This is a genomic window from Nocardia flavorosea (assembly GCF_015477805.1).
Lineage (GTDB): Bacteria > Actinomycetota > Actinomycetes > Mycobacteriales > Mycobacteriaceae > Nocardia > Nocardia flavorosea_A.
The window spans coordinates 1,033,926-1,149,268 of the sequence record NZ_JADLQL010000002.1; the positions used below are offsets into that span (position 1 = coordinate 1,033,926).

93 protein-coding genes and 3 tRNA genes (2 of these 96 cut by a window edge) are annotated in these 115,343 nt (G+C 67.0%); 53 read left to right on the forward strand and 43 right to left on the reverse strand.

Annotated features, from left to right (window positions below; translation table 11 throughout):
* The 3 genes from IU448_RS13645 to IU448_RS13655 all read left to right on the forward strand — a co-directional run.
* Positions 1-7 carry the 3' portion of a hypothetical protein gene (locus IU448_RS13645; protein ID WP_195055881.1) on the forward strand. It extends 632 nt beyond the left edge of the window, so the window shows 7 of its 639 coding nt (coding positions 633-639); the start codon falls outside the window, past its left edge; the stop codon is at positions 5-7.
* 199 nt (positions 8-206) lie between these two features.
* A complete protein-coding gene (locus tag IU448_RS13650) occupies positions 207-830 on the forward strand; it encodes a superoxide dismutase (protein ID WP_033243809.1) in 624 nt (207 codons plus the stop codon).
* Positions 831-1,053: 223 nt separating this feature from the next.
* Positions 1,054-1,581, forward strand: coding sequence for a peptidase (locus IU448_RS13655; protein WP_195055882.1), 528 nt, complete (start codon positions 1,054-1,056; stop codon positions 1,579-1,581).
* A gap of 143 nt (positions 1,582-1,724) precedes the next feature.
* Here the strand turns inward: IU448_RS13655 and IU448_RS13660 are convergent, their stop codons facing one another.
* Entirely contained in the window at positions 1,725-2,078 is a 354-nt protein-coding gene (locus IU448_RS13660) for a hypothetical protein (RefSeq protein ID WP_195055883.1), read from the reverse strand.
* Positions 2,079-2,604: 526 nt separating this feature from the next.
* Here IU448_RS13660 and IU448_RS13665 point away from each other — a divergent pair.
* The gene (locus IU448_RS13665; protein WP_195055884.1) at positions 2,605-3,315 is read left to right on the forward strand and encodes a TMEM165/GDT1 family protein; all 711 of its coding nucleotides are present in this window, start codon (positions 2,605-2,607) and stop codon (positions 3,313-3,315) included.
* 133 nt (positions 3,316-3,448) lie between these two features.
* The gene (locus IU448_RS13670) at positions 3,449-4,216 is read left to right on the forward strand and encodes an SDR family NAD(P)-dependent oxidoreductase (protein WP_195055885.1); all 768 of its coding nucleotides are present in this window, start codon (positions 3,449-3,451) and stop codon (positions 4,214-4,216) included.
* A gap of 82 nt (positions 4,217-4,298) precedes the next feature.
* Here IU448_RS13670 and IU448_RS13675 read toward each other — a convergent pair whose 3' ends face one another.
* The 4 genes from IU448_RS13675 to IU448_RS13690 all read right to left on the reverse strand — a co-directional run bounded on the left by IU448_RS13675 (position 4,299) and on the right by IU448_RS13690 (position 9,790).
* The gene (locus tag IU448_RS13675) at positions 4,299-4,946 is read right to left on the reverse strand and encodes a hypothetical protein (RefSeq protein ID WP_195055886.1); all 648 of its coding nucleotides are present in this window, start codon (positions 4,944-4,946) and stop codon (positions 4,299-4,301) included.
* A 359-nt stretch (positions 4,947-5,305) separates the two neighbouring features.
* Positions 5,306-5,818 (reverse strand): hypothetical protein, encoded by a 513-nt coding sequence (locus IU448_RS13680; RefSeq protein WP_195055887.1) that lies wholly within the window; start codon positions 5,816-5,818, stop codon positions 5,306-5,308.
* Positions 5,819-6,124: 306 nt separating this feature from the next.
* Positions 6,125-8,083 carry a molecular chaperone HtpG gene (gene htpG, locus IU448_RS13685; protein ID WP_195055888.1) on the reverse strand — a complete coding sequence of 653 codons (1,959 nt, stop codon included), beginning with the start codon at positions 8,081-8,083 and terminating at the stop codon, positions 6,125-6,127.
* A gap of 15 nt (positions 8,084-8,098) precedes the next feature.
* A complete protein-coding gene (locus tag IU448_RS13690; RefSeq protein WP_195056307.1) occupies positions 8,099-9,790 on the reverse strand; it encodes a TM0106 family RecB-like putative nuclease in 1,692 nt (563 codons plus the stop codon).
* A 972-nt stretch (positions 9,791-10,762) separates the two neighbouring features.
* On the opposite strand from IU448_RS13690, the gene IU448_RS13695 reads away from it, so the two are divergent.
* From IU448_RS13695 to rraA, 6 genes are all read left to right on the forward strand, one after another.
* Entirely contained in the window at positions 10,763-11,401 is a 639-nt protein-coding gene (locus IU448_RS13695; protein WP_195055889.1) for a DUF6474 family protein, read from the forward strand.
* A 402-nt stretch (positions 11,402-11,803) separates the two neighbouring features.
* A complete protein-coding gene (locus tag IU448_RS13700) occupies positions 11,804-12,463 on the forward strand; it encodes a hypothetical protein (protein ID WP_195055890.1) in 660 nt (219 codons plus the stop codon).
* Positions 12,424-13,080: a YcnI family protein gene (locus IU448_RS13705; protein ID WP_195055891.1), complete on the forward strand. Its 657-nt coding sequence runs from the start codon at positions 12,424-12,426 to the stop codon at positions 13,078-13,080. The genes IU448_RS13700 and IU448_RS13705 overlap by 40 nt, the downstream gene beginning before the upstream one ends.
* Complete coding sequence (locus IU448_RS13710) at positions 13,077-13,625, forward strand: copper resistance CopC family protein (RefSeq protein WP_195055892.1); 549 nt, start codon at positions 13,077-13,079, stop codon at positions 13,623-13,625. The genes IU448_RS13705 and IU448_RS13710 overlap by 4 nt, the downstream gene beginning before the upstream one ends.
* Positions 13,622-14,548: a CopD family protein gene (locus IU448_RS13715; protein WP_324188590.1), complete on the forward strand. Its 927-nt coding sequence runs from the start codon at positions 13,622-13,624 to the stop codon at positions 14,546-14,548. Before IU448_RS13710 ends, IU448_RS13715 begins: the two co-directional genes overlap by 4 nt.
* 96 nt (positions 14,549-14,644) lie before the next feature.
* On the forward strand, positions 14,645-15,133 hold the full coding sequence (gene rraA / locus IU448_RS13720; RefSeq protein ID WP_195055893.1) for a ribonuclease E activity regulator RraA: 489 nt from the start codon (positions 14,645-14,647) through the stop codon (positions 15,131-15,133).
* Positions 15,134-15,142: 9 nt separating this feature from the next.
* On the opposite strand, the gene IU448_RS13725 is transcribed toward rraA, so the two are convergent.
* A complete protein-coding gene (locus IU448_RS13725) occupies positions 15,143-15,364 on the reverse strand; it encodes an RNA-binding S4 domain-containing protein (protein ID WP_195055894.1) in 222 nt (73 codons plus the stop codon).
* 245 nt (positions 15,365-15,609) lie between these two features.
* On the opposite strand from IU448_RS13725, the gene lysX reads away from it, so the two are divergent.
* The 3 genes from lysX (at position 15,610) to IU448_RS13740 (ending at position 20,429) form a co-directional block, all read left to right on the forward strand.
* Positions 15,610-18,933, forward strand: a complete 3,324-nt coding sequence (gene lysX / locus IU448_RS13730) for a bifunctional lysylphosphatidylglycerol synthetase/lysine--tRNA ligase LysX (RefSeq protein ID WP_324188591.1) — start codon at positions 15,610-15,612, stop codon at positions 18,931-18,933.
* Positions 18,934-19,060: 127 nt separating this feature from the next.
* Entirely contained in the window at positions 19,061-19,561 is a 501-nt protein-coding gene (locus IU448_RS29390) for a hypothetical protein (protein ID WP_267467090.1), read from the forward strand.
* Positions 19,562-19,814: 253 nt separating this feature from the next.
* Positions 19,815-20,429 carry a histidine phosphatase family protein gene (locus tag IU448_RS13740; protein WP_195055895.1) on the forward strand — a complete coding sequence of 205 codons (615 nt, stop codon included), beginning with the start codon at positions 19,815-19,817 and terminating at the stop codon, positions 20,427-20,429.
* Here the strand turns inward: IU448_RS13740 and IU448_RS13745 are convergent, their stop codons facing one another.
* The 3 genes from IU448_RS13745 to gltB form a co-directional block, all read right to left on the reverse strand.
* A complete protein-coding gene (locus tag IU448_RS13745; protein WP_195055896.1) occupies positions 20,430-21,329 on the reverse strand; it encodes a cutinase family protein in 900 nt (299 codons plus the stop codon).
* A 304-nt stretch (positions 21,330-21,633) separates the two neighbouring features.
* Positions 21,634-23,103, reverse strand: coding sequence for a glutamate synthase subunit beta (locus IU448_RS13750; RefSeq protein ID WP_195055897.1), 1,470 nt, complete (start codon positions 23,101-23,103; stop codon positions 21,634-21,636).
* Positions 23,096-27,748 carry a glutamate synthase large subunit gene (gene gltB, locus IU448_RS13755; RefSeq protein WP_195055898.1) on the reverse strand — a complete coding sequence of 1,551 codons (4,653 nt, stop codon included), beginning with the start codon at positions 27,746-27,748 and terminating at the stop codon, positions 23,096-23,098. Before gltB ends, IU448_RS13750 begins: the two co-directional genes overlap by 8 nt.
* A gap of 949 nt (positions 27,749-28,697) precedes the next feature.
* Between gltB and IU448_RS13760 the strand changes: the two genes are divergently transcribed.
* From IU448_RS13760 to IU448_RS13780, 5 genes are all read left to right on the forward strand, one after another.
* Positions 28,698-30,353 carry a DUF4407 domain-containing protein gene (locus IU448_RS13760; protein ID WP_195055899.1) on the forward strand — a complete coding sequence of 552 codons (1,656 nt, stop codon included), beginning with the start codon at positions 28,698-28,700 and terminating at the stop codon, positions 30,351-30,353.
* Between the two features lie 384 nt (positions 30,354-30,737).
* A complete protein-coding gene (locus IU448_RS13765; protein WP_195055900.1) occupies positions 30,738-31,574 on the forward strand; it encodes a hypothetical protein in 837 nt (278 codons plus the stop codon).
* A complete protein-coding gene (locus tag IU448_RS13770) occupies positions 31,571-32,593 on the forward strand; it encodes a DUF4129 domain-containing protein (RefSeq protein ID WP_195055901.1) in 1,023 nt (340 codons plus the stop codon). Before IU448_RS13765 ends, IU448_RS13770 begins: the two co-directional genes overlap by 4 nt.
* 5 nt (positions 32,594-32,598) lie before the next feature.
* Positions 32,599-33,594: an AAA family ATPase gene (locus IU448_RS13775; protein WP_416383007.1), complete on the forward strand. Its 996-nt coding sequence runs from the start codon at positions 32,599-32,601 to the stop codon at positions 33,592-33,594.
* A 3-nt stretch (positions 33,595-33,597) separates the two neighbouring features.
* Positions 33,598-34,893: a DUF58 domain-containing protein gene (locus tag IU448_RS13780; RefSeq protein WP_195055903.1), complete on the forward strand. Its 1,296-nt coding sequence runs from the start codon at positions 33,598-33,600 to the stop codon at positions 34,891-34,893.
* A gap of 140 nt (positions 34,894-35,033) precedes the next feature.
* Here IU448_RS13780 and IU448_RS13785 read toward each other — a convergent pair whose 3' ends face one another.
* Positions 35,034-35,834: an RDD family protein gene (locus tag IU448_RS13785; protein WP_195055904.1), complete on the reverse strand. Its 801-nt coding sequence runs from the start codon at positions 35,832-35,834 to the stop codon at positions 35,034-35,036.
* Between the two features lie 150 nt (positions 35,835-35,984).
* On the opposite strand from IU448_RS13785, the gene IU448_RS13790 reads away from it, so the two are divergent.
* A complete protein-coding gene (locus tag IU448_RS13790; RefSeq protein ID WP_195055905.1) occupies positions 35,985-36,965 on the forward strand; it encodes a stage II sporulation protein M in 981 nt (326 codons plus the stop codon).
* 906 nt (positions 36,966-37,871) lie between these two features.
* Here IU448_RS13790 and IU448_RS13795 read toward each other — a convergent pair.
* A tRNA-Leu gene (locus IU448_RS13795) sits at positions 37,872-37,954 on the reverse strand.
* Positions 37,955-38,203: 249 nt separating this feature from the next.
* Here IU448_RS13795 and IU448_RS13800 point away from each other — a divergent pair.
* From IU448_RS13800 to pknB, 7 genes are all read left to right on the forward strand, one after another.
* Entirely contained in the window at positions 38,204-39,574 is a 1,371-nt protein-coding gene (locus tag IU448_RS13800; protein ID WP_195055906.1) for an FhaA domain-containing protein, read from the forward strand.
* Positions 39,575-39,774: 200 nt separating this feature from the next.
* A complete protein-coding gene (locus tag IU448_RS13805) occupies positions 39,775-40,242 on the forward strand; it encodes an FHA domain-containing protein FhaB/FipA (protein WP_195055907.1) in 468 nt (155 codons plus the stop codon).
* Positions 40,239-41,729 carry a PP2C family protein-serine/threonine phosphatase gene (locus tag IU448_RS13810; RefSeq protein WP_195055908.1) on the forward strand — a complete coding sequence of 497 codons (1,491 nt, stop codon included), beginning with the start codon at positions 40,239-40,241 and terminating at the stop codon, positions 41,727-41,729. The genes IU448_RS13805 and IU448_RS13810 overlap by 4 nt, the downstream gene beginning before the upstream one ends.
* Positions 41,729-43,207: an FtsW/RodA/SpoVE family cell cycle protein gene (locus IU448_RS13815; protein ID WP_195055909.1), complete on the forward strand. Its 1,479-nt coding sequence runs from the start codon at positions 41,729-41,731 to the stop codon at positions 43,205-43,207. The genes IU448_RS13810 and IU448_RS13815 overlap by 1 nt, the downstream gene beginning before the upstream one ends.
* Positions 43,204-44,670: a peptidoglycan D,D-transpeptidase FtsI family protein gene (locus tag IU448_RS13820; protein WP_195055910.1), complete on the forward strand. Its 1,467-nt coding sequence runs from the start codon at positions 43,204-43,206 to the stop codon at positions 44,668-44,670. The genes IU448_RS13815 and IU448_RS13820 overlap by 4 nt, the downstream gene beginning before the upstream one ends.
* A gap of 37 nt (positions 44,671-44,707) precedes the next feature.
* On the forward strand, positions 44,708-46,219 hold the full coding sequence (locus tag IU448_RS13825) for a protein kinase domain-containing protein (protein WP_195055911.1): 1,512 nt from the start codon (positions 44,708-44,710) through the stop codon (positions 46,217-46,219).
* The gene (pknB, locus tag IU448_RS13830; RefSeq protein ID WP_195055912.1) at positions 46,216-48,117 is read left to right on the forward strand and encodes a Stk1 family PASTA domain-containing Ser/Thr kinase; all 1,902 of its coding nucleotides are present in this window, start codon (positions 46,216-46,218) and stop codon (positions 48,115-48,117) included. The genes IU448_RS13825 and pknB overlap by 4 nt, the downstream gene beginning before the upstream one ends.
* 188 nt (positions 48,118-48,305) lie before the next feature.
* Here pknB and IU448_RS13835 read toward each other — a convergent pair whose 3' ends face one another.
* Positions 48,306-48,950, reverse strand: coding sequence for an aminodeoxychorismate/anthranilate synthase component II (locus IU448_RS13835; RefSeq protein ID WP_195055913.1), 645 nt, complete (start codon positions 48,948-48,950; stop codon positions 48,306-48,308).
* A gap of 103 nt (positions 48,951-49,053) precedes the next feature.
* Here IU448_RS13835 and crgA point away from each other — a divergent pair, with 103 nt between their 5' ends.
* Positions 49,054-49,320, forward strand: coding sequence for a cell division protein CrgA (gene crgA, locus IU448_RS13840; protein WP_033244414.1), 267 nt, complete (start codon positions 49,054-49,056; stop codon positions 49,318-49,320).
* Positions 49,321-49,402: 82 nt separating this feature from the next.
* Positions 49,403-49,864 carry a PH domain-containing protein gene (locus tag IU448_RS13845; RefSeq protein WP_195055914.1) on the forward strand — a complete coding sequence of 154 codons (462 nt, stop codon included), beginning with the start codon at positions 49,403-49,405 and terminating at the stop codon, positions 49,862-49,864.
* 208 nt (positions 49,865-50,072) lie between these two features.
* Here IU448_RS13845 and IU448_RS13850 read toward each other — a convergent pair whose 3' ends face one another.
* Positions 50,073-50,951: a rhomboid family intramembrane serine protease gene (locus IU448_RS13850; protein WP_324188592.1), complete on the reverse strand. Its 879-nt coding sequence runs from the start codon at positions 50,949-50,951 to the stop codon at positions 50,073-50,075.
* Between the two features lie 193 nt (positions 50,952-51,144).
* Here IU448_RS13850 and IU448_RS13855 point away from each other — a divergent pair, with 193 nt between their 5' ends.
* On the forward strand, positions 51,145-51,357 hold the full coding sequence (locus IU448_RS13855) for a hypothetical protein (protein WP_195055915.1): 213 nt from the start codon (positions 51,145-51,147) through the stop codon (positions 51,355-51,357).
* Between the two features lie 10 nt (positions 51,358-51,367).
* Here IU448_RS13855 and IU448_RS13860 read toward each other — a convergent pair whose 3' ends face one another.
* On the reverse strand, positions 51,368-52,180 hold the full coding sequence (locus tag IU448_RS13860) for an ABC transporter permease (protein ID WP_228813128.1): 813 nt from the start codon (positions 52,178-52,180) through the stop codon (positions 51,368-51,370).
* A gap of 41 nt (positions 52,181-52,221) precedes the next feature.
* Positions 52,222-53,292 carry an ATP-binding cassette domain-containing protein gene (locus tag IU448_RS13865; protein WP_195055917.1) on the reverse strand — a complete coding sequence of 357 codons (1,071 nt, stop codon included), beginning with the start codon at positions 53,290-53,292 and terminating at the stop codon, positions 52,222-52,224.
* An 891-nt stretch (positions 53,293-54,183) separates the two neighbouring features.
* Between IU448_RS13865 and IU448_RS13870 the strand changes: the two genes are divergently transcribed.
* On the forward strand, positions 54,184-55,095 hold the full coding sequence (locus tag IU448_RS13870) for an oxygenase MpaB family protein (RefSeq protein ID WP_195055918.1): 912 nt from the start codon (positions 54,184-54,186) through the stop codon (positions 55,093-55,095).
* Between the two features lie 97 nt (positions 55,096-55,192).
* A complete protein-coding gene (locus IU448_RS13875; RefSeq protein ID WP_280459075.1) occupies positions 55,193-55,705 on the forward strand; it encodes a thioesterase family protein in 513 nt (170 codons plus the stop codon).
* Positions 55,706-55,720: 15 nt separating this feature from the next.
* On the opposite strand, the gene IU448_RS13880 is transcribed toward IU448_RS13875, so the two are convergent.
* Positions 55,721-56,008, reverse strand: a complete 288-nt coding sequence (locus IU448_RS13880) for a cold-shock protein (protein ID WP_195055919.1) — start codon at positions 56,006-56,008, stop codon at positions 55,721-55,723.
* Positions 56,009-56,115: 107 nt separating this feature from the next.
* Here IU448_RS13880 and IU448_RS13885 point away from each other — a divergent pair, with 107 nt between their 5' ends.
* Both IU448_RS13885 and IU448_RS13890 read left to right on the forward strand, forming a co-directional pair.
* Positions 56,116-56,757 carry a class I SAM-dependent methyltransferase gene (locus tag IU448_RS13885; RefSeq protein ID WP_195055920.1) on the forward strand — a complete coding sequence of 214 codons (642 nt, stop codon included), beginning with the start codon at positions 56,116-56,118 and terminating at the stop codon, positions 56,755-56,757.
* 145 nt (positions 56,758-56,902) lie between these two features.
* Positions 56,903-57,424, forward strand: coding sequence for a helix-turn-helix domain-containing protein (locus IU448_RS13890; protein ID WP_280459077.1), 522 nt, complete (start codon positions 56,903-56,905; stop codon positions 57,422-57,424).
* A 72-nt stretch (positions 57,425-57,496) separates the two neighbouring features.
* Here IU448_RS13890 and IU448_RS13895 read toward each other — a convergent pair whose 3' ends face one another.
* The gene (locus IU448_RS13895; protein WP_195055921.1) at positions 57,497-58,375 is read right to left on the reverse strand and encodes an NAD(P)-dependent oxidoreductase; all 879 of its coding nucleotides are present in this window, start codon (positions 58,373-58,375) and stop codon (positions 57,497-57,499) included.
* A 138-nt stretch (positions 58,376-58,513) separates the two neighbouring features.
* Between IU448_RS13895 and IU448_RS13900 the strand changes: the two genes are divergently transcribed.
* Entirely contained in the window at positions 58,514-58,858 is a 345-nt protein-coding gene (locus tag IU448_RS13900; protein ID WP_195055922.1) for a winged helix-turn-helix transcriptional regulator, read from the forward strand.
* 480 nt (positions 58,859-59,338) lie between these two features.
* On the opposite strand, the gene IU448_RS13905 is transcribed toward IU448_RS13900, so the two are convergent.
* Together IU448_RS13905 and IU448_RS13910 are read right to left on the reverse strand one after the other, a co-directional pair.
* A tRNA-Ala gene (locus IU448_RS13905) sits at positions 59,339-59,411 on the reverse strand.
* A 94-nt stretch (positions 59,412-59,505) separates the two neighbouring features.
* Positions 59,506-60,783: an oxygenase MpaB family protein gene (locus IU448_RS13910; RefSeq protein WP_195055923.1), complete on the reverse strand. Its 1,278-nt coding sequence runs from the start codon at positions 60,781-60,783 to the stop codon at positions 59,506-59,508.
* Between the two features lie 240 nt (positions 60,784-61,023).
* Between IU448_RS13910 and IU448_RS13915 the strand changes: the two genes are divergently transcribed.
* Positions 61,024-61,689, forward strand: a complete 666-nt coding sequence (locus IU448_RS13915; protein ID WP_195055924.1) for a TetR/AcrR family transcriptional regulator — start codon at positions 61,024-61,026, stop codon at positions 61,687-61,689.
* Positions 61,690-61,970: 281 nt separating this feature from the next.
* On the opposite strand, the gene IU448_RS13920 is transcribed toward IU448_RS13915, so the two are convergent.
* The 8 genes from IU448_RS13920 to dnaA form a co-directional block, all read right to left on the reverse strand.
* A tRNA-Ile gene (locus tag IU448_RS13920) sits at positions 61,971-62,044 on the reverse strand.
* A gap of 214 nt (positions 62,045-62,258) precedes the next feature.
* Positions 62,259-63,314, reverse strand: a complete 1,056-nt coding sequence (locus IU448_RS13925; RefSeq protein WP_195055925.1) for a DUF3566 domain-containing protein — start codon at positions 63,312-63,314, stop codon at positions 62,259-62,261.
* Between the two features lie 39 nt (positions 63,315-63,353).
* Complete coding sequence (gene gyrA, locus IU448_RS13930) at positions 63,354-65,855, reverse strand: DNA gyrase subunit A (protein WP_195055926.1); 2,502 nt, start codon at positions 65,853-65,855, stop codon at positions 63,354-63,356.
* Positions 65,856-65,927: 72 nt separating this feature from the next.
* On the reverse strand, positions 65,928-67,970 hold the full coding sequence (gene gyrB / locus IU448_RS13935) for a DNA topoisomerase (ATP-hydrolyzing) subunit B (protein ID WP_195055927.1): 2,043 nt from the start codon (positions 67,968-67,970) through the stop codon (positions 65,928-65,930).
* Positions 67,971-68,275: 305 nt separating this feature from the next.
* Entirely contained in the window at positions 68,276-68,842 is a 567-nt protein-coding gene (locus tag IU448_RS13940; protein ID WP_195055928.1) for a DUF721 family protein, read from the reverse strand.
* A 344-nt stretch (positions 68,843-69,186) separates the two neighbouring features.
* Positions 69,187-70,419, reverse strand: a complete 1,233-nt coding sequence (recF, locus tag IU448_RS13945; RefSeq protein ID WP_195055929.1) for a DNA replication/repair protein RecF — start codon at positions 70,417-70,419, stop codon at positions 69,187-69,189.
* A 187-nt stretch (positions 70,420-70,606) separates the two neighbouring features.
* On the reverse strand, positions 70,607-71,782 hold the full coding sequence (dnaN, locus tag IU448_RS13950) for a DNA polymerase III subunit beta (RefSeq protein WP_195055930.1): 1,176 nt from the start codon (positions 71,780-71,782) through the stop codon (positions 70,607-70,609).
* 1,590 nt (positions 71,783-73,372) lie between these two features.
* Complete coding sequence (gene dnaA, locus IU448_RS13955) at positions 73,373-75,637, reverse strand: chromosomal replication initiator protein DnaA (RefSeq protein ID WP_195055931.1); 2,265 nt, start codon at positions 75,635-75,637, stop codon at positions 73,373-73,375.
* 672 nt (positions 75,638-76,309) lie between these two features.
* On the opposite strand from dnaA, the gene rpmH reads away from it, so the two are divergent.
* From rpmH to IU448_RS14000, 9 genes are all read left to right on the forward strand, one after another.
* Entirely contained in the window at positions 76,310-76,453 is a 144-nt protein-coding gene (gene rpmH / locus IU448_RS13960; protein WP_084492389.1) for a 50S ribosomal protein L34, read from the forward strand.
* A gap of 105 nt (positions 76,454-76,558) precedes the next feature.
* Positions 76,559-76,954 carry a ribonuclease P protein component gene (gene rnpA, locus IU448_RS13965; RefSeq protein ID WP_195055932.1) on the forward strand — a complete coding sequence of 132 codons (396 nt, stop codon included), beginning with the start codon at positions 76,559-76,561 and terminating at the stop codon, positions 76,952-76,954.
* Entirely contained in the window at positions 76,951-77,298 is a 348-nt protein-coding gene (gene yidD / locus IU448_RS13970; protein WP_195055933.1) for a membrane protein insertion efficiency factor YidD, read from the forward strand. The genes rnpA and yidD overlap by 4 nt, the downstream gene beginning before the upstream one ends.
* 4 nt (positions 77,299-77,302) lie before the next feature.
* Positions 77,303-78,394, forward strand: coding sequence for a membrane protein insertase YidC (gene yidC / locus IU448_RS13975; protein WP_195056313.1), 1,092 nt, complete (start codon positions 77,303-77,305; stop codon positions 78,392-78,394).
* A gap of 79 nt (positions 78,395-78,473) precedes the next feature.
* Complete coding sequence (locus IU448_RS13980; RefSeq protein ID WP_195055934.1) at positions 78,474-79,025, forward strand: protein jag; 552 nt, start codon at positions 78,474-78,476, stop codon at positions 79,023-79,025.
* 190 nt (positions 79,026-79,215) lie between these two features.
* The gene (gene rsmG / locus IU448_RS13985; RefSeq protein ID WP_195055935.1) at positions 79,216-79,956 is read left to right on the forward strand and encodes a 16S rRNA (guanine(527)-N(7))-methyltransferase RsmG; all 741 of its coding nucleotides are present in this window, start codon (positions 79,216-79,218) and stop codon (positions 79,954-79,956) included.
* Positions 79,957-82,103: 2,147 nt separating this feature from the next.
* A complete protein-coding gene (locus IU448_RS13990; RefSeq protein ID WP_195056314.1) occupies positions 82,104-83,060 on the forward strand; it encodes a ParA family protein in 957 nt (318 codons plus the stop codon).
* A gap of 47 nt (positions 83,061-83,107) precedes the next feature.
* Positions 83,108-84,124, forward strand: a complete 1,017-nt coding sequence (locus IU448_RS13995; RefSeq protein WP_195055936.1) for a ParB/RepB/Spo0J family partition protein — start codon at positions 83,108-83,110, stop codon at positions 84,122-84,124.
* A 216-nt stretch (positions 84,125-84,340) separates the two neighbouring features.
* Positions 84,341-85,066, forward strand: coding sequence for a GNAT family N-acetyltransferase (locus IU448_RS14000; RefSeq protein WP_195055937.1), 726 nt, complete (start codon positions 84,341-84,343; stop codon positions 85,064-85,066).
* A gap of 21 nt (positions 85,067-85,087) precedes the next feature.
* Here the strand turns inward: IU448_RS14000 and IU448_RS14005 are convergent, their stop codons facing one another.
* From IU448_RS14005 to IU448_RS14040, 8 genes are all read right to left on the reverse strand, one after another.
* Positions 85,088-86,281 carry an N-acetylmuramoyl-L-alanine amidase gene (locus IU448_RS14005; RefSeq protein WP_195055938.1) on the reverse strand — a complete coding sequence of 398 codons (1,194 nt, stop codon included), beginning with the start codon at positions 86,279-86,281 and terminating at the stop codon, positions 85,088-85,090.
* A 175-nt stretch (positions 86,282-86,456) separates the two neighbouring features.
* Positions 86,457-86,789 (reverse strand): thioredoxin, encoded by a 333-nt coding sequence (trxA, locus tag IU448_RS14010; protein ID WP_195055939.1) that lies wholly within the window; start codon positions 86,787-86,789, stop codon positions 86,457-86,459.
* A gap of 94 nt (positions 86,790-86,883) precedes the next feature.
* Positions 86,884-87,873, reverse strand: coding sequence for a thioredoxin-disulfide reductase (gene trxB, locus IU448_RS14015; RefSeq protein WP_195055940.1), 990 nt, complete (start codon positions 87,871-87,873; stop codon positions 86,884-86,886).
* Positions 87,874-88,045: 172 nt separating this feature from the next.
* Entirely contained in the window at positions 88,046-88,891 is an 846-nt protein-coding gene (locus IU448_RS14020; protein ID WP_195055941.1) for a hypothetical protein, read from the reverse strand.
* Positions 88,892-89,020: 129 nt separating this feature from the next.
* Positions 89,021-89,641, reverse strand: coding sequence for an RNA polymerase sigma factor SigM (gene sigM / locus IU448_RS14025; protein WP_195055942.1), 621 nt, complete (start codon positions 89,639-89,641; stop codon positions 89,021-89,023).
* 224 nt (positions 89,642-89,865) lie between these two features.
* Positions 89,866-93,804, reverse strand: coding sequence for a lipid II flippase MurJ (locus IU448_RS14030; RefSeq protein WP_416383008.1), 3,939 nt, complete (start codon positions 93,802-93,804; stop codon positions 89,866-89,868).
* 1,172 nt (positions 93,805-94,976) lie between these two features.
* Complete coding sequence (locus tag IU448_RS14035; RefSeq protein ID WP_228812692.1) at positions 94,977-97,586, reverse strand: DUF6049 family protein; 2,610 nt, start codon at positions 97,584-97,586, stop codon at positions 94,977-94,979.
* Entirely contained in the window at positions 97,583-98,119 is a 537-nt protein-coding gene (locus IU448_RS14040; protein WP_195055944.1) for an NUDIX hydrolase, read from the reverse strand. The genes IU448_RS14035 and IU448_RS14040 overlap by 4 nt, the downstream gene beginning before the upstream one ends.
* 170 nt (positions 98,120-98,289) lie before the next feature.
* Here IU448_RS14040 and IU448_RS14045 point away from each other — a divergent pair, with 170 nt between their 5' ends.
* On the forward strand, positions 98,290-99,750 hold the full coding sequence (locus IU448_RS14045) for a CCA tRNA nucleotidyltransferase (protein WP_280458305.1): 1,461 nt from the start codon (positions 98,290-98,292) through the stop codon (positions 99,748-99,750).
* A 9-nt stretch (positions 99,751-99,759) separates the two neighbouring features.
* Here IU448_RS14045 and IU448_RS14050 read toward each other — a convergent pair whose 3' ends face one another.
* A complete protein-coding gene (locus IU448_RS14050) occupies positions 99,760-100,584 on the reverse strand; it encodes a hypothetical protein (protein WP_195055945.1) in 825 nt (274 codons plus the stop codon).
* A 309-nt stretch (positions 100,585-100,893) separates the two neighbouring features.
* On the opposite strand from IU448_RS14050, the gene IU448_RS14055 reads away from it, so the two are divergent.
* Entirely contained in the window at positions 100,894-102,468 is a 1,575-nt protein-coding gene (locus IU448_RS14055) for a DUF4185 domain-containing protein (protein WP_195056316.1), read from the forward strand.
* 8 nt (positions 102,469-102,476) lie between these two features.
* On the opposite strand, the gene IU448_RS14060 is transcribed toward IU448_RS14055, so the two are convergent.
* The 5 genes from IU448_RS14060 to IU448_RS14080 all read right to left on the reverse strand — a co-directional run bounded on the left by IU448_RS14060 (position 102,477) and on the right by IU448_RS14080 (position 107,004).
* Positions 102,477-103,337 carry a biotin-dependent carboxyltransferase family protein gene (locus IU448_RS14060; protein WP_195055946.1) on the reverse strand — a complete coding sequence of 287 codons (861 nt, stop codon included), beginning with the start codon at positions 103,335-103,337 and terminating at the stop codon, positions 102,477-102,479.
* A complete protein-coding gene (locus IU448_RS14065; RefSeq protein ID WP_195056317.1) occupies positions 103,334-103,972 on the reverse strand; it encodes a 5-oxoprolinase subunit B family protein in 639 nt (212 codons plus the stop codon). Before IU448_RS14065 ends, IU448_RS14060 begins: the two co-directional genes overlap by 4 nt.
* A 66-nt stretch (positions 103,973-104,038) precedes the next feature.
* Positions 104,039-104,791, reverse strand: a complete 753-nt coding sequence (locus tag IU448_RS14070; protein ID WP_195055947.1) for a LamB/YcsF family protein — start codon at positions 104,789-104,791, stop codon at positions 104,039-104,041.
* 295 nt (positions 104,792-105,086) lie between these two features.
* Positions 105,087-106,454 (reverse strand): hypothetical protein, encoded by a 1,368-nt coding sequence (locus IU448_RS14075; protein WP_416383009.1) that lies wholly within the window; start codon positions 106,452-106,454, stop codon positions 105,087-105,089.
* A 49-nt stretch (positions 106,455-106,503) separates the two neighbouring features.
* Positions 106,504-107,004 carry an NUDIX hydrolase gene (locus tag IU448_RS14080; protein WP_195055948.1) on the reverse strand — a complete coding sequence of 167 codons (501 nt, stop codon included), beginning with the start codon at positions 107,002-107,004 and terminating at the stop codon, positions 106,504-106,506.
* 195 nt (positions 107,005-107,199) lie between these two features.
* On the opposite strand from IU448_RS14080, the gene IU448_RS14085 reads away from it, so the two are divergent.
* The 3 genes from IU448_RS14085 (at position 107,200) to IU448_RS14095 (ending at position 110,775) form a co-directional block, all read left to right on the forward strand.
* Positions 107,200-107,979 (forward strand): pirin family protein, encoded by a 780-nt coding sequence (locus IU448_RS14085; protein ID WP_195055949.1) that lies wholly within the window; start codon positions 107,200-107,202, stop codon positions 107,977-107,979.
* Between the two features lie 259 nt (positions 107,980-108,238).
* Positions 108,239-108,712 carry a DUF4190 domain-containing protein gene (locus IU448_RS14090; RefSeq protein ID WP_195055950.1) on the forward strand — a complete coding sequence of 158 codons (474 nt, stop codon included), beginning with the start codon at positions 108,239-108,241 and terminating at the stop codon, positions 108,710-108,712.
* Between the two features lie 59 nt (positions 108,713-108,771).
* Positions 108,772-110,775, forward strand: coding sequence for a M13 family metallopeptidase (locus IU448_RS14095; protein WP_195055951.1), 2,004 nt, complete (start codon positions 108,772-108,774; stop codon positions 110,773-110,775).
* 110 nt (positions 110,776-110,885) lie between these two features.
* On the opposite strand, the gene IU448_RS14100 is transcribed toward IU448_RS14095, so the two are convergent.
* A complete protein-coding gene (locus IU448_RS14100; protein WP_195055952.1) occupies positions 110,886-111,785 on the reverse strand; it encodes a L,D-transpeptidase in 900 nt (299 codons plus the stop codon).
* 635 nt (positions 111,786-112,420) lie between these two features.
* Between IU448_RS14100 and lppU the strand changes: the two genes are divergently transcribed.
* Complete coding sequence (gene lppU, locus IU448_RS14105; protein ID WP_280458907.1) at positions 112,421-113,056, forward strand: LppU family putative lipoprotein; 636 nt, start codon at positions 112,421-112,423, stop codon at positions 113,054-113,056.
* Between the two features lie 69 nt (positions 113,057-113,125).
* Here lppU and IU448_RS14110 read toward each other — a convergent pair whose 3' ends face one another.
* A complete protein-coding gene (locus tag IU448_RS14110) occupies positions 113,126-113,818 on the reverse strand; it encodes a serine protease (protein WP_195055953.1) in 693 nt (230 codons plus the stop codon).
* 610 nt (positions 113,819-114,428) lie between these two features.
* Here IU448_RS14110 and IU448_RS14115 point away from each other — a divergent pair.
* Positions 114,429-115,247: an MlaE family ABC transporter permease gene (locus IU448_RS14115; RefSeq protein ID WP_195055954.1), complete on the forward strand. Its 819-nt coding sequence runs from the start codon at positions 114,429-114,431 to the stop codon at positions 115,245-115,247.
* A gap of 4 nt (positions 115,248-115,251) precedes the next feature.
* A protein-coding gene (locus IU448_RS14120; protein WP_195055955.1) for an ABC transporter permease crosses the window boundary here: on the forward strand, positions 115,252-115,343 show its 5' end (the start). The gene runs 772 nt beyond the window's last position; only the first 92 of its 864 coding nucleotides appear in the window; it begins with the start codon at positions 115,252-115,254; the stop codon falls past the right edge of the window.

The window sequence follows — 115,343 nt, forward strand, 5'->3', positions numbered from 1 at the left end:
CCTGTGACCCGACTCCCGATGCGGCCGAGCGGGGTCCGCCGGGAATCGTCGGCCGGAGCGGGCCTATCACAGGACCGGAACAAAAATGGTCGGTTTCGGTCGGATGTGGAATGGTGGGGTGTCGGGGCGAGTTGGACCGATCGGGTGTACGAATGGTCGGGAGCATCCCGTACAGGACGCGCTCGACCCGACAAGGAAGGGACATCGTGGCTGAGTACACGCTGCCAGATCTGGATTACGACTACGGCGCCCTGGAGCCGCATATCTCCGGGCAGATCAACGAGATTCACCACTCCAAGCATCACGCGACCTATGTCGCCGGGGTGAACACCGCGCTGGAGAAGCTCGAAGCCGCGCGCGAAGCCGGTGATCACGGCGCCATCTTCCTGCACGAGAAGAACCTCGCATTCCACCTGGGCGGTCACGTCAACCACTCCATCTGGTGGAAGAACCTCTCCCCCAACGGCGGCGACAAGCCGACCGGCGAGCTGGCGGCCGCCATCGACGACCAGTTCGGTTCGTTCGACAAGTTCCGCGCGCAGTTCACCGCCGCGGCCAACGGCCTGCAGGGCTCCGGCTGGGCGGTGCTCGGCTACGACACCCTCGGCCAGAAGCTGCTGACCTTCCAGCTCTACGACCAGCAGGCCAACGTTCCGCTGGGCATCATCCCGCTGCTGCAGGTCGATATGTGGGAGCACGCCTTCTACCTGCAGTACAAGAACGTCAAGGCCGACTATGTGAAGGCCTTCTGGAACGTGGTCAACTGGGCCGACGTCCAGGAGCGTTTCGCCAAGGCCACCAGCCAGGCGAAGGGCCTCATTTTCGGCTGATCGCCGGCGTCGTATCACCGGTTCGGATTCCGCCGGGAACGGCCCGACCCGATGCCGGTTGACATATAACGCGCCGAGCCCGCGGACCGTGCGGTCCGCGGGCTTTCGGCGTTATCGGGTGACCTGGCACTCTCTGGTACTTGTGTGCCAGACAACTTCTGGTAGATGCTCGAACGGCATAACAGATGGGCAAGGCCGCCCCGGTAACCGTGCGGGAGGCAGTATGCGCGGCAATGGTCAGATCGGCGTGACGCCGTTCCACGCGGGCGGAACACTGCGCGGTTTCGTGATCTCCGGACGCTGGCCGGATACCACCAAGGAGTGGTCGCAACTGCTGGTGCTCGCTGTCCGCGTCGCCTCCATGCCCGGCCTGCTCACCACCTCGACGGTCTTCGGAGTACGTGAGGAATTACCCGACGATCCGGCACCCGATACGGTCGGGCTGGTGATCGCCGAAGGCCCGGTACTGGGCGAGGAGGGCGTGCGACCCGGGCTTTTCGGCGAACACACCCCGCCCGCCCTGTTCATGCTGCATCCCCCGGCAGAAACCAATCCATCGCTACCGGAGTGCACCGGTGCGGCGTCCGGCTGCGTACTACTCCCCGGACTACCGCATCTGGGCCTCGAACACCGCGCCGCCTGGGCCGAAGCCGAAGCGGACGGCACGGTTACCGCCCTGGTCAGCCGGGTGGGATTGGATCCGATAAGCGATCCGGATACCGCGGTACTGGCCATGCTGCTGGCCGCCTGATCGCAGACCGAATAGTTCGCGGGCGCTCGGCCGTCCCATGAGCGACGGTTTTGCCGCAACGCCTTCACTCGGAAGGCTCATCACCGCCGGTCCGTAACCCTGCACAGGTGTACATGGTCCAGAACATTACGGCGGGTATACGGTCACTGGATCTTCGACAAGATCTCCGCGAGTTTGTCCATAACGGCCTGCTGACCTTGTTGGAGGTTGGCAACGTCGGCGCGCAACCCCGTCTGACCGGCTTGCAGATTCCGCACGTCGGCGCGCAACTCCGTCTGACCGGCCTCGAGCCGGGCCTGTCCTGCTTCGAGTCGCCCCTGCCCCGCCTGTAGGTCCTGGATATCGGCATGCAGACTACCGAGCTCCCCCATGACCGCGTTGTGGTTGCTGTTGGTCCGCGCTCGCAGGATCCGGACCGATTCCGGCTCCTGGTCCCGCTCGTTGATCAACTGCACAACCTGGGCTTCCAGCACAGCCAAGCGGTTCTCGATCGACATCTGACGGATCCTCTCGTTGATCGGTAGTGTACCGATCGACCGGGCCATCAGGCTTATGTCCGGTCTCACGGTTCCAGTGATCCGGCCTCTCTCGGACCGGAAACATTTCGCACAACTCGCAAGGACATTTCGGCCACGCCGCGATCCGATTGTCGATGCCCTGCCCCTTCAGTTCAGGGTTCACGACCGGATTGCTGCAACGATGCCGTCGAACCGTTCCGGATGGCCGGACAACGGTTATCAGGGCCCCCTAACTATGCCGCTACCTTACCCAAACTTATTGGTGTAAGCCATCTTTCACGGTTGCGCAATTGCGACAGCGGTGTAGATGCGATAGGGTTGCCGACAGCGAAGGGGAGTAGCCCCCAATCACGCGGTCGACATACTGACCTCGCCGCTGCGGCGGCGGTCCGGTCGCGTGAACCGGTCACCCGGTGGGCGAGACCTTCGGCCGGACAGCTATCGCGGTGCCGGCCGGAGGCGTCCTGCATCCGGCCGGTGAACCGGAGGATCGGGAGCCCTGGAGATGATCGCCACCATCGGACTCGCCATCGGTATCGTTTTCCTGGCCGAACTGGGCGATAAGTCCCAGCTCATGGCGTTGACCTTTGCCCTGCGTTATCGCTGGTGGGTGGTGCTCGGCGGGATCACCGCAGCCACTGCCGCCGTGCACGTGCTGCCGGTCGCCATCGGGCATTTCCTCGGTTCCGCCCTGCCCACGACGGCCATCGCCTGGATCGCGGCGGTGACCTTCCTCGCAGTCGGCGTCTGGACGCTGCGCGAACTCGCCGGCGACGACGACGGCGAACCGGCACCCCCGCGGTTCGCCACCGCCGCGCCCTTCTTCGTAGTGCTCTCGGCCTTCCTCCTGGCCGAGCTCGGCGACCGCACCATGTTCGCCACGGCCGCGCTCGCCACCGACAACAACTGGGCCGGGGTCTGGCTGGGATCGACCATCGGGATGGTCGCGGCCGATGCGCTGGCCATCGGCGCCGGCATTCTGCTGGGCAAGCACCTCCCCGAACGGGCCATCGGATTCGGTTCGGGGCTGCTGTTCCTGTTCATCGGCGCACTGACTGCCGTGAACACCGCGGTCCCCGAGATCGGCCTGCTACCGGCGATCGGTCTCGCACTGGCCGCGCCCGCCGCGGCGGCCGTGACGCTGTGGTGGCTGCACACTCGCCGAATGGCCCGGGAAATGGCGATGACCTCGACAGACGCCGCGGAGATCGACTAACGGCGAGTCGGCGGACAGCACTAGCATCCGCGCCGGCTCGATGCAAGGGGACCGTCCACGACTCCGGTGCATCCACCGGTTAGGGTGCAATTGACGTTAGGCCAACTGGCTTGTCACGAACGAGAGGACCATCGTGGAGATTTCGGGTTCCGCCGCCATCGTCACCGGGGGCGCGTCCGGTCTGGGCGCCGCCACCGCCAAGCGTTTCGCCGATCTGGGCGCCACCGTCTTCGGGCTCGACGTACCGCAGTCGATCGAGCGCGCCGGCGACAATGTCCCCGACGGGGTCACCCTGCTCGCCGCCGACGTCACCAGCCACGACGAGGTCGCCGCCGCCGTCGCCAAGGTGGTCGAATCGGGTACCCCGCTGCGTATCGTGGTCAACTGCGCCGGTGTCGGCTGGGCCGGGCGCATCCTGTCCAAGAACGGCCCGCACGATCTCGAGCTTTTCCGCACGGTGATCACCGTCAACCTGCTGGGCACCTTCAACGTCATGCGGCTGGCCGCCGACGCCATCGCCAAGACGGATGCAGTGGACGAATCCGGGCAGCGCGGTGTCGTGATCAACACCGCCTCCGTGGCGGCGTTCGAGGGCCAGATCGGGCAGATCGCCTACTCGGCGTCGAAGGGCGGCGTGCACGGTATGACCGTTCCGGCCGCGCGTGACCTCGCCCAGTTCGGTATCCGCGTCAACACCATCGCCCCCGGCATCATCGACACCCCGATGCTGGCCGGTGTCACCGAGGAATACCGCCAGGGCCTCGAGGCCGGCGTGCCGTTCCCGTCGCGGCTGGGCCGCCCGGACGAGTACGCGCAGCTCTCGCAGTACATCGTCGAGCACGACTATCTCAACGGCGAAACCATCCGGATGGACGGCGCGCTGCGTATGGCGCCGCGCTGACCCCCGGCTCGCAATATACGACTGCAACGCCCGCCGCCCGAAACGGACGGCGGGCGTTCGTTGTCCAACGATGGGTGTGCAGCTATCCGCTGCTCCCGGTCGGGATCTTCATCCGCCAGGCGTCACAGGCCGCGCGATCGGCCCACTCCCGGTCCACGCCGTCGGCTCGGCATCCTTCCCTGGTGTAGCCCTCGCGATCGAGGCCGGAACGGTCATAACCCCACCGGTCGTAACCGGAACGGTCAAAACCCCACCGGTCGTAACCCCACCGGTCGTAGCCGAAACGATCGAAGCCGGAGCGGTCGTAGCCCCAGTCGTCGTAGCCGTCGGCACCGAACGAATCGGGCGGACCGGGTACCACACAGTGCGGGGCATGCTCAGGTATACCGTCCGGGCAATCGGCGGGTAGCCGCGGCGGTTCGGGCGTCGTTGTCGGCGGCTCGGGCGTCGTTGTCGGCGGTTCGGGCGTCGTTGTCGGCGGTTCGGGCGTCGTTGTCGGCGGTTCGGGCGTCGTTGTCGGCGGTTCGGGCGTCGTTGTCGGCGGTTCGGGCGTCGTTGTCGGCGGCTCCGGCGTCGTTGTCGGCGGCTCCGGCGTCGTACTCGGCGGCTCCAGCGTTGCGACGGGAAGCGCCGACGGGGTCGGCGTGTTCTGCGGTGCGGGCAGCACTGCGGCATCCGTCTCCGCATAGGCGGGGACAGCCAGAATCATGGTGACGAGCACGGCGCTCAACAGCGCGGCCCTGCCCCTGGTTCGGCGTCTGCCCCTGCCATACCTAGCGGCTGTCGACATCATCGATCTCCAATCCGAGCGCACTTCCATGCTTCGACCGGGCTATCGCGGCTCCGCGGGTTTCCCCTACAAACAGCAGGTCCATACAGCGAGGGCCAGCCGGCTGCACCCCGAGCCGGAGCGGAACCGACTGCGGCCCAGCCTCCCCCGTAGTGGACGCCTCGGCCGGACCCTTCAGTTTCTCGTCGGCGAATCCACGGTCCGGTATCCGCGTCCGGGTAGGCCGCCGATCTTGCCCGGGCCGGCAGCATTCCGGCCGGAAAGCCGGGCGGCGAGCATTTCACCTTCCAGGTCGGCTACTACAGGAGACCGGTTCGATCGGCGAAGGGACCGGCAGCCGCCACGCGTGCGCGCCAGGCATCGCAGATCCGGCGGATCGCCCACTTCTGATCGTTGCCGTCGAGACGGCATCCGTCGCGCGTGTAGTCCCACCGGTCATAACCGTCTTCGTCGTACCCGTCCTTGTCGTAACCCCATCTGTCGAAGCCGTGGCGGTCATAGCCGTCGCTGTCATAACCCCACGAATCGAAACCTTCCTTGTCGTAACCGCGGTTATCGCGACCGAATCGGTCATAGCCGTCGCGGTCATAACCCCACCGGTCGTAGCCGTGGCGGTCATAACCCCACCGGTCGTAGCCGGAGGAGTCGTAGTCGTCGGAGACGGGGGCGAGGTGCGTCGTGATCGGACCGATCCCTGGTTCCGCCGACGCGGGTGCCACTGCCAGGACGGGGGCAGCGAGCAGCGCGCCGAGCAGCGCGATCCGAAGCGAGGTGTAGCGCAATCCACGGCGCGCCGCAATGGTAGTCGACATAACGGATCTCCTATCCGGAACACGATTCGCGTATCTCGGATGATCCATCGCCCGTACCCCTTGACGAATTACAAACCGCAGGTCGAAGTCCTGACGAAAGCCTGTGCGCCCGAGGAGGGTCGGGATGTGCCGATCAGCCCATGCTGGGCCCCGGCCGAACAGAGCCGTTTCCGGTGCTCGACCTCGGGGATGCGGTGGCCGCAGCAGCGGAATCGTGAAGGCCACGTACTCCTCGGCCACCTCATCCCATGGATGCCGAGGGAGAATTCGGGAGGAGGCCGCGGGCACGCCGCAGCCTCCTTCCGGTCAGAGCGTACGCGTCAGCCGGTCGGCGAGGATCTGCGCGAACTTGGCCGGATCCTTCAATTCCCCGCCTTCGGCCAGCACGGCCGTGCCGTACAGGAGTTCGGCGGTTTCGATGAGCTCGGGGACCTTCCCCTCGTCGGCGTCGTCCTTGCGGGTGTCGTAGGCATCGCGCAGCCCGGTCACCAGCGGATGGGTGGGGTTGAGTTCGAGAATCCGCTTGAACTGCGGTAGTTCCTGACCCGAGGCCCGGTACATGCGTTCCAGCATCGGGGTCATATCGAAGACATCGCCGACCAGGCAGACCGGCGAGGAGGTGAGCCGGGAACTGAGGCGGACCTCCTTGACGCTGTCCTCGAGGGTTTTACCCAGCCAGGTCAGCACCTCGGCGAAATCCTTGTCCTGCTGTTCGCGCAGAGCCTCGGATTCCTTCTTCTCCTCCTCCGTTTCCAGATCGACCTCGCCCTTGGCGATCGACTGGAATCGTTTGCCGTCGAACTCCGTCACCGAGCCGACCCACATCTCGTCCACCGGGTCGGTGAGGATCAGCACCTCGCGCCCCTTGGCCCGGAACGCCTCCAGATGCGGTGATTTCTCCACCTGCTCCCGGGACTCCCCGGTCATGTAGTAGATCGCATCCTGCCCCTCGGGCATCCGCTCCACATACTGCGCCAGCGTCGTGGCGTCGGAATCGGAATGGGTGGAGGCGAAGGACGACACCTCCAGGATGGTGGCCTGGTTGTCGAAATCGGAGAGCAGACCCTCCTTGAGGACCCGGCCGAATTCCTGCCAGAAGGTCCGGTACTTCGTCTGGTCCTCGGCGCCCTGCAGCTCCTTGACGGTGCTCAGCACCTTCTTGACCAGCCTTTTGCGGATCATCTGGATCTGCCGGTCCTGCTGCAGGATTTCGCGGGACACATTCAGCGAAAGATCCTGCGCGTCCACCACACCCTTGACGAAACGCAGGTACTCCGGCATGAGCTCTTCGCAGTTGTCCATGATGAACACGCGCTTCACATAGAGCTGCACACCGCGCTTGTGCTCGCGGGTGAACAGGTCGAACGGCGCCTGCGACGGCAGGAACAGCAGCGCCTGATATTCGAACGTGCCCTCGGCCTTGAGCGGGATGATCTCCAGCGGCTCGTCCCAGGCGTGGCTGACGTGCTTGTAGAACTCGTGGTACTCCTCTTCGGAGACTTCGCCTTTGGGGCGGGTCCAGAGGGCCTTCATCGAGTTGAGCGTCTGCTCCTCGACGACGGTTTTCTCCTGCTTCTCCTCGCCCTCGCCCTCGGTGACGGTGCGCTCGACCTGCATCCGGATCGGCCAGGCGATGAAATCGGAGTACTTCTTGACGATCTCGCGGAGTTTGTACTCCTGCGTGTAGTCGAAGAGATGATCCTCGGCGTCGGCCGGCTTCAGGTGCAGTTTCACCGCGGTGCCCTGCGGCGCCTCGTCGAGGGTTTCGATGGTGTACGAGCCGGAACCGGCCTCGGACTGCCAGCGGGTCGCGGTGGTCTCACCGGCGCGGCGGGTGGTCAGCTCGACCTTGTCGGCCACCATGAACGTCGAATAGAAGCCGATACCGAACTGGCCGATCAGCTCCTCGGCGGCGGCGTCGGATTTGGCCTCGTTGAGCTTTCGGCGCAGTTCGGCGGTACCGGATTTCGCCAGGGTCCCGATCAGGTCCACCACTTCGGCACGCGACATGCCGATGCCGTTGTCCCGGACGGTGAGGATCCGCTGATCGGAATCGACCTCCAGCTCGATGTGCAGGTCGCCGGTATCGACGTGCAGATCCTTGTCCCGATAGGACTCCAGCCGCAGCTTGTCCAGCGCGTCGGAAGCGTTCGAGATCAGCTCCCGCAGGAACGTGTCTTTGTTGGAGTAGACCGAGTGGATCATCAGTTCGAGCAACTGATGGGTCTCGGCCTGGAACTCGAGTTGTTCGACGTGCTCTGTCACGCTGTCATATGGTAATCAAGCCTGCGCCGGGCTGGGTCGCAGGCCGGGTGGGGTCGGCGGTGCCTGCGCGAAATCCGCGAGCGCGGGTACTTCACGCTCGGCGCAGTGTTCTGTCGGGTTGCGCGGATTCATCCATTCCCGCAGGACAGCGGTGGCGCGCACATCGTCCTCGTTGTATTCCAGCAGGCGAGTGCGCTGGGTGAGATCCGGGGCGGCGTCGTAGCCGACCGCCCGCCGGTACCAGCTCATCGACGCCTCACCGCCGGCCTCCGGATCACGCCAGGCGAACCCGGCTACGGGCGCGATCTTCTTCAATCCCTTACCGCTCGGGCAGATGAACTGATCGGTGACCGCCTGGAACATGTCCACCCACTGCGCCGAATCGACGAACTGCGTCACCTGCGCCGCCGTGGGCACCCCGGGACGCCCGGCGAACCGGCGCGCGGACTCGTAGAGCCATTTGTCCTCGGCGGAACGCGAATAACAGTAGGCGGCAAAGGTTTTTCCGGCGGACACGGCCTGATCCCGGATTTCCATCAACCAGGTCCAGAATTCGGCGAACGACCGGCCCTCGTCCTCGGTCGGCAGCGGATCCCAGGTGACGAACGGCCGGTATTTCCCGTCCAGCAACGTGCCCCAGAGATAGGCGCCGTCCTCCTGGTAACTCTCCAGGTCCACGTCCACCTCGACGTCGGCGCGGCGCACCCACACGCGGTCGGACCGGCGCACCAGCGGCGCATCCACCAGCCAGGCCCGCGCGGTGACCACTGCCTCTTCGAAGGGCCCGTGCTGCCAGTCCTCCGGCTCCGGCGCCGACCAGGCGGCCAGTTCGTCGATGGTGCGCACACCGTGTGCGCGCAGCACATCGGCGCGCGACCCCGGCGCCACCACGCTCACATCGCGGTGCTCGTTGAGCCATGCCTGGCAGCCAACGTCGGCGCCGCGCGTCCACCACGGGCACTGGCGGCATTCGGGAACCTTCGAGGGAACGGTTGCGACCTCACCGCGCAGCACCGCGATCCGGTCCGCGTAACGGTTGTCGTAATCGGTGAGCACGGTGGTCAGATCGTGTACCAGGATCCGGTCGAAGTGGAAGCCGATAACGCCGCCGACCGGGCCGGCTGTCGCCAGACCGCAGCGTTGCAGCATCCGGTAGACGTGGGCCAGGCGCTGCTGATCCCGGGGTTGCTGGCGGATCTTGCGCGCACGGTCGGGTTCGGGGCGCCACTGCAGCAGGTCCGAGGTCAGCGGATGGAATTCGGCCGGTTCGGGCCGGCGCGGATCGGTGACCTTGTGGTTGACCACGATCACCGGGATATAGCCGCCCGCGGCATCGCGCAGCAGGATTTCGGCGCCGCCGCGACGGCCGGTATCGGGTTCCTGTGGGAGCAGCGCACCCCAGATCCGGGGCGCCCCGGCCGCGCACGCACGCACAGTGGCCGCAGCGCGAGCACGGGCGGACTGCGCCGGATCGATGACCACCCAGCTATCGGGATCCTCGGCGACGAGAGTGTCGCGGACCCGGTCGCGATGGGTCTGCGCGGCAGCGCGCCGCTGCTGAACCCCGGGGTCCTCCCGCACCTCGGCCAGTAGCTCCGGATAGGCGGCATCGAGCCCGAGCCGGTGCCGGCAGCCGATCAGGCCGCGCGCATCGAGGAAAACCGCGCGGTCGCGTTCGGTAGCAGCGGTTACGCCGGTGTTCTCGATATCGCCTGTGGCGCCTGTTCCAGCCACCGGGTTCGCAATGTCTGCGGCGGTATCCGATCCATCGGTCGCACGGGCATCGCCGCCCGGGAATACACCTGCTCCGGAGCCGTTCCCGGCACCCGCGCGGGCATCGTCGACGCCGATGACGGCGTCGTTTTCGGCACCCGCGCGGATGCCGTTTTCGGCACCCGCGCCGGCGGGGTCTTCGCGGTCGATACTGCCCGGTTGCACTGAAGCAGTATGGTCCCTGCCCCCGACAGCCCGATCAGCCGAGCACCCGGATCGAGTGTGCAGCTACCGTCCCGAACTGTCCCCATCACCGCTTCGATCGTGCGCATCGCCATCCTGGCGCCCTGGTGAGAGCATTGGACGCGCGGCCTACGGTGCGCACGGATACACCGGTCGCAGACCACGGTCACGTCCGAATGTTCTCCGAGCCGGCTACGCGGCGCGGTCGACATCCCGGTACCCGATCCCGACCCCACTCGGTACGGGCCACCTCATCCATCGCGGCAATACGCGCCGGTATGCGGACCCGACGAGGGCGGGCACACGGACACAACCGGTTTCGTTCCGACGTGGCGCCTCGGCCCGTCTGTATTCCTGTCACGTCACTTCTGGGGCCCCGTCTCGGTGGGCGATGCCAACGGCCTGCTGGACACCGCCTCCGCGGGGCCGGTCCGGCCGCGTCGCGGCCCGTGGTTCACCGCGCGACCGGACCGCCCGACCGGCCGCGGCCCTGCGCATCGGTGGTATATCGCGCCGGACGCAACGCCGCTCCGTATTCGCCCGGGCGGGCACCGGGCCGGTTCACCGGCGCACACCACGACATCACTCACCGGGAACCGGGTGGCGTATCTCGCGGGTTGGGCCGGGAACCCGATAGGGTGTCGGCGAACCGTGTGACACGGGTGGACGATGCGGTTTCCGTGTCGTATCGCCGCAGCGAACCAGCATGACGGAGGGCCTTCGATGGGGTTGTTCACCAAGCGCAAGCGGCGTCCGAATCGGCGGGCCGAGGCAAAGGCTCTCAAGCACAAGGCCGCGATGGAGGCCAAACTCGGCGCGAAGAACGAGCGCAAACGGCAGCGCACCGAGGCCCGTGCCCAGCGCAAGGTCGCCAAAGCGCAGATCGCAACGCTGCAAGCCGAGGAGAAGGCCGCCCTGAAAGCCGCCGCTCGCGCCGAACGCGACCCGTTCAGCCCGGGACAGGTCAAGAAGTACATCGGGGTGGCGCGGGTGCTGGTTCCGGTGCTCGCCCCGCTGGCCTACCGCGCCGCCACATATCTGCGCGGGCAGCTCGACGCCCGGCGGGCGAAACAGCTCGGGGTGGGAGTGGATCAGCTCGGCGACTACGCCGGCCACGGGGGCCGGCTCCAGGCCCGTATCTCCAACACCGAAGCGGCCCTCGACAAGATCGCGAACGGTAACGCCGGCAAGGACAGCCAGCAGTTCGTGACCAGCGCTCGCAACCGGCTCGCTGCGCTCGATTCGGCCGTCCGCACCGCCGATCAGATGCCTGCCACGCGGCGGCGCTCGGTGCACTCGTCGATCGCCACCGAACTGTCCAAAATCGAGGCAGACGTCCTGGCCCGTCTCGGCGTCGCCTGAAACGAGCCGTATACGGCGTCCAGCTGCTCCGGCGCGCGCCCACCGGTGGTCGCATCGCCTCTCATCGTGGGTTCGGTTCCGGCCGGGACCGAACCGACCTCGGGCCGGTCGCGTCACCGGGCCTGCCCGGCCATGCGCGGTCCGATGACCACCGCCGGCCCCGATGTTTTACGAGTCCGGTGCCCGAAGCCGGGGACGGGTGAGTTGTGTCTGCGGACGCAACTGTTCGAAGGCAGCCGCCCGGCCGAGGGGCACAGCGGGAAAGATGCGGCCGGTATCACGTGGCGCCTCGTACCGCGACCTGAACGGGAGCGACAACAGGGGCGGCCTAGCGGCCGGACCGGCCGCCGACCATGATGGACGCCGACCAACCCTACCGCCCGCAACCTCCGAGAGTGCCCGATGTCCACCAGCCAGTACACCGGCCCCGCCCAACTACGGGGCTGCCTGGTGGGCGTGGCGACCGGGGCGCTGGCCGTGGCCGCCCACGGTGCGGCGGGTGGTGGGTACCCCACTTCGGCCGGTACCGCTCTGCTGCTGCTGACCACGCTGCTCACCGGGTGGGTAGCCGGGTCGGGCGGTATCGGTACGCTCGGCCGGTTCGCGAATCGGGCCGGCATACCGGGGCCGCGAATCGTCCTGCCGCTGGCGTCGGGCCAGTTCGCGGGCCACTGGGCGCTGACCGGGCTCACCGGTCACCACACCGCAGCGGGTGCCGCGGCCGGCGAATCGCCGACCGGCGGCCCCTTCTCCGCGGCGATGTTCGTCGCCCATCTGCTTGCGGTGCTGCTGTGCGCCCTGACGATCGCGGTGGCCGAACGGCTGTACCGGACGGCGTCGGCGGTGTTGCGCGTACTGCTCACCCCGGTGCGCGGTGTTCTACCGGCGCCTCGGGTCCGTATCGCGGCGAACGCCGCGACTCCGCGGCAGCACGCTCCGAACGGAGCGTCCGGTCCACGCGCGCCACCGGCCCGCGTGATCACCGACGTTTCCCCATCCTTCGGAGAGAAAGTTTTCCGCCCATGTTCCACGGGTTTCCCCCGACCCTGCGCCGCGGCCTGACCTCCGCCGTCGCCGCGGGTTTCATGCTGACCGGTGCCGGTACGGCCGCCGCGCATGTCAGCGTATCGGCGCCGAACGCGACGCCCGGCCGGTCCACCGTCGCGACGTTCAGCGTGCCCACCGAATCCGATACCGCCGCCACCACCGCGCTGCGGATCACCGTGCCGGAAATCGCTACGGCGCGTACCGAACCGATCCCCGGCTGGACCGCGAAGATCGAGCGGAACGACGAGGACCGCGTAGTGGCCCTCACCTGGACCGCGAACCCGGGTAGCCCGGGTATCCGGCCGGGTGAGTTCCAGCGTTTCGTGGTGTCGCTGGGCCCGCTGCCCGAAACCGATTCGATCGGTTTCCCGGCCGAGCAGAGCTACAGCGACGGCACCGTGGTGCGCTGGGACGACACCGGCGACCATGATTCGGCGGAGCATCCGGCACCCGTCCTCACGCTCGGCGCGGAGACCGGCGACGGGTCCGGTCACGAACACGGTGACCAAGCCGCGGCCGAATCCGACGCGAACACCGACACCACCGCCCGCTGGCTCGGCGGCCTGGGGCTGGCGCTTGCGGCGCTGGCCCTGGGCGCCGGTATCGGCGCCGTGGTCAGGGGGCGGCGATGAACCGCCGGACGCCCCTGATCGCCGTGGCCACCGCACTGCTGTGGCTGTTGCTCGGCCCCCTCGCCGGTACGGCCGGGGCGCATTCCACCGTGGTGGGCAGCGATCCGGCCGACGGCGCCACCGTCGACACCGGACCGGCACGGGTGACCATCACCTTCAACGAACCGCTGCAGCCCGATTTCCCGGCCATGACCGTGGTGGGCCCGGACGGGAACTTGTGGTCGAAGAGCGACCCGGTTGTCGAGGGTCGCGACCTCAGTGTGGCGGTCGGCGAACTCGGACCGGCCGGGGTGTACCGGATCGCCTTCCGGGTCACCTCGGCGGACGGCCATGTCGTCGACGGCGAACGGAGTTTCACGCTGACCACCGCCGGCCAGGGCACGCCCGGCCCGGCGGCGAACGCGCAGAGTTCCGGGGAGGGATCCGGCGGCGGTGTCCCGGTATGGGTCTATATCGCCGGTGCGGTCGTCCTGTTCGGGGCCGGTCTGGCGTTCGCGCTGTTCGGTTCGAACCTGGGCAAGGGCAAGGGTAAGAACGAACGGTGAGAAGGGGTCTTCCGGGCGGGCCGGACCGCCGGGTCGCGCTCGGACTCGCGATTCCAGCGGGCCTGCTCGGGGTACTGGTGGCCTGGGCGCTCGGCGATATCCCGGCCGGTGCCACCATGCGGGTGTGCGCCGACCTCGCCGGGGCCGCCGTGCTCGGCCTGGCCGCCCTGCCGCGGCTGAACGATCGCCTCGAGGTGCCGTGGCGGATGCTGGCGGTGCTGGCCGGTCTCTGGTGCTGCCTCGAATTCGCGGTGCTGGTTTTCGCCGCGGGCGAGGTGGTCGGCTCCGGCGTGACCGCGCTGAGCCCGGCGGATTTCGGTACCTATCTGGTGCGGATCAGCGGTGGTCAGATCGGGTTGGCCATCCTGGCCGGTACGGCGGTTGTCGCGGGCTACAGCACACTCGCGTTCCGGCGGCCGGGCGGGCACACACCCGATCCGGTGCTCGTGTTCGCCGCGGTGACCGTCACCCTGCGGCCCATCACCGGGCATATGTCGCAGCAGGCGTTCGGTTCGGTCCTGGCCGGAGTACACGCACTGGCCGCGGCGACCTGGCTGGGCCTGCTGCTGGCACTGGCGCTGGTGGTGCGCGGGCGCCGCGATTGGGCCGAGACCCTGCCTCGATACTCCGCGGTCGCCGTCCCGATGGTGGCTGCTGTGGCCGTCACCGGAGTGATCAACGGTTTGGTCCGGATGGGCGGGGTCGCTCCGTTCTTCACCACGGGTTATGGCCGGGTCATGCTGGCCAAGTCCGTACTGCTGATCGTGCTGCTGGCGCTCGGCTGGTGGTGGCGCCGGAACTGGGTCGCCGCGGCGGCGGCACATCGGATGAGCGCCGAGGCGTCGTTACAGCGTGCGGCGCTGGAGGTGGCGGTCATGGCGGTGGCGTTCGGGCTCGCGGCCGCACTGGCGGTCGCCGGATAGCCGGGTGCGAGCAGCGGCACACCCGGGTGTGATCGACGGCTCGCCGGCGTGGGGGCCGATGCGGGCCGGCGGGGTCCGGGCGGCACAATCGGCACCGTGACCGAATCAGCGAAGCAGGTGGCCACCGCGGATCTCGCCGACGAGATCGGCCCCGATATCCGCAGTTGCGATACCCAGTTCATCCAGTTCGGCGGCCGGCCGGTGTTCGCCGGGCGAATCAGCACGATTCGCTGTTTCCAGGACAATCTGCTGGTCAAGCAGACGCTGAGCGAGCCCGGAAACGGCCGGGTCCTGGTGGTCGACGGCGGCGCGAGCGTGCACACCGCGTTGGTGGGCGATATCATCGCCGGCCGCGGGGTCGACAACGGCTGGGCCGGGGTCGTGGTGAACGGAGCGGTCCGGGACTCGGCGATTCTGCGCACCCTCGATATCGGCCTGAAGGCCCTGGGCACGAACCCGCGCAAGAGTACGCAGACGGGTTCGGGCGAGAAGGACATCCCGGTGGAGTTCGGCGGGGTGACCTTCCGTCCCGGCGAGATGCTCTACAGCGACCACGACGGTGTCGTGGTCCGCGCGGCGGACTGACCGGCCGGACTATCCGGCGCTCACCCTGGCCTGATGGCCGGCGAGTGCGACCACATCGCCCACCTGGAGCTGGCGACCGCGGCGGAGCTCGACCTCGTCGTTGACCCGTACCAGCCCGGCTGCGATCACTGTCTTGGCCTCCGACCCGGATTCGATCAGATTGGCCAGTTTCAGGAACTGCCCGAGCCGTATGGTGTCATCGTCGACGGGCACATCGATTGGATCCGGCATGCTCTCATGCTTACTCCCCCGGTCAGCGCACCTTCCTACCGGCCCGGCCGAACCCGGCCGGGAACCGGAATAATCCGGCATATCCGGCATTTCACCAGGAATCGGCCGCCACGCCCGGAGCCCGGTTACCCATTTCGGCCAACCGCGCCCGCACACAGGGCAATACGTGCCGATCCACGGCGTTCCGCCGCTAACACGCCGGTACACAGCCCGGATTCGGTGCGGACGGGCGGCAGACTGGAACGGTGATATCCACGCAGGAACCGCCAGGCCCCGAAGCACCCGGACGAGACGAAGCACCCGGACGACTCGCGGCGATACCGCGCGTCCTGGCTCTCGTATCGGGTGTTTTCGCCGCGGCCTGCCTGGTGTGGAGTGTGCTGCCGGGACTGTCCGGCGCCCTGCGGGTCCCACGTGATCATCTGGACCAGTACTATCTGCACGCTCCCGCGACGAATCTGCTGTGGGCGGCCGCGGCCGGCCTGCTCGCCGTCGGGCTCTCCCGGCGCAAACGGGTCGCATGGTGGGCCGCGCTGCTCTACCAGGTGAGCTGGTTACCGGTGAACCTGCTCGATATCGTGCGCGAGCAGAACCCGAACGCGGCGCTGGGGCTGCTCGTCCACCTCGGTGTGTTCGCGCTGCTGATCACCGCACGCGCCCAGTTCACCGCCCGGGTCCGGCCGTGTTCACCGCGCCCCGCGGCGACGACGTTCGCCGCCGGATCGGTGGCGGCCGGCGTGGCCGGCGCCTGTGTAGTGCAAATGTTTCCCGGTTCATCGGCCCCGGGCGCGCCTCGGGCATTGTTCGTCGTCTCTCAGCTCACCGCCGGGCTCGCCGTACGTCCCGCCCAATTCACCGAGGACGCACCGTTTTCCACGGCGTTCCTGCTCGGCTTGTTCGGCGCAATGGTTTTCGCGGCCACCGTCATGGTGCTGGTGCGCACGCAGCGCGCGGAACACGCACTCACCGAAGCCGACGAGACAGCGCTGCGCGAACTGCTGAACAGCCCCGATTCCACCGGCTCGATCGATTATTTGGCAACTCGCCGCGATCGCGGGATCGTCTTCAGCCCGAACGGCCGCGCGGCCATCGGCTACCGGGTGGAATCCGGTATCTGCCTGGCCCTGGGTGATCCGCTCGGCGCCCGTGACTGCTGGCCGCAGGCGGTGGCGGCGTGGCAGCGGTACGCGCGCCGGTTCGGCTGGCCGGTCGCGGTGGTCGGGGCCGGGGATGCCGCGGTGCCGGTGTACCGACGGGCCGGGCTCGATGCCGTGGCCGCGGGTGCGGAGGCCCTGCTGGACACCCGGACCTTCGCGCTGACCACCCCGGAACTGCGACCCGTCCGCGACACCCTCACCCGGCTGCGCAAACAGGGTGTGACGGTGCGGATCCGGCGCCACCGCGATATCGGCACCGCGGAGTTCGCCCGCCTGGCGGTCACGGCCGAGCAGTGGCGGCGCACCGAGACCGAACGCGCCTACCCGCTGCCGCTGGGCCGGTTCGGCGACCGGCGCGACGGTGATTGCCTGCTCGTCGAGGCAGTCGACGCCGAAGATCGCGTGCTCGGCATACTTTCGCTGGTGCCGTGGGGCCGGACCGGGGCAACCCTGGAATTGCTGCGCCGCGAACCGGGTACCACCGAGGAGATCACCGATCTGCTCATCGCGGAATTCGCGCTCCGGGCCGAGCAGCACGGTATCGAACAGGTTTCGCTGAATTTCACCGTATCCCGCTCGGTCTTCGAAGCAGCCGGTCGCCGGGGCCGTCCCGGGCCCGGCCGCGGTATCCGGGCGGTGGCGGTCGCCATGCGTGACGGCGTGCGCGGACTGCCGCTTGCGTTCTCCCACTGGTGGCAGCTGGACCAGCTGTACCGCGCGGCCACCCGCTGTCAACCGCGCTGGTCGACCCGTTACGTCATGTCCGCCGATCCACGACACCTTCCGCGCATCGCCGTCGCGGTCGCCGTCGCCGAGGGGTTGCTCCCGCGGCCGGGTGCCGGCGCCGGGGCGTTCACCCATACCGGCCGCCATCGCGCCGTTCCCGAAGGTGCCCCGGCGGCAACGCCTGTGGCCGCCACGGCAGCGGCGGCGGTTGCGGCGCCCGAGCAAGATCTCCGGCCCGAGCAGGTCCGGGTGCGCACCGGCAAACTGGACCGCCTGGCGGGCGCGAATATCGACCCCTATCCCCCGCCCTTCCCGCCGACCCATACCGTGGCCGCGGCCCGCCGAGTACCGCGCGGGACCACCGTGCGGATCTCCGGCCGGCTGCTACGGCTCCGCGATTGCGGCGGTGTGCTTTTCGCGGTGATCCGCGACTGGACCAGCGATATCCAGCTCCTGCTCGACCGGGAGCGGCTCGGCGCGGCGCGCTGTGCCGAGTTCGGTGAATTGTTCGATCTGGGCGATCTGATCTCGGTGAGCGGGCAGCTCGGATACAGCCGGCGCGGTGAATTGTCGCTTCTGGTGGCCGATTGGCGGATGCTGGCCAAATGCCTGCATCCGCTGCCCGATAAATGGCACGGCCTCACCGACCCCGATGCCCGGATGCGGCGCGGCTACCTGGACCTGATGATCGATCGCGAGGCGCGGGAACTGCTGGCCCGCCGCAGCGCGGTCCTGCGCGCACTGCGCGACGCCCTGCACGACGGCGGATTCCTGGAAGTCGGTTCGCCGGTGCTGCAGGCCGGCCCCGGTACGGGGACGGCACGAAGTATGCGCACCCATATCGACGCCGACAACACCGATCTGCATTTGCGTCTCGGCCCGGAAGCGGCGTTGAAGCGGCTGTGCGTGGGCGGCGTGGAGAAAGTTTTCGAACTGGGGCCCAGTTTCCGCAATGCGCGCACGAGCGCCCGGCACCTACCCGAATTCACCCAGCTGGAAGCCTATGAGGCCCACGGCGACCAGCAGCGGATGATGACCCTGTGCCGGCATCTCGTGCAGCAGGCCGCGCTGGCCGCGAACGATTCGATGGTCGCCATGCGGCCGCGACCCGACGGTTCCCTCGCAGCCCTGGATCTCTCCGGTGAATGGCGGGTGCGGTCGTTCTACGAGGCGCTGGCACAGGAAACCGGCACCGAGGTCACGCCCGATACCGGGCTGCCGGAGTTGCGTGACCTGTGCGAAAAGGCCGATATCAGTTGTCAGCCGAGCTGGGACCACGGCCGCGCCGTCTACGCGCTCTACCGGCGATTGGTGGCCGAAACAACCTACGAGCCCACCTTCTACACCGATTTTCCCGGTACGGTCTCGCCACTCGCGCGCTCGCATCGCCGCCGGGCGGGCGTGGCCGAACGGTGGGATCTGGTGGCCGGTGGGATCGAGCTGGGTAGCGGCCGCAGCGAACTGACCGATCCGGTGGAACTGCGCCGGCGCTTCACCGCGCAGGCCCGGGCCAATGCCGACGGTGGGCCGGCGATCACGGGGCTCGACGAGGAACTACTGTGCGCCCTGGAGCACGGTATGCCCCCCACCGGCGGACTGAGTCTGGGCGTCGAACGCGTACTCATGCTGCTGACCGGGCGCACGATCCGGGAAACCCAGACCTTCCCGTTGGTCCGGCAGCGCTGACGTTTCGCCCGCCGGTCCACCGGCCAGAGCCGGGAACAAGAAGTTTCCCGGGTATGGAAACGGGAAGTACCGTGTAGCCACCCGGCCCCAGGAGGAGGGGCCGTACACATTGTGAACGGGGTTGACTTTGAGTTATCTGGATCTGCTCACCCATGCGAGCCACGTGGACTATTCCGCCTGGGCCGATACCGATGTACTGGCTTCCGCGGTCGACCTGGAGGCCCGCCGGCGGGGCAAGAGCAAGGGTAAGGGCGGCGGCTTGATCGTCGGCTTGATCTGTGTGCTGGTCATCGTGGCCATCGTCGTCGCGGTTGTCGTGATGATGCGGAAGAAGAACTCCGGCGATTCGCAAGGCGGTCAATTCCCCGGTCAGCCTCCCCACGGCGGTTACCCACAGCAGGGTGGCTTCCCGCAACAGGGCGGCTACCCGTCGCAAGGCGGCAGCTACCCCCAGCAGAGCGGATACCCACAACAGGGCGGCTACCCGTCGCAAGGCAGCGGATACCCCCAGCAGAGCGGATACCCACAACAAGGCGGCTACCCGCAGCCGGGCGGCTACCCATCGGACCCCAACAGCCCGAATCCCCCGCACGGCGGTCAGCCGCCGTATCCACCGGCCGGCTACTGAATTTCGACCGCACTCGTTCGATGCAGACGTCCGGTACGCAATGCCGCAACGCGGCGTACCGGGCGCTTTTCGTTGTTCACAGGACGGCGGATCAGCGGTGAAACAGCGCTTGCCGCATGCCTGCTCGGCCCGCACAGGCGCGACTGTTCTCGGTTGCCGGTCCGGCAGGCCGAGTCGCCGACCGGCCGCCCGGTAGCTCCGACCACCCGGTTCGGTTGGTCAGCCGCGGCGGCGATACGGCAGAGTGGACCCCGTGCAGTTGATACTTGTTCGCCATGCCCAGCCGCTCCGGGTCGACAATGCGGGAGAAGCCGCCGATCCGGGATTGGCTCCGATCGGCGTGGAGCAGGCCGAACGGGTACCCGCGGCGCTGGACCACCACCGAATCGCCCGGGTGGTCAGCAGTCCGCAGCGGCGGGCCCGGGAGACCGCGGCGCCGACGGCCGCGAAACTGGGTCTCGACGTGGAGATCATGGACGGTCTGGCCGAATACGACCGGGAACTGCCGGCCTATATCCCGATCGAGGACGCGAAGGTGGAATTCCGGGACGCTTACGACCGGATCAAGGAAGGTCATCTGCCGCCGCAGATCGACGGCGAAGCCTTCCGGCACCGGGTGCGTGATGCGATAACCGAAATCGCCTCCACGACGGCTGCGGCCGATACCGCCGTCGTCTTCGCCCACGGCGGCGTCATCAATGTGACGCTGCAGGACATTCTGGGTTTGGCCCGGCCGCTGACCTTCCCGATCGACTACTGCTCGATCACCCGGATCCTGTTCTCGCGCACCGGCCGCCGCAGCGCGGCGACGGTGAACGAGAACGGCCACGTCTGGGGTTTGCTACCCCGCAATATCTCGAACGGCTGATCAAGCCATACCCGCGATCCAGTTGTGCATCCAGGTCAGCGCCGTCTGGCCGCCGCCCACGCGGTAGCTGCCGTAGGCGTGGTGCGATTCGGAACGGTAGAACGCTTCGAGTTCTTTGAACCGCTGCTCGTTGGCGCCTTCGGAAAGCTGCGCCTGCAGTGTGGGGACACCGCCGAATTTCATCACGTCGTTGATGATCGCCGCGGCCTCGAGCTGGTAGCGCCAGATGTTGGCCGGGTTGGCGTCGGAACTCTGTGCCAGGAAGCCGGCGAAGCGGGTGACGAAATCGTCCTGCGCGGTCGCGCAATAGAGATCGGTGGGGATGCACACCGTGCGAGTGCGATCGCTGAGCCAGCCGAATCCGCCGATCCGCGGCCCGGCGGCACCGGCGCCGGGCGCATGCGGGCCGACCTGGATATCGGCGGCAGCGCGGCGCGGATCGGAGATCAGCCCGACGCCGGAGATCCGCTCCGGGCGGATCCGGCTGCGGCCGGTGCCGATCTCGGCCGCGAGATCACCCGCGGCGTGCGCGCCCTGGCTGTAGCCCACCAGTGCGACGTCGGTATCGCCGCAGCGTGCGGTCATATCGGTGATCAAGCCGCGCGCGTTGTCGACGGCCTCGTTCTTGGACCGCCCGTAGACATCCCCCTCCCAGGGGAAGGCGGTGGCCGCGTAGCTGACGTAATCGACCTTCGCCGAACTCGGTAGCCCGTCGGTGACATCGGCCAGCATGCCCGGCCCCGGGGATTTTTCGTGCCCGGTTTCCCATGTCCCCGGGATCGCCACCACATAGAGGCTGGGGCACCCGGGCGCGGCCGTTGCCGTCGCTCCTGCGGCCACCAGTCCCGACGCGACAGCCGCACACGCGCCCAGCGCTGCGGCAACCCTCTTGAACTGCATACTGCTCCAGTCACCCTGGCCCCTGTGGGGCGCTCCCGATTCCGCCGTCGCGAGGTGCCGAACCGGCCGACGGCCGCCGATGCGTAACAGGTGAACAACGACAAGGCGTCACGAGTACACGATCAGGTCACGAACAGGCGCCGGGACCACACCGGAGATAACAATAGAGCCACGCCACATCCACCGCCAGCCGAACCGCGCCGAGATCACAAACGGAGCCGAACCCGGCGTTCCCCGGAAAACGACGACGGCGCGGTACCTCCATTTCGGAGGTACCGCGCCGTCGGTCGGTTCGGTGCCTAACTCAACGCTGCGCGACCGCGGTCGGCGGAATCGGGGCCGGCAGAGCGGTTTCGCCTTCCAGGTACTCGTCCACCGCGGAGGCCGCGGCCCGGCCCTCGGCGATCGCCCAGACGATCAGCGACTGGCCGCGGCCCATATCGCCGGCGACGAAGACACCGGGGATATTGGTGGCCCATTTCTTGTCCCGCTGGACGTTGCCGCGCTGGTCGTAGCCGACGCCGAGATCGGTGAGCAGACCCGGCTTGTCCGGCCCGACGAAACCCATGGCCAGCAGGACGAGATCGGCCTCGAGGGTGAAATCGGTACCCTCGACCTTCTCGAACCGGCCGTTGACCATCTTGACCTCGTGCGCCTCGAGCCCGGTCACCTTGCCGTCGGAGCCGACGAACCGCTCGGTGTTCACCGAGAACACGCGTTCGCCGCCCTCTTCGTGCGCCGAGGAAACCCGGTACATGAGCGGGTAGGTCGGCCACGGGGTGGAGCCGGCGCGTTCGGCCGGCGGCCGCGGCATGATCTCGAACTGGTGCACGCTGGCCGCGCCCTGGCGGTGCGAGGTGCCCAGGCAGTCGGCGCCGGTGTCACCGCCGCCGATGATGACGACCTTTTTGCCGTGCGCGTGGATCGGCGGCAGACCGTTCTCGTCGGTCACCGCGTCCCCGTGCTGGACCCGGTTGGCCCAGGGCAGGAACTCCATCGCCTGGTGGATACCGTCCAGCTCGCGGCCCGGAATGGGCAGATCGCGGGCCTGGGTGGCGCCACCGGCGAGGACCACCGCGTCGTACCGTTCACGCAGTTCGTCGGCGGTGATATCGACACCGACGTTCACGCCGGTCTTGAAGATGGTGCCCTCGGCCTCCATCTGCGCCAGGCGGCGGTCGATGAAACGCTTCTCCATCTTGAATTCCGGGATGCCGTACCGGAGCAGGCCACCGATGCGGTCGGCCCGCTCGAACACGGTGACGGTGTGCCCGGCGCGGGTTAGTTGCTGCGCGGCGGCCAGACCCGCGGGCCCGGAACCGACCACGGCGACCTTCTTACCGGTGAGCCGGGTGGGGTACACCGGCGCGACCCAGCCCTCGTCGAAGGCGTTCTCGATGAGTTCGACCTCGACCTGTTTGATGGTCACCGGATCCTGGTTGATCCCGAGCACGCAGGATGCCTCGCACGGAGCCGGGCACAGCCGCCCGGTGAATTCCGGGAAGTTGTTGGTCGCGTGCAGCCGGTCGATGCCCTCGCGCCAACGGTCCTGGTAGACCAGGTCGTTCCACTCGGGAATCAGGTTACCCAGCGGGCAGCCGTTGTGACAGAACGGAATACCGCAGTCCATACAGCGGCTGGCCTGCCGCTGCAGGGTTTCGTGCGGAAAACCCTCCTGGTAGACCTCTTTCCAGTCCATCAGGCGCAACGGCACCGGACGACGTTCGGGCAGCTCCCGGGAGGTGTGCTTCAGAAAACCTTGGGTGTCAGCCACGAGCGGCCTCCATAATCGCAGCGTCGACGTCTTTACCGCTCTTCTCGGCCTCGGAGATGGCGAGCAGCACCTTCTTGTACTCGCGCGGCATGACTTTCACAAAGTGGTTCACCTGCTGCGACCAGTCGCCCAGGATCCGTTCGGCCACAGCGGAACCGGTCTGTTCCCGGTGCCGGCCGATGATATCGCGCAGCCAGGTGAAATCGTCACCGGACAGCGCCTCGATGGCGTCCGCCTGTTCCGGGTTGACCCGGCCGCTGAACGTGTTGTCGGGGTCGTAGACGAACGCGATGCCGCCGGACATACCGGCGCCGAAGTTACGTCCGGTATCACCGAGGATGACGACGCGACCACCGGTCATGTACTCGCAGGCGTGGTCGCCCACGCCCTCGACCACCGCGATGGCACCGGAGTTGCGCACGGCGAACCGTTCGCCCACCACACCGTTGATGAACGCCTGGCCGCTGGTCGCGCCGAACAGGATCACGTTGCCCGCGATGATGTTCTCTTCGGCGACGAATTCCGCCGGAGCATTGGGCGCGGGGCGTACCACCAGGTGACCGCCCGAAAGACCCTTACCGACATAGTCGTTCGCGTCACCCTGCACCCGCAGGGTGATACCTGCCGGGACGAAGGCACCGAAGCTGTTACCGGCCGAACCGGTGAGCGTGATGTCGATGGTGTCGTCGGGCAGGCCGGCGCCGCCGTAGAGCTTGGTCACCTCGTGGCCGAGCATGGTGCCGACGGTCCGGTTCACATTCGTGATCTTGGTGTCGATCTTGACCGGTTTACCGAACTCGAGCGCATCGCGGCTCTGTGCGATCAGCTCGTTGTCCAGCGCCTTGTCCAGGCCGTGGTCCTGCTCCTTGGTGCGTCGGCGGTCCTGGAACATGAACGCCGTCTCGACATCGTCGAGGATCGGCGACAGATCCAGTTTGCTGGCCTTCCAATGCTGCTTGGCCTTGGTGGTATCGAGCAGATCGACCCGGCCGACGGCCTCGTCCAGGCTGCGGAAGCCGAGTTCGGCCAGCAGCTCCCGGACTTCTTCGGCGATGAACATGAAGAAGTTCTCGACGAATTCCGGCTTACCGGTGAACCGGTCGCGCAGCACGGGATTCTGAGTGGCCACACCCACCGGGCAGGTGTCGAGATGGCAGACCCGCATCATGATGCAGCCGGAAACCACCAGCGGCGCGGTCGCGAAACCGTACTCCTCGGCACCGAGCAGCGCGGCGATCACCACATCGCGGCCGGTCTTCATCTGACCGTCGACCTGCACCACGATCCGGTCACGCAGTCCGTTGAGCAGCAAAGTCTGCTGCGTTTCGGCCAGACCGAGCTCCCACGGCCCACCCGCGTGCTTGAGCGAGGTGAGCGGCGAAGCACCGGTGCCACCGTCGTGACCGGAGATCAGCACCACATCGGCGTGCGCCTTGGACACACCCGCCGCGACGGTGCCGACACCGGGCTCGGCAACAAGTTTCACGTGAATCCGCGCCTGCGGGTTCGCGTTCTTCAGGTCGTGGATGAGCTGCGCCAGATCCTCGATCGAGTAGATATCGTGATGCGGCGGCGGCGAGATCAGGCCCACGCCCGGCGTCGAATGCCGGACCTCGGCGACCCACGGGTACACCTTGTGCGCGGGCAGCTGGCCGCCCTCGCCAGGCTTGGCGCCTTGGGCCATCTTGATCTGGATATCGGTGCAGTTGGTCAGGTAGTGCGCGGTGACACCGAACCGGCCCGAGGCGACCTGTTTGATCGCGCTGCGGCGCCAGTCGCCGTTGTCCTCCGGCTCGAACCGGGCCGGCGATTCGCCGCCCTCGCCGGAGTTCGAGCGGCCACCCAGCCGGTTCATCGCGATGGCCAGGGTTTCGTGCGCCTCGGCCGAAATCGAGCCGTAGCTCATGGCACCGGTGGAGAAACGCTTGACGATCTCGGCAGCGGGCTCGACCTCGTCGATCGAAATCGGCGACCGCGCACCCTTCTTGAACTTGATCAGGCCGCGCAGCGAGGCCAGGCGCTCGGACTGGTCGTCGACCAGCTTGGTGTACTCCTTGAAGATCGAGTACTGCCCGCTGCGGGTGGCGTGCTGCAGCTTGAACACGGTGTCCGGGTTGAACAGGTGGTACTCGCCTTCGCGCCGCCACTGGTATTCGCCGCCCACCTCGAGCTCGCGATGCGCGCGCTCGTTGCGGTTCTCCAGGAACGCGACCGAATGCCGGGTCGCCACATCGGTGGCGATCTCGTCCAGGCCGATACCACCCAGGTGCGAGCGCAGACCGGTGAAGTATTCGTCCACCAACTCCTGCGACAGGCCGATCACCTGGAACAACTGCGCACCGTTGTAGGAGGCGACCGTGGAGATGCCCATCTTGGACATCACCTTCAGCACGCCCTTGCTCGCGGCCTTGTTGTAGTTCGCGACCGCCTTGCGATAGTCGGCCGCCAGGTCGCCGGTGCTGCCGGGAACGCTCAGTGCGCCACGCTCGAGCATGTCCTCGATCGATTCGAAGGCCATGTACGGGTTGATCGCGGCGGCGCCGAAACCGACGAGAGTGGCCATATGGTGCACCTCGCGGGCGTCACCGGCCTCGACCACGAGGCCGACCATGGTCCGAGTGCGTTCCCGGACCAGGTGGTGGTGCACCGACGCGGTGAGCAGCAATGACGGGATCGGCGCGAGCTTCTCGTTGGATTCGCGGTCCGACAGCACGATGATGCGGGCACCGCCGTCGATCGCGGCCGATACCTGGGTGTTGATGGCGTCCAGCGCGCGGCGCAGACCCTCGCCACCGGCCGCAACCTCGTACAGGCCGCGCACCACCACCGACCGGAGGCCGGGATGGCTGCCGTCGTCGTTGATATGGACCAGCTTCGCCAGCTCGTCGTTATCGATGATCGGCTGCTGGACCGCGATCTGCCGGCAGGACTCGGGGCCGGGATGCAGCAGATCGGCTTCCGGGCCGATATGGCGGCGCAGGCTGGTGACGACCTCTTCCCGGATGGCGTCCAGCGGCGGGTTGGTGACCTGTGCGAACTGCTGGGAGAAGTAGTCGAACAGCAACCGCGGCCGCGCCGACAGCACGGCGATCGGGGTATCGGTACCCATCGAGCCCAGCGCCTCGGCACCGGTTTTGGCCATCGGCGAGATGAGCAGGTTCAGTTCCTCGGTGGTGTACCCGAAGATCTGCTGCCGGATGAGCACCCGGTCGTGCGACATATGCACATGCGGGCGATCGGGCAGATCGGAGAGGTGCTTGATCCCGGCGTCGAGCCATTCCCGGTAGGGATGCTCGGCGGCCAGTTGCGCCTTGATCTCCTCGTCGTCGACGATCCGGCCCTGGGCGGTATCGACCAGGAACATCCGCCCCGGCTGCAGGCGGATCTTGCGCACGACCTTGGACTGGTCGATATCGAGCACACCGACCTCGGAGGCCATGACCACCAGGCCGTCCTCGGTGACCCAGATCCGGCTCGGACGCAGGCCGTTGCGGTCCAGCACGGCGCCGATGACGGTGCCGTCGGTGAAGCACACCGAGGCGGGACCGTCCCACGGCTCCATGAGCATGGAGTGGTACTCGTAGAACGCCCGCCGCTGCGGGTCCATGTTCTCGTTGCGTTCCCATGCCTCGGGAATCATCATCAGCACCGCATGCGGCAGGGAGCGGCCGCCCAGGTGCAGTAGTTCGAGTACCTCGTCGAACCGCGCGGTGTCGCTCGCACCGGGGGTACAGACCGGGAAAATCTTCTCCAGCCGGTTCTTCCCGGCGGAATCCTTGCCGAAGACATCGGACCGCAGTAGCGCCTCGCGGGCCCGCATCCAGTTCTCGTTCCCGGCGACGGTGTTGATCTCACCGTTGTGCGCGACCCGACGGAACGGGTGGGCCAGCGGCCACGACGGGAAGGTATTGGTGGAGAACCGGGAGTGCACGATGCCCAGGGCGCTTTCCACCCGGTCGTCCTGCAGGTCCAGGTAGAACGCGCGCAGCTGCGGCGTGGTGAACATGCCCTTGTAGACGAAGGTCTGCCCGGAGAGGCTCGGGAAGTACACCGATTCTTTACCGACTGCGCCCTCGCCGGCGCCGGCCTTGCCCAGTTCGTGCTCCACCCGCTTACGGATGACGTAGGCGCGCCGTTCCAGGTCCATCCCGGAGAGCTGCTGCGCGGCGCCCGCGGGCGAGCCGATGAACAACTGCCGGAACAGCGGCATGGCATCCCGGGACAGGGCGCCCAGCGACGATTCGTCGATCGGCACCTCGCGCCAGCCGAGTACCGCCAGGCCCTCTTCCTTGACGATCTTCTCGACGCCGTAGGACGCTCGCGCCGCCTCGCGCCGGGCCTGCGGCAGGAAGGCGATGCCGGTGGCATAGGAGCCTTCCGGGGGCAGGTCGAAATCCAGGACCGCGCGGAAGAAACGGTCGGGCACCTGGATGAGGATGCCCGCGCCGTCGCCGGAATTCGGTTCGGCGCCCGCGGCGCCGCGGTGCTCGAGGTTCAAAAGGGCCGTAATGGCCTTGTCGACGATGTCACGGCTGCGGCGGCCGTGCATATCACCGACGAACGCGACACCACATGCGTCGTGCTCGTGCGCCGGGTCATAGAGCCCGATGGGTCCGGGGGACCTGTGGCCAGGTAGTTGCGTCATGCCTCTGCCTTCGAGAAAGTCGACCTCGACGTGGGTGCGGCCTGGAGAGAACGCCCTGTCGAACGCCGGTACTGTCGAACGCTCCCTGATAGGACTGCGTTCGTACGTTGGCCGACACCAGCCGCGCTGATGGTGTTCGGCGTGCAGTCACGTCTGAAATTGTTTCCAGCTGCGGTTGTGCGCCGGGGGCTGCCGGTAACGAAACGCTCACACGCTCGGAACCCGGGGGCGGGTTTTGCCCGCTAGGCCGGCCTTGCCGGTAGGTTGCCCGAACTCGCTATCGGCCGGACATCAGTATGTGCGGCGTAAGAGCAAACGATAAGCCAGGCTTGGAACCCAACCAACCAAGGATTCCCTAATAGAAGGGGCGGCCGGGCCTCGAGCTGGGGTTCTTCATTCGTTCCTCCACGTTTGCGCGTTTTCCAGTGTAAAGCAGCATTCCGGCAGAAATCGATTCCGGATCGACCCTCCGAACAGCGGCGATCCACCGGTCCGGCATTTTTCCCGATGCCGCGTCGCATCCGCCGAACCCACGCTCACCTGCATCGAAGATGAATTCCCGGCGGCAGCCGTCGGCAAACCAACCCGGGCGCGGCTAACTACTCCACACTTCGATGAGATGTTCGTGACAGCGTTGTGACAAGCACGGAACATGATCCGACCGTCCGGACTGTTTTGCGTTTTCCGTCCACCAGCACACGATCAGCAAACACTTTGCACCGTGTCTCACGCCACACCCTGGCCCCGATTCGTCCCTTTTTCCGTTGCGGGAGCACAGGTTTCGGCCGGACGTCCGTCTCCGCGCCCCCTGTGCGGAAGGCTCCGGCACGACATGCTCACCTGCACCTGTGAAGATGACCACACCAGCGTGCGCACGCTCGATGCACGGACGTGCGGCCTGTCACGCTGAGACAACGAATCGATGACAGCTGCAGAGGTAATGGGTCCCATGAGCGTCACCGGCATGTTCATCTGGCTCGGCGGCGGACAGCCGACCGAGACCACCGACGGATACGAGCGCACCGGCTATACCGTCACCGGCACAGGTGTGGCACTGTTCGCCCTGGTCTCCGCCGGGATCACCGGAGTGGCCCTGGGCCGCGCCGAGTGGCCGGCGGGCGCGATCCTGCTTACAGCACTGCTCACCGGGCTGCTTCTGGGCCTGGTGGGCCGCGCCCTGGCCGGCGCCCAGCCCGCCGCCCGGCCCGACCGTCCCGCGGGTACAACGAATGTTCCGGCGGTCGCGACCCGTGTCGCGGTGATCGCACTGACCGGTCTGGTAGTGGCCGAACTGGCAACTACTGTGCTGTTCGACGGATCGGTCGATCGGATTCTCGACGAACGCGCCGGGGCCGCGGCCGCTACCGCTCCGGCGGTACGCAGCGCCCAGGACGAACTGGATCGCGCCGTCGCCGACCGCACCGCGCTCGATCGCGATATCGCCGAAGCCACCGCCGATATCGACGATGCCCTCGTCGTCGCCCGGTGTGAATTCAATCCGACCCCGGCCTGCCCGCAGACGAAGATCACCGGTGTCCCGGGCCGGGGCCCGGAGGCACAGACGGCCAACGACATGCTCGACGATGCGCGGACGGCCCTGTCGGCTGCACAAAGCCGTGTCGACCCGCTCGACAGGCGCGTGGCCGACGCGCGAACCGCGCTGGACGGAGCCCGGACAACGGCCGCCGCCACGGGTGACCGCGGTATCGGAGCCCGGTGGGCGGCCATGCACGAGTACACCACCGGCCAGGCCGGCGCGTTCCTGTTGCGACTGCTCAGCTGGGCGGTCTTCATCCTGTTGGCGGCCCTCCCGCTGATACTGCGCCGGTGGCGCGGGGAGACCATGCAGGAGCGGCGGCGCGCGGCCGCGGCAGTGGCCGATCGCGCCGAACGTGCGGCCGACGCGGCGATCGCAGCGAAAGAAGCGGAAGTCCGCGCCGAAACCGCCGCCGTGCAGGCCGATCGGCAACTGGCCGCGGCCCGTCTGGAAGCCGAGGCCGATACCGCCATCACGCGGGCACGCGAGCGGACCCGGGTGATCGCCGCGCTCGGCGGCCTGGAGATAGGGGTGACCGAACGCGCCCCCGAACCCGGCGCGCTACCGGCAGAGCAGGCGGCGCTGCCGGCCGGGGCGGGATCCGGTCTACCGGCACCGCCGGCGAAGCGATCCGGGCAAACATCGCGCGGCCTCGAACTTCCGCTGGTGGGCACGGTTCCGTTCACCGATACCGCCGCCCGTTTGATCGGCCCGCTGGTACCGGGCTTCGTGAGCTCGGCGATCGAGGACGCCCTCGATTCCGCGAGCCGGCCCCTGCGGACCGCCCGCCAAGTCTTCACCGAAGCCGAAGAGATCACCTTCACCCTGCGCCGGTCCCGCAACGTCACGGTCGACGGCGTGGCCACGCAAGCGCTGCCGGACCGCGACCGGGAATCCGGCAGCCCGGCACGAAACACCGTGGTGGACGCCGAGCTGACCCTCGATCCCGAGGCAATCGTCTCGGCGACAACCCATCTGGAACCCGCCACCGGTACCGCACTGCCGGGCAGGACCGCGGGGGAACCGGCAGAAGGACGCAACCTCCGCGAACTGCCTCCCGGCAACTGAACGGCGCACGGCTCCAGCGATTTCGGCGCACAGCGGTTGGGCAGGCGCGGCAACCGCATCGGCACCGGTAACACCGCAACCGCCTCCGCCCGTTCGAGGGAGAAGGTGTGCGGCGTAACCGATCGAAGGACCGGTTACGCCATTCCCCCGAGCAGTCCAGGAGCTGTCCCGGAAGCCGGGGCGCGCGGCGGACATTGTCTGCCGCCGGGACTACGCCGGAGACCGTTTCGAGAATGTGGCCGGTCCGGTACACGAGCGCGGCCGAATCATCCCCGGCTTGTCCCCCGCCTACCGGTTAGACTCGGCCGCGTGCAGCCTGCCGCCCATCCGGCCGGCGCCGTCGGGGCGGGACCAGATCCGGAACACCGAGCCCGGAAAGCGCCGGTGCCGATCCGCCCACTGAGTTTTCGCGAACTGCTCGACGAGCCGTTCGCGCTGCTGCAGGCCGATATCCGGGTAACCGCGTCCTGCGCCGGGCCGCTGACGCTGGCCGGGGCGGCGGTAGTGGCGGCGGTCATCGGACTCGTCTCCCATCTGACCGATGGCTCCGATGCCGGTACCGCCCTCGCGGCGCTGTACGCCACCCTCGCCGTTGCCTGGCTCATTCGGGCAACCCTGCGCGGGGTGACCGTGACCACCGGCCTCGCCCGCACGCGCGGCTTTCCGATCGGGGCGTGGGAAGCATTGCGGCAGACCGGTGAACGCCTGGGCCCGCTACTGCTGACCCAGTTGTCGTTCACCGCGGTCGGCCTCGCCGTCCTCGCGCCGAGCCTGCTGTTCCTCCCGCTCGGTTTCCTCGGCATCGTCTGGTTCCTGCTCGCCTACCCCTTCTGCTGGTTCGGTCTGGCCTGGTTGCGAGCACGGCATCTGGTGGCGGCGCCCGTGCTCTTCGCCGAGCAGGCCACGGCCCGTGCCGCACTCGCGCGCGCCGGATCGCTCACCGGCACGCTGCGGATGCAGCGGACCGGTGTCTGGATCTGCCGTCAGCTGGTCTACACGGTGCTGACGGTGCCGCTACTGGGGCTCGCGCTGTTCGTCGGCGATATCTCCGGTACCCATCGCTGGCCCTTTCTCGTGCTGCTGACCGGTACGGGGCTGCTGCTGGCCGCCGGCACCGAGATCGTGGAGTCCAGTGCCCGTGTGGTGGGCTATCTCGATCTCCGGTGCCGCCGTGAGGGGATGGATATTCGGATTCCCGCGGCGAGCAGAGGTCATCGGTGACCGATCCGCACCATCGCGTCCCGGACCGGCCTCGCCTCGATGCCGCCGACACCCACCGCGTCGCGGCCGAACACGCGGCGGCCCAGGGCGATTACGACACCGCCCTGCGCGAGCGCTTCCGCGCGGTCCTGCGCGGACTGGAACAGCGCGGGTTGCTCGAGGTACGCCGTTCCCGCACCGCCCGCGAGACCTCCCAGGAAGCAGCGGCGGCGCTACCGCCCGAGCTCTCCGATGAAATCCACCCGGCCGCCGACGCCTTCGACGAGGTCGTATACGGCGGCCGTCCCGCGGCGGCAGACGAATACCATCGGCTGGCCCGAGCCGATCAGTTCTCCGCCGCGGCGCCGCCCCCGGCAGCCGAACCGGTGGACGTCGAGGCCGTCGGGCGGAAGTTCCGTCGCCGGCGCAACTTCGGTCTGGAACTGCCCGAGATGGTGCGCCGGCCCCGTTTCTGGGCGGCACTGGCGGCATCGGCGGTCGTGCTGCTGGTGCTCTACGCGGTACTGCAGGGGTGCAGCGGCCCGAGCGCACCGCAACCACCGGATACCCCGCCGCTCACCCCACCGGACTACGATCCCGGGCTCCCCCGCCCGACCGGTGACGATTCCGTTTTCGCGCACGCGCCGGCCCGGCTGGCATTCGGCCTCCTGCAGTTCCTGATCGCCGGTGCCGTGCTCGTATGGTGGCGAGCGCGCCGCCGCGGCGCGGTGGTCACCGAACCTCGTCCGGTGGCGGTGGCCGCCGGCGAACTGTTGTCCGGGCAGGCCGGCCTGTACCGGCGCTCCGGCGACCACGCGCATATCGCGAGCGTGCTGCGGGCCGCCACACTGCGCCGCCTGCGCCGTTCCCTCGGTGTCGACGCCGGTATCTCCCCGGATGCCCTCGTGGCCGCGGTGGCCACCCGGATCAGGGCAGACCCGGACACTGTCGGCTCGGCCCTCTACGGACCTGTCCCTGATGCACCGAGCTTGGAACTCGTTGCCGCGCAACTCGAATGGATCGAAGCGGAGGTCGGATGACCAGTATCGACACCAGCAAGGCCGGCCCCGGCGACCCGGCGGCACCCACCGCCGGCGAGTCCGCGGCCGCCTTCGCGGCGCTGCGCACCGAGATCGGGAAGGCGGTGGTCGGCAACGACAGCGCGGTCATGTACCTCGTACTCGCCCTGCTGTGCCGCGGCCACGTACTGCTCGAGGGCGTCCCCGGAGTGGCGAAAACGCTGCTGGTCCGCGCCCTGGCCACCGCCTTGGAACTGGAACACAGCCGAGTCCAGTTCACGCCCGACCTGATGCCCGGCGATATCACCGGCTCGCAGATCTACGATCCGCATTCGGCCGAGTTCACCTTCCGGGACGGCCCGGTCTTCACCAACCTGCTGCTGGCCGACGAGATCAACCGCACCCCGCCGAAAACCCAGTCCGCGCTGCTGGAATCGATGGAGGAACGTCAGGTCTCCGTCGACGGGAGCCCTCGCCCCCTGCCCGACCCCTTCGTGGTGGTCGCCACGCAGAATCCGATCGAACAGGAGGGCACCTACCCTCTGCCCGAGGCCCAGCTGGACCGTTTCCTGTTCAAGGTCGATATCCACCTGCCCGGACGCGACGACGAATTCCGGATCCTGCAACGGCATGCCGAGGGTTTCGACCCCCGCGATCTGGCCGCCGCCGGATTACGCCCGGTGGCCGGTCCGGCGCATATCGCCGCAGGGCGCGCCGCGATCGCGCAGGTGGCGATCCGGCCCGAAGTGCTCGCTTACACAGTCGACCTCTGCCGTGCCACCCGGACGGCGCCGGCGGTCGCCCACGGCGCCTCCACGCGCGGCGCGACCTCGCTCATGGCCGCCGCCCGAGCATTGGCCTGGTTGAACGGCCGGGGCTTCGTGACCCCCGACGATGTGAAAACCGTAGCGGTGGCCGTACTGCGGCACCGGCTGCAACTGCGGCCCGAGGCCGAACTCGACGGGATCACCGGGGAGCAAGTGCTGGCCGGTCTGCTGCAATCAGTTCCGGTTCCGGTGTAGCCCGTGGTCGTCACGGGCCGGTTGTTCGCGGTCGCGGTAGCGGCAGCGTTTTTCGTCGTGATGGTTGCACCGTCGTGGTTCGGCGTCCTGTCGGCGACCGCACTGCTCTGCGCACTGGCAGTGACCGATCGCGCTCTCACCCCCGGTAGCGCCGACGTGGTGCTCGAACGAACGGAACTGACGGTCCTGCGGCTCGGCGCCGCGACCGGGATCGAGCTCACGGTGGCCAATACGGGCTCCCGCACGGTACGCGGCAGGCTGTGGGACGACTGGCCCGACAGTGCCGGGGCCGCCGGCCGGGACCACCGGCTGCACCTCGCACCCGGGCGCCGAGTCCGGGTACGGACCACCCTCACACCCACCCGTCGCGGTGATCGCGCCGCCGGCCCGGTCACCGTGCGCCTGTTCGGCCCGCTGGGACTGGCCGGTCACCAGTTCCAGCGGCGCGTACCCGCGCGGGTCCGGGCGCTGCCCCCGTTCCGCAGCGAACGGTTACTCGGGGGCAAGGTCAAACGGCTGCATCATCTGGAAGGCCGGAGTCCGGCGCATCTGCGCGGCCAGGGCACCGAATTCGATTCCTTCCGCGAATACGTGCCGGGCGACGATGTCCGCACGATCGACTGGCGTGCCACCGCGCGGGCCACCGATGTGCTGGTGCGGACCTGGCGCCCGGAACGTAACCGGCAACTGCTGATGCTGCTGGACACCGGCCGGATCAGTGCCGCCCGGGTGGGGCCCGGCACCCGGCTCGACGGCGCGATCGAGGCGGCGCTGCTGCTGGGCAGTCTGGCCGCCGCGGGCGGCGATATGGTCGGCCTGCTCGCCTACGACCGCGAGGTACGCGCCGAAGTACGCGCCGGCCTCGGCCGCGGCGTGCAACCGAAACTCATGCACGCGCTGGCCGGGGTCACGCCCGCGCTCGTCGATACCGATGCCGAGGGGCTGGTGCGGGCCGCCATCCGCCGGGCCCGCCGCCGCAGCCTCATCGTCTGGTTCACCGGCCTGGACAGCGCCGCGGTCACCGAGAACCTGCTTCCGGTGCTGCCGGTGCTGGCCGAACGGCACCGGGTGCTGATCGTCTCGGTCACCGATCCGGAAATCGCCGCTGCGGCTGCCGACCGCAGCGATCTGCGCGCGCTCTACCGGGCGGCAGCTGCCGAATCCCGGCTCGCGGAGCAGGCGGTGCTCCAGGAAACGCTACGCCGGATGGGTATCGCCGTGATCGCCGCCGCCGCCCCGGACCTGCCGGGTGCGCTGGCAGACGAGTATCTGGAGCTCAAACAGTCCGCCTCGCTGTGATCCCGGCGCGAGGCCGGACCGCCAGTACCTCGATGGGCGAGGCGCGCCTTTCCCGCGCCGCGCGCATGCTGTATCGGCCACGGCGGGGCAGGGGGTCGAGAACGCGACAGTACGCCCGTGCAGTTCGGCGCGTCCCCGACTCAGTGCGACCGCACCGGTAGCTGCGCCGGCGAGTACATCATCGGCGGTGCCGGAAATGCAGGTAGCGAACGCCGCTGCCGTTCGGCGATCACGCTTCCGAGTATCTGTACGGGCGGATATCCGCTCGGCGCCGCGACCCCGATCCGCGCACACACCGCGGAAACCAATGCCTGGCCGATTTCGTGCCGCGCGCCCGGGGTGAGCGAGTCGACGCGGGTCAGATACTGGCGCACCGCGAGCGCCAGGTCCTCGGGCAACCCGGTGAGATCGAGACCGGCCGACCAGCCGGTGAGCCAAGCCGGGGGTATCGCCAGCGCGGGCAGGGACAGCTGCTGCCGGATATGCACGACCACCGTTCCCGCCAGGACATCGCCCACCCGGCGTGCGTGGGGTGAGCACATCGAAGTCACCACCGCGATCAGGCCGAAGAGACCGAGCATCCAGAAGTCGACGATCGCGCCGGTCAACCCGCGGGTGAGCGCATGCCGGAAATCGACGGGGCCGCCGTCGGCGCGCACCACCCGCAGCCCGAGTGCGAATTTCCCGGGTGACACACCGCGCAGCACGGTTTCCCAGAACACGGGATAGCCGACCAGCACGGTGACCAGCGAGACCAGGGACAGCGTGGTGAACCAGGGGCTGCTGTCGTCCCCTTGCAATACGAGCATGATCAGCGTGAGCAGCAAGACCCCGAGCACGGTCTGCAGAATCAGATCCAGCACGAATGCCGCGGCACGTGTCGGGATACGGGCGACCGGCAACTCGAGTGCCACCGCTTCCCCCGTCGTGAATTCAGCCATATCGCATAGCATTCTTTCACGGCCACCCGGGTCGTAACCGGCTTCGCCGAACGCGGGGGTATATCACCGGTTCACCGGGACGCTGCCGGTCCACGCGTTTTCCGCCGGGCCGGTGCACACGGGCAGAACGGCGAAGCGGGAGGTCAGCCGATGGATGTGGACGCCTACAGTACGAGGCATCGCCAAGCCTGGGCCAGGCTCAATTACTTGGCCGGCCGCCGGAAGCCGACCGGCGCCGAGGCCGATGAGCTGGTGGATCTCTACCGGCGCACATCCCAGCAGCTGGCCCGGTTGCAGACACACAGCCCCGAACCTGAACTCGTCGCCGGTTTGAGCGCGGTATTGGCGCGGGCGCGCGGCCGGATCGTCGGGAGCTCACCCGATACCTGGACCGAGATCCGCCGATTCTTCACTCATCGGTTCCCGGCCGCGGTCTACGGGACCTTCGGTTGGTGGCTCGCAGTGGCTGTCGTGTTCCTGACTGTGGTGGTGGGCTTCGCGACGTGGGTCTCGGCGGACCCGTCGGCGCGCGGATCCCTCGGGTTGCCGGAGGACACCGGGGCACTCACCGCGCCGGGCGGAGCGTTCGAAACCTATTACACCGAACATCCGAACGACGCATTCGCCGCATTGGTCTGGACCAACAATGCCTGGGTCTGCGCGCTGGCACTGTTCCTCGGTGTCCTGATTCTGCCGGTGCTGTACCTGCTGTTCATGAACGCGCTGAATATCGGCGTAACAGCCGGTCTCATGGCCGATGCCGGGCGGCTGGATTCGCTGTTCGGATTCCTGCTCCCGCACGGCATGCTGGAGTTGACAGCGATTTTCATCGCCGGTGGCGCCGGGCTCCGACTCGGCTGGACGCTCGTCGATCCGGGGCGCGCGAGCCGTACCGAAGCAATGGCCCGGCAGGGCCGCCTCACCGCCACTATCGCCCTGGGCCTGGTACCGACACTGCTGGTAGCGGGCTTGCTCGAGGGTTTCGTCACTCCCAGCGCGTTGCCGGCGCCCATTCGGATCGCCTGCGGCCTACTCGCCGAGACACTGTTCCTCGTCTACATCTTCACCGCGGGACGCAGGGCGTACTCCGAATCCGAGACCAGCGCCGCCCGGTCGACCGAATGCGGGTAACGGGATTACGAATAGACAACGCCGAGCACACGACGACGGGCACCGCTTCGTGAGGTGACAGCAACGCGTTACCGATGATCAGTGAGAATTCCCCCGATTGAATTCCGCTGGCCGCAGCGAGTCGCCGCTCTAGCTGCGGCCAGCGTTACCGTCGACTCTACACAATCGTTATGCCTACGCAACCGGTTGCGTAAGAGGTCACAGGTATAAGTCCGAAGTCGGCAAACCTTCAGACAACCCCTCTCGAACCCCACTCCAGCTAACTTCCAGCAGGCCCACACGGCCTTACAGCGGTGCTTTCATTTGCAAGTACATTTGGTTTTTACTGGTCACAGGCATATCCGTTACCGGGGTTACACGCAACCGGAAATCGGGTCCCGGCAACCGCGGCCCGAACCGCCGTTAACTCGGCCGTTCCATCTGCGACCAGGTCATTCGCGAAGGATTAACACGGCCTCGAGCCCGTTCATCCAAGCAAAAGAAACCTTGGGTCGGTTTACTCGCCTCAAACCTTCCCGCGCCCCCGTATTCACCCCAGGGGTGGACCCGCGCATTGTTAACCAGCCCGGTTCCGGGACGTGAACTAGGTCACCCACACATCAGAATAAGGTAAGCCTCAGCAGTGCGACCGCAACCGAAAATCAATCGTGTGACCTTCGTCTCAATTCGGCATACAGCCGGTTGCACCGCCCCACACGTTCACGAACAGACGCACTGAAAGGACTCGCCCGGCCTACGACTCCCGGAGCGGGAACGCCCTGAAGAACTGCCTGTCGAGAGGACAAGAAATGCGGCGGCAGGCTTGCGCCGGCCTGCGACGCCCCGGATGTTCCCGGCAGCCCCACCGGGCACGGGACCGGTCCCGGAAACGAAAAAGCCGTGAACCTGTGGTCCACGGCTTTTCAGTGGGCGAAGGGGGACTTGAACCCCCACGTCCCGAAGGACACTGGCACCTGAAGCCAGCGCGTCTGCCATTCCGCCACTCGCCCGAGCGACGGATAAGACCGTAGCACGCAGACGAGCGAGAGGTGAAATCACGAGGTCACAGGCCCGCCCGGCAGGCTTGTGACCTGAATTCCACGGCCGGTTCACGCGCGCGGGGAACTCCGCCACCGTTGCGGTAGTTACAGGTATAGCCGATCGCGGATATCATGCAGAGAACGTGCTCGTAGAACGACACGCCGTATTCGCGTGTCGTCGTAAAGAATGAGGAGAGACTCACCGAAGGGAGGGCCCAGATGGGGATCGTCTCGAGATTCGAGCGCCGACTCCAGGGCGCCGTCGGTGATGTCTTCGCCCGGGTCTTCGGCGGGAACGTCGTTCCGCAGGAGGTCGAGGCCGCGCTGCAGCGTGAGGCCGCCGACAGTGTCCAAGATCTCGGCGGTGGGCATCTGCTCGCACCCAACAGCTATGTGATCACGATCAACTCGTCGGACCACCGGCAATTCGATGCCGATCACGACCTCACTACCCGCGCTTTCGCCAAACATCTGCAGGATTACATCCGTGAACAAGGATGGCAGACCTACGGCGAAGTACACGTGGTCTTCGAGGCATCCCCTACGCTGCACACCGGAATGTTCAGGACGAGCGGCCGCGTCGACCCCGATGCCGGCCGTGGAGCTGCCTCGGCTCACCGCCCGGAACCGCTACAACGACCCGCTAACCCGCAACCAGGAGCTGGCCCCATGACGCAGAACTCTGGCTACGACCCGAGCCGTGAGCACGCGGAGTCCGATCCACGCAATCGCGGGTACGCTCCCGGACCCGCGGGACGCGGGCCGCAGAACGGCGCGTACCCCGAGGACTACGGTCCCGGCGCGCAGTACAACGGCGCCCCCGATTATCAGAACGGCTACGACTACCAGCAGGGCGGCGCCGCCTACGACCAGCAGGGATACGGCGGTCAGCAGGGTTACGACCAGGGCGGGTACGCCCAGCCCGGCTACGACCAGGGCTACGACCAGCAGGGATACGCGCCCCAGGGCGGCTACGACCAGGGCGGATACGCCCAGCAACCCGGGTACGACCAGGGCGGCTATGCCCAGCAGCCCGGCTACGACCAGGGTTATCAGGGTCAGCAGGGCTACGACCAGGGTTACGACCAGCAGGGATATGCGCCCCAGGGCGGCTACGACCAGCAGGGGTACGCGCAGCCAGGGTACGACCAGGGCTACGACCAGCAGGGATATGCCCAGCCAGGGTACGACCAGGGCTACGACCAGCAGGGGTACGCTCAGCAGGGTGCGCAGGGATACCCGCAGGGCGCGCAGCAGGCCCCCTACGGCGCCCAGGGCGGGTACGCGCCGGCGGCCGGCCCCGGATTCTCCGCCACGCTGGCGCTCGACGACGGCAGTGGCCGCACCTACCAGCTCCGCGAGGGCAGCAATATCATCGGCCGTGGCCAGGATGCCCATTTCCGGCTGCCGGACACCGGTGTCTCCCGCCGCCATATCGAGGTGCGCTGGGACGGTCAGACCGCGATGCTCTCCGACCTCGGCTCGACCAACGGAACCCTCGTCAACGGTTCACCGGTACAGGACTGGCAGTTGGCCGACGGCGATGTGATCCGTGCCGGGCATTCCGAGATCCTTATCCGTATTGTCTGATGCCGTAGGCTCGCCGTGCGGATCACGGGACGGCTCTCGCATAATAGGGCGGTCCAATCGTGATCGGTCTCGTCCGACGGTCCTATGATGTGCCGACACACGCGCGGCGCCGCAAGGCGGGCCGCCGGGACGAGCACTGCCATGGGGTGGGTTATCACTCCGACGGCACCGGCACACGGTCGAACAGGAGGTGGAGCGCCGTGCAGGGATTGGTTCTGCAGTTGACCCGGGCCGGGTTCCTCCTGCTGTTGTGGCTGTTCGTGTGGGCAATCCTGCGTACCCTCCGCAGCGATATCTACGCGGCCTCCGGCATCCGGCTCCAGAATCGGGGACCGCGCGGTTCCGCGGTACTGCCGTCGATGCGCCGAGGCCAGAAGGGCGCCAAACATCTTGTGGTGACTCAAGGTTCTCTTGCCGGTACTCGTATCACACTGGGTACCCAACCGGTTTTGATCGGCCGTGCGGACGATTCGACGCTGGTCCTCACCGACGATTACGCATCGACCCGACATGCCCGCCTGTCCCTACGCGGTGACGACTGGTACGTCGAAGACCTCGGCTCGACCAACGGTACCTACCTCGATCGTGCCAAAGTCACCACCGCAGTCCGCGTTCCGCTCGGCACACCTGTCCGGGTCGGCAAGACAGTGATCGAGCTCCGATCGTGACACTTGTTCTCCGCTACGCAGCGCGCAGCGACCGCGGCCTGGTCCGCGCAAACAACGAAGATTCCGTTTACGCCGGTGCCCGGCTGCTGGCGCTTGCCGACGGTATGGGCGGGCACGCCGCGGGTGAAGTCGCGTCGCAGCTGATGATCGCCGCACTGGCGCATCTGGACGACGACGAACCCGGCGAAGATCTGCTGGGCAAATTGAACCGGGCCACCCATGCCGGTAATTCCGCGATCGCCGAACAGGTCGAAGAAGAACCCGAACTGGACGGGATGGGCACCACGCTCACCGCGATCCTGTTCGCGGGCAAGAAGCTCGGCATGGTCCATATCGGCGATTCGCGGGCCTATATGCTGCGCGACGGCGAACTGGCCCAGATCACCCGGGACGACACCTTCGTCCAATCACTGGTCGACGAAGGCCGTATCACTGCGGAACAGGCGCATACCCATCCGCAGCGATCGCTGATCATGCGGGCACTCACCGGCAACGAGATCGAGCCCACGCTGGTCATGCGCGAATCTCGCGCCGGGGACCGCTATCTGCTGTGCTCCGACGGCCTGTCCGACGTGGTCAGCGACGAGACCATCGCCAACACCATGCGCGAGGGCAGCACCGACGAATGCGCCGATCGGCTCATCGAACTGGCGCTGCGCAGCGGTGGCCCGGACAACGTCACCGTCGTCGTCGCCGATGTGATCGATCTCGACTACGGTCAGAGCCATCCGATCGTCGCCGGCGCCGCCTCCGGTGAGGCCGAGGACAACCCGCCGCCGAATACCGCCGCCGGCCGGGCCGCCGCCATGCGCCCGCCGGCCGCCGCGCCACGGCGTACCGCGAACGAACCCGAACCGCCGCCGAAGAAATCACACCGACTGCGCTGGTTGCTGCTGGCGGTGGCATTGATATTCGCGGTGGTCATCGGGCTGGTGGTCGGCTACAAGATGATCCGGTCGAACTACTACGTGGGCGCGGACAACGACAGTGTCGTGGTCATGCAGGGCCTGCCGGGGTCGATCCTGGGCTACTCCATCCACGAGGTGAACCTGGTCGGCTGCGTCACCGCCAAGGGCGAGCTCACCCTTGCCGACAAGGGCGCTCCCCTCCCCGAGGGCTGCCTTCCGTTGAAGGTCAGCGATCTCGAACAGACCGGACGCGACCAGGTCGAGCGCGGCCTGCCGCCGGGAACCCTGGAGAAGGCACGGGAGCAGATGCGTGTCCTGGCCGACCGCGAACTGCTGCCGGTGTGCAAGAAGAACGGATCCGCCGCCCAGCCGGGCGTTGTGACCACCACTCCGGCACCGCCGCCCCCACCGGCCCCGCCCGTGCCCACCGAAGCAGCGCCGCCGGCGCCCGCCACCCAAGCACCCGCCCCCAACGGTGAGAATCCGGCACCGCCGGCGCCGCCCACCACCACCGCGCCGGCGCCGACCACCACCGCTGTGCCCCAGACGCCGGGGGAGAACTGCCGGGTGACGGACTGATGTCCGCGCCGGCAGCACCGTCCGCCGGGGCTTTTCCGAGTCCACCGGGCGGTTTCGCGGCAACGCCGCCACCGACATCGCGGCGCAATACCGAGCTCTTGCTGCTCGGTTTCGCGGCGTTCATCACCACGGCGGCGTTGTTCCTGGTGGAAGCCAGCCAGGAGCAATCCCTGACCTGGGATATCGCGAAATACGGACTGGCCTATCTGGGGCTTTTCGGCGTTGCGCACCTGGTGGTACGACGTTTCGCGCCCTACACCGACCCGCTGCTGCTGCCGATCGTGGCGTTGCTCAACGGACTCGGCCTGGTGCTCATCCACCGGCTCGACCTGGCCGACCAGCAGACTGCCGCCTACAACTCCTGGGATATCCCCTCGCCCGATGCGAATTCGCAGATCTTGTGGACCGCGCTCGGAATCATCCTGTTCGTAGGGATCCTGGTGGTGTTGCGCGATTACCGGACGCTGGCCAAGTACTCCTACACGCTCGGTCTGGTGGGACTGGTCGCACTGGCGATTCCGGCGCTGCTGCCCAGTTCGTTCTCCGAGGTCAACGGTGCCAAGATCTGGATCCGGCTGCCCGGTGTGAGCCTGCAGCCCGGTGAGTTCGCCAAGATCCTGCTGATCATCTTCTTCGCCTCGGTCCTCGTCTCGAAACGGGAGCTCTTCACCGCGGCCGGCCGGCATTTCCTCGGGATGGAGTTTCCACGCGCCCGCGATCTGGGCCCGATCCTCGCCGTCTGGATCGTCTGTATCGGAGTACTGGTCTTCGAGAAGGATCTCGGTACTTCGCTGCTGATCTTCGGCACCGTGCTGGTGATGCTCTACATCGCCACCGAACGAGTGGGCTGGCTGCTGATCGGCGGCGGCCTGCTGATGGTCGGATTCTTCTTCGCCTACCAGATGTTCGGGCATGTGCGGGTCCGCGTGGACACCTGGCTGCATCCCTTCGACGACTACAACAACACCGGCTACCAGATCGTGCAGTCACTGTTCGGACTGGCCACGGGCGGTCTGGCGGGTACCGGACTCGGCAGCGGCCGGCCTTCGCAGGTGCCGTTCGCGAAAACCGACTTCGTCGTCACCACCATCGGTGAGGAACTCGGGCTCATCGGCCTGACCGCCGTACTCCTGCTTTTCCTGATGCTCATCCTGCGGGGAATGCGTACCGCGCTGGCGATCCGCGACAGTTTCGGCAAACTGCTCGCCGCCGGGCTGGCGTTCACCCTCGCCATCCAGATCTTCGTGGTCGTCGGCGGGGTGACGAAACTGATCCCGCTGACCGGTCTCACCACGCCGTTCGTCTCCTACGGCGGCTCTTCCCTGTTGGCGAACTATATTCTGCTGGCCCTGCTCATCAAGATCTCCGACGCGGCCCGCGCGCCTGCCCCGGCCCGGCGCCGGGAACCGGCGCCGGCGCCGCTCGCCGAAGCGCAGACCGTGATGGTGTCACGACGGCAAGGGGGTCAGCAGCGATGAACACACCACTACGCCGCGTGGCCATGGCCGTCATGGCGATGATCGTGGCTTTGCTGCTCAATGCCACCTATATCCAGGTGATCAAGGCCGACGACTACCGCGCCGATCCGCGCAACTCCCGGGTGCTGCTCGACGAATACTCCCGTCAACGCGGCCAGATATCCGCGGGCGGCGCCGTGCTGGCCAGTTCCGTCGAAACCGACGACCGGTACAAGTACCTGCGCGTCTACCCCACCGACCCGGCGGCATTCGCACCGGTCACCGGCTTCTATTCGATGCAGTACGGCAGCACCGGGCTCGAACGCGCCGAGGACCCGGTGCTCAACGGTTCGGATGCGCAACTGTTCGGTAGCCGGCTGATCGACCTGATATCCGGGCGCGACCCCCGCGGCGGCAATGTCGTCACCACCATCGACCCGATGATGCAGCAGGTGGCCTACAACGAGCTCACCAGCAAGGGGTACACCGGCTCCGTCGTGGCCATCGAACCCAGTACGGGCAAGATCCTGACCATGGTTTCCACGCCCAGCTACGACCCGAACCTGCTGTCCGGGCACGACGGCGCCCAGGGCACCCAGGCCTGGGAAGATCTGAGCACCGACGAGGACCAGCCGATGCTCAACCGGGCGATCTCACAGACCTACCCGCCGGGCTCCACCTTCAAGGTCGTGGTCACCGCGGCCGCGCTGTCGAACGGGGTGGCCGACCCGCAGTCGCAGTTCACCGCGGCGCCGAACATCACCCTGCCCGGCACCAGCACCACCCTGGAGAACTACAACGGCACCAACTGCGGGTCCGGCGCCACCGCAACCCTGCACGAGGCGTTCCGCCGGTCCTGCAACACCGCGTTCGTCGAACTCGGTATCGATGTCGGCGCGGCAGCGCTGGAAGACGAGGCGGCCGCGTTCGGTATCGGCCCGCATCGGGGTATCCCGATGCCGGTCGCCGAGAGCACCATCGGCAATATCCCCGACGACGCGGCGCTCGGGCAGAGCAGTATCGGCCAGCGTGATGTGGCGCTCACCCCCCTCGACAATGCCGTGATCGCGGCTACCGTGGCCAACGGCGGCGTGCGGATGGAACCGTATCTGGTCGACCAGTTGCAGAATCCGGATCTGAGTGAGCTGTCCACCACCGAACCGGTGTCCGTGGGGCAGGCCGTGAGCGCCGATGTAGCGTCTACTCTGACCGATCTGATGGTCGCCTCGGAGGAGAACACCGCGGGTAGCGGCGGGTCGGCCTATCGGATCGCGTCCAAGACCGGCACCGCCGAACACGGCGCCGATCCGCGCAACACACCACCGCACGCCTGGTATATAGCGTTCGCGCCGGCCGAGAACCCGAAGATCGCCATCGCGGTCATCGTGGAGAACGGCGGCGACCGCGCGCTGGCGGCAACCGGTGGGTCGGTCGCCGCGCCGGTTGCCCGGGCGGTACTGGACGCAGGTCTGCGAGGTCGCTGAACGAGATGGATGTGCGAGTGAATCTGCGGGGAACCCGATGCTGACAAACGGCGCGATGATCGCGGACCGCTACCGGCTGCAGCGCCTGATCGCCACCGGTGGGATGGGCCAGGTCTGGGAGGCCCTGGACACCCGGCTCGATCGCCGGGTGGCGGTGAAGGTGCTCAAATCGGAGTTCTCGGCCGATCCCACGTTCCGGCACCGGTTCCGCACCGAGGCCAAGACCACCGCCCAGCTCAACCATCCCGGTATCGCGGGGATCTACGACTACGGCGAGACCTACGACCCGCAGGGCGGGGAAACCGCCTACCTGGTGATGGAGCTGGTGCAGGGCGAACCGCTGAACACGGTGCTGAACCGGCTCGGCCGGTTGTCGGTCGTCCAAGGTCTGGATCTGCTCGAACAGACCGGCCGGGCGCTGCAGGTCGCGCATCGGGCCGGTGTGGTGCACCGCGATGTGAAACCGGGCAATATTCTGGTCACCCCCACCGGACAGGTGAAGATCACCGATTTCGGTATCGCCAAGGCGGTCGACGCCTCGCCGGTCACCAAAACCGGGATGGTGATGGGCACCGCCCAGTACATCGCACCGGAACAGGCAGTCGGCGAGGACGCCACGGCGGCCAGCGACGTGTATTCGCTGGGTGTGGTCGGCTATGAGGCGCTCGCCGGTCAGCGTCCTTTCACCGGCGACGGTGCACTCACCGTCGCGATGAAACATGTGCGCGAGGTACCGCCGCCGATGCCGGCGGATCTCCCGCCGAATGTGCGCGAACTCGTCGAGGTGACCCTGGCCAAGGATCCGCACCAGCGTTATACGGACGGCGGCGAATTCGCCGAGGCGGTTGCGGCGGTACGGTCCGGCCGGCGCCCGCCTCCGCCCCGTAATCTGGCCGCGGCCGGTCCCACCAGCGTTATCCCGGCGCCGCAGCCGGCGTACGACGATCCGGCGACCGTTCGCTACACCACCCCGGCCACCGCCATGGCCGGGCCGGCGACGGCCATGGACCATCACGGCGCACACGAAGCGGACCCCGGCGATTACCGCGACGACACCGGTGGTGGCGCGCTCGGGAAGAACCAGAAGTGGATGATCGCGCTGGGTATCGGTGCGCTGGTGCTCGGCGGGGCAGTGCTGTGGCTGCTCTTCGGCGGCGATACCAATCCAGAAGGTACGCCCATCGAGACCTCGTCCACGGCTCCGACCACTCGGCCGGCACCGCCCCCGATCACCACTACCTACGAGGTGACCGAACCTCCGGTGTGGACCCCCACGCCGGAGTACACCACCACCCAGCCACCGGCGGCGACGACCAGCACCGAGCCGCCCGCCCCGACCACTACGACGACCCAACCGCCGACCACCACCACCGAGACCACCACCACCGCCCCGCCGACCACCACGGAATCGACGGGCAGCCAGGAAACCACCACCACTACCCGGCGTTACCCGCCGGTGCCGGAGATCGATCTGCCGGAGATCGGCGATCGCTCCCGTGACGACGACAGCTATCCCGACGTGCCGAGCCACCATCAAGGACAGCCATGACGACCCCGAAGAATCTCTCCTCTCGCTACGAGTTGGGCGAGATCATCGGATTCGGCGGTATGTCCGAAGTCCACCGGGCCCGCGATCTCCGGCTCAACCGCGATGTCGCGGTCAAGGTGCTGCGGGCCGATCTGGCTCGCGACCCCACGTTCTACCTGCGTTTCAAACGCGAAGCGCAGAACGCGGCGGCGCTCAACCATCCCGCGATCGTGGCGGTGTACGACACCGGTGAGGCGGAGGTGGACGGTGGTCCGCTGCCGTTCATCGTGATGGAGTACGTGGAAGGCGATACGTTGCGCGATATCGTGCGCAACGAGGGCCCGCTGCCGCCGCGGCGGGCGATGGAAGTGATCGCCGACGTGTGCGCCGCACTCGATTTCAGCCATCAGGCCGGGATCGTGCACCGCGATATGAAACCCGCCAACATCATGATCAACCGCGCGGGCGCGGTGAAGGTCATGGATTTCGGTATCGCGCGGGCCATCGCTGACGCCGCCAACCCGATGACCGCGACCGCCGCGGTGATCGGCACCGCCCAGTACCTGTCGCCGGAGCAGGCCCGCGGCGAAACCGTGGACGCGCGATCGGATGTCTATTCGGTCGGCTGTGTGCTGTTCGAAATCCTCACCGGAGAGCCGCCGTTCACCGGTGATTCCCCGGTCGCGGTCGCCTACCAGCATGTGCGCGAGGATCCGCGGCTGCCTTCGCTCGTACACGACGGTGTCCCGCGGGAGCTGGATTCGGTCGTGCTCGAGGCCATGGCCAAGAACCCGGCGAACCGTTATCAGAGCGCGGCGGAGATGCGCGCCGATCTGATCCGGGTGCTGGGCGGGCAGAAACCCGGCGCGCCGATGGTGATGACCGACGAGGACCGCACCACCATGCTGGGCCCGGCAGAGCCACCCGCGCGCGGATATCACCGCCTGGATGACGACCATATCGACGATTACGGCGATTCCGGGGGTAATCGCCAGCGGGCCTATATCGCCGCCGGTGTGGTGGCCGCGGTAGCCGTGGCCTTCGGCCTGTTCTGGATGCTGATCGGTCCGGGTAGCCGCCCCGATCAGGTCGCGGTGCCGGATCTGTCGAACCTCTCGGCCAGTGCCGCCGAGCAGAAACTGGACGCGCTCGGTTTCGATGTCGCTATCCAGGAGAAGCCCGACGGCCGGGTCGTCGCGGGTAACGTCATCGCGACGCAACCGCTCGGCGGATCGCGGGCCGACGAGGGCAGCACGATCACCATGCAGGTCTCCACCGGGCCGCAGCAGGTGCCGATTCCCCGGGTTGTCGGGCTGAGTCAGCAGGAAGCCGCTCAGGAACTCACCAATGCCGGGCTCCAGGTCCATCCGGACGTGAAGCGCGGACCGTCCAGTCCCGAGGACAAGGACAAGGTGATCGCCCAGGATCCGTCTCCCGGATTCGAACTGGACGCGGGCAGCCAGGTCACACTGACCCTCGGGTCCGGCCCGGAGCAGGTGTTCGTACCGGATGTCGTCGGTCAGTTGATCGACCGGGCGCAGCCGAATCTGGAGGGCGCCGGGTTCAAGATCGAGATCCGCGAGGTGCAGTCCGCGCGGCCCCGCGGCGAGGTGCTCTCCACCAGCCCGGCCGGCGGTTCGAATGCCGACAAGGGGTCGACCATCACCGTGCAGGTCGCACAGAGCGATCGCATCTCCATGCCGAATCTCGTCGGTCTCACCCCGGACGAGGTCGTGGACACGCTACGGCAAAGCGGCTGGCAGGGCAGTGTGAACCACGTCCGCCAGATCACCCAGATCACGCTGAACTCCGATCAAGCGGGCAAGGTGCTCAGCCAGCAGCCGTCTGCCGGTACCACCGTGCCCTCGTCGACCACGGTCACGGTCAACACGGGTGTGCTTCCGCTCGGCCCACCCTGATATCCGCCGGCCGGATTCGGACCCGAACAACTCCCGTAGGCCCCGCACCACTGTGGTGCGGGGCCTACGTGGCGAAAGGCAAAAATCCCGGCTACCCGCAGCTGGGTAGCGAACGTTCTACGGGCTCCACTGGCCGGCGCCTCCTCCGAGATATGAACAGTGCGGTGCTCGCCGGCAGATCCCCGGCGTCAGTGCACCGAAAGCCCCGCGACCTCCGCCTCGAGCATCTCCACCAGTCCCTCGGCAGGCCGCTCACCGCAGATTTCCAGCCAGTTCGCGAGCATCCGGTGACCGCCCTGGGTCAGCACCGACTCCGGGTGGAACTGCACCCCGTGAATCGGTAGTTCGTGATGCCGCAGCGCCATGACGATGCCGCTCTCGGTACGCCCGATCACATCGAAACCGGCCGGCAACGTGTTCTCGACGACGGTCAGCGAATGGTATCGAGTGGCAGTGAACGGGTCGGGCAGGCCGGCCAGGACGCCGGTGCCGATATGGAACACCGAACTCGTTTTACCGTGCAGCAGCTCGGGAGCCCGGGTCACCGTCGCGCCGAAGGCCGCGCCGATCGCCTGGTGGCCGAGGCAGACACCGAGGAGCGGGGTGGCCTGCTCGGCACAGGAACGCACGATATCCATGCTCTTTCCTGCGCGTTCGGGCGTGCCGGGGCCAGGACTGATGAGGATCCCGTCGAAATCCCGGGCGACCGCGTCGGTATCGGCGAGTTCCGGATCGTCATTGCGCCAGACGACCGCCTCTACGCCGAGCTGACCCAGATACTGGACCAGGTTGAACACGAAGCTGTCGTAGTTGTCGACGACCAGAACTCGCATGCACAAAGACTACGTGGCCGATCACCGGATACGGGGACATCCCCCCTGATCACCTGGTGGGATAGCCTGAGAACACGACCTGCACGCTGAACACGAGGACATCATGCCCAAGTCGAAGGTCCGCAAGAAGACCGACTACACGATCAACCCCGCCAGCCGTACGCCGGTGAAGGTGAAGGCAGTGGGCCCGTCGCCCGTCTGGTACGTCACCATCATGCTCGGCTTCATGCTGGCCGGGCTGATCTGGCTGCTGGTCTACTACCTGGCGGCCGATCAGATCAGCTGGATGAGCGATCTCAATGCCTGGAACTTCCTCATCGGTTTCGGGCTGATGGTGATCGGGCTCATCATGACCATGCGGTGGCGCTGACCAGCGGATTACACGGGTGTAATTAATGCACACCTGTGGATAAACCTGTGGATAACTCTCGAGACGGATTGGGGAACACCGCGTGCAGCCCGAGAGCGCACAGCCACGCCTCACCTGGTCGACCCCGCTTCCCGCGCTGATCGCGGTCGCGATCGGCGGAGTGATTCTTGCGGTGGCCGCGCTGCTGACCGCCGAAGTGCCCGGCAAGTTCCTGCTCGGGGTCGCGGCCCTGGTACTCCTGTCCCTGGCCGGGTTGGGTATTCGGCAACGGCCACGGTTGTCGGTGATCCCGGGTGCGGAACCGCGGCTGGTCCTGCGCGGTCTCACGGGCCCCACCGAGTACACCCGCGACCGGATCATCCGGGCGCGGATCGTGGGATACCGCCGACTCGGCCGCAAATCGCCGATGCTGGAGATCGATGTCGATCACCTGGGCACCGAACGGCTACTGATCTTCGGCCGGTGGGACTTGGGAACGGACCCGGAAGATGTCTACGAAACACTGCGTTCGGAACTGCGCCTGCGCGGCGAATCGGCGCGCTGAACTCCACCCGCACTGCCCTGCCTACGTTCCGATCGATGTTTCACGTAAAACATGCGGAGCCCGTCACCGCCCACAGCGCAGCCGGTAACCGACGATATCGATTCGCGCAGCCGCTTCGCGACCGACACTGCGAACCCACGCACCACGGATGAGCGTCTCCGATTCGTTACCGATCTCCGGTCCACGGCCCGGGCTGCCCGCCGAGACTTCAGCGCAGCGAAGCAACCGCGACTCCGATCACCGCCAGGACGATCAGCGCCGACATCGCCAATGCGATCACCCCGATGGTCCGGGCCTGTTCGGGGGTGCGAGCGCGTAGCCATCCGGGCAGGAACATCACGCCGAGCGTGGCGAGGGTGCCCGCTGCCAGTCCACCGAGATGCCCCCACAGCGAGATACCCGGCAGCGAGAAGCTGATGAACACATTGATCCCGATCAGGATCAGCATGCTGTTCGGGTTCTGCCGCAGCCGGACGAGTATCACCGTGATGGCACCGAACAGGCCGTAGACCGCCCCGGAAGCACCGGCCGTCAGGGTGTCCTGTGCCAGCAACATCACCGCGGCCGATCCACCGAGCAGCGATATCAGGTAAACAGCGAGGTAGCGCGCCCGGCCGAGAACCAGTTCGATATCCCGTCCGACGATATAGAGCGCGAACATGTTCAGCAGCAGGTGGATCAAGCCGTAGTGCAGGAAGCCCGACCCCAGCACCCGGAACCACTCCCCGGCGGCGACCGCCGGGGGATACATGACCCAGTCGATGAACAGGGACGATCCCTGCTCGTTGGCCATCAGACTGCGCGATTGCGCCGCGGTGATCGCGTACACCACCAGGTTGAGAGCGATCAAGGCATACGTGACGAACGGTGTGGCCGTGCGGGTGGCCACCGACCCCGACGCGGTGCGCACCTTGCGTGCACTGCTCTGGTCGGCCCGGACGCAATCGACGCAGTGCTGACCGACCGATGCCGGACGCAGGCACTCCGGGCACGCCGGCCGGCCGCAGCGGGTGCAGGACAGGCCGGTGGGGCGGTCGGTATGCCGTACGCACACCTGCGCCGGCGGTGAAGGCTGCTGCGGGTTCACCGGCAATCCCGGGTCCTGGTCGGCTGAATGGTCCGGCCGGGTACTACCGGCCCGCTACGGCGTGTCGCGCTCACCAACCCATCGTGCCATGTGTGCCTTCGGCCCGGCGTCGGCCGCCGAGACTCCGGTAGCGCGAGGCAGTCCACTGACCTGCCGATCTGCATCGGAGGCGCGGCTGTGCCAGAGTTGAACCATGAGCTCGAACCCACTGCGTCCGTCCGGCCGTTCGCGCTATCGGCTGCTCGCCGCCGCCGCGGTGGCCGCGGCAGGCGGTACCGCCTGGCTGGTGCGCAGTAAACGTCCACAGCCGCCCGAGCCGGCCCCCGCTCCCCCGCGTATCGGCCAGACTCGCACCGGTTCCGCGGCGGCCACCTCGAACGGCGCCGCCGCGGTACCCGAGAGCTGAGCGCACCGCGTCAGCGGCTGACGGTCTTGCGGTACTGCCGCAGCGCCAGCGGGACGAAAACCGCCAGGATGATCACGACCCAGATCAGGGTCGTCGCCACCGGATGCTGTAGCGACCAGGCGTTCGACTCGTCGACCACGGGCGAGGAGTTGCCGAACAGCTCGCGGGTCGCCTGTGCCAGCGCCGATACCGGATTCCACTCGGCGAAGATCCGCAACGGGGTCGGCAGATCCTGCAGCGGTACGAAGGTGTTGGCCAGGAAGGTGAGCGGGAAAATGACCATGAAGCTCGCGTTGTTGAACACCTCGGGGGTGTGCACCAGCAGCCCCACCACCGCCATGATCCACGAGATCGCGTAGGCGAACAGCAGCAGGAGCAGATACGCCAGCACCGCGTCCAGTAGCGATCCACGGATACGCCAGCCGACCACCAGACCGGTCAGCGACATGACCACCAGGCTCACCACATTGATCACCACATCGCTGACGGTGCGCCCGATCAGTACCGAGGACGGCGCCATCGGCAGGGAGCGGAAGCGGTCGATGATGCCCTTCTGCATATCCTCGGCAAGGCTGAGACCGGTGAACGTGGACCCGAACACGACGGTTTGCACGAAGATGCCCGCGATCAGGAATTCCCGGTAACCGCCCTCGAGGCCCGGGACTTTGATTGCGGTCCCGAAGATATAGGCGAACAACAGGACGAACATGATCGGCGAGAGCGTGCTGAAGATCAATACGTCCGGTACGCGCTTTATCTTGATCACATTGCGTTTGGTGACGGTCAGGCTGTCACTGACCACCATGGACAATCGCTCGGCCATACCGAGTGATTCCGCCGGAGCGCCGGCCGTTGCCACCGCGGTCATCTGCTCTTTCCTTCCGTGACTTCGAGTTCGCCGATTTCTCGCGCGGCGCCTGGCTCCGAACTCGAGAAACCGACGTCTCCCGGGCCGGCCCCGGGGCCGGATTCCGCATCACCCTCGCTCGGCTCGCCGGCCTCGTGCCCGGTGAGCGAGAGAAAGACGTCGTCGAGCGAAGGACGACGCAATCCGACGTCCTGGATCTTCACGCCCTGTTCGGAGAGCCTGCCGATGGCGGCCACCAACGCCTGCGACCCGTCGCTCACCGGAACCACCACACGGCGCAGGCCGGGCTCGAGGTGGATATCCCCATCGGCCAGCGGGCTCAGCGCCTGCCGGGCAACCGCGAGATTGTCGATATGGTCCACCGTCAGTTCGATCCGGTCGCCGCCGACCATGCTCTTCAATTCGTCCGCCGTACCGCGGGCGATCACCTGACCGCGGTCGATCACCGCGATGGCATCGGCCAGGCGGTCGGCTTCTTCCATGTATTGGGTCGTCAGCAGCAGGGTGGTACCCGCGGCGACCAATTCCTCGATGACATCCCACAGATCCAGCCGTGCCCGGGGATCCAGGCCGGTGGTCGGTTCGTCGAGGAACAGCACCGGCGGGTTGGCGACCAGCGCGCCGGCCAAGTCCAGTCGGCGGCGCATACCACCGGAGTAGCCGCGCACCGGCCGATCGGCGGCATCGCTGAGCCGGAACCGTTCCAGCAGCTCACGCGCGCGTTCCTTACTGCGCCGCGTACCCATGTGGTAAAGCCGCCCGACCATTTCGAGGTTCTCGAAACCGGTCAGATATTCGTCGACGGCCGCGTACTGACCCGAGGCGCCGATTCGGGAACGCAGTGCTCGCGGCTGGGCCAGCACATCGATCCCGGCCACCGTGGCCCGCCCGGCATCGGGGACGAGCAAAGTGGTGAGTACTCGGACGGTCGTGGTCTTCCCGGCACCGTTGGGCCCCAGGAGAGCGGTGACCGTACCTTCGGGCACTGTCAGATCGAGGCCGTCGAGAGCACGGACCCGCGGACCGTAATGTTTGACGAGACCCTCGGCGACGATTGCGTCGGGCATGATTCTCCTGATTCGAGTGATTGTGCAGTGCGGGGTCGGGTGTATCGCCGATGGCGCAACGGGCCATCGACCCGGACGCGTGCGGCGAACGGCCGTATACCGGGTCAGTATTGTCGGGGGCGACGGGGTTTTCATCCGATTTATCCGTTTGCCCGGTCGCGTGCGGAGTCCCGCGGTGTCCATAGCCGAACCGTCGGTACCCACATACGAAGAAGGCCGCACCCCGGCCCGGCTGTGCTCGGGGTAGCCGGTACGAGGTGCGACCGGTTTCGATACTCGTCGCACCGGCCGGCGCGGTCGCGCGTAACGGACTACCCGTTTCGGCGGGCGGCGGTACTCGGATCCGCGCGGCGGTGCCGACGTAGCCGGGGTGTCGGAACTCACGACCGGGAAGCACCGTCGCATAGTGACATCGACCTCCGACAGATTCGGCGCCCGCGGCGGCGACCACCCCGGTCGGCCGACCGGTTCGGCACTGTCGCATCCCCGCCAACCCTGCTGTAGCAGCATTTCCGACCACTTGCGACGGGCGGCGCCTGCGGCAGCAGGACCATCGCGCCCTCACCGGTGGGAAGGTTGTGAATCGCACCAAAAAAAGTCGGAAACTACTGGGCCCCTTGTACGCGCAATCGCGGATCATCGCGTAGGATCGAACGCGTCGGCCCCTCCCCCCCGGGCCGACCTTACGCGGGCCTCGGCTAACTCCCCCCCTTCGCCGAGGCCCGCTCTCATGTCCGGGTCAGCCGCCATATCGCGCGGTACCCGAGATTTCCGAGAAGCCCCCCCCCCCACTCCCGTACCGCACCCGTCGGCGACCACACGCCGCAATGGTGAGAGATTTGGAGTATCATCGTCTCATCAGATCGATGCAGTAGATCAAGGGAGATCCGCATGACCGCGTCCGTAGACGTCGCAGCCATCGACACCGATGCTCCGGCCGAGCGCCGGCCGTTCGGTCCCGGCACCCGAACCTGGGAAGAAGTCGGACTGATCACCTTTTCGCTGACCGCGGGTTCGGCCTTCCTGTTGCAGACCATGGAACCCTCGATCTCCGCGGTGGTCGATGCCCACTCCACCTTCCGTACCGATCCCATCGGCCGTGCCCTGCGCAGCCTGTCCGCGGTGATGATGTGGACTTACGGCGGCGAGGAATCGCTCGGCGAAACCGACCGGTTGCGCAAAATGCACGCCACCCTCAACACCACCGATGCCAACGGCAAGCGGCACACCGCGCTGTCCAGCGGCCCCTGGGCCTGGGTGCTGCACACCGGCACCTTCGCCTTCGCCGAGAACGCGAAATACTTCGCGAAAAAGCCGCTGACCAGGGCGGAGAAGGAAGATTACTACCGCGAGACACTGCAGCTCATGCGGAACTTCTACGTACCGCCCAAGGAGCTGCCGGCGTCCTACGCGGACTTCGAGAAGTTCTTCGCGGACCAGGTGGACAACCATCTCGAGGCCACCCAGACCGCCAAGGACTACCTGACGGTCATCCGGACCATCGCCCCGCCCGCTGCGCTACCCCGTGCCCTGCATCCGCTGTGGCGCGGGCTGACCGGCCCGTTCGGCCGGATGCAGTACTTCGTCACCGTCGGCACCACCCCCGAAGTGGCACGGCGCAAACTCGGTCTCACCTGGACCGAATCCGACGAGCGCAAGCTGCGGATTCTGGGCTGGTTCATCGCCCGCCTGATCCCGCTGCTGCCGGAACGGCTGCGCTATTTCCCGATCGCCTACGAAGCCCGCAAACTCGAACGCGACAAGGCCCGGCTGCGCAAGGTCATCGATATCCGGCCGCTCTGATCGGCCGGGGAACGGCCCCTGGACCGAATCCGGTCCGGGGGCCGTCTGCTGCATAGATACACTGCGGGCCGAGCCGAGTTCGACAGGAGCACCGACCGTGACCAGCAGTACGACCGCACTTCCCGACTACGAACAGGTGGTCCGGCTGCCGCGCGAACTGGGCCCGGTCACCGTGCCGGAGAGCTTCCGGGACGAGAACGATCATATGAACATCCGGCACTACTTCGACCTCTGCGTCGAAGCCGGCGGACAGGTCTTCGAACGTATCGGGATCACCGACGAATACCGCGCGAACCGTGGTACCGGCTTCTTCACCGCCGAACACCACATCCGCTATTACTCCGAAACCCGGGTCGGCGAAGAGGTTTCGGTCTACGTACGGGGTGTGGACCGTTCCGACAAGGTGGTGCATATCGTCGCCATGCTGGTGAACGACACCGCCCGACGCCTCAGCTGCACGCTCGAGATCACCGCCATCCATGTGGATCTGCGCACTCGGTCGGCCACCTCGTTCGCAGCCGATATCGCCGCCGCCATCGATCGTGAACTCGCACCCGACGCGGCGGACTGGCCCGCACCGGTCTGCGGCGCCATGGGGATACGCCGCTGAGCCCGGCCCGGCAGGTCAGGCCGGTTCGGCTCCCACGCCGGAATCGGGCTGACCGCCTGCCGGGCGAACCGTCAACGCTTCGTGACCGCGGGGGCGGGCCGTACTGACGAACATCACCGGCTGCCCGGCGTGCAAAGTGCGGTAGCCGTCGGTTTCGATGCACCGGTACTCCACGAAGACCTGTTCGGTCCCGTCGTCGGGCTTGATGTAGCCGAACCCTTTCTCGGAGTCGAACCAGAAAACTCTGCCCCGTCTCCAATCCGATCGGCCGATGCCGGGTGCGACAGACTCCGAAGGGGTCATTACCAGGTCTTCTCCACTCGTGCTGTCTCGGTCGACACCATCAAACGTACGCCCGGTCCGCGTCGGCGTCACGAACGATTCCGGCGGCATGCCGTTACGGTGCTGCTGTGCCAGAACCATCCTTCCTCACCGAAACCCGCACCGGCTACGACACCATCGCGGCGGCCTACGCCGAACATTTCGCCGGCGAACTCGACTCCAGCCCTTGGCAGCGAGCAATACTCGGCGCCTTCGCCGAAATCGTCGGGGCGGGCGAACCGGTCGCCGATATCGGTTGCGGCCCGGGCCGGGTAACCGGTTTCCTGGCCGAACACGGTCTGGCAGTCCGTGGGATCGACCTGTCCCCGGCCATGGTCGAGCTTGCTCGGCGCCACCATCCCGATATCCGATTCGATGTTGGTTCCATGACCGCGCTCGATATCTCCGATGGTTCGCTGGCAGCTGTGGTCGCTTGGTACTCCCTGATCCATATTCCGCCCGCCGCGCGCCCCGGCGTGCTGGCCGAATTCCACCGCGTATTGCGGCCGGGCGGACGGCTGCTGCTCGGGTTCCAAGTAGGCACCGAGGTCAAGCATCACGAGGAGGGGTTCGGGTTTGCGGTCTCGCTGGACTTCCACCGGATCCTCCCTGAGGAAGCGGCCGCATCGGCGGAAGCCGCCGGTTTCACGGTCGATATGCGTTTCGTCCGCGAGCCCGCCGGATGGGAACCGACCCCACAGGCTGCTTTGCTGTTGCTGCGCCCGAATTGAACCGGCTTTCCATCCCCTATCGTAATGATAGATAACCCCATCATTACGACGCGATCGAAATGATGGATGACGCCCGCGCGCCCGGATGGTTCCACCTATCGAAATGATTCTTGACCCGATCATTTCGATAGATAACGCTGGTCAGGTGGCGACCAAGAAGAACCCACTCGGCCCGACCGGTGATACTGTCCGCGAAAATGTCCTCCGCTACCGCACTCTGATGAACCTCGGATATGCCGATCTCGCCCGCCGGCTCGAGGCCGTCGGCCGCCCCATCCCGGTATTGGGACTGTCGCGGATCGAGCGCGGTGAGCGCCGGGTCGACGTGGACGACCTGATGGCACTCGCGGTTGCCCTCGGCGTCTCCCCCACCAGCCTCCTGCTCCCGGACACCGCCGATTCGGACGACAGCGTTACCGCCACCGGAATCGACGGCACCGCCGGGGATCTGCTCGGCTGGTTCCGCCTGCACACCCCCTCCGCGCATATCGGCAAACCGGCCGGGCGCCGGTTCGTGCGCGATGCCATCCGCTTCATCGCCGACGCCCGGCCCCGATGGGATATCGAAGGTCTCACCCTCGAACAGCTTCCCGGAGTCGGCCATCAGGAATACGCCGCGCAGATCGCGCAGAAAGCACGCCGCCCGGACGGCGACGACAGCCGCTGATTCGAACCCGACGCCGGCCGCGCGGCGATCACGCGCCGGGCGGGCCGCGCACCACCCGGTACCGAGGCCGGATCAGGAGGTGTGACCGGCCATCAACTCGAAAACCGAAACAGGACGCCCGGCTTCGGCGCTCGCCGCCCGCGCCCGCCGCCAGAATTGCTGTGCAGCTCGGGACAGGGTGGCGTCCACCCCCGCTTCCTCGCTCGCATCGATGATGTGCTGCGCGCCGGCGTCCATCATCGCGAACGACGCGAGATCACCCCATCCGCCTTTCTGGGCGGCCGCCGCGTACTCGGTCATGAAGAACGGGTATGCCTCGGCCGAACGCAGCGCATACGGCAGGAAACGGTCGATATCGTTGCCGGAGCCGCGGATCAGGGCGAGAGCTTGATCGAAGGCGAGCATCCACGGATGGAAAACGATCAACAGCGCCTGATAGAACACCTGCGCCAAACCGTCGTCGGCACCCAGATACTCCTGCGGGCTCAACGGCCGCAGCAGTTCGGCGTACGCATCGAACACCTCCCGCGGCCCGCTGTAGAAGAGGTACGAGGCGGGGTGGGCGATATTGTCGCCTGCCGACATGAAGCCGCCGGAGAGGAACTGGGCACCGTGCGATCGGACCCACTGCCCGCCCTTGCGGGCGTTCTCCGGTGAATCCGACGACAGATTCACGATCACCTTCCCCGGCAACGCCCCGCTCGCCGGGCCGAGCACGTCGTACATCGCGGCGTAGTGCGTCAGGCTCAGAACGGTCACCTCCCCCGCGGCCAGCGCGTCGGCCACCGTCGCGGCACGGCGCGCACCGGCTTCCACCATGGCCTCGGCCTTGTCGGGGCTGCGATTCCAGACGGTGACCTCGATACCCGCCGCCAGGAAAGCCCGCACCATGGCCTGCCCCATCGGGCCCAGGCCGATCACGCTGACCGACCGAGTGTTCTGCTGAGACATCGGATTCCTTTTCCATCAGTGGTCGAACTGTTTTCGGCGCCGGAACCGATACTGCGTTCCCGCAGGTAATGTGGACAAGAACGTACGTTCGGGTGGGGTTGCTCACCTCGAGGTCCGTAACGAGGTCGGGAGGTCGCGGTGACCGGTGTGAGTGATACAGAACACGATGTATGCGGTATGTCCCTGGCGATCGACGTGGTCGGCGGCAAGTGGAAACTGCATCTCATGTGGGTGCTGGGCGCGGGCCCGCAGCGTTTCGGGCAGATTCACCGAACATTGGCAGGAGTCAGCGAAAAGGTGCTGACCGAGAACCTGCGTCAACTGGAGGCGGCGGGAGTCGTTCACCGGAAGGTGTATCCGGAGGTCCCGCCCCGGGTCGAATACTCGCTCACCGCACTCGGCGAAGACCTTGCCCGCGCGCTACGTCCCCTGGAGGAATGGGGCGACCGGCACCGCGGTCGGCTACTGGATGTCGCCTGCTGACGCACACCGCAAAGGATCGAGGAATGCGGCCCGGTCGGCAGCCCCGAGGGCAGCGCCGGATCTATTCCTCGATCGCGGTGCGCGGTCGGCGTTACGGCACAGCCGATCGCCGATGGTGATCGGCTGTGGCAGGGCGGTGGCGAGATGTGCGGCGAGAACGAAGTCGGCGCGCCCGAGCCCGGCGTGGTCGAACGGCGCGGCCGGCGGACCGCGGCGACCCCGTCGTGGAAACGTTTGCGAAGTGGGCACCTGCATGCCGCCACAGGTGGCGCCGTAGCGGGGCTGCGCACACTATCGTGCCGACGACGCCGGGGGAGTGTGGCAGCATCTCTTCGAGCTGGTTGCGGGTATGGCGCATGCTCAGTGGGTAGTGCGACGAATTCTGCTCAGACCACGGTGGACCGCTGCGGCTCGACCGCTTTCGTGGGCAAGGGCAGGTCTCCCAGTGTGCAAACACCGGTCGACCTGCCCCGATCCCAGTGGAGCCTAGGGGAATCGAACCCCTAACCCCTGCCTTGCAAAGGCAGTGCTCTGCCAATTGAGCTAAGGCCCCGGACAGACGTGCGACCGCGGCGAGTCGCCTGCGAAACAGTAGCGTTCCGGCACGTACACCGTCAAACAAGCCTACCCCGGCGCGACCCGGGCGATCATCTGCGCAGGGCTCCGGTGGCCTCGAACTCGGCTTCCCGGCCCTGCATCTGTTCGCGGTACCAGTTCTCCCGATGCCACAGCATCACCTTCTCGTGGATACGACCGATCGGCGGCACTCGCCGTGCCAGTTCCACCGCGGTGACCAAGGGGATCCGGGCGATCGGCAACAGTACCCAGGGAAACGCCGCCGGCATCCGGTACTTCCGGCGTGTGGTGGGCAACATGTACAGGGCGGGGTAGGCAGAGTTGATCCGGTAGTTGTAATGCGCCCGCAGGCGGGCGAAGCCGCGCTGGCCCGGCCGGGGCGCGAAGGCCGCCGGATAGGACTCGATGAGTTCGGCGCCCTGCTCGCCGGAGTCGTGCGCACGGGAGACCAGGGTCATCGCCATGACCCGCAGGGTGTCGGGCACGGTTTCCGGATGCCAGGCGAGCCGGACGCCGAGCAGGTAACCCATGTACTTCTGGAAATGCAGCAGCGCCCGGAACTCCGCCGGGCTGGTTTGGTAGCCGAGCGCCCACAATCCCAAGCCGGGAATGGTGCTGCCGGCGATCAACGTCAGCAACTGGTATGTCTGGCTGATCGGCAGACCCCACCGTTCGGTGTCCCATTCCGGGTGCCGCGCCACCCCCGCGCGCACCGAAACATGCATGATCCGCACCTTCAATGCGGTGGCCCGGCCCGGCGACCCGGGTGTCAGCAACGCGCCGGGCTCGGACACATCCATCCAGAACCGGCAGGTTTCCAGGAAACGGCGCAGTGCGCTGTCGCCGGCGTAGCCGCCGGCCAGGGACAGCGGGGTCGCGACAGCGGATTCGGTATACATCTCGAGGGTTTCCGCGCCCGCGAAACCGAACAGCATGGTGCCCCACCGGCGCCAGACAGCTGCCCCGCGTTCGACCAGTTCCGGGCGCACCCAATCAGGGACGGTTTCGAATTCGTCGAACAGCGCACGCATCGACGGCGGCGGATCGGCGATGCTGTCGATACCGTCGCGCAGCGCAGTCTCCAGCAGCCGCCGCCCGTTTACGCGACCGTCCGCGCCGCGCATCACCTCGGCGACGAACCGTTCCGCCACCGGATCACCGGCGAACATATCGGCACACAGCGCTTTTGCCTGTTCGTCGGTCGGGAAGAGGTCACTGCCGGTCAGCGCACGTACCAGCCGTTCCACCGTCCGTACCCGCGGGTTTTCCCGGGCCTGCCAGTAGCGGAATCCCGCTGGGCAGCGGCCGGACGGGTCCTCGGTATCCGGTGTCACCACTGGTATCGACATCAGCTGTCCTCCCTGCCGGGCCGGCCCGGGGCAACGCCCTGACCGGTGCCGCGAACCGGCCCCACCACGACCATACTTAACTGTATGGATAGACAGTACTCAATAGTATGGAAAGTCGATAGGGGCGGTTTTTCGATACGAACCCCAACACATTCACCCGGCCACCTGCGGTTAACACCCCTGACAGCCGTAACCACCGGATCCTCCGAGCCCGTCCATGGCCTCCCCTACCATCGGTGTATGGCACTCAGCGGCGATCGGTCGGAGAAGACAACGGCGGACTCCGACGCCGCGGAACCGCCCGACCGAGCACCGCGCCGGCCGAAATCGAAAAAGGCCCAGGCGCAGCAGCGTCAACGCCGGCGCACTGCCCGGCTCTCCTACGACGATTGGGTCGACGGCGCCCTGAACCTGCTCTCCCGCGAGGGGGTAGGGGCGATCAAGATCCAGCGGCTGTGCCAGGAACTCGGCGTCACGAAGGGCAGCTTCTACTGGCATTTCGACGATATCGAACAACTCATGACGGCCATGGCGGACCGCTGGAGTGCGATACAGAGCCGAACGGTGGATGATCTGGCCGCTTTCGCGGCGATACCGGTGGAGAAGCGGATCGAGAAGATGGCGGCCATGCTGGTGGATCAACGCCACTGGATCGTGGAGACCAGCGTGCGGGAATGGTCCCGCAACAATCCGAAGGTGGCGGCCGCGGTGCGCAACCTCGATCAGCGCGTTTTCGAAACCGTCAAACGCACCATGCTCGACCTGGGTTTCGACGAGAACCAGGCCGGGATCCGGGCGGGCGCGATGGTCTATATCGGCCTCGGATTGATCCACGGCCGGGACAACCTGCCGACGCCGTCCACCGCACAGGTGTCTTCGGTCATCGAACTGCTGGCCCGGCCGTGATCAGCGGCGGGCGACGGGCCCGCCGGAGACGACGTCAGCGAGTGGTGACCTCGTGCCACATATCGGCATCGTCCCGCTTACGCAGTTTGCTGATACCGACGAGAACCGCAGCGATAATTCCGATGGTGAGAACGTATTTCATTACTTCAGCCTAACTCTGAGGGAGGGCGGCGACTCATCCAGGACCGGTGATTCCGGTACCGGGAAGAGCCGGTTCGCCAGGGAAATGGAAACGACCTCCGAACCGTTTCCGGGGGAGGCCGTAGAGATATTGCAGGGAGTGGGTCTAGGAGGACTTGAACCTCCGACCTCTTCGTTATCAGCGAAGCGCTCTAACCGCCTGAGCTATAGACCCGCGGGGCAGTGGTTCTATATCAACCTTCCGCCGAGCAGAGACTGTACCGGACCCCGCCCTGATGAACCAAAAGCGCAGGTCAAAATGGGTGAAAATCGGCGTCTACGGTCCCCTGCCCCGACCGATCCGAGAATCCCGGGACCGCCCTCGACTCACACAAAGAAATCGGCCGATGCCCCACCAGGGAGCACCGGCCGATCGCGCAGCAGTTCGTTCAGTCGGGGTCGGCCAAGGTGACCTGGATACCGCCGACCATATCGCAGCACTGGTTGTAGATGAACGTCCCGACGGTCGCCAGCGCGGTGAACAGCACCACGTTGATCAACCCGATCACGCCGGCGTACCCGAAGACCGTCCCGGCGTCGATCAGCCCGACCGAGCCGCTGTCCGGCGACACCATATCGGTGAAGGTGCTGTTGAGCCGCTCCCAGACACCCATACCGGCCAGCACCATGTACAGCAGCGCGACAGCGATCATCCAGACGAAGAACATGGCGATACTGATCACCAGGGTGATCTTCAGTGTCGACCACGGGTCGATCCGCCGGACCTGCACCGTGGCCCGCAACGGCTCACCGGCGAGCACCGCCTGCGGTAGACCCCGCGGAGCCGGCGAGCCCGTAGGCCCCGATGACGCCGGCGGGGTGTAGGCAGGCGGCGGGGCGGGCTGCTCGGGCGGCAACGGATGCCGGATCTCGGACAGATCCGGCATATCCTTCGCCAATTCGGGACGGGCGATACTGCGGGTAGGTCCGTCCAGGCCGACGGATTTTGCCATGGCGGCTTCTTTCCGGGCCGCCTTGGCCGCCAGATCGCTCGTGGTGCGGGCATTGGTGACTCCGCCGCTCAGCCCGACCGATCGCGACTGTGCCCCGCGCACCGGGGTGTGCCCCGGCCGCGGCAGGTTGGACTGCGGCTCGCGCTGCGGCAACTGCGACCAGCCCTCCTGGAACCGGCCCTGCTCGCCACCGTTACCGCCACCGGACTGCTGCTTCTGGTCACCGCCCCCCTGGGGGCCGGGGTTCGGCGATCCCGCGTTCTGCGATTCGGACGCGAATTCGCCCTGCTGCTCCTGGTTTTCGGGCGCGGAACCACCGCCGGGCGCGGCGCCGGACGCATTACCGCCCGATTGCCCGCCCCCGGACTGGTCGTTGTCCGCGGCATCGCCCGGCCGCTGCATCGGGCGCGGCGAAATCGGGGACGGAGTGACCCTCTCGGTCACACCGTTCGTCTGCTGCCGCTCGTCGCTCGGCTGTTTCGGAGTGGTCAATGGGAATCCTCGGATCCGTTCTTTGCCGCCGGTATGGGTTTACTGCTCGGGGGAACCGCCACCGTCGATCTGCTCGGGCTCGTCGGCGTTACGTGCGATCGCAAGCAAGGTATCGCCCTCGCCGAGGTTCATCAATCGCACGCCCTTGGTCTGCCTACCGGCCTTACGCACCTGCCGGGCGGCAGTGCGGATAACCCCACCGCTGGACGTGATCGCATACAGCTCGTCGTCGTCGTCGACGATGAGCGCCCCCACCAGGGTGCCACGCCGAGCGTCGAACTGGATGGTCAATACGCCCTTTCCGCCCCGTCCTTGGGCCGTGTACTCCTCGATGGCGGTGCGCTTCGCATAACCGCCGGATGTCGCCACCAGCAGATATGTCCCGTCGCGGACCACGTTCAGCGACAGCAGCGCGTCATCGGCGTTGAACCGCATGCCCTGCACACCCGAGGTGGCCCGGCCCATCGGGCGCAGCGCCTCGTCGGTGGCGGAGAACCGGATGGACTGCCCCTGCGCCGAGACGAGCAGTAGATCGTCCTCGGCGGAACACAGTACGGCGCCGACCAATTCGTCGTTGTCGCGCAGGTTCACCGCGACGATGCCACCGCTGCGATTGGAATCGAAGTCCACCAGCCGCGACTTCTTGACCAGGCCCTTCTGCGTCGCCAGCACCAAGTAGTCGGCGTCTTCGTAGGACTTGATCCGGATTACCTGGGCAATCTTCTCGTCCGGCTGGAATGCCAGCAGATTCGCTACGTGCTGCCCGCGTGCTGTCCGGTTCGCCTCCGGCAGCTCATATGCCTTGGCCCGGTATACCCGGCCCTTGTTGGTGAAGAACAACAACCAGTCGTGGGTCGAAGTCACGAAGAAGTGCCGAACGATATCGTCCTGCTTCAGACCCGCGCCCTGCACGCCCTTGCCGCCCCGTTTCTGGCTGCGGTAGAGATCGGTCTTGGTGCGTTTGGCGTAACCGGTTTCGGTGATCGTGACCACCACGTCCTCGCGGGCGATCAGATCCTCGTCGGCGACATCACCGTCGGCGGAGACGATCTGGGTGCGCCGCTCGTCGCCGTAGCGCTCCACGATCTCGGCGAGCTCGTCCTTGACGATCGCGCGCTGCCGCTCCGGCTTCTCCAGGATGTCTTTGAGATCGGCGATTTCGGCTTCGAGCTTGGCCAGCTCGTCGATGATCTTCTGCCGTTCCAGCGCCGACAGCCGGCGCAGCTGCATATCCAGGATCGCGGTGGCCTGGGTTTCGTCGATATCGAGCAGTTCCATCAGGCCGGTCCGCGCGGTATCGGTATTGGCCGAGCGGCGGATCAGCGCGATGACCTCGTCGAGCATATCCAGCGCCTTGACCAGGCCGCGCAGGATATGTGCCCGTTCCTCGGCCTTGCGCAGCAGGTACCGGGTGCGCCGGACGATCACATCGAGCTGATGGTTCACATACAGCCGGATCATCTGGTCCAGGCGCAGCGTCCGCGGCACGCCCTCGACGATGGAGAGCATATTCGCGCCGAAACTGGTCTGCAGCTGGGTGTGCTTGTACAGATTGTTCAGCACGACCTTCGCGATCGCATCGCGTTTGACCGTGACCACGATGCGCAGACCCGCCCGGTCCGACGATTCGTCGTGGATATCGGACACTCCGGCGATGCGGCCGTCCTTGACCTGTTCGGCGATCGCGTTGATGAAGTTGTCGGTGTTGACCTGGTACGGCAGTTCGGTGATGACGATGGTGGTACGCCCGCGGGCGTCCTCTTCGATCTCCACCACACCGCGCATCCGGATGGAACCGCGTCCGGTGGTGTAGGCGTCGTGGATGCCTTGGGTACCGACGATCAGCCCGGAGGTCGGGAAGTCCGGGCCCTTCACGCGCTCCATACAGGCGGCCAGCGTGGCTTCCTCATCGGCGTCGTGGTTGTCCAGCGCCCAGTAGATCGCCTCGGCCAGCTCGTTGAGGTTGTGCGGCGGGATATTGGTCGCCATCCCGACCGCGATACCGTTGCTGCCGTTCATCAGCATATTCGGCACACGGCTGGGCAGAACGACCGGTTCCTGGGTCTTACCGTCGTAGTTGGCGATGAAATCGACGGTGTCGTGGTCGATTTCGCGCAGCAACTCCATGGCCAGCGGGGTCAGCCGGCATTCGGTGTAACGCATGGCGGCCGCACCGTCGTTGCCGCGGCTGCCGAAGTTGCCCTGGCCGTCGACCAGCGGATAGCGCATCGCCCACGGCTGCGCCATCCGCACCAGGGTGTCGTAGATGGCCGAATCGCCGTGCGGGTGGTAGTTACCCATGGTGTCGGCGACCGGACGCGCGGATTTCACGTAACTACGGTCGGGCCGGTACCCGTTGTCGTGCATCGCGTACAGGATCCGGCGGTGCACCGGTTTGAGGCCGTCGCGGACCTCCGGCAGCGCGCGGCCCACGATCACGCTCATCGCGTAATCGATGTAGCTGTTCTGCATCTCCTGCTGGATATCGACCGGTTCGATACGGTCGCCCGCGCTCTCCGGCGGGAGGGTTGTGTCGGTCATGCGATCTCCTTGGTACTGACGGATAACGACGGTTCACCGCGCGCCGCTGCGCTGCGGGTGCCACCGCCGCTACTACACGTCGAGGAAACGGACGTCTTTGGCGTTACGGGTGATGAAGCTGCGCCGGGCCGCGACATCCTCGCCCATCAGGACGCTGAACAGCTCGTCCGCGGCGGCCGCGTCGTCCAGTGTCACTTGACGAAGCACCCGGACCGAGGGGTCCATGGTGGTTTCCCACAGCTCCTTCGGGTTCATCTCGCCCAGACCCTTGTACCGCTGGATACCGTCGTCCTTGTTGATCTTCTTACCGGCCGCCAGGCCCGCCTCGACCAACCCGTCGCGTTCCCGGTCCGAGTAGGCGAACTCGGGTTCGCTGCGCTGCCATTTCAGCTTGTACAGCGGCGGCTGCGCCAGGAACACATGGCCCTGCTCGATCAGCGGACGCATGAACCGGAACAGCAGGGTGAGCAGCAGGGTGGAGATGTGCTGACCGTCGACATCGGCGTCGGCCATCAGCACGATCTTGTGATACCGCAGCTTGCTGATATCGAACTCGTCGTGGATACCGGTACCGAAGGCGGTGATGATCGCCTGGACCTCGGCGTTCTTGAGGACCTTGTCGATCCGCGCCTTCTCGACATTGATGATCTTGCCGCGCAGCGGCAGGATCGCCTGGTACATCGAATCGCGGCCGGATTTCGCCGAGCCGCCGGCGGAGTCGCCCTCGACGATGTAGATCTCGGACTTGGCCGGATCCTTCGACCGGCAGTCGGCCAGCTTGCCGGGCAGGCCACCGATATCGGTCGCGCTCTTGCGCCGCACCAGCTCGCGCGCCTTACGCGCCGCCACCCGGGCCTGCGCCGAGGACACCGCCTTGTTGACGATGGTCTTGGCGTCCGCCGGGTTCGCCTCGAACCAGTGCGCGAGATGCTCGTTGCAGGTGCGCTGCACGAACGATTTCACCTCGGTATTGCCGAGCTTGGTCTTGGTCTGGCCCTCGAACTGCGGTTCGCTGACCTTCACGCTGACGATGGCTGCCAGCCCCTCGCGGATATCGTCACCGGTGAGGTTGCCGTCTTTCTCCTTGAGCAGCTTCTTTTCCTTGGCGTACCGGTTGACGACCGTCGTCAGCGCCGCGCGGAAACCCTCTTCGTGGGTACCGCCCTCATGGGTGTTGATGGTGTTGGCGAAGGTGTGCACCGACTCCGAGTAGCCGGAGTTCCACTGCATCGCGACCTCGAGCTCGTGCCCGGTTCCCTTGCTGGTGAATGCGACGACCGAATTGTGGATCGGCTGTTTGGTCCGGTTGATGTGCCGGACGAAATCCTCGAGGCCGCCGGGATAGTGGTAGGTCCGGGTCTTGACCTTGTGCTGGGCGGGCGCCGCTTCGTCCTCGCCGTGCTTGGGTGCGTCCGCGGTTTCGCTGACCACCTCGTCGGTGACCTCGACCTCACTGACCCGCTCGTCGGTGAGCACGATGGTCAGGCCCTTGTTCAGGAAGGCCATTTCCTGCAGGCGCCGCGACACCGTCTCGAAGTTGTAGGTGGTGGTCTCGAATACCGCGGGATCGGCCCAGAACCGGATGGTGGTACCCGTGGCCCTGGTGGGTTCACCCTGGACCAGCTGGCCGGGCACGGCGTCCTTGTAGGTCTGGCTCCAGTGGTAGCCGTCGGTGTCGATCTCGGCTTCGAGCCGGCTCGACAGCGCGTTGACCACCGAGATACCGACACCGTGCAGACCACCGGAAACGGCGTAGGAATCGGAGTCGAACTTACCGCCGGCATGCAGCTGGGTCATGACGACCTCGATGGTCGGAATGCCCTGGGCGTGCATGGCCACGGGGATTCCGCGGCCGTCGTCGACGACCTGGACACCACCGTCGGCGAGGAGGGTGACCTCGACCTTGGTCGCGTGGCCGGCCATCGCCTCGTCGACCGAGTTGTCCACAACCTCCCAGATCAGGTGGTGCAGGCCACGCTCGCCGGTGGAACCGATGTACATGCCCGGGCGCATCCGCACCGCCTCGAGGCCTTCCAGGACCTTGATGGAGGAGGCACCGTAATCTGGTTTGTTCGATGCGCTCGAACCTGATGCTTTGGAGTCTTTGGCAGCCACTGGTCGGTAGCTCTCCTTACTTGCTGGTCCCCGGGACGGCGGTGGGACAGCGCACGTGGGCCCGGGACAGATAAGAGGGCTGCACACAACGCGCCGAAGGTATCGCCGCTGATTTACGTTTCCATCTTACTTCGCAGCCCAACTTACAGTGCATCTGCGACACCCCTGACGGCTCCCAGGATGGGAGAAATCGGACCGGCACGGGTCCCCTCGCGATACGACCGTTTTCGGACCATCAGATTCGTCCTGAGAGTTCACTGCAGGCGTCCGGTCCGGGCGGCCGCCGGATTCCGCGTGAAACCGGGCTATCCGTAGGTGTCGCGCGGGCCCCGCCCGCGGATATGCCGTTCGCCCTTTCGCCAGCTCGGCGCGGTCGGGCCCGCGATACGCAACGAGCGGACCACGCCGGGACCGACGGCCGCGGTGATCTTCGCAAGCAACTGTGCCTGCAACAACCGGAGCTGGGTGGCCCAGGCAGTGGACTCGGCCGCCACGCTCAGCACACCGTTCTCCAGCTTCACCGGTTTGGCGTGCGCCGCGATATCCTCGCCGACCACACCGGACCAGTGCCCGAACACCGTGCCCTCGGCCACCTTGGTGGACCAGCCACGGCTGCGCGCGATCGAGGTGGCGAGCTTGGACAACGGCTGCGGGTCGCGATCGTCGGGTCGCGGCCCGGACCAACCACTACGCCGGCGAGCTCCACCCCGCGAACTCCGGCGGGGCGACGATCGCCCCTGGCCCACGGATTTGCCACTCGCTCGCGCGGCCGCACGCGCCTCTTCGAGCGCACGGCGGGCCAGGTCGATTCCGCGCAACTCCGGTTCGGCCGGCGGTACGCCGCCGGCAGGGTTTCCGGGCCGGTCGGTCATCGTCGTGCTCCACTCACCTGCCGAGTTATCCCCAGGGTCGGCCGGCATCTGATCGAGTTGTGCACATCCGGAGGCGAAACCTCGACATCGGGGCTCCATCATCGGACGTACACCGCGTATCAGGGCATAAGCCCTGTTCAGGGTGGGTAGTTCGATTGCCGGTACCGGTAGTCGCCGGTCGCATCGGGTCGATACCCGGGTGCGGGCCGACGACCTGGGCCGACGAGTTATCCACAGGCTGTGGATAACTGTGCACTAGGAGCCGGGCGGGGGATGACGGCCCGGCGTATCGGCTCACTCTACGAATGCCCCGGCCCTCGTGCAAGGCACCGGCCACTGCGTGTTCACTGTGCTGACCGTTCGCTGGAAACCGACCGCGACGGGTTCTCCCCGCCTGGCTGCGCAGACTCCGCCGTGGGCTCCCCGGCGAATACGGATATCCGGTGTTCGGGATCACCGGAGGTCGCCACCCGCAGGGCCGTACCGGTCAATTCGCCGGGCACATCTTCGGGCACCGCGGCGGTTATCAGTACCTGCTCGGCACCGGCCGCGACCCCGGCGAGGGCGGCGCGGCGGCGGCGGTCGAGTTCGGCGAAGACGTCGTCGAGCAACAGAACGGGTTCGGCTCCACCCGCCCGCAGTAGTTCGAACGCCGCCAGTCGCAAGGCCAGCGCGAACGACCACGACTCACCGTGACTGGCGAATCCCTTGGCCGTGGTTTCCCCGAGCAGGAGTTCCAGATCGTCGCGGTGCGGCCCGACCAGGCAGACGCCTCGTTCGAGTTCCCGGGAACGGGCCCGGGCGATCTCGGCGAGCAGCACCTGTTCGAGTACCGCGGGATCGTCGGAGCGGGGTTCACGCGCCGGGTCGAGTAGTTCGTCCGGAAGCGCCGCGCTGCGATAGGCCACGGTCGCCGGGCGCGATTCCGGGGCCAGCGCCGCATAGGCGCGAGTGACATACGGGTGCAGGTCGTGCACCAAACGCAACCGCTCGGCGAGCAGGACCGATGCGTGTCCGGCGAGGTGGCCGTCCCATACCTCGAGTGTGCCGAGATCGCCGCGGCCGGAGCGGCCCGCGGTTTTCAGCAGTGCCGACCGCTGCCGCAGTACCCGGTCGTAATCGGCGCGTACGCCCGCCAGCCCGGGCCGCCGGGCGGTGCACAGTTCGTCGAGGAAGCGGCGGCGCTCCCCCGGGTCGCCGCGGACCAGCGCCAGGTCTTCCGGCGCGAACAGCACCGTGTGCAGGATGCCGAGGATTTCCCGGGGCCGGCGAACGGGTGACCGGTTGATCTGCGCCCGATTCGCGGCACCGCGGTTGAGTTCCACATCGACGCGTAACTCACGACCGAGGTTGATCACATTGGCGCCGATCCGGGCCCGTTCGGTACCGGTTCGGATAAGCGGGGCATCGGCCGATACCCGGTGGGATCCGAGCGTCGCCAGATAGCCGAGCGCCTCCAGGAGATTGGTTTTGCCGTTACCGTTTGCGCCCAGGAAAACCGTAGGGCCTGTGGATAACTCGATCTCAGCATGTTCCCAGGAACGGAAATCATGCAAGGTCAGAGCACGAATATGCACAGGTTCACACCGTCCAGCCGATGCCCGCGAAGTTATCCACAGCTGTGGATAACTTCCGTCGATGCAGGTCGCGGCGCAGGTTTGCGGAGGTATCGCACCGCCCGGATCCGGTGGTCACGGTGGTACCGGGCGCTCCGTCGGCCGGTGTGGATCGGCGCCGGAGCAGCGTTGCCGAATCCACGCCCGCTCAGCCCGGCAGCCGGACCGGCATCAACAGGTAGATGTAGTCGCTTTCCAGGGCCGGATACGAGCCGCTGTCGAGCGGCTCCGGCTCGTCCTCGCGGGCCGGGAGCAGGACGGCGGGACGGCTCGGCGTGGTGAACCCGAAGGTGACCCGGTCCGAATGCAACGCGGACAGGCCATCGATGAGATATCCGGGATTGAACGCGATGGTGAGCGGCTCGCCGCGAAAGTCGGCGGTCAGCCATTCCTCTGCCCGTCCCGCATCGTCACCGCCGGCCGACAGCTGCAACCCCTCGGCGGAGAACTCCAGCCGCACCTGGGCGCCCCGCTCGGCTACCAGGGCTACGCGTTTGATCGCCTCGGTGAGCGTGGCCACCTCCAGGGTGGCCAGCGATGTGTGTTCCTTGGGCAGCAGCTGACGGAACTTCGGGAATTCGGCATCGAGCAGCCGGGTGGTGGTCCGGCGCCCGCCGTTGACGATGCCCAGTAGGCCGTCCGCGCCCGCGCCGGAGCCCAACGAGAGCTGAACCGGCTGATCGGAGGCGCCGAGCGTCTTGGCGGATTCGGAGAGGGTACGAGCGGGAATCAGCACCGCGGTTTCGATATCGGTACGCGCCGGCTGCCACTGGATATGGCGTACGGCGAGCCGGAACCGGTCCGTTGCCGCCAGCACCACCTGCGGGCCTTCGATCTCGACCCGGATACCGGTCAGCATGGGCAGCGTATCGTCGCGCCCGGCCGCGACGGCGACCTGGCCGACGGCCTCGGCGAACACATCCACTGTCAACTGCCCGCTGGACTGCGGAACTTCGGGCAACTGGGGATAGTCCTCGACCGGCATCGTGGGCAGGGAGAACTTGGCGCTACCGCACTGGATCAGCACCCGGCTGCCGTCGACGGAGACGTCCACCGGCTTGTTCGACAGCGCCTTGGTGATATCGGCCAGTAGTTTGCCGGACACCAATACCTTGCCCGGTCCGGCCACCTCGGCGGCCACCCGCATCTGAGCCGATACCTCGTAGTCGAATCCGGAGACTGTCAGCCCGTCCTCGTCCGCGACCAGCAGGACTCCGCCGAGAACCGGGACCGGCGGGCGCGACGGCAAACTACGCGCCACCCATGCGACCGATTCCGCGAAATCCTCACGCGCGACCCGAAACTTCATGCCTGCAAGGTCCATCGCCCGAGGTGTCCTCTCCCGTTCAGTGTGGATCGGTGGCTGTGCTGCCCCCGTGTATCCCGCCGCGCCGATTCCGCCGCACGGCGATGTTACGGCGGCCGCGGCGTCGGCCGACTGCCGGAGAATTCTGGCACAGCGACCGGCTTAAGACCGTACCGCGTTTCATCGCACCGGATCGGCCGCCCCTCCGTGTGGAGGATACGTCCTCGCACTGACACCGGACCAGCCCGTGGCGGGCCCGGGTAGCCGGCGGGCGTGTTGTGCAGGGCTGTGGACAGTTCGCGGATCGGCGGTGCGCGTATCCGTTCACAGTTGTCCTGGAAGAAGTCTGTGCACAACGCAGCGGCGCGCTCCGGGCTTCGGAACCCAGGAACGTGCCGGGCCCCGAGTGTACGGAGGGCGCACGAACCCGACACAGGGAGAGCCGGCCGAGCCGTGCGTACAGATTTGCCGGTGGAGACCGAGTACCCGAGACCGTGGCGTACACATCCGGTGCGCCCGGAGTCCGCTCGCTGCTCGTCCCTGTGGGGTTCCGGAAGGGGCTTCCGATCGTGCGGTCCGCTCGAGACTTGTCCACACATCCTGTTTTGAAGAGAAATTTTCTAGATGAAGAACAGGGGTAGTAATAGGCCCTGTGGAAACTGTGGATTTCCGCCGTTTTCCCACGTCATCACGCGTGTCCGCCTGTGGACTGCCGTGGGATAACTCGAGGATGAATCGGGGCCGCCTGTGGACAGGATTTGTTGTCCACACGGCATCCACAGTTCATCCCCACGTTGATCCCCAGAATCCGGGCAGTTGTGCACACTGTGTACGGATCGGTGGATAACCTGTGGATTCCTCGAGGAATCCTCGAGGAATCCACAGGCTGTCCCCATGCCTCTGACCGGAACAGCCCTGCTCAGGGGGTGTGGATGAAATCGCCTGTGGAAACTGTGGATAAACAGGTTGTGGACAACTTGTGCACCTGAGGGCCCGGATGCTGTGGATAAACCGGTGGATAACCTGTGGATTCCACAGCCGATACGATCCCAAAACCCCTGGTAAGAGCGTTAACAGGGTGTTAGCGACACACCTGTGAGTACTTTCGACACGCCCGCGATGCGCGCGTGCCGCCACAGCGGTACGAACAGACATCCCCGGGACGGATCCGCGAAGCTACCTGTGGCAGTGGAACTTCCACTGCGGAAGCCCGATAGCTGCGGCCGGGCAACGCTCGGCGCGGCAGTGATGCGAGTTCGGCTCCGCACAATCCTCATATCCGGCCGACGGGCGCACTCCGGTTCGGGCGCCCACCGGTCGCCGCGCACATTCCGGACGCAACGGCGAAATGCCGGCGATGCAGCTACGGGCCATCCGGCTGACCTTCCGGGCCACGGTTCGACCGTGGTCGCGACGTATTGCGGCGGTCGGGACGGCGTCGCCTACCGGCGCGGCGTCCCCGCTCAGCCGCAATACCGCCGACGACGGCACCCGGGCTCCGGTCGACGATCTACCGGCGAGCCACCAGGCTGCCGGCGCCGCGCGCACTCAAGTAGGTCGCCCGGGGCTGCGCCCGACAAGGGGGCAGCCCCGGCCAAGGGCGCTCGATCAGCGGGAACGCTGTTTGATGCGGGCCGTGAGTTCCTGCACCTGGTCGTAGACCCGGCGCCGCTCCGACATCTCCTTGCGGACCTTCTTCTCCGCGTACATCACCGTTGTATGGTCACGGCCGAATGCCTGCCCGATCTTCGGCAGGGACAGGTCGGTGAGCTCCCGGCACAGATACATCGCGATCTGCCGGGCCTGGGCCAGTGGGCGTGCCTTACCCGGCCCGGTCAGCTCCTCCATGGACGTGTTGAAGTACTCCGCGGTGACGCCCATGATCGTCGATGCGGTGATCTCGACGTCCTGTGATTCGGGCATCAGATCGCGCAGCACCACCTCGGCCACCGACTGATCCAGTGGCTGGCCGTTCAACGACGCGAACGCGGTGACCCGGATCAGCGCACCCTCGAGTTCGCGGATATTGCGCTCCACCCGGCTGGCGATCAACTCCAGTACGTCGTGCGGTACGTCCAAGCGGTCCATCCGGGCCTTCTTGCGCAGGATGGCGATCCGGGTTTCCAGCTCCGGGGGCTGCACATCGGTGATCAGCCCCCATTCGAACCGGGTCCGCAGCCGCTCCTCCAGCGTGGCCAGTTGTTTCGGCGGCCGGTCGGAGGACACCACGATCTGTTTGTTCGCGTTGTGCAGCGTGTTGAAGGTATGGAAGAACTCCTCCTGGATACCTTCCTTGCCCTCGATGAACTGGATATCGTCGACCAGCAGGATGTCGGTTTCGCGGTAGCGCCGCTTGAACGCCACCTTCCGGTCGTCGCGCAGACTGTTGATGAAGTCGTTGGTGAATTCCTCGGTGGAGACGTACTTGACTCGCATCCCCGGGAACAGTCGCTGCGCGTAGTGGCCGGCGGCATGCAGCAGGTGGGTTTTGCCCAGCCCGGAGGCGCCCCAGACGAACAGCGGGTTGTAGGCGCGGGCGGGCGCCTCGGCGATGGCGACCGCGGCGGCGTGGGCGAAGCGATTGGACGCGCCGATCACGAACGTTTCGAAGGTGTACTTCGCGTTGAGGCTCGCCGACGATTTGGCCGTATCCCCGGCATCGGGCGTCTTGGCGAAGAAGGTCGGCCAGGAATCGCGGGCATTGACCACTGCCTCGTCGTCGCGGTGACCGTCCGGCGCCGGATCGATACCCGGATCGCGCACGCTTTCCCGCAGGCTGTCCCGGTCGGGGTCGCGCAACGGATCCCGCGGCGCGGGATCGGCGGCCGGGATATCGGGCGTGAAAAGCGTTTCCTGGGCCGGTCGGGCGGCTCGGCGCGGCGGCAGGATCGGATCGATCTCGGTCACCGGCTCCCGGGCCACGACGCCCGGTTCCCGGCCGTTGCCCACCGTATCGCCGAGATCGGCGCGGTTGGGCGAGTAGCTGTCGGGATAGTCGGCGGGTGGGTATTCGCGGTCCCGTTCGTACTCCGGTTCCCGGGTGTACTCGGCAGCCGGCGGATAGTCACGGGAGTAGACCCTGGGCGTGGCATAGGTTTCCACGGTCGGCGGATCGGTTTCGTGGGGGCCCGCGGAGCCGCGCGCGAAGTCGCCGTCGTGCGCGCGGAACTCGGTGCCCGGTACGGATTCCGCGCCGTGCGGCAGCTCGGGCAGGGTCGCGCGCCGCACCGGGTCGGCATCAGCCGGTTCCGGGCCACGCGGGCGGCCGGGATTACGAGGCAGTTCACCGGTCAACGGCAACTCCGCTTCGTGTGAGAACTCCGCGGGCGGGAAACGGGGCTCGTCGGGCCGCCGCGGGCCACCCGGGAAATCCGCCCCGCGCGCGCCGGCGCGGGCGGGAAAGGCACCGGAATCGGGTTCCCGGATCGGTTCGGGTCGCCACGGTGGTTCGGCCGAGGTAGGGGTGAAACCGGTCGGCGGCCGACCCGGACCGTTACCGCCGAACGACTCCGGCCGGGTATCGACGGGTTCCGGGCGGCTCGTCATCCGGGCGTGCCGCGGCGACCCGGATTCGGACCCGGCGGGTAGCGGTGCGGCGATCCGGACACCGAGACCCTCCACCTGCGGACCGAGGCGGCGACCCAGCGAACGCAGGATGGGTTCACGCAGATCGCGTTCGATGGCTTCCTGGGCGATCGAGGACGGAACCGAGAGCAGTGCGAAACCCTGGACCACCATCAGCGGTTTGACCAGCTTGAGCCAGGCCTGCTGGGCTCTGGTCACTGCGCCGATGGCACCGTCGGGCGAACCGGTGGTCAGCTCGGTGACCACCTCCGGCCACACGGTGGCCAGTACGTTCTGCTCGTCGTCCATCCAGTGTCCTCCCCGGGAGTCGGTTGCTCGGCGCAGACGTCCGGGGCTCGCGGTGCGTCTACTGTACTGGTTCGTTCCAGTGACACCGCACAGGTCGCTCACCGGACCTGCCGCATCCGACGGATACGGCGCCCGGGGCGCTGCCCGGAACCCCCATTTCCGGCTGCGGCGTGGCACCGTCGGCCCTACGAATATGCCATTCACAGGGTATTTCCACACAATTATCCACAGATGTGGACAATCTCCGCGGACCGCCGTCGTGGTCGCGTGCTGCGGCGGATCGGCCGGGGTGCTCGACCTGCGCCCCGAAACGGGAACATCCGAGAGGGTGACCATCGCCACCGGTGGCCGCACACCGCAGCACGCCGGGTTCCACCCCGGCGTTCCCAGCGAGGGGCGCAGATCCGGCCCGTGTCTTCTTCTACTGGTACCGGCGGCAGCCGAGCCGGGGCCGGACGCGACGCTGGGCGGTGAGCGGGACCCCCGATCGCCACCCGGGGGGGGTGAGTTTGACCCGGTAGAACTGTATAAGTACCCTCGTACAGTCACCCTCGGCGTGGTGACCGTCCTGTGCTGACCACCTTCCAGGACGGTGACGCCGAACCGACATCTAGAGAATCACCGAAAGCTTCGGGCGCCCTCGGGTGCCCACCAATTCGAGGAGTGTTGACCGTGGCCAAGGGCAAGCGGACGTTCCAGCCGAACAACCGTCGTCGGGCGCGGGTCCACGGTTTCCGTCTCCGGATGCGGACCCGTGCGGGCCGCGCCATCGTCTCGGGGCGGCGCCGTAAGGGCCGCGCCAGCCTCACCGCCTGATCACCGACCGAAGTCGGTGCCCGATGCCCGGTCCGCCGAACCCTGTGACCCACGCCGCCGGTAACCCTGCCGGTTCGGCGGCTTCGATGATGTCCGGGTGCCCGGGTGCTTCCTGAGCGGTATCGGCTGCACCAGCGTGCCGATTTCTCCCGAACGGTACGGCGCGGGCGGCGCGCCGGAAAGCGGGATCTCGTCGTCCATGCTCTGGTGGATCTCCCGGACCCGGGTGATCCACAGGTCCGGGTCCGGTTCGGTGGCCCGCGATTCGGACTGATCGTCAGCAAGGCGGTGGGTCCCGCGGTCGTCCGGCACCGCGTGGCCCGCCGCCTGCGTCATATCTGTGCCGAACTGACCGCGGATATCTCCGCCGAGGTGGATATCGTGATTCGCGCTCTCCCCGGCGCCGCCGGCGCCGACAGTGACGAGCTACGCCGTCAGTTGCGTAGCGGATTACGCCGGCTAGATCTCCGGACGACAGCCGATCCGGGCACTCCGCTATGAGTGCCCGTACCTCACCCATGGCCGCCGTCGTCCGATGGCCGGCAAATATTCTGATCTTCTCGATCGAGCTGTACCGGACCTATGTCTCCCCGACCCGGATGCCGGTCTGCCGGTTCACCCCTACCTGTAGCGAGTACGCGGTGACCGCCCTGCGCACCCGGGGACTGATTGTCGGCCTCGGACTGACGGTCGTGCGATTGGCCAAATGCGCCCCCTGGCACCCTGGTGGATGGGATCCCGTGCCGGAGCGGCAGCGCAGTGTCGGCCACGACGACCCGCGGCCCAAAGCTTGTAAGGGATCACCGCACGCGGTGATCGGTGACACTACCGACGGGAGTGCATAGAGCCGTGCTCGATTTCATCTACTACCCGGTGTCCTGGATCCTCTGGTTCTGGCATCGGGTCTTCGGCTTCGCGTTCGGGGCCGATAACGGCCTGTCCTGGGCGCTGTCCGTGGTTTTCCTCGTCTTCACGCTCCGCTTGGTGCTCTACAAGCCCTTCGTGAGACAGGTCCGTACCACCAAGCAGATGCAAGAACTGCAACCGCAGATCAAGGAACTGCAGAAGAAGTACAAGAACGACCGCCAGAAGATGGCGCTGGAGATGCAGAAGCTCCAGAAGGATCACGGCTTCAACCCGCTCATGGGCTGCCTGCCGATCCTGGCCCAGGTTCCCGTGTTTCTCGGCCTGTTCCACGTGCTGCGTTCGTTCAACCGCACCGGTACCGGTTTCGGCCAGCTCGGGATGGATCCGTACACCAACGCGCATACGCCGAACTATGTCTTCAACGTCGAGGATGTCCAGTCGTTCCTGAGCGCACGTATCTTCGGCGCGCCGATCTCCGCGTTCATCACCGCACCGTTCGAAGAGTTGCAGGCGTTCGCCGATTACGGCGGTACTCCGAGTCGGCTCAGCATTGCCGCGGTCGCGATCCCGCTCATGGTGATCGCCGCGGTCGCGACCCATTTCAACGCGCGGGCGTCGGTCGCCCGGCAGAGTGCCGAAGCGGCAGCCAACCCGCAGGCCGCGATCATGAACAAGCTGGCGTTGTGGGTGTTCCCGTTCGGCGTCCTGATCGGTGGCCCGTTCCTGCCCATCGCCGTCCTGCTGTACTGGGTGTCCAACAACATCTGGACCTACGGTCAGCAGCATCTCGTTTTCGGTCGGATGGCCAAAGAAGAGGAAGCCAAGCGGCAGGCCAAATTGGAGAAGCAGGCCAACAACGCGCCCAAGCCCGGAGCCAAGCCGGTCGACACCCGGAAGAAGCAGACGGCTGCACCGGCCGCTGGTTCCGAGGAAGACGCTGCCGACGGTAAGCCCAACGCGAACGGGTCGACTCCCGCCAAGACGAACGCGAAACCGAAACAGGGCCAGCGCCGGCCGGGTGGTCAGAAGCGATCCGGCAACCGCGGTCGCGCCAACCAGAAGCGGCGCCGCTGACGCTCCCCCGCAGACCCCTTGTGATCGGGACACCGGCCGACGGGCGGTCGGTGTCCCGGCGAGCAGATAAAGGAAAAATATGACACTCGAGACCGAAGGTGGCGACGCCACCGCCAGCGCATCCTCCACCGTCGTCGAGCCGGCCGCCGCGGATTCGGCGGCCGACGCCGAGGAAGCCCTCATCGAAGAGGGTGAGATCGCGGGCGACTATCTCGAACAACTTCTCGATGTGCTCGACTTCGACGGGGATATCGACCTCGATGTCGAAGGTGATCGCGCGGTGGTCAGTATCGACGGCGGTAAGGACCTGTCGAAACTGGTCGGCCACAGTGGTGAGGTACTCGACGCACTCCAGGAACTCACCCGCCTGGCGGTGCAGCAGGCCACCGGTGTGCGGAGCCGGTTGATGCTCGATGTGGCGGGTTGGCGGGCCAAGCGCCGCGCGGATCTCAGCGCCCTGGGCGCAGCGGCCGCGCAGCGTGTTCTGGAGACGGGTTCGCCCGAGCAGCTCGCTCCGATGACGCCGTTCGAACGCAAGATCGTGCACGATGCGGTCGCCGCGATCGACGGAGTCGCCAGCGAGAGCGAGGGCGTGGAACCCAACCGGCGCGTTGTCGTCATACCGGACTGAGTTTCCCGGGCCGGCCGAGTAGGCGGTTGGCCGGCGGATATGGAGGGCCCGAGTCGCAGCAGACTCGGGCCCTTCGTGTATCCAGGTCCGGCTGCTCGGGAAGGATCCGGGGTCGGGGGCTACGGTAAGAGACCGTAGTAGGTCTATCCGCTAGAACTCGTCGATCACATCGGACAGAAGGGCGTTTCACGTGAAACCAGAACTCGGCGATTCGGCGGCCCTGGTGTCGCAGTCGCCGCCGCCGGCGGAAGCGGAGACCGTATTCGGCGAGCGGCTGGGATCGGCGTGTGATTACTGGAGGGCTCTGGCCACCGCCGGGGTGGAGCGCGGACTGATCGGGCCTCGGGAAGTGCCCCGCCTCTGGGAGCGCCATATCCTCAACTGTGCGGTCGTCGGCGAACTGATCGGTGACGGCGCCTCGGTGGTCGATATCGGCAGCGGTGCGGGCCTGCCCGGAATTCCGCTCGCTCTCGCCCGGCCGGACCTCCGGATCACCCTTGTCGAGCCGTTACTGCGCCGAACTGTTTTCCTCAAAGAATTCATCGATGCGGCAGGGCTCGAGATCACCGTGGTGCGGGGCCGTGCGGAACAACCCGGGGTGATCCAGGAGGCGGGCGGCGCCGATGTGGTGACATCGCGGGCCGTCGCGCCGTTGGCGAAGCTTGCGGAATGGTCGGTGCCGCTACTGCACGAGCACGGACATATGCTCGCGCTCAAAGGTTCGAGTGTCGCCGAGGAACTGGAACGGGACAGAGTGGCAGTCGAACGGACCGGAGCCGGAAATTTCGCGGTCCTGGAATGCGGAGCCGGGATAGTCGATCCCCCCACTGTCGTTCTTTCCGCCGAACGTCTGCGTCGTTCGGAGCGGCCGTCCAAACGACCGAAGAAGCGCACCCGCGCGCAGCGGCGGGAGGAAACAGGGCAAGCCTGATCCCGGGCTCGGTTTCCTGCCACTCCCCCGCTCCGGCATCGATGTTTCCCGTGAAACGTCCGCGTGCTCATGTGCTGCGATGGACTGATGATCGAGCGATGTGGGCTGAGCCCCGCGGCCGGCCACCGGGCCGACCTTGTCGAAACGGAGCGATCCCGGGCGGCGACTGCAGGCTGATCCCGGCATATCCTCCCCGTGACGAACGCGCTGTGCTCCTAGCGCCTCGCCGGATGAATCACCTGTCTCGGGACGCAGAATCTCGGGCCCCGGGTCCCGGCCGCGCATCCCGGACCGAGTCGGCGGCACGTCGGGGCGATAGGGGGTCGAGTAGAGGTGAGTGCAGGGTCCTCGCCATAGGCCGAATGGGGCCGGTCTGCTGGAATCCGCTGCTGGATCACCTCGAGAAAGACGAGGGCGTTGTAGCTGCGGTATCGGCTGTGTGGACGAGGTTATGCGCCGGCTGCCTGGTGTCCGCGAGCACTGCCGGTACCTGTGCGCCGGGCTGCCCGGAGTGCCCGAATCTTCGGGCGGTTGGCTACTGAGTGCGGTCCCCCGAGAGATCGGATCGGTCGGAGGTGTGCAGGTATGGGCTGGGTCGTGGTCCTCGCGGAATCGGCCGGCGCTAACCCGCCGCCCGGCTGGGGGGTTCGCAGCTTTCGGGGATGGTTGTTTCGGTCCGGACAAGGCGTTTGGCCGACCTGTCGCGGATGCGATCCGGCGGACATCCGCGTTTCACGGGAAACATTGAGAGTTGCCCGTGTGCGACTCGTTCCCGCGGCCGCGGTCTGGTCTGCCGCACGTATCCGGCCATCGGCCTCGACATCTTCGTCACTGTGACGGAAACGTGCCCATAGTCCTCCTGCCACGGCTGCCGACGCGCGACCTTCGCAAAGTAGTCGCGGTGCCCTTCGAGCGCCGCGGGCGCTTATGTTTCACGGGAAACATAAGCGGCTACAGGGCGCGACGGTAAGGCAGGGCGGCCCAGGCGACCGGTGTCTATACCGGACTGTTGCTGTTCGACTTCTTCCACGTCCGCAGTGCACATCTCACTTTCGATCCCCGACCGATCTCAGGGTGAAGAGCCCCTCTGTCACCGACGACTACTTCCAGGCACACCCTCCGGCTGTTGCATCGCGGTGCCGGCGAGGGGAACGACGGGTGCGGGTAATGGGGCAGGACGAAGACCGGGGCCCGCGTCGGCGGCAACGGTGCCGGCGAATCCAACCCCATGGCGAATCGGACGGTGAGGATGCTCATCTCGGCGACCGGCGTTCTCCGACCGGTGTCCAGAACCGCTCCCCCGAAGGAAGGGACCGTCGCATCGGTCTCGACGAGTGCCCGGACCACGGTTACCACAATGGCCGGCTGTGTTCAGAGGTGGGACCGTCGAAGAGTGCTCCGAGCACATTCCGGCCGTCCTCGGCTTTCATTGCGTGGCGTCCGCATGCGCCACCGTCCCTACGGCGTCGCGCGTCAGTACGCGCGGAGGTGTCGGGCTGAACGAGGATGGTGAAGCTGCGCCCGCTGTTCGGCGCCGAGATGCCGGGCCTGCAAGGTCGTCCTCGATCAGGGGCGAGGGACTGGGCGGTGCTTGCCGCTGGATATGGGTGGCCGGCCACATCGCGGTAGGAAGCCGCAACCGTGGCGACGAGTGAGCTGCGGAGTGAGCGGGTGCGTGTGGAACAGACGATGTTTCCCGTGAAACATCGTCCCGGGGAGACCGCGCGGCGGTGAACGTGTTTCCAGGGGATGAATTCAGGAGACTTCCGCGTGTCGCGGGCGCGTCGCAGCGATTCAGCTTTCTTCTCGGGCTCGCTGCTGGCAAGCTATTGGACGTCGGGCGTGAGCGCTGGTGCCACGGTGGAATCTCGGTGTTGCAGCGGTGCAGCTCCGTTCGATCGACCGGCGGCTCGGTGTACGCGTCGGAGGAGGTGGCTTCGCATGTCCACGCTGTGCGGCGAAGTCATCCGTCCCGCACGGATGCCGCAGCGTCGGTTGTGGACCGGCAATACGGTCCAGCACGGCTTGTTTCGACGACACGGTGCCGGCGTCTGTCAGGCCACGTGATCTTGCAGTTCTCGCGTAAGGAGCGGTCTATGTCGAACGGTTCAGCGAATGTTTCACGGGAAACATCGCGCGTGCCGGGAATGCTGGATGGCAGCAATATCGGCCCGGAGGCATTCGGAAGCACACCGTATGGCCATATCTCCCCCACCGAGACGCCGATCGCCGCCGAGGCACACCGCGCGAGCCAGTTAATGCATCCAGGAAAGGTGACAGTGCCCAAACCTCACGAGCAACGCATCATCACCATAGCCAACCAGAAAGGCGGAGTCGGAAAGACTACGACAACGGTCAACCTGGCCGCAGCCCTGGCGCATCAGGGGATGAAGGTGCTCGTGATCGATCTCGATCCGCAGGGCAATGCCAGCACCGCGCTCGGGGTCGAGCATCACTCGGGTATTCCGTCGACCTACGAACTGTTGATCGGCGAAATCAAGGTCCAGGACGCGATTCAGCAGAGCCCGCACAGTGACAACCTGCTCTGCATCCCGGCGACCATCGATCTCGCCGGCGCCGAGATCGAACTGGTGTCGATGGTGGCTCGGGAGGCGCGGCTCAAAGGCGCTATCCAGGAAGCCAATATCGCGGGTTACGACATCGATTACGTGATGATCGACTGTCCGCCGTCGCTCGGTCTGCTCACGATCAACGCCATGGTCGCGGCCCGGGAAGTCCTGATTCCGATTCAATGCGAGTACTACGCCCTCGAGGGCGTAGGCCAGCTGATCCGGAATATCGGCTTGGTCCAGTCGCACCTCAACCCGGAACTGCATGTCTCGACTGTGGTTCTCACAATGTACGACGGCCGGACCAAACTGGCCGATCAGGTGGCCGAAGAAGTGCGCAGTCATTTCGGTGACGTCGTCCTGCGGTCGGTGATCCCGCGCAGCGTCAAGGTCTCCGAGGCGCCCGGATACGGTATGACGGTCCTCGACTACGACCCGGGTTCCCGCGGCGCCCTGAGCTATCTGGACGCCGGCCGGGAAATGGCCGCGCGCGGTGCAGCTTGGCAGGCGGCGCTCGCGGAAGGCGCTCAGTGAACGGATCGGGCATGGCTGTGGACGCGGGCAATGGAAAGGGTAGGCCGGTGAGTCAGTCGAAAAAAGGTGGGCTGGGACGCGGTCTGGCGGCATTGATCCCCACCGGCCCGGCTCCGGTGGCGACCGGGCTGGGGTCCGAGGCCGCTGATGCGGTGATCGGTCTGGATCCGGGGCCGCGCCCCGCGTCCACCTATTTGCATCAGGTTCCCGAACCTGTGGAGAGCGCTGATCTCGCTTCGGCAGGCGATGCGGTGTACCGGGAGATCGCGCCCGGGAACATCGAGCCCAATCCGAAACAGCCCCGGCAGTATTTCGACGATGAGGCGCTCGCCGAACTGGTCCACTCGATTCGCGAGTTCGGTTTGATGCAGCCGATCGTGGTCCGAGAACTGGAGCCGGGCGGTGACCGCTATCAGCTCATCATGGGTGAGCGACGCTGGCGGGCCTGCCAGGAGGCGGGGCTGGAAGTTATTCCAGCGATCGTCCGGGAGACCAACGACGACGCGATGCTGCGCGATGCACTGCTGGAGAATATCCATCGCGTGCAGCTCAACCCGCTCGAAGAGGCGGCGGCTTATCAGCAATTGCTGGAGGAGTTCGGGGTTACGCAGGAAGAGCTGGCGTCGCGGCTCGGGCGGTCGCGGCCGGTGGTGACCAATATGATCCGCCTGCTGAAACTACCGATTCCGGTGCAGCGCCGGGTCGCGGCCGGGGTGCTGTCCGCCGGGCATGCGCGGGCACTGCTCGGTCTGGAGGGGGGAGCCGATGCACAGGAGGTGCTGGCCGCCCGGATCGTTGCCGAGGGGCTTTCGGTGCGGTCCACCGAGGAAGCGGTGAAGCTGTCGAACCGGGAAGAGGAACCGGCCAAGCCGCCGGCGCCGCGCCGGCCCCCTATCCACTCCCCCGGGTTGCAGGATGTCGCCGACCGGTTGTCGTCATCGTTCGATACACAGGTTTCGGTGAGTCTCGGCAAGCGGAAGGGCAAGATTGTTGTCGAGTTCGGGTCGGTGGACGATCTGGAGCGGATCGTCGGAATGATGCTGCAAACGTCGCTGAACAATTGAAATTTCGGCTTGTTGTCCGCATAACCTCTGCCTCGGCCAGGAAACGTCACTGTGACAGTGGATGGTCGCGGATCCGATCCGGCGAGGCAGTCCCTGACCGAAGACTTAGTGACGCGGAATGAGGCGAGTTCGCTTGATCGCATATTCTTGCTGGCGAGAAACCATTGATGCGGCGTGAGCATCGACGAATCGGATAGCTGGAGGCTGAGCGGAGCGGTGTCGACCAGCGTCACAGGATTAACCCTGGAAAGCATCAGCCGGCTGCCGGCGCATGCTCGCCGGTGTGTGTTCTGGGAGATCGACCCGGCGGTAGCCGCGGACTCCTGCGAATTCAGCGATCCGGTATTCGAGAAGGAAGCCTGGATCTCCACGGTCATGCTCGAATGGGGTTCGTGCGGGCAGCTCGCGACGATCGATGACAAGACCGTCGGCTGTGCGCTCTACGCACCACCCCGGGTGGTGCCGCGGGCCGGCCTCTTCCCCACCTCGCCGGTGAGCCCCGATGCCATCCTGCTGACCACGCTCGGCACCGAATACCCCGACCTGGACGGTGATATCGCCTACCGGATGGTGCAGGGGGTCGTCACCGATCTGGTCCGCCGCGGTGTACGCGCTTTGGAAGCGTTCGGTATCCGGGACGCGCACGCAAGCACCGCGCTCTCCGACCGGCCGACCGGAACCATGCGCCTGATGGAACGAATCGGTGTTCCCGGGCGCGGTGCCCGGCGATCGGTAATGGAGTGCAGCCCGGAGAACTGCATGATCGACGCCGATTTCCTGCAGGAGGTCGGATTCGAGATAGTGGCACCGCATCACCGGTTCCCACGGCTACGGCTGGAGCTCGATACCGATCACGGCTGGAAAGAAGATGTCGAACGGGCCCTCGACCAGCTGCTGGCCGCGGCGTCGATGACAGTGCCGACCCGGATTCTCACCCTCTGAGCCCGACGGCCGGGGAATCCGCTAACCGCTGTCGGCGGCGGCGAGTTCCTCGGCCAGTAGTTCGGCGAAAGTGTATGTGCCGGTCGGCTGATCGTCTTGGCCCAGCAGGTAGAGCCGTTTCACCGAGATCAGGATCGCTTCCGCGATGACATCGCGCATCCGCGGATCGGCCAGCACCGACGCATCGTACTGGTTGGTGACATAACCCAGATCCACCTGCACGGTCGGCATCTTGGTCAGGCGCAGCAGATCCCAGGTACGCGGGTGGGTCCGGCAGTCCTGCAGCGAGGTCCGGGCCACCACTTCCCGTTGAATGAACCCGGCCAGCACCTGGCCGATCATCGATACCGAACCGTGTGAATTCCCGAAGTAGAACCCGGCGACGCCGTTGGCCATCGGGCTGGAGTTGGACGCGCAACGCAGGGAAATCATCAGATCCGCGTCGAAGGCATTGGAGGTTTCGGCGCGTTCCACATCGGTGGGATTACTTCCCCATGGGCGGGACAGGAACGTCTCCATCCCGGTCGCGGCCATCCGGCCTTCCAACCGGCTGGCCAGATCCCACAGGATCTCCTGTTCGTACACATCGCCGAACTCGGTCGGGACAGCACGGCCACGGTCGGGTCCGCCCAGACCCGGATCGATGACGATCCGTTTGCCGGTCAGCTGCGGACCGGCACGATGCACCACTTCTTCCTCGGCGATCCGATGCGGATTACCGCCGGTGACGCGGGCTCCGAGCAGCTCGAGCGAACGCAGCGTGTCCGGGCCGCAGATACCATCGGCGGCCAGGCCGATTTCACGTTGGAACGAAGTCAGGCCCTCGTGCGTGTGGGGGCCGAAGAAACCGTCCACCCGGTGTACATAGAAACCGAGGTCCTGCAGCCGGCGCTGCAGGGTGGCGACATCGTCGCCGTACAGCGGCGCCGACAACTGGTAGATGAGCGTGCGGGCACCCAGCCGATAAGACGCTTCTTTCAAGGCCCGGTAGGTCGCGGGACCGATCTCACCGTCGACCAGGAGTCCGCGGTGCTGCTGGAAGGCACGCACCGCGGAGTCGAGCTGATAATCGAAGGTGGCTTCGGTGTCTTTCCAGTACTCGTCCGAACCATTGGTCTGCGCACCGTTGTGCGCGTGCAGGAACCCCAGACTCGCCAGGGTGCTCCGAACCTCTGCTACGGCTGGACCGGTGTCGCCGTGACGAAGTCGGTGCATGCGTGAGGGCCCTTCCTTCCGTCAATCCCGGGTACCCACTCATGCGACGGCGTACACCCTCGCACGACGGAGCGTGGTCGATTCTGTCAGACCCGGACCGGGATTCGACAATCATGGTCAGGGCATACTACGGCGCGTTGCCGCGTGACGGCCGCCGGATGGCCTATTCGAGACGTCAGATGACGTCTTCGATTTCCCGCAGGAGTGCGGCCTTCCCCTTGGCTCCGACGATCTGTTTCACCGGCTTGCCACCGGCAAACAGGATCATAGTCGGCACGCTCATGACCTGGTAATCGCGGGCGGTATCGGGGTTGGCGTCGATATCGAGTTTGGCGACGGTGAGCTTGTCGGCGTGCGAGCCCGCGATCTCCTCCAGCACGGGGGCGACCATCTTGCACGGTCCGCACCAGGTGGCCCAGAAATCGACCAGTACCGGCTTCTCGCTCTGCAGGACAGTATCGGCGAACGAGGCATCGGTGACGGGGACCGTGTTGGTGATCTCGGACATGGCGGTTCTCCTTGGTTCTCCGGGCGCCGATGCGCCCGGGGCTGGGGCGGGTGACCGATCGCGCGGATCGGTCACCCGGTGAGCCCCTGCGGACTCAATCGGCTGTCGAAACGGCGACGGGCTGGTCGGCGTGCGGCAGCGTATTGCTGGTGATATCGCCCTTTTCGGCGAGCCAGCGTTCGGCGTCGATGGCGGCCCGGCAGCCGGTGCCGGCCGCGGTGATGGCCTGCATATAGGTGTGGTCGACGAGGTCACCCGCGGCGAAGACACCGGGGACCGAGGTCTCGGTGCCCGGATCACGCACCAGGACATAGCCTTCCGCGTTCCGGTCCACCTGGCCGCTGACGAGTTCGCTGCGCGGGTCGTGCCCGATGGCGACGAAGAGGCCGGTCGCCGCGAACTCCGCCGTTTCCCCGGTGCGGGTATCGCGCAGGGTCAGCGAAGTGACACTGGTCTCGCCGTGCACCTGGGTCACTTCGGCATTGGTGCGGAACCGGATCTTCTCGTTGTTCTTGGCACGTTCGAGCATGATGCGCGAAGCGCGGAATTCGTCACGCCGGTGGACGACGGTGACGCTGGAGGCGAACTTGGTGAGGAAGATCGCCTCCTCCATGGCCGAATCGCCGCCGCCGACAACCACGATGTCCTGGCCCTTGAAGAAGAAGCCGTCGCAGGTGGCGCAGGCGCTGACACCGCGGCCGAGCAGTTCCTGTTCACCGGGGACGTTCAGATAGCGGGCGGCCGATCCCATGGCCAGGATCACCGCATGCGCCTCGTAGACATCGTCGCCGACGGTGACCTTCTTCACCGGCCCGCTCAGGTCGATCGCGTCCACGTCTTCGGTGCGGATCTCCGCACCGAATCGTTTGGCCTGCTCCCGCATCTGTTCCATCAGATCGGGACCCATGATTCCATCGCGGAAACCGGGGAAGTTCTCGACCTCGGTGGTGGTCATCAGGGCGCCGCCGAATTGGGTGCCCTCGAAGACCAGCGGCTCGAGTTCGGCGCGGGCGGCGTACACGGCGGCGGTGTATCCGGCCGGTCCGGAGCCGACGATGATCAGGTCGCGAACTGGCGTGCTCATGGGACCCTTCCGGAGAAAGCTGACTGGGACGTTTCGGTCAACAACAGGGTAGACGGGCTTTGTTCCCGGCGGCGGCCTGTGCCGGGCCGCGGCCCCGAGCTTATGCGGGGGCCGGTGACGGGCAGCGCAGGGACCGGCGGGTGACTACACACAGCGCGCAGCCGGAGGTAATTCAGCCGATATCTGTGATCGGGGCCAGTAGCTCCGGGTTGCCCGGCCCGCATCCGGGCCCGACGACAAGCGCCGTGACCTGCGCGCCGTTTCGCCCGCCGACCAGTATCAGCACTGCGTCGTCACGCTCGCGGAACCTCATCTCGGTGGACCCGAGTACAGGCCGGTCCACTCCTGCAGCCCGGACGCATGCGGTGAGGGCCGCGGGGTCCGCCAGCCGGCCGGGAACATCATGGCGGCCCAGGACACGGAGCGCGGCGGCCATATCCAGGGCGGCGCCAGTTTCCGTACCCGTGGTTTCGGTGGGCGCGGCGGTCGGCATCGTTTCGCCGTCTGGACGGATACCGATGAACAGCGCAGCACCGGCGCAGATCAGCACGGCCGCGGCGGCGGCCAGCGCGGCGGCGAGCCGCCGGCGCCGCCGATAGGCGTCCAGGGATATCGGCCCTTCATCGTCGCACTCTGCCGCCGGAGTCGATCGGCGGGCGTTCGCAGCGCCGGGTCCTACGGTGAACGCCGGTGCCGGGATATCGCCGAGCGGCACGGTCGCCTCCACCGTATCGGCGGAATCGGCACCGTCCTGGTGGGCCGTTTCGCTCCCGAGGGATTCGGCGAACCCTGCCAGCCGGGCCGCGATATCGGCCGGCATCGGGCGGACCACCCGATCGGACTCGGCGAGGCCGGTGAGAGACCTACGTACCGCATCGAGCGATTCGAGATAGCGCCGGGCGTCCGGATCCTGCCGGACCGCGGGCCACAGCCGGGCCTCGAGTTCGGGGTCGATATTTCCGGCGTGCAGATCCGCGAGCAGCTCCGCGGGGAATGGAGGTTGCGGAACGGGGCTCATGACCTTCGCACCTCCAATGCTGCTGCGTCCATCTGGCTCGGGTATCGATTTCTGGGTCTGCGGTTGCGCTCCCGGTGAGTACATACTGTTCGGGAGGGAAAACGTGTCACTGGATTGGACGTGTCGGGTTCACATCCGGTTCCCCTCTCCGTTCAGCGAATCCAATTCGGCCTTGAGGCGTTGCCGGGCGCGTGCGCATCGGCTCTTGATCGTGCCCACCGGAACACCGAGCAGATCGGCCGCGTCGGCGACGCTGTACCCCTCGACGTCCACGGCCACCACCGCCGCGCGCTGATCCGGTGGCAGTGCGAACAGTGCGCGTTCGAGCACGATGGAGATATCGATCCGGCTGTATTCGTCGGCGTGGTCGGATATTTCGGGCCAGACATCCGGCGGTAGGACCACGGCCCGCTGGGCGCGATTGCGCCGGATACGGTCCAGACAGGCATTGACGACGATGCGGTGCAGCCAGGTACGAACCCCTGATTCCCCCCGGAAGGATCCGGCATTGCGATGGGCCGACAGCAAGGCTTCCTGGAGCGAATCGGCGGCATCCTCGGGGGTGTAGCAGACACGCGCGGCGGTCTGCCACAGATGGTCGTTGTGCCGGCGGATCAGTTCGGCGAAGGCATACGGCGCACCGGCGGCGTGCGCCCGCAGTAATTCGGAGTCCGAGGTGCTGTCGAAACCGGCTTCTCGCGTTCCCGCCCCAGTAGACGGCGCCGTCCCCCCGCGAACCCCCGCATTCAATTCGGACGACAATAGCCAACCCCTTGGACAACCGCCCACGACAGCTTCGGCGCGGCGCCAACCGGCCGGTGGTGATTACTGCGTGTACTCAGCGAGCGGGACCGAACCCCTGATCCCACCGGCTCCCTCCTGGGAGCGCGGATCGTGATCATATCCCGGCCGCTATTGCGCGGCAACCGGATCCGTACCCTCCGGATACCCGCACGACTGGTCGAAACAGCAGGTCAGGGCTTTGACTCGAAACCCAGCTCGGCGATCGAGCTCTGGAACTGGGCCCCGGAATTACCGAGCCCGGTGACCCAGATCAGAACATAGCGAGCGGCCTGATCGGTTTGCACCGGCACCTCCGTGACCCCGTCACCGAGCACCGCGGTACCGGCGAGCTGTGTCTGATCCAGGGTGGGTGTTTCGGTGGGCGAGGTCCGGATCTCGACCGAGGTCCCGGGGGTGGGCGAGGTGATGGTGACCTTGGTGAGGTTCGCCGGGCTCGGCAGTGTCGCCAACAGTCCGACCCCCTGTTTCAACGCCGGGAACTGCTGGAAGTACTGGTCGGTGCTCCACGTGGTGGCCGGATCGCCGTCCATCGCGGCGGCGGCGCCGTCGGGGTCGTCGGGGGTGCCCTCCGGGGAGAACACGGTGATCCCCGAAATCGGCACCGGTACGCCGGCGGCCGCGGCGGGCGTGCTCGACGGGGCCGCCGAGCTCGGCGATTCCTCCGGTGCGCGGCTCGTCGTCAAACCGATCGCCCGCTGCTCGTTGAGCGGTTCACTGGAATCCCCCGGCGCGAAAACGCTCACCAGCCACCAGATGACGATGCCGACCACGAGCGCGGTCAGAATCCCCAGGGCCACCATGATCCACATCATCCGCTGCGATTTCTCGCGTTCGGCGGCCAGCAGTTCCGGATCGGCCAGCGATTCGTCGGCCGGGGCCGGGGCGCGCTGCCCCAACCGCAGTACCGGGATGAAATCGGTCTTCTGGTCGACCACCGAGGCCTGTTCCAGCACGTGCTGGATGGTGGCGGCGGTGCGGACCCCCGTGTTCGGTTCCAGTGAGCGAACCGCCACCGCGGAGATCTCGAAGGGAACCTCGGGCCGGATCTGGCGTGGTTCCACCGGAGTGCCGTCCGGACCGAAATCTGCCAGGCGCAGCCCGCCCACCGCGGCGGCGCTGCCACTGACACCGCCGGTCCGCAGCGGCCACCGTGCAGTGATGAGTGCGTAGAGCATCGCGCCCAGGCCGCGCACGTCGCTCTGCGGGTCGGCATCGCCGAGGGTGCCGGGGAAGGCGAGTACCGCGTCACCGTTCGCGCTGATGCGGATGCGGTCCGGATGGTCGATCGACAGCGCGCCGCCACTGCGGTGCGCCATTTCGGTGGCCGAGGCCAGCACCCGGATGGCGCGCGCGGCACCGATCGGGGACGGAACGGTCTCGGCCATTTCGCGCAGCGAGCGTCCGGGCGTCCATTCGGCCACCACGATGCCACCGGAACTGCCGCGCACCACATCGAGTACGCGCGCCAGACCCGGGGAATTGATACGGCCCAGGCGCAGCGTGCGGGACAGGATTGCCTGCGGGCCGTCCTGGCCCGAATCGCTTGCCGCCCGCTGATCCGCGTCGACGAAAGTCAGCGCCACTTCCCGGTCCAGCTTGATATCGAGCGCCTGCCAGAACTTCAGGCCGCGCGCGCCGCCGTGGTCGGCGAGCAGCCGATATCGCCCGCCGGCGACCGAAGCGCCGGCGATGAGTTTGGGCCCGCGCTGCACCCGGCTCGCCTGCGTCATCGGTGGTACGGCGATCATCCCGGTGTCGTAGACCGGGTCGGTGGCCGATACCGTGGCCCCGGTGCGCTGGACGTGCTCCTCCGACAAATGCTCGGCATCGTCCGGCTGCCCGGTGGCCGCGTCGTCGTATCGGGGTCCGCTGTCCGGTGCCTGCTCGGGCGGGCGGGCGGATTCGGTGGAACCGGTATCCGCACGCTGGGTGCGCGCCTCACCCGGCTCCGACTGCTCCGGGGGAACATCGGTGGACAAGCGTCCGCTCGCCGGATTCCGCGCAGGATCGGCGGCTGGGACCTTGCCCACCGCGTCGTCGCTCACCCTCGGACCTCCTTCGCCCTGGTATGCCGCAAACTCGGCGGGTCTATCACTTGTGCCGGTCTGCCGAACAGGGTACGGGAACTGGCCGGGTACGGTGCGATCAACCGAGTCCGGCCGGATCACCGGTAGCACCATTGTGCTCTGTGCGTCCATGGCCGAATCGAAGCCGGAGTACGCGAGATACGGGTCGGGCCGGCGCAGGATCCGCGTGGTGTGCTCGTCCTCGACGGGTTCGTCGAGATCCAGCGGCGGCGCCGGCGGGGTGATACCGAGCCGCCGCGAAATCGCGACCGTGATGGCCACGACCTCGGGGATCCCGGCCAGGCGCATCAGCCCGAACGCCACCGCGAACATCACGATCGCGGTGATCCCGACCCGGATGAACGAACCCGGACCGCCGAGCGATTCGGTGAGCCGGTCCAGACCCATCACCCGGTCGGCGATGAGCATGACGGCACCGCCGGCCAGCGAGGACAGCAGCACCCGGCTGACCGTACGTCCCACATTGGCCATCCGCAGATCGCCCAGGCTGCGGTGCAACAGCCAGCCACCGATCACCGCACCGGTGGTGAAACCGAGACCGGTGGCGATACCGAGCACGATCACCACCTGGTCGCTGCTGTCGGCGATGAACGGGGCCAGCGCCGAGAACAGGATCTTGACGGCGGTGATCCCGAGGATGATCCAGGTCGGCGTCCACGCCTGTTCGCGTGCGTAGAACACCCGCAGATGAATCAGTACGAGCGAGTACGGAATCAGCGTGAACGCCGAGAAACTGACCGCCGTACCGAGCCGGGAGGCGTCCTCGGCGAAGCGCGCGTACCCGAACAGCGCATCGCCGACCTGGGGGCCCGCCAAGGTCAGGAAGGTGACGATCGGGATCAGCGCGATCATGGTCAGCCTGGTGGCCGCCGACAGGTCGTCGACCACGGCCGGGGTGTCGTCGTTGGCGGCATTGCGGCTGAGCCGGGGCATGATCGCGGTGAGCAGGGTGACGCCGATAACGCCGTACGGCAGCTGCAGCAACAGCCACGCGTTCTGGTAGATCGCGGGGCCGGCCTCATCGGCGTGTGAGGAGATGTTGTTCGCGAAAATCCCGCCGATCTGGCTGATCAGCACGTAGAGGATGATCGCCGCGGCCATGGTGCCGAACTGTTTGAGGCGGTTGTCCAATCCCCACAGCGGCCGCAGATCGATGCCCTGGCGGCGGATGGCCGGCAGCAGGCTGACCGCCTGCACGATCACGCCCAGAGTTACGCCACAGCCGAGGACGAGCAGTTTCGGATCGCTCATCCGGACCGGATCGAGGGTGATCTCCCCGGGTGTCAGCGCGTAGAGCCCGAGCACCACCAGCACCAGCACGTTGTTGAGGACCGGCGCCCACGCGCCCGGTTTGAACGCACCCCGGGTGTTGAGGATGGCGGTGAACAGGGCCGACAGCCCGTAGAACAGCACGGCCGGGACCAGCAGGAAGGTCAGTGCCGTGGTGAGCGATGTATTGACCTTGCCGTCCGCGGAGACGAAAACATGGGTCGCCAGAACCGGAGCCGCCGCGGTCGCCAGGACCGCCGCGGTACCGAGGATGACGGCGGCGGCGGTGACGAGCCGCCGGATGAACGCGGCACCCCGGTCGGGATCCTCCTGTTCGGCCCGGACCAGCGTGGGCACCACGATGGCGGTGAGCACGGCGCCGAGCACCAGTTCGGCGATCATGTTCGGAATCAGGCTGGCCGAGGTGAACGAACTGGCGATGGCCGGGCCGAGGACCGCGAGCAGCAGCAGCTGTTTACCGAATCCGGTGATGCGGCTGATCAGGGTGGCGATCGCGATCGAACCGGAGTCCTTCAGCAGCCTTGACTGACTGTTGTCGGGTTTGTCCCCGGTATCGGCCGCTTCGGGCGGGTCGGCCACGGCGACCGCGGGCAGCGGGCCGGTGCGAGGACGGTCACCGGCAGCCGGCGGGACTCGCGTGGGTGCAGCGCGCTGCGGTTCGACCGTAGTCGCGACCTGCGGTAGCGGTTGTGACGGCGGTGCCTGCCGGCGCGGTGGGGTCTGCGGGCGCAGGTTCCCGGGCGGCGGTGCCGATGGCGCCGGCCGGTTCGGCTGCCGCTGCGGACCGGGAGCCGCCGGATTCTGCCCGTGCGCGGGGTTGCGCCGATCGGCCGGACGCGGTGGCCGTTCGGGAGTTCGATCCTGCTGGATGGGCCGCATCCGCTGGGCTGGGAAAGGTTCGGAAGCCGGCTCGTTCGGAGGGCTTGCGGGCTCCGGCCGCGGCTGCACCGGGGGCGCGGGGGGACGTGGGGGCCGCCGGTGGTCGGCATCGGGTTGCGCATCGTGCGGCCGGGCGGGACCGGGCTGCGGACGCCCGGCCGGCGGCGGTACGGAAGATCGGAACGCGGCGGGTCGATTCGCGGGCGGCGCCGCCGGCGGGTGTGGGGCCGGAGGCGGGGCGGCCGGGCGCTGGTCGGGTCCCACCGCGGGGCGGGCGCCGGACGGCGGATCCAGGGGCGGCATACCGGGCCGGCCGCCGGGACGCGGATTCGCGGGTGGTAACGGGCGCCGGACGCCAGGGGGCGGGTTCTGGGGCGCTACGGCAGGTCGCGCGCCGGACGGCGGATTCTGTGGCCGGCCGGGGGCGGGATTGCGGCCGTCGGGCGCGGGGGTACGGCTGTCGGGCGCGGGAGGGCGCTGTCGATTCGCGGCATACCGATCCTCCCCCGGGTGCGGGCCCGGCCCGGCCGGGCGCCGGCCGGAGGGTCCTGGCCGCGGTGCCGGATCGACCGGCCGCTCGGTCCGGCGCAGCTGCGGTGGCGGCTCGCGGAAGGATTCGCGGTCGGTATCGCGCGGGTTGCCGGTCATCTCCGGCCCCGATCCGGGAGCCGGAGACACCCGCTCCCACGGTGCACTGGGGGCCCGCCGGCCGCGTGGACCGTCGGGCTGTCTACCGGGCTGTTGCCGATGAGCGGAGGATTCATCGTCGCTCATCATGCCTCCTGTATCGCCCGGACCCCCGCTTGCCGGTTGTCCCCTGTGTCGTGCCGAACACTTCGCCGCCACTGTTGCGCGCAACGAACTGTACGGTGCGGGCGGCGGGCCGTATCCGGCCGCGCACCGGCGTCCCGGACGGACCAGGAGCGCCGATGCGCGCACCCCTCCAATCTTCCATGGGACGCCCGTGCCGGTCATCTCCCCAGGTCGGCCCGCGCACGTCCGATCCGGGACATCGAGAGCCGGGATTACACCCGCTCCCTGCGGTGTGCCGAGCGGTGACCGGTTTCCCGCGCTTCGTCGCTCACCTGGAACTCGGCGTGGCCGGATTTGCGCCGCCGGGCCCGGCCCAGCCGGATCACCCGCCGCCGGACCCCCGGGTCCACGCCCTTGTCGGCCGGATCGCGTTCGCCGTGGAAGCGCTTCCACAGGCGGCGGCCGGCGAGCAGGAACAACAACGCCGCGGCGCAAGCGGTAATGATGGCAAGAATCTGCCCGTAGGCGTTCGAGCGCACCGAGATCGAGGTGGCATGGCCGAGCGGTATTCCCTCGGGCGTACTCAGCGATATCGGTACGACGAGGTTGCGGCTGTCGCTGACCTCGGTCGGGATCTGGAAGGAACGGGTCCCGCGGGGTGGGAGCAGCTGTTCGCCGATATCGGTGATCTTGGTTTCCGGCGGCGCGTCGATCCGGAAGCGGATCCGCATCGAAATGGGCAGATCATTGCGTGCCACCAGCAGCAACGGACTCGACTCGGAGGCCAGCGTGTACACCCCGCCCGGGGGCAGCACGGTCACCGACCGGTAGATCTCGTCCACCGCCGCGGTGGTCTTTTCGATCCGCCGCTGCGCGAAGACCTCGGCTTGCCCGGTGGGGCCGCCGCGCCGGTCCGACAATGACAACGCGCGCACCAGATCGTCACGTAACGGGTCCAGATAGCCGCGCGGGGTCGGCTGGGTTTCGGGCACCTCCACCATGGCCTGCAGCAGCTGGGACAACCGGTGCGACTGATCGCGGGCCGGTATTGCGAAATGCCCGGGGACCGCCTCCAGGGCGGCGTCCGGGAGCGGGGCCAGTTGATAAGGCGCCGGGTCCGGCGCCTGCCCGACCAGATCGCCGAACGGCCGCGGAACCGCCAGTCTGCTGTCCACCAGCAGTTCGAGCTGGCGCAACAACGCGATCGCTTCGTCGCGGTTGGCGCCCCACTGCTGTGGCGGCATGATCAGCTGGGAGCGTGGCCGGCCCGGATCGGCGTGCAACGCCTGCCAGGACACCGCACCCAGCGCGTCCTGCAGACGTGCGCTGCGCGAATCGTTGGTCACCGGATAGCGGGCCGATTCGGGGACGTAGGCCGGAGTCGGCGGATTGGAGCCGATACCGGCCAGCGCCGCCGCCGGCCAGATATCGAAGGTGGCTACCCGCAGTGCGGGATCAGCCGTCGAGGTGCCCCCACTACCCGCATGATTCGGCGGTGCCGCGGCACCGGGCGTCGCGGGCCGACCCTCGGCCGGTACGGGGCCACCGGCGGGGACGGCCTGTTGTTCGGCCGCCTCGCCGGGGGCGGGGGCCGGTGCGGCTCCCGCGATACCTGGCAACCGCACCACATCCGGCACCGGAGCGTACGGGTCACCGGCCCCGCCCTCCGGCGCGACCGCGTTCCCCGCGAGCACCGCGGTATCGAAACCCTGTGCTTTCAGCAGTTGCGCCGCGGGCGGGTCGAGACTGCTGGCATCGGGCAGGCTCACCCCCCGCACCGACCTGGTGTTCAGGATCGAATCGACGATCTGCGCGGGAGCCCCCAGCGCCCGGGCGGTGAGAGCCGGATCGTTCGCCACCGCCAATGCGGAAATATCGACCTGCGCGAACGGCAACGCCACCGTGCACATCGAGGAGGCCAGCGCACGTACCCGGTCCAGCCACTGCTTCGCGGCCTCGGTGCCCGTCCCCGGTCGTGTCGCTCCTTCGGGATCCGACGGGCTGGCCAGCACCCGGTAGTCCTCGGTCATCGCCTGCACCGTGAGCAGTAGGTCCGGGTCGACGGCCAGGCATATCGCCGAAGCCGGGCCGCCGGCCGAGCGGTCGTCGCCGACGACCGTTTCCAGCGCCCCGACCAGTTCGTCCAACCGGCCACCGCGGCTCAGCGACGCCGCAAGTTCGTCGTCGGTCAGCTCCACGGTCCGGTCCGGATCGCCGGGCTGGCCGGCCACCATGCGCGGCCGGTCGGCCAGCGGCCACAGCAGCGTCGTCGATACCGGCGGATTGGCCGGCGCGGGCAGCGGCGGGGCGCTACCGTCCGCGGCCGCGGGCAGGCCGAGCACCGGCAGCAGGAAACGGGCATCGTCCAACCGCGCCTGGCCGCCGTAGTCCGGGGTCCCGTTGACATTCAGCAGCAGCGGGTAGACACCCGGTTCGGTGATGTTCAACGACTCCCCGGAGCCGTCGCGCAGCGGTACCGACAACGTGAACTGCTGGCGCTGGCCCGGCTCCAGCCGTACCGCGATGTCCTGGAACGGGGTCGGATAGTCGTAGCTGGCCTGATCCAGTTTCAAAGTGGTGCGCAGTTCGCTGGGATCGGCGATCGCCCGCGACCGCTGCACCCGCACCGTCACGGCGTCCACGCCGCGGTCACCGATATTGGTGACTGTTCCGGTCACCGTCAGCAGCGGTTCGCTCGTGGTGGTCACCGTGCCCGGGCTCACCGAATCCAGCGACAGTTTCAGGAACTGCGGCGCAGCGGTATCCTCGGCCGACCCGGTCGGCTGCGCGTAGGCGGCGGTCACGGGCAGCGCGGACAGCGCCGTCACCGCGCCGAGGATGGTCAGGATCACGAAGATGATCCGACTCGGTCGACGCGTCATCGCTTACCGGTCTCCATCCGGTCGATCAGGCGGTTCGCCACCTCGGCCAGCCTGCGCTCGTCGGCGTAGGCGAGCCTGGAGTTCAATTCGCTCAACGGCACCCAGTCCACCTGGGTGACCTCCACATCCGCGTCGGATAGTTCGCCACCGACCGAACGCAGCAGAAAATGGTGCACTGTCTTGTGTACCCGCCGCCCCTCGGTGACGAACCAGTAATCGATACTGCCCAATTCGGCGACCACCACGCCCTGAATACCGGTTTCTTCGGCGACCTCGCGAATAGCCGTCTGTTCCGAGGTTTCGCCTTCTTCGATATGTCCTTTGGGCAGCGACCATAGCAGCCGTCCCCGGCGGTCCGTCCGGCCGATCAGGGCGGCGCATCGCTTATCGGGCGGCCCGTCGAGTCCGTCGACAACCAATCCCCCCGCCGAGGTCTCACGCACCGTGCGCATACGCGGTTTGGCCGCACCACCGGCCGAACCCCGGCGCCGGGGCTGGCGGCGTCGACTGTTCGCGCGATCGGCCGGAGACACTACGCAATACTAGAGCAGTATCTTTTTGCGCCGCCTCCGGCGGCGCGGGGTTTCGGCCCCTTCGGCTTATGCTTTCCGCCCGATCGAGGGCCCGGCCCCCGCACAACGCCAAGGGAGGGGCCGAACCCCGCGCGCCGAAGGCGCGCCGATGAACACAGTAAGGTTCTGCTGTGGTTTCGACGGAGTCCGAGGATGCAGTGCTGGATCGCCGTACTCGTTTGCTGGCGGCGGCGGCGGTCACGCTGGGCCGGCTTTCCGATGTGCTGACACCGCTGGGGGAAATGTTCGCCGCACGGGGTTTCCACCTGTATTTGGTGGGCGGCAGTGTGCGGGACGCGGTTCTGGGGCGGCTCGGCACCGATCTGGATTTCACCACCGACGCGCGGCCCGAGCAGGTACAGCAACTGCTGGACGGCTGGGCGGATCAGCTGTGGGATACCGGGGGGCTCGCATTCGGGACCGTCAGCGCGGCCAAGAGCGGCCAGCAGTTGGAGATCACCACGTTCCGTAGTGACGCCTATGACCGGGTTTCGCGGAATCCACAGGTCAGTTTCGGCGACGATTTGGAAGGCGATCTCGTCCGCCGGGATTTCACCGTGAACGCGATGGCGGTGAAGATCGCGGCCGACGGTGCACTGGAATTCGTGGACCCGTTGAACGGGATGGAGGCGCTGCTGGCGGGGGTATTGGATACTCCGGCCGCGCCCGCTGATTCGTTCAACGATGATCCGCTGCGGATGCTGCGTGCGGCCCGTTTCGTTTCTCAACTGGGTTTCACCGCGCATCCGCGGGTACGGGATGCGATCACCGAGATGGCGCCGGAGATCGAACGGATCACCGCGGAGCGGGTACGAACCGAGCTGGACAAGCTGATCGGCGGCGCCTATCCGATCGACGGCATCAACATGATGTGTGAGACCGGGCTGGCGCAGCGGGTGCTGCCCGAGGTGCCGGCGATGAAGCTGGAGATCGATGAACATCATCAGCACAAGGATGTCTACTGGCATTCGCTGACCGTGCTGGAACAGGCGATCGACCAGGAAGAAGGCGATCCCGACCTGGTATTGCGTTGGGCCGCCCTGCTGCACGATATCGGCAAACCGGATACCAAACGCAACGAACCCGGGGGCGGGGTCAGCTTCCACCACCATGAGGTAGTGGGCGCCAAAATGGTGCGGAAGCGGATGCGGGCACTGAAGTATCCGAAGCAGTTCACCGAGGATGTGGCGCGGCTGGTGTTCCTGCATCTGCGGTTCCACGGCTACGGAAAAGGCCAGTGGACCGATTCCGCGGTTCGCCGCTATGTCACCGACGCCGGGGACCTGTTGCCGCGGCTGCACAAGCTGGTGCGCGCCGATTGCACGACTCGTAACAAGCGTCGTGCCGCCGCACTGCGCGCCACCTATGACGATCTCGAGGCGCGGATCGCCCGTCTACAGGAACAAGAAGATCTGGCGCGGGTCCGGCCGGATCTGGACGGTAACGCGATCATGGAGTTGCTGGGGCTGCCGCCGGGGCCCGAGGTGGGCCGCGCGTGGCGTCATCTGAAGGAGTTGCGGCTCGATCGCGGTCCGCTGACCCGCGACGAAGCCGAGGAAGCCCTGCGGCAGTGGTGGCAGTCGCAGCAGTGAACCGGCCGGTCAGAACACGATCAGGGTGGTGCCGGCCACGATGGCCGATCGGATCTGGGCCAGGTCGAACGATCCGCTGACCGGTGCCACTTCGATCCGGAAGCGGACCAGTTCGCCGTCGCGGACCGCGCGTCGCACCCGGGCCCCGCTCGGTAGTTCCGGTATCCGGATCGGTTCGGTGGTCCGCCAGCGCGGGGGTACGGGCATACCGAACCAGGTCGCGCGGTGGACGTCGAGTTCGAGGACGTCGTCGGTGATGGACGCGTCCAGTTCGGCGCTGATCCGCCGGCGCCGGTGGACCGCACGGACGATTCCCTGCCCGGTTACGGACAGTTCCCAATCGCGGGCGTGGCCGGCGAACCGATCGAGCAATGCCGCCGAGGTGACGGTGCCGTCGATATCGACCCGGGCCGAGCGCATTCGCGTCGGCACGCCCGGTACCAGCCGCACCTCGTGCGCGATCACGGTGACCTCGTCGAGCACCAGGCCGTCCCAGAGCAGGTCACGCAGTACTGCCTTGGTCTGGAAATGTGCGCCGCGGCGGCGCACTTTCAGCACGTCGAGGGTGCCGGTGAGGTGATGATCGAGCACGGTCGCGCTGATCTCCCGGCCGCCGAACCGGCTCAGAATCCCCTCGCTGAGCACGGTGAGCACGGTATCGGGCAGCAGGGCGGTGACGGTGCCGGCGCCGAGGTCGGCCATGGGTTCCACCCAGCCGGTGGTATAGCTGATCCACTGCTCCAGCCGGGACGGCTCGAACAGTCGTCTGCCGAGGTCGACCGCCCACAGTGGGGAGAACGGGGAAGCCGACGGAGGGTCCGGATGTGCCGCCATGATCACTTCCGAGGGTACTGGCCCGGACCGGCCCGCCACCATACGTAACAGGCCGCGCCGGTGTGCCGGAGGGACTGGGAATCCGTGCCATCCGACTCCGGTGCGCAACGGCAGTCACCCGATGCAGTGATGACAGAGCACGCGGAACATATCCGCCGGACACCGGTGCGTCCGGTCTCGAATGGGCGCGATGGCGGCGAGGCTCGGGTAGGTTCACTGCGACAACGGGACTCGACAGGAGACAGTGAGCTGTTGACCGAGGTGGTGTGGGGTTTCCGGCCGGGTCGTTGCCGGCTCGTATTCCTCGGATTGGTACTTACGGGTTATCTGGGTATACCGGCGCCCGCGCAGGCGGTACCCCATCCATGGGCCCCGCCGCCGGTGAACGAATGCGGTGAGGTCGGATTCGATCCGCTCGACCGCGCGCCCGACCCCGCCGCGCCGCCGCCCCCGCCGGTCCAGGTGCCCCCGCAGATCGATATCCCGATCCCGGTACCGCAGTTCACCCCGGTGCCCGTGCCCGACCCACCGCACGACAACACCCGGATCGTCCCGGAGCCGCTACCCGTGGACCCGTGCCGTAACCCGTGCCCGGATATCCGCGACACCCCGGAGCCGGAACCATCGGACGACGGCAAGGACAACGACGGGCTCACCCCGCCCGCGCCGCCCGGCACCGGTTCCGGTAGCGGTTCGGCCACCGGCAGCAGTTCGGGCAGTGGTTCCGGTTCCGGTGATCCGGTGAAACTGCCGCGGATTCAGTTCAAACCGGAGATCGAGCCCATCCCGATCCCGGTGCCCGGCGGACCGGGCGATCCACCGCAACCCGCGCCGCCGCCGGTCGTGCATCCGGCCGAACCCGGTCCCGTCGCGAGTCCGGCGCCGCTGCCCCGGGTGGAGTCGGTGCGCTTGGTCGAGCAGGTGACCGGGCACGGTTCGCCGAACCGGACCGATATGCGCTGGCAGGTCGACGGCACCGATCTGGGTTTGATGTGGGAGACGAAACCCGGCGAGGTCGCGGTGGTGTTCGGTGATACCTTCGGCGCGGGCTGGGTGCCCGGCGGCGCCGGCGGTGCGGATGCGGATTGGCGCAGCAATATCCTGGCCTACAGCACCGACCGCGACCTTGCCGACGGGTTGCGCCTGGACACCATGGTTCAGGACAGCCGCTGTCACGCCGCCGAACTGCTGGGCAGCCGCAAAATCAAGAACTGGGAGACCACCACCATCCCCACCTCGGGTTTCGCCCTCGGTGACCGCCAGTATCTGAGCTATATGTCGGTGAATCGCTGGAGCCGGATACCGGGGCTGTGGTGGACGAACTACGGCGGTATCGCCTACTCCGACGACAACGGCAGTACCTGGGTCAAAGATCAGCACGCCCGATGGGAGAACCTGTTCGGTCTGGGCCGGTTCCAGGTTGCGGCGATGGTCCCGCACGGCGACTACGTGTACATGTTCGGTACACCCAACGGCCGGATCGGCGTGATCGGACTGGCCCGGGTGCCCAGCGACCAGGTCCTGAACAAAACCGCGTACCAGTACTGGGTGAACGGCACCTGGGCGCCGGCCTCGGAGAATCTGGCCACTCCGCTGGTGCCCGGTATCGCCAGCGAGCTCTCGGTGCGGTTCGATACCGAATCGGGGCAGTGGCAGATGTCGTATCTGGATTCCGCGCGCGGCGCGATCGTCCTGCGCACCGCCGCCCAGCCGCAGGGGTTGTGGACCGAGCCGGTGCCACTGGTGTCCACCGCCGACTACCCCAAGGCGTACGGCGGTTTCATCCATCCCTGGTCCACCGCCCGCGATCTGTATTTCACGCTCTCGGAGTGGGATTCCTACAACGTGTACCTGATGCACGCCCGCCTGACTCCGCCGGACTGATCCACCGCTCAGGCCGGCCCGGCGCGGCGGAACCGTATCCGCTGACCCGGCCGGGCCTGCGCAAGGAGATCGATATCGGCGTCGAGGACCACCGCGATCACCGGGTAACCCCCCGTGATCGGGTGATCTGCGAGAAAGATCACCGGCTGCCCGCCGGGTGGGACCTGCACCGAACCGAGTGCCACCCCCTCGGTTCGCAGTTCCGCCGTGACGGCCCGGCGCAGTGGTGGACCGGCGGCCCGGTCCAGGCGTGCGCCGACGCGGTCGGTGTCCTGGCCGACCGTCCAATAACCGCTGAACAGGGCACCGGGGTCGGTGAACCAGTCGTCCCGTGGGCCGAGCAGGGCCCGGATCTCCAGGAGATCCGGTGGCGCGGGTTGCGGTGCCTGATCGATGTTCGGCCAGTTCCGCGGCGGTGGACCGGTGGGCAGCCGGGTCCCGGCGCGCAAGGGCGGCGGTCCGATACCGGAGAGTGTGTCATAACTGCGTGAACCCAGGACCGGCGCGATATCGATGCCGCCGCGCACCCCTAGATAACTGCGCAGCCCGGCCGGCGCGAAACCCAGCCTGAGGATCTGCCCCGTATCCAGGTACAGCACGCTCGTATGACCGACCGGAGTTCCGTCGACGGTCGCCGGCGCCGGCGCCCCGGTGACCGCGGCCAGCGTCGGCTTCTCGGCCCGCAAAACCAGTCCCCCGAGCAGAACCTCGATGCCTGCCGCGTTTTCCGGGTTCCCCACCAGCCGGTTGGCCAGCCGTAGCGCCCCGCGGTCGGCCGCTCCGGCCGGCCCCACCCCCGAATCGAACCATCCGGGACGGCCCAGATCCTGGACGGTGGCGGCCGGCCCGGTTTCCTCGATCACGATCATCGAAAGGCCGCCGCATCGACGAACCGGACGAGCCCGCCGGCCCGGATCAACGCGGGCGGGTCGCGTTCGGTATCCCATACGGCCAGGTCGGTACGGCCGATGAGCTGCCAGCCCCCGGGACTTTCCCTGGGGTACACGGCCGAATAACCGCCGGCCAGCGCCACCGAACCTGCCGGAATCCGGGTGCGCGGGGTGGACCGCCGGGCCACAGCGAGCCGGTCGTCCGGTGACTCCAGATACCCGAAGCCCGGCGCGAAGCCGACGAAGGCACACCGCCACACCGTGCCGGTGTGCGCCGCGACGATCTCGTCGGAACGTAAGCCGAGCGCACCGGCCACCTCGGGCAGGTCCGGTCCGTCATAGTGGACCGGAATCCGTACGGGTTCGCCGCGCGGCAATGTTCCACGGGAAACATTGCCGGGAACGGTCTCGTTCACCGCGGCGATCAGCCGTTCGATCTCCGGCCGCAGCCGCGCGGCCGACGCCGGTGAATCCAGGGTGACCAGAACGGTTTCCGCCGCGGGAAGTAGATCGACGACACCTGGCAGCGACCGGTGGCGCAGTTCCGCGGCCAACTCGGCGACCCGATCCGGGACCGGGGTACACAGGAACGCCCGATCGCCGGCGGGACGCAGTACCGGACCCGCCTCGTCCCGGCTTCGCAGGGGCCGTGACAGTTCACTCACCTCGCTCCCGCTTGTTCAGGTGAACGACGCTACCGCGATCCCCGCGTCTTCGAGAGTGGCCCGGATCCGCCGCGCCATCTCGACTGCGGCCGGGCTATCGCCGTGCACGCAGATACTGTCGGGCGAGACCGTGACAGTGCCGCCGCCCGCGACCCGCGCGGTCCCGGTTTCCGCCAGCGTCACGGCCTGGGCGAGTGCCATCTCCGCGTCCAGTACCGCACCGGGGGTGTCGCGCGGCGCCAGCCCGCCCGTCGCGGTGTAGGCGCGATCGGCGAATCCCTCGCTCACGAACCGGATACCCGCGAGCGCGGCCGATTCCTGCAGGTGGGTCCCCGCGGGACCGAGCAGCACCAGGGCCGAATCGTATTCGCGCAGCGCGGCGACGACGGCATCAGCGAGGGCCGGCTGCGCCGCCGCGGCATGGTAGAGCGCCCCGTGCGGTTTCACATGACGTACCCGGTCCCCTGCCGCCCGCGCGAAACCGTCCAGCGCGGCGATCTGGTAGAGCGTTTCGTCCCGCAGCTCCGCCGGGGCGACGGCCAGGGCCCGCCGGCCGAACCCCGCCAGATCCCGGTAACCGATATGCGCTCCGATCCGCACACCCTTCTCCACCGCGAGCGAACACGTGCGGCGCATGATCGAAGGGTCGCCGGCATGGAATCCGCAGGCGATATTCGCGCTGGTGACGATGTCCAGCATGGCGGCATCGTCGCCCATACTCCAGGCCCCGAACCCTTCGCCGAGGTCGCTGTTCAGATCGAGTCCCACCGGTCCTCCTTCCGCCTGCCCCCATTGTTCCCGCCCGGCGGGCACGCGACACCCGCGACCGTCGTGCTCGTGGGCCGAATCCGCATGGCGAGGCGAAAAGCACTCTTGTATTTCGAACCGCGCGTGGCCGCCGGTGATCACCGCGCCGTTCCCGGTGCACCGGTGAATCGGCGAGAACGGCCGCAATGTCGTGAAGCCGAACCCTCGACCCGAATACCACGCACTGTCCGGATTCCAGGTGTGCCACCGGCCGATGAGCCGCTCGTGAAATGTTCCAGGGCAGATTCGCAACCGGTCAGCCCTGAGCGCCGACTGCCGCGGAGTCCGCACGCCTGCGTTTATCGCGCCGGTTGTTCAACAACAGCGCGACGATGCCCGCCCCATAGCACCCCGCCCCGGCCACGATCACCGCGAGCGATCTGCCGTCCGCCGGGACGGCCACCGCCGTCAGCGCGACCGCCAGCACGAACGCGATATTGAAGACCGTGTCCTGCAGGGCGAACACCTGTCCGCGGTGGTCGTCGGCGATATCCATCTGCATGGCCGCGTCACCGGTGAGTTTGATGATCTGGCCGGCCAGGCCGAACAGGAATGCGCCGGCGAGCAGCAGTTGGTGCGCGCGGCGGGTGGCGTCCGCGGAATCGGCCAGGGCGGTGGGCAACACCAGGGCGAGTTGCACGACGATCGCGCAGGACAGTCCCAGCAGCACCGTGCGCGCCCGGCCCAGCCGGGGAATCAGGAACGGGGCCAGCAGTGCGGCGAGCAGCATTCCGGCGGCGGTGGCGCTGATCGCAACACCGAAACCGATGAGCCCGCCCTCGGCCGAGGTCGTACCGGCCGGCGATTCCCGCAGCACCAGCACCATGATCAGCGTATTGGCGCCGAAAACGATCCGGTGGGCGCCGATTCCGATCATCGCGGTCGATACGTCCACCGAACCGCGTACCGCCCGCGCCCCCACCAGCAGTCCGGTGAGCACGGCCCGCACCGCACTCACCGTCCGGCCGGGCCGTGTCTCCGGCCCGAGGACACGCGGCCGGAACCCGGCGGCGAGCAGCACACCGGCCACCGAACCGGTCGCGCTCACCGCGACCGCTACCGCCGAGCCGGTATCGCCGGCCCCGATCAGTCCGATAACGGCCACCGCCGCGGCCGCCCCCGCCGCCGCGCAGGCCGAACCCGCGGTCGCCAGAACCGAGTTGGCCGGCACCAGCCACTGCTGCGCCAGCACCCGGGGCAGCGCCGCGGAGACACCGGCCGCGGTGAACCGGCTGATCCCGACCACCGCCAAGGCCAACAGCAGCAGCGGACTCGCACCGACTCCGGCCAGCAGTCCGAGCGTTACCGCGACGATCACCAGCCCCCGCACGATATTGGCCACCAGCAGCACCGCTCGCCGATCCCACCGGTCCAGCAGGGCGCCCGCGTAGGGCCCGATCACCGAATACGGCAGCAGCAGCACCGCGAAACCGGCCGCGACGGCGAGCGGGTCGGTTTCGCGTTCCGGATTGAAAAGGATCGCACCGGACAGCGCGGCCTGGAACATCCCGTCGCCGAACTGGCTGGTGAACCGCACCAGGGTAAGCCGCAGGGCGCCGGGGCTCGCCCGGACCGCGGCGCGGATCGTCTTCAGTTCGTATTTGCGCTCGCCCGTATCGGCCACCCGGTCCGGTGCGGCAGGTTCGGGCGCGGCGGTGGACACGGCCGCGACGCTACCTGTTCGGCGGGCCCGAACGTATTCCGGCCGGGCCGCACTCCTCGGTGATCAGCAGGTCCACGGCTTCGCGCATATCCGGGGCCATGGGAAGCGTGCCCAGTGCGTCGGCATCGATCCAGGCATAGGCATCGTGTTCGTCGGGTTCCAGGGTTACCTCACCGGGCTCGGCTTCGGCCAGGAAACTGAATTTGCGCACCTTCGGTTTCGTCCGGGTGGCGTAGTCGAACCAGCCGAGAAATTCGGTGATGGAATGCGCCACCAGCCCGGTTTCCTCGAAGAGTTCGCGCACCGCGCTCTCGGTGAGAGTTTCCCCGTGCTCCACTCCTCCGCCCGGCAGTTCGTACATTCCGCCGAGATCGGCGCCCGGCACCCGCCGGACCACCAGAAGCTTGCCGTTGCGGAACACCGCGACACCCACCACCAGATCGGTGACACCGTCGCGCCGCGCACCGGCACGAAGCCGCTGCTCGATCCGTGCGAGTGCTTCGGGTCGCATCGTTCACCTCCCGGTCCGGTATATCCATTTTCGACGACCACATGCCGCACCGCCATTACCGTCCGCCGCTGCTCACCGGCCGTTCACCCCGAGGTCGTTCGCGTAAAATGCCGAGAGCGGACGATCGACGAAGTGGGGTTCGGGGTGTCCCTGCGGAAGAAGTAATTGTGCCCGAGGCCGGAAAGGAGGCGTGTGATGTCCACACCGCCCACCTCGCATATCGACGTCCATCGCGGCGGCGACCGGATGAAGACGCGGATATCCTGGCTCGATTCCAGACACTCGTTCTCCTTCGGCGAGCATTACGACCCCGAGAACACCCATCACGGCCTGCTGATGGTGAACAACGACGATATCGTCCTGCCCGGTCAGGGCTTCGACACACATCCGCACCGGGATATGGAGATCGTGACCTGGGTGCTGGAGGGTTCGCTGGTCCATCAGGATTCGCTGGGACACAGCGGTGTCATCTATCCGGGTCTCGCCCAGCGGATGAGCGCCGGTACCGGGATCCGGCATTCGGAGAAGAACGATTCCTGGCGAGTCGATCCGGGCCGGGCCGAGCACGAGCAACCCGTGCATTTCGTGCAGATGTGGGTGCTGCCCGACGAACCCGGTATCGAACCGGGATATCAGCAACTCGAGATCGACGCCGAACTGGCCAGGGGCGGCCTGGTCACCGTGGCCTCGGGCCTACCGCGCTACCGCGAGCGCACCGCGATCGCCATCAACAGCCGTCATTCCGCGCTGCATGTGGCGAAGCTTTCCCCGGCCGCCGAACGCAGTGCCGACCTGCCGGAAGCGCCCTACCTGCATGTTTTCGTGGCGCGTGGCGCAGTGGAATTGGAGGGTGCCGGCCGTCTGGACACCGGTGACGCCGTGCGTCTCACCCATTCCGGAGGCCGGCGGCTCACTGCCGCCGAGCCGGCGGAAGTGCTGATCTGGGAGATGCACGCCCGCCTCGGTGCCGGATGAGCCGGGCGTCGTCCGGTCGCTGCCGAACGCGCTCACGCGGGGTGTCCGCGCCGACGACCCGCGTGAGATGACCACGCACTGTTCGCGCTGACCGCCGTACACGCCGCCGCCGTTCGATCGGGTCTGCGACCGCACGGCCGCGCCGAACGGGGCACGGAACTCGCCGCGGCCACCGATACCGTCGACAATGGTGAGGCGAACTCCGCGGTGCCGTTGCAACGACACCGCTGTGGTCGTGACCGCCAGCCGAGGAGGAACGATGACCTATCCACCGCCCCCGGGATATCCCGCGCCGGAACCGTATCCGGGGTCCGGGCAGCAACCCCAGTATTGGCAGGAATCACCCAAGAGCAAGGGCCTGGCGATTGCCGCCCTGGTCTGCGGCATCCTGGCCGCGATCAGTTTCTGCACCATCGTCGGCGGCATCCTGTTCGGGCTCCTCGCCGTCGTCCTCGGCGCGATCGCCGCGGTGAAGGTCCGCCGAGGCACCGGGGGTGGCGGCGTAATGGCGGTGATCGGCCTGATCCTGGGCGCGGTGGCGATTGTCGCGGCGATCGTGTTCGGCGTGTTCTTCTGGAACTTCTGGGAGGATTCGGGCGGCAAGGATTTCACCGACTGCGTATCGCGCGCCGGTGGTGACCAGCAGCAGATCGCCCAGTGCGAGGATCAGTTCAACCAGCGACTCGAAGACCAGTTCGGGGTGACGATGCAACCCCCCGTGCCGACGAACTGAACGGTCCGGCCGCTCGCAGATCGCCCCGGCCCGCCGCCGGCACCGGCATACTGGGTTGTGTGACTTCCGACGTGACCAGCCCCTCCGGTATCGATCTGTCCCATCTCGACCCGGCCGTCCGGGTGCAGGACGACCTGTTCACGCATGTCAACGGCGCTTGGCTGGCCGGGTACGAGATACCCGCCGACCGGGCGGTGGACGGTGCGTTCCGCACGCTGTACGACCGTGCGGAGCTGGATGTGCAGGAGATCATCCGCACCGCCGCGGGCGAGCCGGGCAGCGATGCCCGAAAGATCGCCGATCTGTACGCGTCCTTCATGGACACCGAGACCGTCGAGGCGGCGGGGCTGACGCCCGTCACCGAGGAACTGCGCGCACTGGCGAACACCGCCGACCGCGGTGAGTTCGCCGCGCTGATCGGCCGCCTGCAGCGAACCGGTGTCTCCGGCCCGGTCGCGGTCTATGTCGATACCGACGACAAGAACTCCCAGCGCTACCTGGTCAACGCGACCCAGTCCGGTATCGGCCTGCCGGACGAGTCCTACTACCGCTCCGACGAGTACGCCGAGGTGCGGGAACGCTATATCGCCCATATCGATCGGATGTTCGCCCTGGCCGCCGCGGACCCGGCTGTCGCGGAACTGCTCGACGTGGAATCGGCGGGGACCCGGGTATTCGAACTGGAGCGCAAGCTCGCGGCCGGCCACTGGGATGTGGTGCGCCGCCGTGACGCCGAACTGAGCTACAACCTGACGACTTTCGCCGCGCTCGCCGAGCAGAACCCGGAATTCGACTGGGGCGCATGGGCCGATGGGCTGGCGTCCGGTGTTTCGGGCGAAGGCTCCCTGCTGCTGTCCGAACTGGTGGTCCGGCAACCCGACTACCTGCGCACGTTCGCGCAGACCTGGGCATCGGTGCCGACGGCCGAGTGGCGGCTGTGGGCGCAGTGGCGGGTGCTGCGCGCCCGCGCACCGTATCTCACCGAGGCCCTCGTCGAGGAGAGTTTCGATTTCTACGGCCGCACCCTGACCGGCGCCCAGGAGAACCGGGAACGCTGGAAGCGCGGGGTTTCGCTGGTGCAGGACCTGCTCGGCGAAGCAGTCGGCAAACTGTATGTCGCGCAGCACTTCCCGCCCGAGGCCAAGGCCGCGATGGTGCGGCTGGTGGAGAACCTGCGCGAGGCCTACCGGCGCAATATCACCGATCTGGATTGGATGACCCCGGCCACCCGCAAGGCCGCGCTGGCCAAACTCGACAAGTTCACCCCCAAGATCGGATACCCGGACCGCTGGCGTGACTATTCGGCCATCACCGTGGACCCGGCCGACCTGGTGGGCAACTACCGGCGCGGGTACGCCGCCGAACACGACCGGGACCTGAACAAACTCGGCGGCCCGGTGGACCGTGACGAATGGTTCATGACCCCGCAGACGGTGAACGCCTACTACAACCCGGGGATGAACGAGATCGTCTTCCCGGCCGCCATCCTGCAGCCCCCGTTCTTCGATATGAACGCCGACGACGCCGCCAACTACGGCGGTATCGGCGCGGTGATCGGTCACGAGATCGGGCACGGGTTCGACGATCAGGGCGCGAAGTACGACGGCGACGGCAATATGGTCGATTGGTGGAGCGATGCCGACCGCGCCGAATTCGGTAAACGCACCCGCGCGCTGATCGACCAGTACGATGTCCTCTCCCCCGCCGATCTACCCGACGAGCACACCGTGAACGGCGAGTTCACCATCGGCGAGAACATCGGTGATCTGGGTGGACTCTCGATCGCGCTACAGGCCTACCGGATCTCCCTCGACGGCCGGGAGCCGCCCGTGATCGACGGCCTGACCGGTCTGCAGCGGGTGTTCTTCGGCTGGGCACAGGTCTGGCGCAGCAAAGTCCGCCCCGAGGAGGCCGTCCGCCGCCTGGCTGTGGACCCGCATTCGCCTCCCGAGTTCCGCTGCAACGCCGTGGTCCGCAATATCGACGCCTTCCACGAGGCTTTCGAGGTGAAACCCGAGGACACCCTCTACCTGTCCCCCGAGCAGCGGGTGAAGATCTGGTAGACCGCGCCCGGTGAACATCGAAGGGCGGTGCATCCCATGGACGCACCGCCCTTCGATGTTCCCCCCGGCGCTCTCGCGGCTGGTCTACCCCAACAGCTGATCGCGCCGAATTATGCGGTGTTCCAGTCGCCCAGCCCGTCACCGGCGTTCAACGTGCCGCCGTCGGTGTTCTGCACGATCACCGCGTCACCCTTGCCGACGTTCTCGTAGAACCATTTGCCGTCCTCGGTGCTCACGTTCAGGCAGCCGTGGCTGGTGTTCGCGTAACCCTGCGAACCGACCGACCAGGGGGCGGCGTGCACGAAGATGCCGCTGTTGGAGATGCGGGTGGCGTATTCGACATCGAGTTTGTAACCCTCGGGATCGTCGATCGGGACCCCGTAGGTGGATGAGTCCATGACCATCTCGCGCCGCTGCTCACCCACGATGTAGGTGCCGTTGGGCGTTTCGTGGCCGGGTTTGCCCATCGAGGTGGGCATGGTCCGCACGACCTCGCCGTTGCGGGTGACGGTGATGGTTTTGGTGTTGTCGTCGGCGGTGGCTATTACGGCGTCGCCGATGTGGAAGGCGCTGCGGCTGCCGCCGGCCTCCACCACCACATCGGTCTGGGCGGGCCAGAACTCGGTCGGCCGCCAGCGCACCTGCTTATCGCTCCACCAGTAGAAATGCCCGGGTACCTCGGTCGACGGGGTGATCTTGATGGCCCGTTCGGCCGCGGCCCGGTCCGAGATCGGTTCCTTGAAGTTGATGATGATCGGCTGGGCTATACCGACCTGTTCGCCTTCGGCGGGGTTGATCGCCGGGGGTGCGAAGTTCGCCTTCGGCGGGGTGGGCTCGGCCTCGATGATCCCGCCGGCCGACCCCGTGGGGAGGTCGGGCAGTGCGTAGGCGGGTGCGGTGGCCACCGTGGTGGCGGTGGCGAGCGCGGCCGTCAACAGGACACCCTGCCGGAGCCGGCGCGCAGCCCGGCGAGCGATCGGCAGCGACCCGGTGTTCTCGGTGACATGCATAAGAGTGTTCGTCCGTCCATTCGACTCTGGCGCGTATGGTGCCCGTGGGCTCCGGTACGTCCTTCGCAGCACTCCGGCGTGTGTTCGCGGAGTGGTGTGGAGCACCTCCATGTCCGGCGCGCCCGTGAGCCGTTCGAGTGGCCGTCCGAGCACAGCCGCCGGTCGTGGAGTTGTGGAGCGGTCCCGACGGGCGGTAGAGCATGGCGGAAGTCGTTCCGTCGATGCTGGTGCGCCTCCGCTCCGAACTCCTTCCTACTGCCTTCATCTCTTCGTGACCAACCCCTGCCTCCGTTACATAGCCGTGATGCATGACAGGTGGTGTGAGCCACCGGCGGCGGGTGTCGGGATCGATCACGGGCCGGGCACCCCCGCCACCCGCGCCTTTTCCCGGCATCGACCGCGATATGCCCGGAGAATGACGCGCCGGAGTTCAAACCTGCCGATGACATATGTCACGCGGTAGCGGCGGCCCCGGGTTCCGGTCACGGACACCGGTCCGATCCCCAGTGGTGCGGGTTCTCACCGAGTCGACGCTCGAGCCGCCATGGTGTATTGATGTTGTTCCGAGTAAGGCTGTAGTGAGGTTCGGATTCGATGCGGGGGAAGGGTTCGGCGTCACAGCGGGAGGACTGTGCGTGTCAGGATGGACTTCGTCTCGATGGACGGTGGCGCTCGCCGGTATGGCGGCCGCGGTAGCGGTGGCGGGTTGTAGCTCCACCATCGAGGGCCGGGCGCTTCCGGCGACCGAAACCGGAACCGTGGACGCCGTGGATGTGACAACCACTCCTGATGCCGGTGACCGGACGACGACCACCTCGGCCGCGCCGACCACTACCGAAACCGACGAAGACGGAATAGCCGGTTTCGACGCCGAGATCGGCGATTGTGTACAGCTCGGCGGCACCACCACCGACGCCAGTATCGAAGAGGCGTCTTGCGGTACCGCCGCATCGAACTACCGGGTGATCGGTAAGGCCGCGCGTAGCAGCGACTGTGTCGGCGACGCCGACAACTACTACGCCGAAAGCCGCAACGGCATCGAGACGGGTGCTCTGTGCCTGGATATCGACTGGGTGATCGGCGGCTGTATGGACGTGGGCAGCGGTACCACCGGGCCGGAGCGTATCGACTGCACCGAAACCACCGCGGTGGACGGAGTGAAGGTGGTCGCGATCGAGGAGAACGCCGACGACGTCAACGCCTGCGGGGCCGGTAGCAGCGGGTACGTGTATCCGGAACGTCGCTTCGTGGTGTGCGTCGAGGAACTCTGAGAACCGGCGGATACGAAAAACGAGCGGGCCCACGGACCCGCTCGTTCTCGCTACCGGACACCGCCGGCGTCAGATCGGCCGGAAGCCCGAACCGATATCCGCCCGGCCGTCGATATCACCCATGATGGTGGACATATTCGTACCCACCTCGGGGCCGAAGCAGGCGATGGCGAGATAGGCGTTCACCATGCCGACCAGCGTGGAGCCGATAACGACCGGCGCGCCGGAATCGCCTTCCATCACACACATCTGCGACCAGGTCTCGACACTGCTGGCGAAGATATCGCCGTAGGCGATGCCGCAGGTGTTGCCCGTGGTGCGTCCTTCTTTGCAGACGATGTTCGGGAACTGCGCAGGCGCGCCCACTCCGGTGATGCTGACGTTGCCGACCCGGTTGACGGGGGTGACCCGGCCCGGATCGAACTGCAGTACCGCGTAATCGAGTTCTTCGTTCGAGTAGACGAACCGGCCGAGTGCGCCCGCCCCTGGATCCTGTTCGGAATAGACCTCGTGCCCAGGTGTCCCGCAGTGTCCCGCGGTGAGTCCGACCAAGCGGCCGGCTCCATCGTGCCCGATCGTGGTGAGCGTGCACTGGATCGCCATATCGGACATACGACCCGACTCCGAGGAGACGATCAGCCCTGATCCGCCGCCGAGTACGGGCCGGCCGGGGTCGGCGACCGCCGTCCCGGATCCGAGTAGTGCCGCACTCAGGGCGACGGCGAGGACGGCACCGGCCGCCTGGGCGAGTTTCCTGAACATATCCCTCCAGACCTCGAAGCCCGCACGATATCAATGTGTGGCACCTCATCGTGGCAGCAACGGCCGCGAGGCGCGCCCCGAACCGCCGTTACCGGTGGGTTGTGTTGTGCCACTTCGGAATTCGTGTTTTCGGTCGAGCATTCGGCCGGTGAGTGCCGTGTTCGGCGGAGACTGCGCGAAACTCCGGCCACGATACCCCGAGAAGAATAGCGCAATGCTATTAATCGGACCCGTTTCCGCTGCGCGCGTCGAGTAACAGTCAAATCTCCGTGTTGCCGCGAATCGGTAATTTTCAGGAAAATCATCCGTTATTTATGTGAACGGCCATTCTCGGGTCATCTACGTCGCTGGCACGCTTTATCCGCCGGTCAGCTGTAGCTTCTTCCAGAAATGCGGAACTCCCGTTGGGATACGTACCAACAAACGCCTGATAACTCGATGGTCACGCCCCGGAGTGATGAACGTCTGTGACAGCCCTCACTCGTCTATGGTGTGTTTCGCACTACTACGTAGTAAGGTTCCTCAAGCAAACCAGCCGTCGGGGTAGGTAACCGACGTCGAGAGGGGTTAGTCAGTGCAGTCGACCAAGAGTCCACCGACAGGTTCTCGGTTGAGCGGAGCGGTCGAGTGGACGCGAGACTACTGGCGGGACCACCCCAGGCGTTCATTGGAGACCCTCGGCCGGCAGATGACGATGGGCGTCGAGGCCGTTACCGAGCTCGTGGTCAGTATCTTCCGCGGCCGATTCCCGCTCGCGGAGTTCATCCGGCAGTGTGCCTTCATGGCCAACGTGGCCGCGGCACCCACCCTGCTGGTCGCCATTCCGATCGGCGTCATCGTATCCATCCAGGTCGGATCCGTTGCGCAGCAGGTCGGCGCCACCTCGTTCATCGGCGCGGCCAACGGTCTCGGCATCATTCAGCAGGGCGCGCCACTGGTCACCGTTCTGATGATCGCCGGCGCCGTCGGTTCCGCGATCTGCGCCGATCTCGGATCCCGGACCATTCGCGAGGAAATCGACGCCATGAAAGTCATGGGCGTCGATCCGCTGCGCCGGCTGGTCGCGCCCCGTCTCGGCGCGGCAATGGTCGTCAGCGTGCTGCTCTGCGGTTTCGTCGTCTTCGTCGGATTCCTGACCGGTTACATTTTCAATATTTTCGTCCAGGGCGGCACCCCGGGGTCGTATATCTCGACCTTCGCATCGTTCGCAATTTCGCTCGATCTGCTTGTCGCTCTGCTGAAATCGCTGTTGTTCGGTCTACTCGCGGCAATCATCGCCTGTGATACCGGATTGAATACCCGCGGTGGTCCGGGAGGCGTCGCCAACTCGGTGAATACCGCCGTTGTCATGTCCGCGGTGATGTTGTTCGGAGTGAATGTGATCTTCACCCAGGTGTACAACACCTTGTTCCCGCCTCAGGTGGTGTGAACCGGTGTCGGCAACCTATGTACCTCCGCTGCTGAAACCCTTTCAGCAGCTGCGTAAAGCGGCCGGTGCTCCGGTCGATATGCTGGCGCGGCTCGG

Excerpts from the sequence above, each read along its gene's own strand:
- IU448_RS13695 (WP_195055889.1), top strand. The coding sequence starts at position 10,763 with ATGGGGTTGTTCACCAAGCGCAAGCGGCGTCCGAATCGGCGGGCCGAG.
- IU448_RS13895 (WP_195055921.1), bottom strand. The coding sequence starts at position 58,375 with ATGTCTCAGCAGAACACTCGGTCGGTCAGCGTGATCGGCCTGGGCCCG.
- IU448_RS14005 (WP_195055938.1), bottom strand. The coding sequence starts at position 86,281 with ATGCACCGACTTCGTCACGGCGACACCGGTCCAGCCGTAGCAGAGGTT.
- IU448_RS14050 (WP_195055945.1), bottom strand. The coding sequence starts at position 100,584 with ATGGCGGCACATCCGGACCCTCCGTCGGCTTCCCCGTTCTCCCCACTG.
- IU448_RS13855 (WP_195055915.1), top strand. The coding sequence starts at position 51,145 with ATGAGCTCGAACCCACTGCGTCCGTCCGGCCGTTCGCGCTATCGGCTG.
- IU448_RS13870 (WP_195055918.1), top strand. The coding sequence starts at position 54,184 with ATGACCGCGTCCGTAGACGTCGCAGCCATCGACACCGATGCTCCGGCC.
- gyrA (WP_195055926.1), bottom strand. The coding sequence starts at position 65,855 with ATGACCGACACAACCCTCCCGCCGGAGAGCGCGGGCGACCGTATCGAA.
- IU448_RS13800 (WP_195055906.1), top strand. The coding sequence starts at position 38,204 with ATGGGGATCGTCTCGAGATTCGAGCGCCGACTCCAGGGCGCCGTCGGT.
- IU448_RS13980 (WP_195055934.1), top strand. The coding sequence starts at position 78,474 with ATGACACTCGAGACCGAAGGTGGCGACGCCACCGCCAGCGCATCCTCC.
- IU448_RS14085 (WP_195055949.1), top strand. The coding sequence starts at position 107,200 with ATGTCCACACCGCCCACCTCGCATATCGACGTCCATCGCGGCGGCGAC.
- IU448_RS13880 (WP_195055919.1), bottom strand. The coding sequence starts at position 56,008 with ATGACCCCTTCGGAGTCTGTCGCACCCGGCATCGGCCGATCGGATTGG.
- IU448_RS13665 (WP_195055884.1), top strand. The coding sequence starts at position 2,605 with ATGATCGCCACCATCGGACTCGCCATCGGTATCGTTTTCCTGGCCGAA.
- IU448_RS14110 (WP_195055953.1), bottom strand. The coding sequence starts at position 113,818 with ATGTTCAGGAAACTCGCCCAGGCGGCCGGTGCCGTCCTCGCCGTCGCC.
- pknB (WP_195055912.1), top strand. The coding sequence starts at position 46,216 with ATGACGACCCCGAAGAATCTCTCCTCTCGCTACGAGTTGGGCGAGATC.
- IU448_RS13760 (WP_195055899.1), top strand. The coding sequence starts at position 28,698 with ATGAGCGTCACCGGCATGTTCATCTGGCTCGGCGGCGGACAGCCGACC.
- IU448_RS14100 (WP_195055952.1), bottom strand. The coding sequence starts at position 111,785 with ATGCATGTCACCGAGAACACCGGGTCGCTGCCGATCGCTCGCCGGGCT.
- IU448_RS14060 (WP_195055946.1), bottom strand. The coding sequence starts at position 103,337 with ATGATCGTGATCGAGGAAACCGGGCCGGCCGCCACCGTCCAGGATCTG.
- IU448_RS13700 (WP_195055890.1), top strand. The coding sequence starts at position 11,804 with ATGTCCACCAGCCAGTACACCGGCCCCGCCCAACTACGGGGCTGCCTG.
- IU448_RS13860 (WP_228813128.1), bottom strand. The coding sequence starts at position 52,180 with ATGGCCGAGCGATTGTCCATGGTGGTCAGTGACAGCCTGACCGTCACC.
- IU448_RS13725 (WP_195055894.1), bottom strand. The coding sequence starts at position 15,364 with ATGCCGGATCCAATCGATGTGCCCGTCGACGATGACACCATACGGCTC.
- IU448_RS13785 (WP_195055904.1), bottom strand. The coding sequence starts at position 35,834 with ATGGCTGAATTCACGACGGGGGAAGCGGTGGCACTCGAGTTGCCGGTC.
- IU448_RS14080 (WP_195055948.1), bottom strand. The coding sequence starts at position 107,004 with ATGCGACCCGAAGCACTCGCACGGATCGAGCAGCGGCTTCGTGCCGGT.
- IU448_RS13910 (WP_195055923.1), bottom strand. The coding sequence starts at position 60,783 with ATGTCGATACCAGTGGTGACACCGGATACCGAGGACCCGTCCGGCCGC.
- IU448_RS13705 (WP_195055891.1), top strand. The coding sequence starts at position 12,424 with ATGTTCCACGGGTTTCCCCCGACCCTGCGCCGCGGCCTGACCTCCGCC.
- IU448_RS13745 (WP_195055896.1), bottom strand. The coding sequence starts at position 21,329 with ATGCAGTTCAAGAGGGTTGCCGCAGCGCTGGGCGCGTGTGCGGCTGTC.
- yidD (WP_195055933.1), top strand. The coding sequence starts at position 76,951 with ATGAGTGCCCGTACCTCACCCATGGCCGCCGTCGTCCGATGGCCGGCA.
- IU448_RS13655 (WP_195055882.1), top strand. The coding sequence starts at position 1,054 with ATGCGCGGCAATGGTCAGATCGGCGTGACGCCGTTCCACGCGGGCGGA.
- IU448_RS13835 (WP_195055913.1), bottom strand. The coding sequence starts at position 48,950 with ATGCGAGTTCTGGTCGTCGACAACTACGACAGCTTCGTGTTCAACCTG.
- trxA (WP_195055939.1), bottom strand. The coding sequence starts at position 86,789 with ATGTCCGAGATCACCAACACGGTCCCCGTCACCGATGCCTCGTTCGCC.
- IU448_RS13915 (WP_195055924.1), top strand. The coding sequence starts at position 61,024 with ATGGCACTCAGCGGCGATCGGTCGGAGAAGACAACGGCGGACTCCGAC.
- IU448_RS13815 (WP_195055909.1), top strand. The coding sequence starts at position 41,729 with ATGTCCGCGCCGGCAGCACCGTCCGCCGGGGCTTTTCCGAGTCCACCG.
- IU448_RS14020 (WP_195055941.1), bottom strand. The coding sequence starts at position 88,891 with ATGAGCCCCGTTCCGCAACCTCCATTCCCCGCGGAGCTGCTCGCGGAT.
- IU448_RS13865 (WP_195055917.1), bottom strand. The coding sequence starts at position 53,292 with ATGCCCGACGCAATCGTCGCCGAGGGTCTCGTCAAACATTACGGTCCG.
- IU448_RS13940 (WP_195055928.1), bottom strand. The coding sequence starts at position 68,842 with ATGACCGACCGGCCCGGAAACCCTGCCGGCGGCGTACCGCCGGCCGAA.
- IU448_RS13990 (WP_195056314.1), top strand. The coding sequence starts at position 82,104 with ATGCTGGATGGCAGCAATATCGGCCCGGAGGCATTCGGAAGCACACCG.
- IU448_RS13710 (WP_195055892.1), top strand. The coding sequence starts at position 13,077 with ATGAACCGCCGGACGCCCCTGATCGCCGTGGCCACCGCACTGCTGTGG.
- IU448_RS14090 (WP_195055950.1), top strand. The coding sequence starts at position 108,239 with ATGACCTATCCACCGCCCCCGGGATATCCCGCGCCGGAACCGTATCCG.
- dnaA (WP_195055931.1), bottom strand. The coding sequence starts at position 75,637 with ATGGACGACGAGCAGAACGTACTGGCCACCGTGTGGCCGGAGGTGGTC.
- IU448_RS13680 (WP_195055887.1), bottom strand. The coding sequence starts at position 5,818 with ATGTCGACTACCATTGCGGCGCGCCGTGGATTGCGCTACACCTCGCTT.
- trxB (WP_195055940.1), bottom strand. The coding sequence starts at position 87,873 with ATGAGCACGCCAGTTCGCGACCTGATCATCGTCGGCTCCGGACCGGCC.
- IU448_RS13660 (WP_195055883.1), bottom strand. The coding sequence starts at position 2,078 with ATGTCGATCGAGAACCGCTTGGCTGTGCTGGAAGCCCAGGTTGTGCAG.
- gltB (WP_195055898.1), bottom strand. The coding sequence starts at position 27,748 with ATGACGCAACTACCTGGCCACAGGTCCCCCGGACCCATCGGGCTCTAT.
- IU448_RS14035 (WP_228812692.1), bottom strand. The coding sequence starts at position 97,586 with ATGACGCGTCGACCGAGTCGGATCATCTTCGTGATCCTGACCATCCTC.
- IU448_RS13820 (WP_195055910.1), top strand. The coding sequence starts at position 43,204 with ATGAACACACCACTACGCCGCGTGGCCATGGCCGTCATGGCGATGATC.
- crgA (WP_033244414.1), top strand. The coding sequence starts at position 49,054 with ATGCCCAAGTCGAAGGTCCGCAAGAAGACCGACTACACGATCAACCCC.
- IU448_RS13825 (WP_195055911.1), top strand. The coding sequence starts at position 44,708 with ATGCTGACAAACGGCGCGATGATCGCGGACCGCTACCGGCTGCAGCGC.
- dnaN (WP_195055930.1), bottom strand. The coding sequence starts at position 71,782 with ATGGACCTTGCAGGCATGAAGTTTCGGGTCGCGCGTGAGGATTTCGCG.
- IU448_RS13790 (WP_195055905.1), top strand. The coding sequence starts at position 35,985 with ATGGATGTGGACGCCTACAGTACGAGGCATCGCCAAGCCTGGGCCAGG.